General features: G+C 70.7%; 112 protein-coding genes, 1 tRNA gene and 1 pseudogene (1 of these 114 only partly in view). 57 read left to right on the top strand and 57 right to left on the bottom strand.

The annotated features are described in order from the left end of the window. On the top strand, nt 1-73 hold the final stretch of the coding sequence (locus ACWV17_RS18945) for a zinc-binding dehydrogenase (RefSeq protein WP_455360665.1). It extends 959 nt beyond the left edge of the window; 73 of the gene's 1,032 nt are visible here — the last part of the coding sequence; the start codon falls outside the window, past its left edge; the stop codon is at nt 71-73. Between the two features lie 74 nt (nt 74-147). Here ACWV17_RS18945 and ACWV17_RS18940 read toward each other — a convergent pair whose 3' ends face one another. Together ACWV17_RS18940 and ACWV17_RS18935 are read right to left on the bottom strand one after the other, a co-directional pair. After that, a complete protein-coding gene (locus tag ACWV17_RS18940; protein WP_455351035.1) occupies nt 148-618 on the bottom strand; it encodes an N-acetyltransferase family protein in 471 nt (156 codons plus the stop codon). Between the two features lie 81 nt (nt 619-699). After that, nucleotides 700-1,584, bottom strand: coding sequence for an aminoglycoside phosphotransferase family protein (locus ACWV17_RS18935; RefSeq protein WP_455360664.1), 885 nt, complete (start codon nt 1,582-1,584; stop codon nt 700-702). 72 nt (nt 1,585-1,656) lie between these two features. Here ACWV17_RS18935 and ACWV17_RS18930 point away from each other — a divergent pair, with 72 nt between their 5' ends. Next, a complete protein-coding gene (locus tag ACWV17_RS18930; protein WP_455360663.1) occupies nt 1,657-3,048 on the top strand; it encodes an NAD(P)/FAD-dependent oxidoreductase in 1,392 nt (463 codons plus the stop codon). A 97-nt stretch (nt 3,049-3,145) separates the two neighbouring features. Here ACWV17_RS18930 and ACWV17_RS18925 read toward each other — a convergent pair whose 3' ends face one another. Beyond that, nucleotides 3,146-5,287, bottom strand: coding sequence for a restriction endonuclease (locus ACWV17_RS18925; protein ID WP_455360662.1), 2,142 nt, complete (start codon nt 5,285-5,287; stop codon nt 3,146-3,148). A 338-nt stretch (nt 5,288-5,625) separates the two neighbouring features. Between ACWV17_RS18925 and ACWV17_RS18920 the strand changes: the two genes are divergently transcribed. After that, nucleotides 5,626-6,528 carry a DUF3626 domain-containing protein gene (locus ACWV17_RS18920; RefSeq protein WP_455360661.1) on the top strand — a complete coding sequence of 301 codons (903 nt, stop codon included), beginning with the start codon at nt 5,626-5,628 and terminating at the stop codon, nt 6,526-6,528. Nucleotides 6,529-6,552: 24 nt separating this feature from the next. Continuing rightward, a pseudogene (locus ACWV17_RS18915) lies at nt 6,553-6,705 on the top strand (IS5/IS1182 family transposase); the annotation flags it as partial. Between the two features lie 62 nt (nt 6,706-6,767). Here ACWV17_RS18915 and ACWV17_RS18910 read toward each other — a convergent pair. After that, nucleotides 6,768-6,841 (bottom strand) — tRNA-Thr (locus ACWV17_RS18910). Between the two features lie 182 nt (nt 6,842-7,023). Between ACWV17_RS18910 and ACWV17_RS18905 the strand changes: the two genes are divergently transcribed. The 3 genes from ACWV17_RS18905 (at nt 7,024) to ACWV17_RS18895 (ending at nt 9,694) form a co-directional block, all read left to right on the top strand. Beyond that, complete coding sequence (locus ACWV17_RS18905) at nt 7,024-8,160, top strand: ABC transporter ATP-binding protein (RefSeq protein ID WP_455360660.1); 1,137 nt, start codon at nt 7,024-7,026, stop codon at nt 8,158-8,160. A 268-nt stretch (nt 8,161-8,428) separates the two neighbouring features. Further along, nucleotides 8,429-8,839 (top strand): hypothetical protein, encoded by a 411-nt coding sequence (locus tag ACWV17_RS18900; protein ID WP_455351030.1) that lies wholly within the window; start codon nt 8,429-8,431, stop codon nt 8,837-8,839. A gap of 102 nt (nt 8,840-8,941) precedes the next feature. Beyond that, complete coding sequence (locus ACWV17_RS18895; protein WP_455360659.1) at nt 8,942-9,694, top strand: nucleotidyltransferase family protein; 753 nt, start codon at nt 8,942-8,944, stop codon at nt 9,692-9,694. Between the two features lie 148 nt (nt 9,695-9,842). Here ACWV17_RS18895 and ACWV17_RS18890 read toward each other — a convergent pair whose 3' ends face one another. From ACWV17_RS18890 to ACWV17_RS18860, 7 genes are all read right to left on the bottom strand, one after another. After that, the gene (locus tag ACWV17_RS18890) at nt 9,843-11,528 is read right to left on the bottom strand and encodes a DoxX family membrane protein (protein WP_455360658.1); all 1,686 of its coding nucleotides are present in this window, start codon (nt 11,526-11,528) and stop codon (nt 9,843-9,845) included. Between the two features lie 147 nt (nt 11,529-11,675). Beyond that, nucleotides 11,676-12,632 (bottom strand): 23S rRNA (guanosine(2251)-2'-O)-methyltransferase RlmB, encoded by a 957-nt coding sequence (gene rlmB, locus ACWV17_RS18885; protein WP_455351027.1) that lies wholly within the window; start codon nt 12,630-12,632, stop codon nt 11,676-11,678. A gap of 84 nt (nt 12,633-12,716) precedes the next feature. Continuing rightward, the gene (cysS, locus tag ACWV17_RS18880; protein ID WP_455351026.1) at nt 12,717-14,120 is read right to left on the bottom strand and encodes a cysteine--tRNA ligase; all 1,404 of its coding nucleotides are present in this window, start codon (nt 14,118-14,120) and stop codon (nt 12,717-12,719) included. A 253-nt stretch (nt 14,121-14,373) separates the two neighbouring features. Further along, the gene (locus ACWV17_RS18875) at nt 14,374-14,778 is read right to left on the bottom strand and encodes a PPOX class F420-dependent oxidoreductase (RefSeq protein WP_455351025.1); all 405 of its coding nucleotides are present in this window, start codon (nt 14,776-14,778) and stop codon (nt 14,374-14,376) included. 145 nt (nt 14,779-14,923) lie between these two features. Continuing rightward, a complete protein-coding gene (ispF, locus tag ACWV17_RS18870) occupies nt 14,924-15,424 on the bottom strand; it encodes a 2-C-methyl-D-erythritol 2,4-cyclodiphosphate synthase (protein WP_455351024.1) in 501 nt (166 codons plus the stop codon). Beyond that, complete coding sequence (ispD, locus tag ACWV17_RS18865) at nt 15,414-16,169, bottom strand: 2-C-methyl-D-erythritol 4-phosphate cytidylyltransferase (protein ID WP_455351023.1); 756 nt, start codon at nt 16,167-16,169, stop codon at nt 15,414-15,416. Before ispD ends, ispF begins: the two co-directional genes overlap by 11 nt. A gap of 343 nt (nt 16,170-16,512) precedes the next feature. Next, on the bottom strand, nt 16,513-16,995 hold the full coding sequence (locus ACWV17_RS18860; protein WP_003953493.1) for a CarD family transcriptional regulator: 483 nt from the start codon (nt 16,993-16,995) through the stop codon (nt 16,513-16,515). Between the two features lie 566 nt (nt 16,996-17,561). Here ACWV17_RS18860 and ACWV17_RS18855 point away from each other — a divergent pair. Then, a complete protein-coding gene (locus ACWV17_RS18855) occupies nt 17,562-18,263 on the top strand; it encodes a DUF461 domain-containing protein (protein ID WP_455351022.1) in 702 nt (233 codons plus the stop codon). A gap of 92 nt (nt 18,264-18,355) precedes the next feature. Here the strand turns inward: ACWV17_RS18855 and ACWV17_RS18850 are convergent, their stop codons facing one another. Both ACWV17_RS18850 and ACWV17_RS18845 read right to left on the bottom strand, forming a co-directional pair. Then, nucleotides 18,356-19,036, bottom strand: coding sequence for a response regulator transcription factor (locus ACWV17_RS18850; RefSeq protein ID WP_142217884.1), 681 nt, complete (start codon nt 19,034-19,036; stop codon nt 18,356-18,358). Next, on the bottom strand, nt 19,033-20,415 hold the full coding sequence (locus tag ACWV17_RS18845) for a sensor histidine kinase (RefSeq protein ID WP_455360657.1): 1,383 nt from the start codon (nt 20,413-20,415) through the stop codon (nt 19,033-19,035). The genes ACWV17_RS18850 and ACWV17_RS18845 overlap by 4 nt, the downstream gene beginning before the upstream one ends. Nucleotides 20,416-20,642: 227 nt before the next feature. Between ACWV17_RS18845 and phoU the strand changes: the two genes are divergently transcribed. Further along, nucleotides 20,643-21,323 carry a phosphate signaling complex protein PhoU gene (phoU, locus tag ACWV17_RS18840; RefSeq protein ID WP_455351020.1) on the top strand — a complete coding sequence of 227 codons (681 nt, stop codon included), beginning with the start codon at nt 20,643-20,645 and terminating at the stop codon, nt 21,321-21,323. Nucleotides 21,324-21,649: 326 nt separating this feature from the next. Next, a complete protein-coding gene (locus ACWV17_RS18835) occupies nt 21,650-21,799 on the top strand; it encodes a hypothetical protein (RefSeq protein ID WP_455360656.1) in 150 nt (49 codons plus the stop codon). A gap of 94 nt (nt 21,800-21,893) precedes the next feature. Here ACWV17_RS18835 and ACWV17_RS18830 read toward each other — a convergent pair whose 3' ends face one another. Next, a complete protein-coding gene (locus ACWV17_RS18830) occupies nt 21,894-22,652 on the bottom strand; it encodes a phosphoglyceromutase (RefSeq protein WP_455351018.1) in 759 nt (252 codons plus the stop codon). Nucleotides 22,653-22,804: 152 nt separating this feature from the next. Between ACWV17_RS18830 and ACWV17_RS18825 the strand changes: the two genes are divergently transcribed. Next, nucleotides 22,805-24,166, top strand: a complete 1,362-nt coding sequence (locus ACWV17_RS18825; protein ID WP_455360655.1) for an MDR family MFS transporter — start codon at nt 22,805-22,807, stop codon at nt 24,164-24,166. 52 nt (nt 24,167-24,218) lie between these two features. On the opposite strand, the gene ACWV17_RS18820 is transcribed toward ACWV17_RS18825, so the two are convergent. Both ACWV17_RS18820 and mshA read right to left on the bottom strand, forming a co-directional pair. Then, on the bottom strand, nt 24,219-24,710 hold the full coding sequence (locus tag ACWV17_RS18820; RefSeq protein WP_455360654.1) for a YbjN domain-containing protein: 492 nt from the start codon (nt 24,708-24,710) through the stop codon (nt 24,219-24,221). Next, entirely contained in the window at nt 24,703-26,046 is a 1,344-nt protein-coding gene (gene mshA, locus ACWV17_RS18815; RefSeq protein WP_455351015.1) for a D-inositol-3-phosphate glycosyltransferase, read from the bottom strand. The genes ACWV17_RS18820 and mshA overlap by 8 nt, the downstream gene beginning before the upstream one ends. 209 nt (nt 26,047-26,255) lie before the next feature. On the opposite strand from mshA, the gene ACWV17_RS18810 reads away from it, so the two are divergent. From ACWV17_RS18810 to ACWV17_RS18800, 3 genes are all read left to right on the top strand, one after another. Beyond that, entirely contained in the window at nt 26,256-27,107 is an 852-nt protein-coding gene (locus tag ACWV17_RS18810; protein WP_455360653.1) for a class I SAM-dependent methyltransferase, read from the top strand. Nucleotides 27,108-27,269: 162 nt separating this feature from the next. Beyond that, on the top strand, nt 27,270-28,304 hold the full coding sequence (locus ACWV17_RS18805) for an NlpC/P60 family protein (protein WP_455351013.1): 1,035 nt from the start codon (nt 27,270-27,272) through the stop codon (nt 28,302-28,304). 815 nt (nt 28,305-29,119) lie between these two features. After that, entirely contained in the window at nt 29,120-30,472 is a 1,353-nt protein-coding gene (locus ACWV17_RS18800; protein ID WP_455360652.1) for a PP2C family protein-serine/threonine phosphatase, read from the top strand. Nucleotides 30,473-30,559: 87 nt separating this feature from the next. Here the strand turns inward: ACWV17_RS18800 and ACWV17_RS18795 are convergent, their stop codons facing one another. The 7 genes from ACWV17_RS18795 to ACWV17_RS18765 all read right to left on the bottom strand — a co-directional run bounded on the left by ACWV17_RS18795 (nt 30,560) and on the right by ACWV17_RS18765 (nt 35,524). Continuing rightward, on the bottom strand, nt 30,560-30,895 hold the full coding sequence (locus tag ACWV17_RS18795) for a DUF2516 family protein (protein ID WP_455351469.1): 336 nt from the start codon (nt 30,893-30,895) through the stop codon (nt 30,560-30,562). Between the two features lie 105 nt (nt 30,896-31,000). Further along, nucleotides 31,001-31,606 (bottom strand): hypothetical protein, encoded by a 606-nt coding sequence (locus tag ACWV17_RS18790; protein ID WP_455360651.1) that lies wholly within the window; start codon nt 31,604-31,606, stop codon nt 31,001-31,003. 32 nt (nt 31,607-31,638) lie between these two features. After that, entirely contained in the window at nt 31,639-32,115 is a 477-nt protein-coding gene (locus ACWV17_RS18785; protein WP_455360650.1) for a helix-turn-helix domain-containing protein, read from the bottom strand. A 117-nt stretch (nt 32,116-32,232) separates the two neighbouring features. After that, nucleotides 32,233-32,901 carry a class I SAM-dependent methyltransferase gene (locus tag ACWV17_RS18780; RefSeq protein ID WP_455360649.1) on the bottom strand — a complete coding sequence of 223 codons (669 nt, stop codon included), beginning with the start codon at nt 32,899-32,901 and terminating at the stop codon, nt 32,233-32,235. Between the two features lie 145 nt (nt 32,902-33,046). Then, nucleotides 33,047-33,832, bottom strand: a complete 786-nt coding sequence (locus ACWV17_RS18775; RefSeq protein ID WP_455360648.1) for an ABC transporter permease — start codon at nt 33,830-33,832, stop codon at nt 33,047-33,049. Beyond that, the gene (locus ACWV17_RS18770; protein ID WP_455360647.1) at nt 33,829-34,824 is read right to left on the bottom strand and encodes an ATP-binding cassette domain-containing protein; all 996 of its coding nucleotides are present in this window, start codon (nt 34,822-34,824) and stop codon (nt 33,829-33,831) included. The genes ACWV17_RS18775 and ACWV17_RS18770 overlap by 4 nt, the downstream gene beginning before the upstream one ends. A gap of 28 nt (nt 34,825-34,852) precedes the next feature. Beyond that, a complete protein-coding gene (locus ACWV17_RS18765) occupies nt 34,853-35,524 on the bottom strand; it encodes a DUF4097 family beta strand repeat-containing protein (RefSeq protein ID WP_455360646.1) in 672 nt (223 codons plus the stop codon). A gap of 222 nt (nt 35,525-35,746) precedes the next feature. Between ACWV17_RS18765 and ACWV17_RS18760 the strand changes: the two genes are divergently transcribed. The 3 genes from ACWV17_RS18760 (at nt 35,747) to ACWV17_RS18750 (ending at nt 39,875) form a co-directional block, all read left to right on the top strand. Beyond that, entirely contained in the window at nt 35,747-36,499 is a 753-nt protein-coding gene (locus ACWV17_RS18760; protein WP_455360645.1) for a helix-turn-helix domain-containing protein, read from the top strand. Between the two features lie 206 nt (nt 36,500-36,705). Continuing rightward, complete coding sequence (locus ACWV17_RS18755; protein ID WP_455360644.1) at nt 36,706-39,102, top strand: ATP-binding cassette domain-containing protein; 2,397 nt, start codon at nt 36,706-36,708, stop codon at nt 39,100-39,102. A gap of 176 nt (nt 39,103-39,278) precedes the next feature. Continuing rightward, on the top strand, nt 39,279-39,875 hold the full coding sequence (locus ACWV17_RS18750) for a dihydrofolate reductase family protein (RefSeq protein ID WP_455360643.1): 597 nt from the start codon (nt 39,279-39,281) through the stop codon (nt 39,873-39,875). A gap of 239 nt (nt 39,876-40,114) precedes the next feature. Here ACWV17_RS18750 and ACWV17_RS18745 read toward each other — a convergent pair whose 3' ends face one another. After that, the gene (locus ACWV17_RS18745; protein ID WP_455360642.1) at nt 40,115-40,582 is read right to left on the bottom strand and encodes an Lrp/AsnC family transcriptional regulator; all 468 of its coding nucleotides are present in this window, start codon (nt 40,580-40,582) and stop codon (nt 40,115-40,117) included. Nucleotides 40,583-40,830: 248 nt separating this feature from the next. On the opposite strand from ACWV17_RS18745, the gene ACWV17_RS18740 reads away from it, so the two are divergent. From ACWV17_RS18740 to ACWV17_RS18710, 7 genes are all read left to right on the top strand, one after another. Next, nucleotides 40,831-41,667, top strand: coding sequence for a polysaccharide deacetylase family protein (locus ACWV17_RS18740; protein ID WP_455360641.1), 837 nt, complete (start codon nt 40,831-40,833; stop codon nt 41,665-41,667). After that, the gene (locus tag ACWV17_RS18735; RefSeq protein ID WP_455360640.1) at nt 41,664-42,791 is read left to right on the top strand and encodes a C45 family autoproteolytic acyltransferase/hydolase; all 1,128 of its coding nucleotides are present in this window, start codon (nt 41,664-41,666) and stop codon (nt 42,789-42,791) included. The genes ACWV17_RS18740 and ACWV17_RS18735 overlap by 4 nt, the downstream gene beginning before the upstream one ends. A 5-nt stretch (nt 42,792-42,796) precedes the next feature. Continuing rightward, complete coding sequence (locus ACWV17_RS18730; protein ID WP_455360639.1) at nt 42,797-43,234, top strand: VOC family protein; 438 nt, start codon at nt 42,797-42,799, stop codon at nt 43,232-43,234. Then, on the top strand, nt 43,231-44,013 hold the full coding sequence (locus ACWV17_RS18725; RefSeq protein ID WP_455360638.1) for an SDR family NAD(P)-dependent oxidoreductase: 783 nt from the start codon (nt 43,231-43,233) through the stop codon (nt 44,011-44,013). The genes ACWV17_RS18730 and ACWV17_RS18725 overlap by 4 nt, the downstream gene beginning before the upstream one ends. A 59-nt stretch (nt 44,014-44,072) precedes the next feature. Next, nucleotides 44,073-45,104 (top strand): Rieske 2Fe-2S domain-containing protein, encoded by a 1,032-nt coding sequence (locus ACWV17_RS18720; RefSeq protein WP_455360637.1) that lies wholly within the window; start codon nt 44,073-44,075, stop codon nt 45,102-45,104. Next, nucleotides 45,101-46,057 (top strand): PDR/VanB family oxidoreductase, encoded by a 957-nt coding sequence (locus ACWV17_RS18715; RefSeq protein WP_455360636.1) that lies wholly within the window; start codon nt 45,101-45,103, stop codon nt 46,055-46,057. Before ACWV17_RS18720 ends, ACWV17_RS18715 begins: the two co-directional genes overlap by 4 nt. 99 nt (nt 46,058-46,156) lie before the next feature. Further along, nucleotides 46,157-47,638 (top strand): APC family permease, encoded by a 1,482-nt coding sequence (locus ACWV17_RS18710; RefSeq protein WP_455360635.1) that lies wholly within the window; start codon nt 46,157-46,159, stop codon nt 47,636-47,638. On the opposite strand, the gene ACWV17_RS18705 is transcribed toward ACWV17_RS18710, so the two are convergent. From ACWV17_RS18705 to ACWV17_RS18695, 3 genes are all read right to left on the bottom strand, one after another. Further along, nucleotides 47,616-48,734 (bottom strand): phosphotransferase, encoded by a 1,119-nt coding sequence (locus ACWV17_RS18705; RefSeq protein WP_455360634.1) that lies wholly within the window; start codon nt 48,732-48,734, stop codon nt 47,616-47,618. The genes ACWV17_RS18710 and ACWV17_RS18705 overlap by 23 nt on opposite strands. Nucleotides 48,735-48,890: 156 nt before the next feature. Then, nucleotides 48,891-49,637, bottom strand: coding sequence for an HAD family hydrolase (locus ACWV17_RS18700; RefSeq protein WP_455360633.1), 747 nt, complete (start codon nt 49,635-49,637; stop codon nt 48,891-48,893). Further along, the gene (locus ACWV17_RS18695; protein WP_455360632.1) at nt 49,637-50,548 is read right to left on the bottom strand and encodes a GntR family transcriptional regulator; all 912 of its coding nucleotides are present in this window, start codon (nt 50,546-50,548) and stop codon (nt 49,637-49,639) included. Before ACWV17_RS18695 ends, ACWV17_RS18700 begins: the two co-directional genes overlap by 1 nt. Nucleotides 50,549-50,727: 179 nt before the next feature. Here ACWV17_RS18695 and ACWV17_RS18690 point away from each other — a divergent pair, with 179 nt between their 5' ends. Together ACWV17_RS18690 and ACWV17_RS18685 are read left to right on the top strand one after the other, a co-directional pair. Next, the gene (locus tag ACWV17_RS18690) at nt 50,728-50,916 is read left to right on the top strand and encodes a hypothetical protein (protein WP_455350999.1); all 189 of its coding nucleotides are present in this window, start codon (nt 50,728-50,730) and stop codon (nt 50,914-50,916) included. A 20-nt stretch (nt 50,917-50,936) separates the two neighbouring features. Then, nucleotides 50,937-51,113, top strand: a complete 177-nt coding sequence (locus ACWV17_RS18685; RefSeq protein WP_455360631.1) for a hypothetical protein — start codon at nt 50,937-50,939, stop codon at nt 51,111-51,113. 53 nt (nt 51,114-51,166) lie between these two features. On the opposite strand, the gene ACWV17_RS18680 is transcribed toward ACWV17_RS18685, so the two are convergent. Genes ACWV17_RS18680 through ACWV17_RS18670 form a run of 3 tightly spaced genes read right to left on the bottom strand, consistent with a single transcriptional unit; the run spans nt 51,167 to nt 54,037 of the window. Further along, entirely contained in the window at nt 51,167-52,411 is a 1,245-nt protein-coding gene (locus tag ACWV17_RS18680) for a GNAT family N-acetyltransferase (RefSeq protein ID WP_455360630.1), read from the bottom strand. 24 nt (nt 52,412-52,435) lie between these two features. Next, entirely contained in the window at nt 52,436-53,395 is a 960-nt protein-coding gene (locus ACWV17_RS18675; RefSeq protein ID WP_455360629.1) for an asparaginase, read from the bottom strand. Nucleotides 53,396-53,452: 57 nt separating this feature from the next. Beyond that, on the bottom strand, nt 53,453-54,037 hold the full coding sequence (locus tag ACWV17_RS18670) for an RsiG family protein (RefSeq protein ID WP_455350995.1): 585 nt from the start codon (nt 54,035-54,037) through the stop codon (nt 53,453-53,455). Between the two features lie 161 nt (nt 54,038-54,198). Between ACWV17_RS18670 and dtd the strand changes: the two genes are divergently transcribed. Further along, nucleotides 54,199-54,636, top strand: a complete 438-nt coding sequence (gene dtd / locus ACWV17_RS18665) for a D-aminoacyl-tRNA deacylase (RefSeq protein ID WP_455360628.1) — start codon at nt 54,199-54,201, stop codon at nt 54,634-54,636. 30 nt (nt 54,637-54,666) lie between these two features. Here the strand turns inward: dtd and ygfZ are convergent, their stop codons facing one another. The 6 genes from ygfZ to ACWV17_RS18635 form a co-directional block, all read right to left on the bottom strand. Continuing rightward, nucleotides 54,667-55,650, bottom strand: a complete 984-nt coding sequence (gene ygfZ / locus ACWV17_RS18660) for a CAF17-like 4Fe-4S cluster assembly/insertion protein YgfZ (protein WP_455360627.1) — start codon at nt 55,648-55,650, stop codon at nt 54,667-54,669. A gap of 41 nt (nt 55,651-55,691) precedes the next feature. Beyond that, the gene (locus ACWV17_RS18655; RefSeq protein ID WP_455350992.1) at nt 55,692-56,132 is read right to left on the bottom strand and encodes a Fur family transcriptional regulator; all 441 of its coding nucleotides are present in this window, start codon (nt 56,130-56,132) and stop codon (nt 55,692-55,694) included. 75 nt (nt 56,133-56,207) lie between these two features. Beyond that, entirely contained in the window at nt 56,208-56,780 is a 573-nt protein-coding gene (locus ACWV17_RS18650; protein ID WP_455360626.1) for an FABP family protein, read from the bottom strand. A gap of 250 nt (nt 56,781-57,030) precedes the next feature. Continuing rightward, the gene (locus tag ACWV17_RS18645) at nt 57,031-57,882 is read right to left on the bottom strand and encodes a hypothetical protein (protein ID WP_455360625.1); all 852 of its coding nucleotides are present in this window, start codon (nt 57,880-57,882) and stop codon (nt 57,031-57,033) included. Next, nucleotides 57,879-58,703 carry a hypothetical protein gene (locus ACWV17_RS18640; protein ID WP_455360624.1) on the bottom strand — a complete coding sequence of 275 codons (825 nt, stop codon included), beginning with the start codon at nt 58,701-58,703 and terminating at the stop codon, nt 57,879-57,881. The genes ACWV17_RS18645 and ACWV17_RS18640 overlap by 4 nt, the downstream gene beginning before the upstream one ends. Further along, a complete protein-coding gene (locus ACWV17_RS18635; protein ID WP_455360623.1) occupies nt 58,700-59,494 on the bottom strand; it encodes a hypothetical protein in 795 nt (264 codons plus the stop codon). The genes ACWV17_RS18640 and ACWV17_RS18635 overlap by 4 nt, the downstream gene beginning before the upstream one ends. Before the next feature lie 103 nt (nt 59,495-59,597). On the opposite strand from ACWV17_RS18635, the gene ACWV17_RS18630 reads away from it, so the two are divergent. The 3 genes from ACWV17_RS18630 to ACWV17_RS18620 all read left to right on the top strand — a co-directional run bounded on the left by ACWV17_RS18630 (nt 59,598) and on the right by ACWV17_RS18620 (nt 61,059). Continuing rightward, complete coding sequence (locus tag ACWV17_RS18630; protein ID WP_455350987.1) at nt 59,598-59,960, top strand: DsrE family protein; 363 nt, start codon at nt 59,598-59,600, stop codon at nt 59,958-59,960. Nucleotides 59,961-60,064: 104 nt separating this feature from the next. After that, nucleotides 60,065-60,649, top strand: a complete 585-nt coding sequence (locus tag ACWV17_RS18625; RefSeq protein WP_455360622.1) for a dihydrofolate reductase family protein — start codon at nt 60,065-60,067, stop codon at nt 60,647-60,649. Next, the gene (locus tag ACWV17_RS18620) at nt 60,646-61,059 is read left to right on the top strand and encodes a VOC family protein (protein WP_455360621.1); all 414 of its coding nucleotides are present in this window, start codon (nt 60,646-60,648) and stop codon (nt 61,057-61,059) included. The genes ACWV17_RS18625 and ACWV17_RS18620 overlap by 4 nt, the downstream gene beginning before the upstream one ends. Nucleotides 61,060-61,083: 24 nt before the next feature. Here ACWV17_RS18620 and ACWV17_RS18615 read toward each other — a convergent pair whose 3' ends face one another. The 9 genes from ACWV17_RS18615 to ACWV17_RS18575 form a co-directional block, all read right to left on the bottom strand. Then, nucleotides 61,084-61,341, bottom strand: coding sequence for a DUF3099 domain-containing protein (locus ACWV17_RS18615; RefSeq protein WP_455350984.1), 258 nt, complete (start codon nt 61,339-61,341; stop codon nt 61,084-61,086). Nucleotides 61,342-61,440: 99 nt separating this feature from the next. Further along, nucleotides 61,441-63,126 carry an IS200/IS605 family accessory protein TnpB-related protein gene (locus ACWV17_RS18610; RefSeq protein WP_455360620.1) on the bottom strand — a complete coding sequence of 562 codons (1,686 nt, stop codon included), beginning with the start codon at nt 63,124-63,126 and terminating at the stop codon, nt 61,441-61,443. Nucleotides 63,127-63,298: 172 nt separating this feature from the next. Next, nucleotides 63,299-63,586 (bottom strand): DUF1416 domain-containing protein, encoded by a 288-nt coding sequence (locus ACWV17_RS18605; protein ID WP_455350983.1) that lies wholly within the window; start codon nt 63,584-63,586, stop codon nt 63,299-63,301. A gap of 49 nt (nt 63,587-63,635) precedes the next feature. Beyond that, nucleotides 63,636-64,475: a sulfurtransferase gene (locus ACWV17_RS18600; RefSeq protein ID WP_455350982.1), complete on the bottom strand. Its 840-nt coding sequence runs from the start codon at nt 64,473-64,475 to the stop codon at nt 63,636-63,638. A gap of 204 nt (nt 64,476-64,679) precedes the next feature. Next, complete coding sequence (locus ACWV17_RS18595) at nt 64,680-64,760, bottom strand: putative leader peptide (protein WP_350310325.1); 81 nt, start codon at nt 64,758-64,760, stop codon at nt 64,680-64,682. A 202-nt stretch (nt 64,761-64,962) separates the two neighbouring features. Then, a complete protein-coding gene (locus ACWV17_RS18590) occupies nt 64,963-65,712 on the bottom strand; it encodes an LmeA family phospholipid-binding protein (protein ID WP_455360619.1) in 750 nt (249 codons plus the stop codon). 98 nt (nt 65,713-65,810) lie between these two features. Beyond that, nucleotides 65,811-66,923, bottom strand: a complete 1,113-nt coding sequence (locus ACWV17_RS18585) for a hypothetical protein (protein ID WP_455360618.1) — start codon at nt 66,921-66,923, stop codon at nt 65,811-65,813. 8 nt (nt 66,924-66,931) lie between these two features. Continuing rightward, complete coding sequence (locus tag ACWV17_RS18580; RefSeq protein WP_455350979.1) at nt 66,932-67,186, bottom strand: MoaD/ThiS family protein; 255 nt, start codon at nt 67,184-67,186, stop codon at nt 66,932-66,934. A 178-nt stretch (nt 67,187-67,364) separates the two neighbouring features. Continuing rightward, nucleotides 67,365-68,411 (bottom strand): class I SAM-dependent methyltransferase, encoded by a 1,047-nt coding sequence (locus tag ACWV17_RS18575; protein WP_455360617.1) that lies wholly within the window; start codon nt 68,409-68,411, stop codon nt 67,365-67,367. Between the two features lie 161 nt (nt 68,412-68,572). On the opposite strand from ACWV17_RS18575, the gene ACWV17_RS18570 reads away from it, so the two are divergent. The 6 genes from ACWV17_RS18570 (at nt 68,573) to ACWV17_RS18545 (ending at nt 77,373) form a co-directional block, all read left to right on the top strand. Then, nucleotides 68,573-71,428, top strand: a complete 2,856-nt coding sequence (locus tag ACWV17_RS18570; RefSeq protein WP_455360616.1) for a BTAD domain-containing putative transcriptional regulator — start codon at nt 68,573-68,575, stop codon at nt 71,426-71,428. Nucleotides 71,429-71,931: 503 nt separating this feature from the next. After that, the gene (locus ACWV17_RS18565; RefSeq protein WP_455350975.1) at nt 71,932-72,669 is read left to right on the top strand and encodes a response regulator transcription factor; all 738 of its coding nucleotides are present in this window, start codon (nt 71,932-71,934) and stop codon (nt 72,667-72,669) included. A gap of 252 nt (nt 72,670-72,921) precedes the next feature. Continuing rightward, a complete protein-coding gene (locus ACWV17_RS18560; RefSeq protein ID WP_455350974.1) occupies nt 72,922-73,944 on the top strand; it encodes a LacI family DNA-binding transcriptional regulator in 1,023 nt (340 codons plus the stop codon). A gap of 119 nt (nt 73,945-74,063) precedes the next feature. After that, nucleotides 74,064-75,029, top strand: coding sequence for a S1C family serine protease (locus ACWV17_RS18555; RefSeq protein WP_455360615.1), 966 nt, complete (start codon nt 74,064-74,066; stop codon nt 75,027-75,029). Nucleotides 75,030-75,130: 101 nt separating this feature from the next. Next, on the top strand, nt 75,131-75,844 hold the full coding sequence (locus ACWV17_RS18550; protein ID WP_455360614.1) for a response regulator transcription factor: 714 nt from the start codon (nt 75,131-75,133) through the stop codon (nt 75,842-75,844). After that, entirely contained in the window at nt 75,841-77,373 is a 1,533-nt protein-coding gene (locus ACWV17_RS18545; RefSeq protein ID WP_455360613.1) for a sensor histidine kinase, read from the top strand. The genes ACWV17_RS18550 and ACWV17_RS18545 overlap by 4 nt, the downstream gene beginning before the upstream one ends. Here ACWV17_RS18545 and ACWV17_RS18540 read toward each other — a convergent pair. Next, complete coding sequence (locus tag ACWV17_RS18540) at nt 77,335-78,210, bottom strand: phosphatidylinositol-specific phospholipase C (protein ID WP_455350970.1); 876 nt, start codon at nt 78,208-78,210, stop codon at nt 77,335-77,337. The two genes, ACWV17_RS18545 and ACWV17_RS18540, sit on opposite strands and share 39 nt — an antisense overlap. A 152-nt stretch (nt 78,211-78,362) precedes the next feature. Continuing rightward, on the bottom strand, nt 78,363-80,198 hold the full coding sequence (locus tag ACWV17_RS18535; protein WP_455360612.1) for a bifunctional metallophosphatase/5'-nucleotidase: 1,836 nt from the start codon (nt 80,196-80,198) through the stop codon (nt 78,363-78,365). 153 nt (nt 80,199-80,351) lie between these two features. Between ACWV17_RS18535 and mshD the strand changes: the two genes are divergently transcribed. The 4 genes from mshD (at nt 80,352) to ACWV17_RS18515 (ending at nt 85,178) form a co-directional block, all read left to right on the top strand. Next, nucleotides 80,352-81,278: a mycothiol synthase gene (gene mshD, locus ACWV17_RS18530; protein WP_455360611.1), complete on the top strand. Its 927-nt coding sequence runs from the start codon at nt 80,352-80,354 to the stop codon at nt 81,276-81,278. Between the two features lie 207 nt (nt 81,279-81,485). Then, nucleotides 81,486-83,720 (top strand): RNA degradosome polyphosphate kinase, encoded by a 2,235-nt coding sequence (locus ACWV17_RS18525; protein ID WP_455357384.1) that lies wholly within the window; start codon nt 81,486-81,488, stop codon nt 83,718-83,720. After that, the gene (locus ACWV17_RS18520) at nt 83,701-84,762 is read left to right on the top strand and encodes a CHAD domain-containing protein (RefSeq protein WP_455360610.1); all 1,062 of its coding nucleotides are present in this window, start codon (nt 83,701-83,703) and stop codon (nt 84,760-84,762) included. Before ACWV17_RS18525 ends, ACWV17_RS18520 begins: the two co-directional genes overlap by 20 nt. Continuing rightward, nucleotides 84,759-85,178 carry an NUDIX hydrolase gene (locus ACWV17_RS18515; RefSeq protein ID WP_455360609.1) on the top strand — a complete coding sequence of 140 codons (420 nt, stop codon included), beginning with the start codon at nt 84,759-84,761 and terminating at the stop codon, nt 85,176-85,178. Before ACWV17_RS18520 ends, ACWV17_RS18515 begins: the two co-directional genes overlap by 4 nt. Here the strand turns inward: ACWV17_RS18515 and ACWV17_RS18510 are convergent. Beyond that, nucleotides 85,149-86,846, bottom strand: coding sequence for a recombinase family protein (locus ACWV17_RS18510; protein ID WP_455360608.1), 1,698 nt, complete (start codon nt 86,844-86,846; stop codon nt 85,149-85,151). The two genes, ACWV17_RS18515 and ACWV17_RS18510, sit on opposite strands and share 30 nt — an antisense overlap. 284 nt (nt 86,847-87,130) lie before the next feature. Here ACWV17_RS18510 and pstS point away from each other — a divergent pair, with 284 nt between their 5' ends. From pstS to pstB, 4 genes are all read left to right on the top strand, one after another. Then, complete coding sequence (gene pstS, locus ACWV17_RS18505) at nt 87,131-88,267, top strand: phosphate ABC transporter substrate-binding protein PstS (protein ID WP_455357387.1); 1,137 nt, start codon at nt 87,131-87,133, stop codon at nt 88,265-88,267. 96 nt (nt 88,268-88,363) lie between these two features. After that, nucleotides 88,364-89,362 carry a phosphate ABC transporter permease subunit PstC gene (gene pstC / locus ACWV17_RS18500; RefSeq protein ID WP_455357388.1) on the top strand — a complete coding sequence of 333 codons (999 nt, stop codon included), beginning with the start codon at nt 88,364-88,366 and terminating at the stop codon, nt 89,360-89,362. Then, a complete protein-coding gene (gene pstA, locus ACWV17_RS18495) occupies nt 89,359-90,432 on the top strand; it encodes a phosphate ABC transporter permease PstA (RefSeq protein ID WP_455357389.1) in 1,074 nt (357 codons plus the stop codon). The genes pstC and pstA overlap by 4 nt, the downstream gene beginning before the upstream one ends. A 32-nt stretch (nt 90,433-90,464) precedes the next feature. Further along, nucleotides 90,465-91,241 (top strand): phosphate ABC transporter ATP-binding protein PstB, encoded by a 777-nt coding sequence (gene pstB / locus ACWV17_RS18490; protein WP_455357390.1) that lies wholly within the window; start codon nt 90,465-90,467, stop codon nt 91,239-91,241. A 123-nt stretch (nt 91,242-91,364) separates the two neighbouring features. On the opposite strand, the gene ACWV17_RS18485 is transcribed toward pstB, so the two are convergent. Together ACWV17_RS18485 and ACWV17_RS18480 are read right to left on the bottom strand one after the other, a co-directional pair. After that, the gene (locus tag ACWV17_RS18485; protein WP_455357391.1) at nt 91,365-92,363 is read right to left on the bottom strand and encodes an anion permease; all 999 of its coding nucleotides are present in this window, start codon (nt 92,361-92,363) and stop codon (nt 91,365-91,367) included. Between the two features lie 5 nt (nt 92,364-92,368). Continuing rightward, nucleotides 92,369-92,989 (bottom strand): DUF47 domain-containing protein, encoded by a 621-nt coding sequence (locus ACWV17_RS18480; RefSeq protein WP_455357392.1) that lies wholly within the window; start codon nt 92,987-92,989, stop codon nt 92,369-92,371. Nucleotides 92,990-93,183: 194 nt separating this feature from the next. On the opposite strand from ACWV17_RS18480, the gene ACWV17_RS18475 reads away from it, so the two are divergent. Next, a complete protein-coding gene (locus ACWV17_RS18475; RefSeq protein WP_455357393.1) occupies nt 93,184-93,528 on the top strand; it encodes a metal-sensitive transcriptional regulator in 345 nt (114 codons plus the stop codon). A gap of 129 nt (nt 93,529-93,657) precedes the next feature. Here ACWV17_RS18475 and ACWV17_RS18470 read toward each other — a convergent pair whose 3' ends face one another. Beyond that, on the bottom strand, nt 93,658-93,852 hold the full coding sequence (locus tag ACWV17_RS18470; RefSeq protein WP_455360607.1) for a hypothetical protein: 195 nt from the start codon (nt 93,850-93,852) through the stop codon (nt 93,658-93,660). Nucleotides 93,853-93,994: 142 nt separating this feature from the next. After that, nucleotides 93,995-94,840, bottom strand: coding sequence for a hypothetical protein (locus ACWV17_RS18465; protein WP_455360606.1), 846 nt, complete (start codon nt 94,838-94,840; stop codon nt 93,995-93,997). Nucleotides 94,841-94,963: 123 nt separating this feature from the next. Here ACWV17_RS18465 and ACWV17_RS18460 point away from each other — a divergent pair, with 123 nt between their 5' ends. The 3 genes from ACWV17_RS18460 to ACWV17_RS18450 all read left to right on the top strand — a co-directional run bounded on the left by ACWV17_RS18460 (nt 94,964) and on the right by ACWV17_RS18450 (nt 97,142). Beyond that, the gene (locus tag ACWV17_RS18460) at nt 94,964-95,125 is read left to right on the top strand and encodes a hypothetical protein (protein ID WP_455360605.1); all 162 of its coding nucleotides are present in this window, start codon (nt 94,964-94,966) and stop codon (nt 95,123-95,125) included. 452 nt (nt 95,126-95,577) lie between these two features. After that, nucleotides 95,578-96,405, top strand: a complete 828-nt coding sequence (locus ACWV17_RS18455) for a hypothetical protein (protein WP_455360604.1) — start codon at nt 95,578-95,580, stop codon at nt 96,403-96,405. Nucleotides 96,406-96,497: 92 nt separating this feature from the next. Continuing rightward, complete coding sequence (locus ACWV17_RS18450) at nt 96,498-97,142, top strand: class F sortase (protein WP_455360603.1); 645 nt, start codon at nt 96,498-96,500, stop codon at nt 97,140-97,142. 58 nt (nt 97,143-97,200) lie between these two features. Here the strand turns inward: ACWV17_RS18450 and ACWV17_RS18445 are convergent, their stop codons facing one another. The 4 genes from ACWV17_RS18445 to ACWV17_RS18430 all read right to left on the bottom strand — a co-directional run bounded on the left by ACWV17_RS18445 (nt 97,201) and on the right by ACWV17_RS18430 (nt 100,433). Continuing rightward, entirely contained in the window at nt 97,201-97,926 is a 726-nt protein-coding gene (locus tag ACWV17_RS18445) for a phosphatase PAP2 family protein (RefSeq protein ID WP_455360602.1), read from the bottom strand. A 254-nt stretch (nt 97,927-98,180) separates the two neighbouring features. Then, complete coding sequence (locus tag ACWV17_RS18440) at nt 98,181-99,176, bottom strand: C40 family peptidase (protein WP_455357400.1); 996 nt, start codon at nt 99,174-99,176, stop codon at nt 98,181-98,183. A 121-nt stretch (nt 99,177-99,297) separates the two neighbouring features. Beyond that, the gene (locus tag ACWV17_RS18435) at nt 99,298-99,867 is read right to left on the bottom strand and encodes a Uma2 family endonuclease (RefSeq protein ID WP_455360601.1); all 570 of its coding nucleotides are present in this window, start codon (nt 99,865-99,867) and stop codon (nt 99,298-99,300) included. 131 nt (nt 99,868-99,998) lie between these two features. Further along, a complete protein-coding gene (locus tag ACWV17_RS18430; RefSeq protein ID WP_455360600.1) occupies nt 99,999-100,433 on the bottom strand; it encodes an ATP-binding protein in 435 nt (144 codons plus the stop codon). A 202-nt stretch (nt 100,434-100,635) separates the two neighbouring features. On the opposite strand from ACWV17_RS18430, the gene ACWV17_RS18425 reads away from it, so the two are divergent. The 9 genes from ACWV17_RS18425 (at nt 100,636) to ACWV17_RS18385 (ending at nt 110,333) form a co-directional block, all read left to right on the top strand. Further along, nucleotides 100,636-101,487 carry a helix-turn-helix domain-containing protein gene (locus tag ACWV17_RS18425; RefSeq protein WP_455360599.1) on the top strand — a complete coding sequence of 284 codons (852 nt, stop codon included), beginning with the start codon at nt 100,636-100,638 and terminating at the stop codon, nt 101,485-101,487. Nucleotides 101,488-101,496: 9 nt separating this feature from the next. Beyond that, nucleotides 101,497-101,679, top strand: coding sequence for a DUF397 domain-containing protein (locus ACWV17_RS18420; protein ID WP_455360598.1), 183 nt, complete (start codon nt 101,497-101,499; stop codon nt 101,677-101,679). Further along, complete coding sequence (locus ACWV17_RS18415) at nt 101,672-101,911, top strand: DUF397 domain-containing protein (protein WP_455357404.1); 240 nt, start codon at nt 101,672-101,674, stop codon at nt 101,909-101,911. Before ACWV17_RS18420 ends, ACWV17_RS18415 begins: the two co-directional genes overlap by 8 nt. Before the next feature lie 1,115 nt (nt 101,912-103,026). After that, nucleotides 103,027-103,335 (top strand): hypothetical protein, encoded by a 309-nt coding sequence (locus ACWV17_RS18410; protein WP_455357508.1) that lies wholly within the window; start codon nt 103,027-103,029, stop codon nt 103,333-103,335. Between the two features lie 190 nt (nt 103,336-103,525). Next, the gene (locus tag ACWV17_RS18405; protein WP_455360597.1) at nt 103,526-104,371 is read left to right on the top strand and encodes a hypothetical protein; all 846 of its coding nucleotides are present in this window, start codon (nt 103,526-103,528) and stop codon (nt 104,369-104,371) included. Further along, entirely contained in the window at nt 104,361-105,710 is a 1,350-nt protein-coding gene (locus ACWV17_RS18400) for a hypothetical protein (protein WP_455360596.1), read from the top strand. The genes ACWV17_RS18405 and ACWV17_RS18400 overlap by 11 nt, the downstream gene beginning before the upstream one ends. Continuing rightward, on the top strand, nt 105,707-107,257 hold the full coding sequence (locus ACWV17_RS18395; protein WP_455360595.1) for an SCO6880 family protein: 1,551 nt from the start codon (nt 105,707-105,709) through the stop codon (nt 107,255-107,257). Before ACWV17_RS18400 ends, ACWV17_RS18395 begins: the two co-directional genes overlap by 4 nt. Before the next feature lie 36 nt (nt 107,258-107,293). After that, nucleotides 107,294-108,733, top strand: a complete 1,440-nt coding sequence (locus ACWV17_RS18390; RefSeq protein WP_455360594.1) for an ATP-binding protein — start codon at nt 107,294-107,296, stop codon at nt 108,731-108,733. A 1-nt stretch (nt 108,734) separates the two neighbouring features. After that, nucleotides 108,735-110,333, top strand: coding sequence for a type IV secretory system conjugative DNA transfer family protein (locus tag ACWV17_RS18385; protein WP_455360593.1), 1,599 nt, complete (start codon nt 108,735-108,737; stop codon nt 110,331-110,333). 21 nt (nt 110,334-110,354) lie between these two features. Here the strand turns inward: ACWV17_RS18385 and ACWV17_RS18380 are convergent, their stop codons facing one another. Then, entirely contained in the window at nt 110,355-110,906 is a 552-nt protein-coding gene (locus ACWV17_RS18380; RefSeq protein WP_455360592.1) for a GNAT family N-acetyltransferase, read from the bottom strand. Nucleotides 110,907-111,063 lie beyond the last annotated feature (157 nt).

Here is a 111,063-nt window from a genome sequence, read left to right as displayed (position 1 = left end):
GGCGGAGGCGGCAGCGGCCCACCGCGCCCTGGAGACGCGGGGCACGATCGGCAAGGTCGTCCTGGTCCCCTGAGCCGACCGGCATCGGGCGGGGCGGTCGGCAGGGGGGCGGTCGGCGCGGCGGGGCGGTCGGCAGGGCGAGGCGCGTCAGGAGCCCAGCTTCGCCAGCGCCTCGTCCGTCAGCCGGTACACCGTCCACTCGTCCTGCGGTGCGGCACCCAGCGAGCGGTAGAAGTTGATCGACGGCTCGTTCCAGTCCAGGACCGACCACTCGAGGCGTTCGTACCCCCGCTCCACGCAGATCCGCGCCAGCTCCGTCAGCAGCGCCTTGCCGTGGCCGCCGCCGCGCTTCTCCGGGCGTACGTACAGGTCCTCCAGGTAGATGCCGTGCACCCCGCGCCAGGTCGAGAAATTCAGGAACCACAGCGCGAAGCCGGCCGTCTCGCCCTCGTCCGTCTCGGCGATGTGCGCGAAGGCGGCCGGGCGCTCGCCAAAGAGCGCTTCGTGCAGCTGGGCCTCGGTCGCCCTGGCCTCGTGCAGGGCCTTCTCGTAGTCGGCGAGCTCGCGGACCATGCGGTGGATGGCGGGGACGTCTTCGGGCGTGGCGGTACGAATCATGGGGGCAGGGTAGGCGGCCGTACCGTCCCGTGGCCAAAGCATTCCGGTGGGCGAGCAAACCGCCCCGCGGCCGTGCCTCCGTCACCGCCCGAGCAGCACCCGCGCCACCTCGGCCTGCTCCTCCGGCAGCTCCTCCTCGCCGTCCTCCAGGTCCCACAGGCTGTCCTGCAGCACCCGGCCGAGCGTCCAGGCCCGCGCCCGCTCCCGGTCCAGGCCCAGCACCTCCGTCATCAGGTCAAACCGCCACCGCACCGCCGACACGTCGAAGCGGTTCCACAGCGCGGGCATCAGATCGAACCCCGGATCACCGGCGAGCGGCTTGGGATCGATGGCCAGCCAGGGCTCGCGCGCGCCGGCCAGGACGTTGTCGAAGTGCAGGTCCCAGTGGAGCAGCCGGTCGCCCGGCTCGCCCGCCACCTCCCGTACCGCGGCCGCGCAGTCCGCGAGCAGCCGCCGCTCCTCCGCGTCCGCGAGGGCGGCCAGCGCCTGCGGTACGTCGTCGAGCATGGCCGCGGCGATGTCGCCGAGCCGGCGCAGGCCCGGCGGCGCCGGTACGGCCGTCAGCCGGGCCAGCAGCTCCGCGAGGATCCGCACCGCCTCCCGGTCGTCGTCGACCGACGACAGATGCCGCGTCTCGTCCAACCTCTCCAGGAGCAGGGTGCCGGTGTCCGCGTCGTGCTCCAGCAGCTGTACGACGCCGTCGCCGTCCCAGACGCGCAGCGCGACCGGCTCGCCCTCGCTCTCCTCGTCCAGCAGCTGCATCTTGAGTGCCGCGGCCGTGCCGTCCGCCCGCTCGACGGGAAGGACGAGCGAGGCGGCACCGTACATCGAGGGGCCGGTGCGGCGCAGCGACCACCGCTCCAGGAACTCCGCCGCGCGGCCCGGCAGCGCGGCGATGAAGGCGCGGCCCGCCTCGCCGTTGTACCTGACCTGACCCGTCGCCAACTCCTCCGGAATGTCGATCACATACCGATCCTAGGCCCTGCCCCTCGGCACCCACCTGGACAGAGGCATCGCCACAGGTGTACCAACACCCCCATGAGCACGATCAACGGCGGCATCTCCTTCTGGTACGCGCAGGACGGCATCCCCGCCCCCCGCGAGCCCCTGCCCGGCGACGCCACCGCGGACGTCTGCATCGTCGGCGGCGGCTACACCGGCCTGTGGACCGCGTACTACCTGAAGAAGGCCGTTCCGTTCCTGCGGATCACCGTCCTGGAGCAGAAGTTCTGCGGCTACGGCGCCTCCGGCCGCAACGGCGGCTGGCTCTACAACGGCATCGCGGGCCGCGACCGGTACGCCAAGCTGCACGGCCACGAGGCCGCCGTACGCCTCCAGCGCGCCATGAACGACACCGTCACCGAGGTCGTGACCGTGGCCGGCGAGGAGAACATCGAGGCGGACATCCATCAGGGCGGTGTACTCGAAGTCGCCTACACACCCGCCCAGTTGACCCGGCTGAAGGCCTTCCACTCGGTGGAGATCGCCTTCGGCGAGAAGGAACGCGTCCTGATGGGCGCCCGCGAGACGGCCGAGCGCGTCCGGGTCACCGGAGCCGTCGGCTCCTCCTGGACCCCGCACGGCGCCCGGCTGCACCCGGTCAAGCTCGTCAAGGGCCTGGCCGACGCCGTCGAGGCCCTCGGCGTGACCATCCACGAGTCGACGCCGGTCACCGAGATCAAGCCCAAGCACGCCGTCACCCCGTACGGCACGGTCCGCGCCCCCTACATCCTGCGCTGCACCGAGGGCTTCACGGCGAACCTCAAGGGCCAGCACCGCACCTGGCTCCCGATGAACTCCTCCATGATCGCGACAGAGCCGCTCCCGCAGCACATCTGGGACACCATCGGCTGGGACGGTCGCGAGACCCTCGGCGACATGGCCCACGCGTACATGTACGCCCAGCGCACCGCCGACGACCGCATCGCCCTGGGGGGCCGGGGCATCCCGTACCGCTTCGGTTCCCGGACCGACAACGACGGCCGCACCCAGGCGGCCACCGTCGAGGCGCTCCGCGAGATCCTGGTCCGCTTCTTCCCCACCACCGCGGGGGCCCGCATCGACCACGCCTGGTCCGGCGTCCTCGGCGTCCCGCGCGACTGGTGCGCGACCGTCACCCTGGACCGGTCCACCGGCCTGGGCTGGGCGGGCGGTTACGTGGGCAGCGGTGTCGCCACCGCCAACCTCGCCGCCCGCACCCTGCGGGACCTGGTCCAGCAGGACTCGGGCCAGGCCGGCCCCACGGACCTCACCGCCCTGCCGTGGGTGAACCACAAGGTCCGCCGCTGGGAACCGGAACCGCTGCGCTGGATCGGCGTCCACGGCATGTACGCGGCCTACCGCGCCGCGGACCGCCGCGAGGCGGCCGCCCGCAGCACCGCCACGGATCCGATCGCCCGCACGGCGGACCGCCTCTCCGGCCGCCACTGACCGGCCCGGCCCGCCCGGCGGGTGGGCGGCGCCCGGCGCGTGGGCGACGCCCGGCGGGTGGGCGACGCCCTGTCCCGCGCGGACACCCACCGCCGCGCTACGCGACCTCGATCCCATGCTCCTGCACGAGCGCCTCCAGGCCCCCCGGGTAGCCCTTGCCGCCGATGACGAACTCCCAGTCGCCGTTCGCCCGACGCCGGAACGACCCAAGGACCAGAGCCGTTTCGCCGGCCCGGCCGTCGGAGACGTCCAGCCGGTCCAGCTCGTTCCCGACCGCGTCACGCAGCCGGATCCCCGCCTCGGTGAACCCGGCCAGGTCGGCGTCCGGATTGACCTCGGGATCGACCGCCGCGACGAGGACGAGGCGATCGGCCCGTGCCGGCAGGTTGTCGAACGAGACGCGGATCGCCGCCTTGTCCCCGGCTCCGCCGTGCACCGCGCGCACCGACCCGTCCGGGGTGCGCGGATTGTTGAAGAAGACGAAGTGCTCGTCGCTCAGCACCCGGCTCCCCCGGCAGACCAGGGCGCACACATCCAGCGCCACCCCGCCGGACCACGACATGCCGAGCACGTTGTAGTCGTCGTCGACCGCATCGGGCACCCCGTCGCCGGCGACAGCCGCACCGGCCGCACCAGCCCCACCCGCGGCCGTACCCCGCTGCGCGGGCAACGGGCCCGCACCTCCGCCCGCACCGAGCCGTCCGCGCAGCCCGTACCGGCTCAGCAGATCGACCAGCTCACCACCGGACACCAGCGTCAGCGGCTTGCCGTTGGCGAACGTGTAGGAGCCGGGGCCGAAACCCGAAGTGGTCACCAGAACGCCCTTGTTGGCCCCCGCGCCCTGGACCGTGCCGTACAGGTCGCGGACCGCGCTCGGCGGAACCGTGTTCCGGTAGCGCTTGACCTGCACAATGATCTTCCCGCCGCTGATGGGGTCCGGATCGAGTGCCTCCACATCCACCCCGCCGTCGTTGGAACGCTGCGTCGTCACCGCCTGCATGCCCCGCGCCCGGAACAACTCGGCGACGAGCCCCTCGAAGTCCACCGGGTCCATCTCCAGCAGATCCGGCTCCGCGCCGCCGCCGTGCGAGACCACCCCTGCTCCGACCTCCTCCGGCACCCGGCCGGGCCGCACCGCGACCCGCTGGTCCGGCCGCCCGGACAACTGCCCGCGCACCCCCTCGACCAGGCAGTCCACCGCGCTGACCTGTGCCAGGTTCAGGGCGCCGAAGTCGACCCGGGTAACCATCACCGTGCTCAGCACGATCTGCGCCCGGCGCCCGGTGGCCGGATCGACGTCGTCGACGAACCCGTTCAGGGCGACCGAGTCCAGCGTCCCGAACTCGTCCGCGGCGAAGAGGTCCCGCAGCGCGAGCAGCACACACTGCGCGAGTACGTCCCGGTACAGCGCCCTGCGCTGCGCCGCCGGCCGGGCCACCTCCTTGTGCTGGTCGGTGCCGACCATGTACTTCACCGCCTTCGACTCGGGCACCACGTCGTAGGCGGGCAACTCCCAGTTCAGCACCAGTTGCCGGGCCGCCGGGTCGAAAGCCGCGGTCACCTGCCGCGGCAGCCCCTCCGGCCAGGCGGTGGACGCGTACAGCGCTGCCGAGAAGTACTCCACCACCGTCTCCGGCTCCCCGTTGCGCAGCGCGGTGACCATCCCCGCGATGCCGGCGTTGTGCCGCCGGATCTCCGCGCGCTGCGCGCCCGCCCATTCGTCGTACTGCCGCCGGTACGCCTCGAGCTGCTGCACGCGGCGGGCCTCCGCCGCCTGCGCGGCCTGCCAGTCCTGCTGGTACCGCGCCTGCGCCTCCTGCTGCGCCTGCGCCCGCCGGCTCGCGGTCCAGCCGCCCTGAGCCTGGTACCGGTTCGCGTCCGGCATCGGTACCGGGTGAGCGAGCTGCCCGGGGGCGAAGGGTTCTATCTGCTCCGCCCGCGTCAGCGCGGCCGTCCGGAACGCCGGCGCCCCGCAGCCCGCGGCCAGCAGCCCCGTCAGCACGGCGACCCTGGCGTCGAGCTCCTCCGTGCGCTGTCGCGCGTCCGCCTCCCGCCGCTGCCGGTAGGCGGCCTGCTGCTCCCGGTGCATGCGCGCCATGTCCCGCTCGTACGCGCGCTGCTGCCGCTCCTGCTCCCGCTGCCCCTGGACCCAGGCCCGGTGCTGCGCTTCCTGCTGCCGCTGCTGCTGGCGCTGCGCCTCCGCCCAGGCTCCGATCAGTCCGCTCGAGCGACGATTCATCCGACGGCCTCCCCAACCCCCGGGGCCGCTGACCCCGCGCCTCTTCACATGCCCCACACATGCGGAAAGGCAAGTGTCCCGGATCGGAGTGACCCGGGACGCATGTTTCGGGGGGACCGCCGGCGCAGGTTTACGCACTCCAGGTCGGCCCACCACCACCCAGGAGTGCCGGAGAACCCCTCTGCACTGCGCGAGCCCGCAGCACTACGACGACCGCGCGGGCCTGGCAGCGGGCAAGACGACAGGCTTGGAGATCGTCTTGATTGGCGATCAGTGGCGCGAGCCGCCGCGACGGAATCCATGCGCGCCGGTTGATCGGCTTGGTGGACACTGCGCGGATGAGCTCCGAAGCCTCCCAGGCACCGCAGGAACGGGCCCTTCGTCATGTCGCAGCACTGGCGTCGGGCCCTCCGGTGGACCCGCCGCTGCGGGTGACCCTCAACTTCCACCCCGACCGTTTGCTACACGGCAAGCCGATCCTGGACGCTCTGGCTGAGGACGGCGTCTACCGCTCACAGTTCGTCACGGGGACCAGCAACGGTGGACTGACCGCGCATCCCGGCGGAGACCGGTGGCGCTGGGAAAGCCGGATCTTCAACGGAGCGTACGACGAAGCGCCTGCTCATGAGCGGCCCGTCTACGGGGCGTTGAACTTCCGCCGTAAGCCGGTCGGCGGGGCGCCGCGGTTCGGCTCCGCTCACTTCCGGCTGACTGCCCAGACGGTGGCGCGGACCACGTTCTGCTACCCGGACAGCTTCCTTGAACCCTCGGATTTCGGTGTCGCCGCCCGCATGGGGCTGATCGAGCTTGCCCTGGCCGACAGCCAAGACGACCTTGACGACTACATCGAGGCCCAGGTGCATGGACCGGTCCGACTGAACCGCCATGTGGAGGCCCTGGTCTTGGACCCGTGCTACCAAGGCACAGCTGTCGAGGCCGCGGCACTGCGTCTTGGCTGCCCCGTGGAGTGGCATCCGGGTTTCCGTCTCGGGGTCGAGGAACTCCGCCTTCACCCCGACTACCGCGGTCAGGAGTACGTGGACTTGGGCACGCAGATCGCCGTCGGCGGCGTACTCGATCCTCGCAGCGTCGGAGATGCGGCACGTGACAGCCGCTATGCCCCCCAGGCGGTCAAGAAGGTATGGCACTACCTGGCGCGTTTCGGGGCGCCTGGGAAAGCCGCTGACGAATCGGTGAGCCCGGCACGGGTGGAGGGGGCCGTACTCGATGGCCTACGTTGAGCGGCTGGTCCCGGAGCGGCACGGCTGGGACGCCACCGCTGGACGGTTGAGCGAACGGTAGCGAGGCTGGCCGGCTGCCGCAGGCTACATCGCCGCTACGAACGCAAGGCCGAGCACCTCCTGGCATTCGTCGGCATCAGCGCCACCCTCATCTGCTACCGGAGATCGACCAACTGAGACGATCGCCCCAGGGCAAGAGAAAAGCCAGGTCAGACGGGGTCTGACCTGGCCTCTTCCCGAGCCCCCTGTCGGATTCGAACCGACGACCTACGCATTACAAGTGCGTTGCTCTGGCCAGCTGAGCTAAGGAGGCAGCCCGAGAAGTGTACCCAGCCCTCGGGCCGGACGGTTCTGGAATATGCCCGGCTTCCGGCTGCTGACAGATCGGGCGCGGCGGGGTACGGTCACTCGGAGTTCACCCAGGTGGACTAGACCCCATTCCTTCCTTTACTCGGATCGTCCGGCACGTTCCTGCCGGTGAAGGGACACATCACCATGGCCACTGTCTCGTTCGACAAGGCGACCCGGATCTACCCGGGTGGCGACAAGCCCGCCGTCGACCAGCTCGAGCTCGATGTCGCGGACGGCGAGTTCCTCGTACTCGTCGGCCCCTCCGGCTGCGGCAAGTCCACCTCCCTGCGCATGCTCGCGGGCCTCGAGGACGTCAACGGCGGATCCATCCGGATCGGTGACCGCGACGTCACCCACCTGCCGCCCAAGGACCGGGACATCGCCATGGTGTTCCAGAACTACGCGCTCTACCCGCACATGACCGTCGCCGACAACATGGGCTTCGCGCTCAAGATCGCCGGCGTCAACAAGGCCGAGATCCGGCAGAAGGTCGAGGACGCGGCGAAGATCCTCGACCTCACCGAGTACCTGGGCCGCAAGCCCAAGGCGCTCTCCGGCGGTCAGCGCCAGCGCGTGGCGATGGGCCGCGCGATCGTACGTGAACCGCAGGTGTTCCTCATGGACGAGCCGCTGTCGAACCTCGACGCCAAGCTCCGCGTCTCGACCCGTACGCAGATCGCCTCGCTGCAGCGCCGCCTCGGCATCACCACGGTGTACGTCACCCACGACCAGGTCGAGGCCATGACCATGGGCGACCGCGTGGCCGTGCTCAAGGACGGGCTGCTCCAGCAGGTCGACTCGCCGCGCAACATGTACGACCGCCCGGCGAACCTCTTCGTGGCCGGCTTCATCGGCTCCCCGGCCATGAACCTGGTCGAGGTCCCGATCACCGACGGCGGCGTGAAGTTCGGCAACAGCGTGGTCCCGGTCAACCGTGAGGCACTGGCCGCCGCGGCCGACAAGGGTGACCGCACGGTGACGGTGGGTGTCCGGCCCGAGCACTTCGAGGTGGTGGAGCTGAACGGCGGCGCCGCGCAGTCGCTCTCCAAGAGCACCGAGGACGCCCCGGCCGGCCTGGCCGTGACCGTGAACGTCGTCGAGGAGCTCGGCGCCGACGGTTACGTCTACGGCACCGCCGAGGTCGGCGGTGAGCAGCAGGACCTCGTGGTCCGGGTCAACGGCCGCCAGGTGCCTGAGAAGGGCGCCGTGCTGCACGTCGTCCCGCGGCCGGGCGAGACCCACGTCTTCTCCACCTCCACCGGCGAGCGCCTCAGCGACTGACGCCGCGGCATCGTCGCGGCTCCGGCCCGGCCGGCGCGCGCATCTTGCCTACGTGGCCCCGTACTTCCGCCTCCCGCGGCGGTGCGGGGCCACGGCCCTCCGCCCGCACCCGCCGCCGCACTGTCGCCGCACTGTCGACAAATACCCCGGCATACCGGCCATTTCGAACTCCGTGCGTCAACACGCGATTCGAAAAGCCGCGTCGAACCATCCCCCGACCGAGTGACTAAATGTCGCCAAATCATCACCGACCGCTACGCTCGCCTGCGTGACCCACACAGCCCGCCGTATCGGCCGAACTCTCGCCCTGGTCCTGCCCGTCGTCCTGGTCCTCTCCGGGACGCTCGCGGTCACCATGGTCCCCTGGGCGGACAACTCCCAGTCGCGGATTCTCACCGCATCCGCCGAGACCGTCTCCGTACGCGCCAAGTCCCGCGCTCCGCAGGACGTGCTGCGCGACCAGCTGATCACCGAGCTCCAGGCGAAGGATCCCGGAATCGCTCTGACGCATCTCCAGCTGGAGGTCGACCGCCGGCCGTCGCTCGCCAAGCACTGCATGTCGATCGCCCGCGCGCTCGGCCGTGCCGCCGTCAGCCACTACGGTCCCGCCCGCGCCCAGTCCTTCTCCCGCCCCGTCTGCGACACCTCCTTCGCGTCGGGCGTCGCCCACGCCGGCTGACAGCCCTCTGGACCGACGCCCGCGCCGGCCGTCGCCCTGCGGGCCACGCACCGCGTCCCCGCCGCTTACCTGTCCGTCATGCGCGCCGCATAGGCTGCGCGCATGACGGCAGACTCATCCCCGGGCGCGCCCCTGACCGCAGCAGCGCCCACCCAGGCCGTGGTCCTGGCCGGTGGCCAGGGCTCGCGCCTGCGCCCGTACACCGACGACCGGCCGAAGCCGATGGTCGAGATCCCCGGGACCGGGGTGCCGATCATCGGCCATCAGCTTGCCTGGCTGGCGTCCGAGGGTGTGACGGACGCCGTGGTCTCCTGCGGCCATCTCGCCGAAGTCCTCCAGGACTGGCTGGAGGAGACCGAGCTGCCGCTCCGCGTCACCACGGTGGTCGAGAAGGAGCCGCTGGGCCGCGGCGGCGGCCTCAAGTACGCCGCCGCGCATCTCCCGCACCCCGACCGCCCCTGGTACGCCACCAACGGCGACATCTGGACGCGCTTCTCGCTCCGCGAGATGGCCGCCTTCCACCAGGAGCGCGCCGCCGTCGCCACGCTCGCGCTGGCGCGCCCGCGGATCCCGTGGGGCGCGGTGGAGACCAACGAGTTCGGCCATGTGCTGGACTTCATCGAGTCGCCCCCCTCGCCGTATCTGATCAACGCGGGCGTGTACGTCTTCTCCCCCGAGTTCACCTCGCTGCTGCCCGACCGCGGCGACCACGAGCGCACCACGTTCCCGCACCTGGCGCGCGAGCGCCGGCTGGCGGGTTTCCCGCTGCCGCAGGGCGCGTACTGGCGGGCCATCGACACGGCGAAGGACCTGACGGAGGCGGCGAAGGAGCTGGCACTGCACACGCGTTCCTGAGCGTGAGCGGCCGTACGTACCTCAGCGGTCCCGTACGCATGGCACCACGCCCGTCCACGACGTCGAACGGCCCGGCGCGCATTCCTCGCGCCGGGCCGTTCGACGGTGCGTCGTAGCGGTCGTACGGGTCAGGGGTCGTACGGGTCAGTCAGCCGAGCAGGCCGCCGACCAGACGGCCGGGCTCCTCGCCCGATCCGCCGCCGGAGCCACCGTTCCCGCCGCCGGAGCCACCGTTGCCACCGCCGCCGTTCCCGCCACCGCCGCCGCCGTTGGTGCCGCCGCCCGAGGACGACGGGCCGGACGAGCCGGCCGGGGGCTGCTGCTGCTCGGGGGCCGACTCGCGGGGCTCCTCCCGGCCGGTTCCCTGGGTCTCGGTGGGCTGCTGTTCCGCGCCCGCGCTGCCGGTCTCCCGGACTTCCTCCGGCGTCGGCCGGTCGGCCGTCGGGCCGGCCGAGCGCTCCGCCGACGGCGAGGCGGACTTGCGGGGCTCCTTCGAAGAGCGGTCCTTGTCCTTGGACTTCTGCGGCAGCGGGGAACCCGGCAGGTGGTTGCTCGGCGCGTCGCCGGGACCGGGCACGGTGACCACGGTCGCCGAGCGCACTGCCCCGCCCAGTACGGAACCGACGAGCAGCGTCAGCCCGACGACGAACGCCGCCATGACCGCACCGCGGCGCAGCACCCGGCGCCGCAGTTCCCACAGCTCGGCCCGCGGACCGAGCCGGCGCCATGCCTCGCTCGCGAGCCGTCCGTCGACCGAGTAGACGGGCGCGCCCGCGATGATCAGCGGGCTCCAGGCGGCCAGGTAGATGATGTCGGGCGCGTCGTACGCCGGGACGGTCTTCCACGTCACCGTCATCAGCAGCGCGGCCGAGAGCACCGCCCCGAAGCAGGCCGCGAACCGCTGCCAGAGACCGAGCACGGTCAGCACGCCGACCACGACCTGGAGGAACGCGACCGTCAGACCCGCGCCGACGGGGTGGGACAGGGCGAAGTCGCGCAGCGGCTCCGCGAGCGCCCAAGGGTGCAGCGACTGGAGCCACTTGACCATGGAGCCGCGTTCGCCGCCGTCGAAGTAGACGGGGTCGCACAGCTTGCCCATGCCGGCGTAGATCGAGATGAAGCCGAGGAAGACGCGCAGCGGGAGCAGCACGACGCCGAGGTTCATCCGCCGGCCGGGGTAGTACGCGTGCCGGACCGGGTCGGCGCCCTGCCGGCGGACGCCGCTCTCGTACGTACCGCCGCCGTGTGCATCGACGTCGTAGGCGCCGGCGTCGTACACACCGGTCTCGTACGCGCCTGCGTCGTACGGGCCGGTCTGGTACCCACCGGTCTCATACGCGCCGGTCTCGTACGGGCCCAACTCGCCGCCCGGGTACGGAGCTTCGTCGTACCCGCCGCCGCCCGCGGGCACCCGGGGCAGCAGCCGCGTCCCCGAGTCGTGACTGCGCGGCCCGACGACCGTCGGCGTCGGGCGGGTGTCCTCGTCGAGTTCGATCCGCGGGAGGACCTGGGTGGCGCCGCCGTCGAAGCCGCCCCGGCCGGCGTCCCGTACCGCTTGCAGCAGCCCGGTCGCCCCCGGGTCGCCCGGGGCGGACTTGCCGCTCCACACGACGGGCGCCCGGCGCCGCGCCGCGGCGCCGGTCATGGCGGGGACCCTGGACGTGTCGGCCCCGGCCGCCGCGACCCGCGGCGCGAGGCGCGGGTTCGGGCCGGTGGCGAGCTGCACGCGGAAGCTGGCGTGGTTGACGATGACCTGTGCGGGATCGCACGGCACCTTGACCATGCTCAGCGCGGGCTGGTCGTCGAACCGGGGTGTTCTGGTGTCCACACTCATCTAACCGAGTGACGGGTGTTTAGGACACTGCTTGACGACGAGATCTGTCCGAGACCCGACAAACCGGGCCACCATGGCCCCGCCCGGGCCCGGGCGGAGACGTCAGCCGCGCAGACGCCAGCCGCGGGTTCGTCAGCCGCGCAGACGTCAGCCGCGTCGGCGCGACGCCTCGTAGAGGACCACACCCGCCGCCACGCCCGCGTTCAGGGACTCCGCCCCGCCCGGCATCGGGATCCGCACCAGGAAGTCGCAGGTCTCCCCGACCAGGCGCGACAGACCCTTGCCCTCGCTGCCGACGACGATCACGACCGGCCCGCCGAGCTCCGCCAGGTCACCGACCTCGTGCTCGCCGTCCGCGGAGAGGCCGACCACCGTGATGCCGGCCTTCTGGTAGCCCTCCAGGGCCCGCGTGAGGTTCGTCGCCCGCGCCACCGGCGTACGCGCCGCCGTGCCCGCGGACGTCTTCCACGCGCCCGCCGTCATGCCGGCCGCACGGCGCTCGGGCACGACGACCCCGTGCCCGCCGAACGCGGAGACGGAGCGGACGACCGCACCCAGGTTGCGCGGGTCGGTGACCCCGTCGAGGGCGACGATCAGCGGGTCCTCGCCGTCGTCGAAGGCACCGGCGGCCAGGTCCTCGGGGTGCGCGTACTCGTACGGCGGGACCTGGAGCACCAGCCCCTGGTGGTTCAGCCCGTTCGTCATCCGGTCGAGCTCGGGCCGCGGCGCCTCCATCAGGTTGATGTTGCCGCGTGCCGTCGCGAGTGCGAGCGCCTCGCGCACCCGCTCGTCGTTGTCGATGAACTGCTGGACGTAGAGCGTCGTCGCCGGCACACCGTCGCGCAGCGCCTCGAAGACGGGGTTGCGGCCGACGACCATCTCGGACGTGCCCTTGGCGCCACCGCGCCGCGGCGCGGGACGGCGGGCGGCGGCCTGCTTGGCCTTGGCGTTGGCGACGCGGTTCTTGACGTGCCCCTTGCGGGCGGAGGCGGGCGGGGTCGGGCCCTTGCCTTCGAGGGCACGACGCCGGTTACCGCCGCTGCCGACCTGCATGCCCTTCTTGTTGGACGTGCGGCGGTTCCTGCGCTGGCTGTTCCCGGCCATGACCTACCTGTTTCGTTGCTTCAGAAGTACGTACGTATTACGAGTGTGCCGCCCGGAGGCCCGAGCGGCACAATCCAGCGGCCCTCAGCGGGGCCCGAGCGTCCAGCGCGGCCCGGTCGGGCTGTCCTCGATGACCAGCCCCGACTGCTGCAGCTGGTCGCGGATCGCGTCCGCCGTGCCCCAGTCCTTGCGGTCCCGCGCGGCCTGCCGCTGGTCGAGCACCAGCCGTACGAGCGAGTCGACGACGCCGTGGAGGTCCGCGCCGCGGTCGGACGGGCCGCCCGACCAGTGGTCGTCGAGCGGGTCCAGACCGAGGACCGCGAGCATGGCACGTACCTCGGCCAGCCGGGCGACGGCCGCCTCCTTGTCGTCGGCGGCGAGCGCGGAGTTGCCCTGGCGCACGGTGGTGTGGACGATCGCGAGCGCCTGCGGCACGCCCAGGTCGTCGTCCATCGCGTCGGCGAACGCCGGCGGGACCTCGGGCGCGGGGTCGACCACGCCCCCGGCCTTCTCGACGACGCGCTGGATGAAGCCCTCGATGCGGGCGAAGGCGGACTCGGCCTCGCGCAGGGCTTCTTCGCTGTACTCGATGGTGGAGCGGTAGTGCGGAGTACCGAGGTAGTAGCGCAGGACGATGGGCCGCCAGTTCTTGATCATCTCGGCGACGAGCACCGAGTTGCCGAGCGACTTGCTCATCTTCTCGCCGCTCATGGTGACCCAGTGGTTGTGCACCCAGTACGCGGCGAAGGCGTCGCCAAAGGCCTTGGCCTGGGCGATCTCGTTCTCGTGGTGCGGGAAGATCAGGTCGATCCCGCCGCCGTGGATGTCGAAGGCCTCACCGAGGTACTTGTGGGCCATGGCCGAGCATTCCAGGTGCCAGCCGGGCCGGCCGCGGCCCCACGGGGTCTCCCAGCTCGGCTCGCCGGGCTTGGCGGCCTTCCACATGGCGAAGTCGCGGGGGTCGCGCTTGCCGGTCTCGCCCTCGCCGGACGGCTGGCGCAGATCGTCCAGGTCCTGGTTGGAGAGTTCGAGGTAGCCGGGGAAGGACCGCACGTCGAAGTAGACGTTGCCGTCGGCCTCGTAGGCGTGGCCGCGCTCGATGAGGCCGCGCATCATCTCGACCATCTCGGTGATGTGGCCGGTGGCGCGCGGTTCGTAGGTGGGCGGGAGGCAGCCGAGGGCGTCGTAACCGGAGTTGAAGGCGCGCTCGTTCTCGTACCCGATGGACCACCAGGGGCGGTCCTGGTCGGCCGACTTGGTGATGATCTTGTCGTCGATGTCCGTCACGTTGCGGACGAACGTCACGTCGTAGCCGCGGTACTCGAACCAGCGGCGCATGATGTCGAAGTTGAGCCCCGACCGGATGTGCCCGATGTGCGGTGCGGCCTGCACGGTCGCGCCACAGAGGTAGATCGAGACGCAGCCCGGCGTGAGCGGGGTGAAGTCACGGATCTGCCGGGCGCTGGTGTCGTACAGGCGAATGGTCACGGCAACAAGGGTAGTGGGCCCACGGCAGTGCCCCGGGACCCTTTCGGGCCGCGGGGCGACTTTGTTGCCGAAGCGGTGCGCGGCGTGTGCGAGGTCCTGTCCGGGCGATCAGGCTGGATCAGCGAGCGGCGTCTGGTGCGTGCAGCTGCAAGGCGGCCGGGTTCGCCCATAGCGGAGCTATGGGCGAATTCGACCAACGCGGCAGATGTGCGTGCCAGGCGACGGGAGCCCAGCATGGTCGCCCGGACAGGGCCTACAGGGAGCCGACGATCTTGCGGGGGGTGACCCGGACGACCACGCGCGGGTCGTCGTCCTTGGACGCGGGGTTGAAGTCGGCGTAGTGCTTGCCCGTGTACTTGAGCGAGAGCTCGTCGATCAGCTCCTGGCCGCCCTCGGTGGTGAGGGTGGCGGTGCCCCGGATCTCGGCGTACGTGTACGGGGAGTCGGACGGCTGCACCACCACGGTCACCCGCGGGTCCCTGCGCAGGTTCTTCTCCTTGCGGCGCCCGACCGTCGTCGAGATCAGGACGTCGTCGCCGTCACGCTTCGCCCAGACGGGCGACACCTGCGGGCTGCCGTCCGGCTGGATGGTGGCGATCTGGACGAAGACGGGGGTGTCGAGGACCTGCTGGAGCTGTTCGGAGAGTGCGGCTGCCATGGGGGGCCTTCCACTGGACGCGAATGGTTGACGGCTGTACGAGTACCCGATGGTGCCGGAACCGCGGCGGTGTGCCGGGCATTCACTCGCGGCCCGCGCGTCAGCGTGCCTCAGGGTACCGGGCATGCGTGCGCGGCACGGCGCGTCAGCCGGTCCGTACCACCAGCGCCGTCGCGATGGCGGCCAGTCCTTCGCCGCGCCCAGTGAAGCCGAGGCCGTCGCTGGTGGCGGCGGAGACGGCGACCGGGGCGCCGACCGCCTCGGAGAGGACCTTCTGCGCCTCCTCGCGGCGCTTGCCGATCTTGGGCCGGAGGCCGACCACCTGGACGGCCACATTGCCGATCGTGAAGCCGGCGTCCCGGACGATACGGGCGGCCTCGGTCAGCAGCGTGAGACCCGACGCGCCGGACCACTGCGGGCGCCCGGTGCCGAAGTGCGCGCCGAGGTCTCCGAGCCCGGCCGCGGAGAACAGCGCGTTGCACGCCGCGTGGGCGACGACATCGGCGTCGGAGTGGCCCGCGAGGCCCGGACCCTCGCCCTCCCAGAGCAGGCCCGCGCACCACAGCTCACGGCCCTCCTCGAAGGCGTGGATGTCCGTGCCGATCCCGACTTGCGGGAGGAGCGGCATGGCGGGATCAGAAGCCATCGTTGGCCCTCCTGCGTGCGAGTACGGCCTCGGCGAGGACGAGGTCCAGCGGCCGGGTCACCTTGAAGGCCTCCTCGTGGCCCTGGACGATCACCACGGGGACGCCGAGCCGCTCGACCATGCCCGCGTCGTCGGTGGCGCCCTCGCCGTCCACCGCGATCGCCTCATGGGCGCGTACCAGCGTGTCCCGGTCGAAGCCCTGCGGCGTCTGTACGGCGCGGAGCCTGGCCCGCTCGGGGGTGGCGACGACCGGTTCGGGGTCGCCGCCCGGCCTGGGCTCGACCTCCTTGACGGTGTCGGCGAGCGGCAGCGCGGGCACGACGGCCGGCGCGCCGTCGCGTACCGCCTCGATCACCGCGTCGACGGTGTCGACGGGGACGAGCGGGCGGGCCGCGTCGTGCACCAGCACGGTGGTGATGTCCTCCGGCAGCGCTTCGAGGCCGAGCCGCACCGACTGCTGGCGGGTCTCGCCGCCGGGCACGACCAGGAAGTCGGTGCGGTCGGGCAGGGCGTGGTCGTCGAGCAGGTTCTTGACCTCGCCGGCGCCGTCCGGCGGGGCGACCACGACGACCAGGGAGACGGCCCGGGAGTTGGCCATCGCCCGTACGGCGTGGATCAGCATGGGCGTACCGCTCAGCGCGCGCAGCGCTTTGGGGGCGCCCGGGCCGAGCCGTACACCGCGGCCCGCGGCGGGGATCACCGCGGCGGTGCGGGACGGGCGGGCAGGGCTCGATTCGTCAGACATCCGTAGCTCCGGGAGTCCGGGGTCCGGCCCCGGAATTGGCGCGGCCAGGTTTGTGCAGGCGGCCGACGTGGGTATGGCCTCAGCGAGCCGGGGGCGACGCCTTGACCGACCCCTTCCGTGACGACTGGTCAGGTCGGCGCCCGGGCCCGGCACACCGACAGGGGCGTGGGAGTTTCAGTATGTGCGGCCGTACAGAACGCGGCCGCACAGTCGCGCAGGGGACAGCTAGCGGGGCAGATAGCAGGTCGGGCAATGGGGCCAGACATGCCGCAGCGCCCGGCGACAGCAGATGTGTCATCGGGCACCGCGGCACAACAGTGCTCAGCGCGCCAGGATCAGCGCGTCAGGACGCGAGAACCTCGTCGAGCAGCGCCTCGGCCTTGTCCTCATTGGTGTTCTCAGCGAGCGCCAGCTCACTCACCAGGATCTGCCGCGCCTTGGCGAGCATGCGCTTCTCGCCGGCGGACAGACCGCGCTCACGCTCACGACGCCACAGGTCACGGACGACTTCCGCGACCTTGATGACATCGCCGGAGGCGAGCTTCTCGAGATTTGCCTTGTAGCGACGGGACCAGTTCGTCGGCTCTTCGGCGTACGGTGCCCGCAGCACCTCGAAGACCCGGTCCAGCCCGTCCTGACCAACCACGTCGCGAACGCCGACGAACTCCGCATTGTCCGCCGGTACCCGAACCGTCAGGTCGCCCTGGGCGACCTTGAGCACCAAGTAGGTCTTGTCCACGCCTTTGATCTGGCGAGTTTCGATGGCCTCGATCAGCGCGGCCCCGTGATGGGGATAGACCACGGTGTCGCCAACCTTGAACGTCATGTGACAGGTACCCCTTCCGTGGCTATCCAGAGTAACACGAGAACGGACTGTTCTGAATGGCGTTTCCGCAGGTCAGGGCATATCTCGGGGCTTGACAACAGCAACACGAACGTGCTGCGGAGACCTCCCGGAAGCGGGTATTCGCAGGTCGGAGCGGCTCTGCGGACGGCCCGAAACGCCCTCGTCACACGCTGCATGCCACCCGCACGAAGGGTCTAACATCCCGATTTGCCGGGTTCCGAGTGGTGAACTTTCCCTACTCCGTTCGGCTGCCGATGACCCGTACGGAATTGATCGGGGCGCGCCGAAGCGGGTTTTGTGACACGGAATGCGTTCTCGCCCGGAACCGGTTCATGGACCGGTCGATGAACCGGTCCGGGAAATTGATCACCGGGCTTATGTGAACGGCGTACGAAATCCCCGGACCGGCCACCGCCGCGCGCAGCCCCCGCTTCCCCGCTCAGGGTGCGGAGGGTCGGGTGCAGGACGGGGTCGGCGGCTCGGTAACCTAAGCGCGCTGACACACCCTGCCCGTTCCGACGTACGTCCAAGGAGTTGCCGCCGCCGTGAGCCGCAGCCTTCGACGCGGCGCTCTCGCCGCTACCGCCCTCGCGTTCTCGATCGCCTCGCTCTCCGCGTGCGGTGCGGGCAACGACGCTCAGTCGCTTCAGGTCAAGCCGGACAACGCCGCGGTCTCCGTCGGCAACATCGAGATCCAGAACGCGCTGGTCATCACGCAGGCAAAGGCCAAGGCCAAGGGCCCGGCCGTGGTCTCCGCGACGCTCTTCAACAACGGCACGAAGCCCGAGACGCTCGAGTCGGTCAAGCTGCCCGGCGCCGGCGCCGAGGTGAAGCTGACGTCGGCCAAGGGCTCCGGCCCGGTCACCGTGCCGGCCGGCGGCTCCGTCGTCCTCGGCGGCGAGGGCAACGCGTCCGCGGTCATCGCGAAGGGTCGCGAGGCGGCGAAGGACGGGGACGCGCAGAAGGTCGTCTTCGAGTTCAGCGAAACCGGCGATGTGCAGCTGAGGGCGTTCGTCGTCCCGGCGGCCGGTTACTACGCGGCGTACGGCCCGTCGGCGGCAGCCGCGGAGCCCACCGCGAAGCCGTCGCCCCCGGCATCGCCGACGGCGCCGGCGACCACGACGGACCGGCCGGGACGGCCCGGCGGCGAGGCGTCCGGCGAGCCGGCCGACGACGGCGAGGAGCCGGGCGAGGGCGAGGGCACCCCGTCGGACGAGTCGTCCGCGTCGCACGGCACCGATCACTGACCGTCTGTATCCGCACAAACGAGGTACACGCAGGAAGGCGCCCCCGCCGGGAGAACCCGCGGGTGCGCCTTCCTGCATAAACGGGGAGCGGCTTACGGCTCGAACTTGTACCCCAGGCCGCGGACCGTCACCAGGTACCTCGGGGCTCCCGGGTCCGGCTCGATCTTGGCCCGCAGGCGCTTGACGTGGACGTCCAGGGTCTTGGTGTCGCCGACGTAGTCCGCGCCCCACACCCGGTCGATCAGCTGCATCCGGGTCAGTACCCGGCCCGCGTTGCGCAGCAGCATCTCCAGCAGGTCGAACTCCTTCAGCGGGAGGTCGACCTTGCCGCCGGAGACCGTGACGACATGGCGGTCCACGTCCATCCGGACCGGACCGGCCTCCAGGGCCGCCGGCGTGACCTCCTCCGGCTCACCCCGGCGGCGCAGGACCGCGCGGATGCGGGCGACCAGCTCCCGCGAGGAGAAGGGCTTGGTCACGTAGTCGTCGGCTCCTATCTCCAGGCCGACGACCTTGTCGATCTCGCTGTCCTTGGCGGTCACCATGATGACCGGGACGTTCGACCGGCCGCGCAGCTGCCGGCACACCTCGGTGCCGGGGAGTCCGGGCAGCATCAGGTCGAGCAGGACGAGGTCGGCGCCATTGCGCTCGAACTCGTCGAGCCCCTCGGGCCCGGTGGTCGCGATGGCGACCTCGAAGCCCTCTTTGCGGAGCATGTAGGACAGGGCGTCGCTGAAGGATTCCTCATCCTCGACGACGAGCACTCGGGTCACGGAAGGACCTCCGGGGCAGGAATGGCTGCTGTTGAGTCAAACGCGGAGCGGGTGGCATGGGTGGTGGTGCTGCGGGTCGTGTCGTAGTCGTACGGGTCGTCGCCGGCGCCGGCGGCCTCCATACCGGCGGTCTCGATGCCGGCGTCCTCGCTGTCCGCGTCCTCGTCGACATCGCCCGGGACCAGCAGTCCGCCGCCGGGCCGGCCCTCCGTCGTGGCCTGGTCGCGTACGGCGCCGGCCTCCGGGAGCCGCAGCGTGAACGTGGAGCCCTGACCTTCCGAGCTCCACACCGTGACCTCCCCGCCGTGCGAGGCGGCCACGTGCTTGACGATGGCGAGGCCCAGGCCGGTGCCGCCGGTGGCCCGGGAGCGGGCCGGGTCGACCCGGTAGAAGCGCTCGAATATGCGCTCGCGGTCCTTCTCGGGGATGCCGATGCCCTGGTCGGTCACGGCGATCTCGATCAGATCCCCGCCGGGCGCGGTGACCCGGCGCCCGGCGATGCCGACGCGGGTGCGGGCCGGACTGTAGTTGACGGCGTTCTCCACGAGGTTGCCCAGGGCCGCGGCCAGCTGGCCGCGATTGCCCCAGACATACAGGTCGGCGGTGCCGCCCGTGGCCATGGTGATCTGTTTGGACGACGCCGTGTGGCGGCAGCGGTCGATCGCCTCGGCGACCAGGGTGTCGACGCGGACCGGCTCGGCGTCCTCCAGCGGGTCGTCGTTCTGCACCCGGGAGAGGTCGATGAGCTCCTGGACCAGATTGGTCAGGCGGGTCGCCTCGATCTGCATCCGGCCGGCGAACCGGGTCACCGCCTCGGGGTCGTCCGACGCGTCCATGACTGCCTCGGAGAGCAGCGAGAGCGCGCCCGTCGGGGTCTTGAGCTCGTGGCTGACGTTCGCGACGAAGTCGCGCCGTACCGCTTCGATACGGCGGGCCTCGGTGAGGTCCTCCACCAGCAGCAGGACGAGGCGGGAGCCGAGCGGGGCGACCCGCGCGGAGACCGCCAGGGCTTCGCCGCGGCCGGTGCCGCGCCGGGGCAGGTCGAGCTCTACCTGCCGTATCTCACCGTCACGGCGGGTGTCGCGCGCCATGTGCAGCATGGGTTCGACGGCCAGTTTGCCGCCGCGGACCAGGCCCAGCGCGTACGCTGCGGAGCTGGCCTTCACCACGCTGTCCCCCTCGTCGAGGACGACGGCGGACGAGCGCAGCACGGAGAGCACGGTGTCCACGCCGGGCGGCAGTACGGGGTCCGTGTGCAGAGAGGTCCTGGTGGGGCGGGCCTGGTCGCGCTCGCTCCAGCGGAACGCCAGCATGGCGATCACGCCGGTGCACACCCCGGCGATCGCTGCCAATGCGGCGACCGCCGCGTTCACGTCCATGCATCCAGGTTAAGCAGGCCCGATGACAGTTCCACAGCCGTTCGGGTGGCACCTCGAACAGTCGTCGCCCAGAGTTCACCGTGGGGACGGGACCGGTTCACTTGCGGTGCCGGAGCCGGACGCGTACGGGACAGAACGTGGGAGCGTGGGGGTCCGGAAGAGCCCCCGTCGGGACCGAGCGGGACAAGACCGAGCCGGTCGAGAGCGGGACAAGAGAGGGACAGCCAATGCGGGACGCGTACCACGAGGAACTGGACTCGATCGGCGAGGGCCTGGTCGAGATGGCCCGGCTCGTCGGGTCGGCGATCGGGCGGGCCACCACGTCCATGCTGGACGCCGATCTGAAGCTCGCCGAAAGCGTGATCGCCGCGGACCAGAAGGTGGACGATCTCCAGCACGACCTGGAGGCCAGGGCCATCGCCCTGCTGGCGCGCCAGCAGCCGGTCGCGACGGACCTGCGGATCGTGGTCACGTCGCTGCGGATGAGCGCCGACCTGGAGCGCTCCGGCGACCTGGCGCAGCACGTCGCCAAGCTCGCCCGGCTCCGCTTCCCGAACTCGGCGGTTCCGGACGACCTGCACGCCACCATCCTGGAGATGGGGCAGCTCGCGCAGCGCCTGATGGCCAAGGCGGCCGAGGTCATCATCACCAAGGACGTCGACCTCGCGCTCCAGCTGGAGCAGGACGACGACGAGATGGACCTGCTGCACCGCACGCTGTTCCAGCACCTGATGGACGACCGCTGGAAGCACGGCATCGAGACGGCGGTCGACGTGACGCTGCTGGGCCGGTACTACGAGCGGTTCGCGGACCACGCGGTGTCCGTCGCCAAGCGCGTGGTGTACCTGGTGACGGGCGAGCACGCGGACGAACTGCAATCCGCCCCGGCGCAGGTCGAGGGCCCGTAGGGGGTGTCGTCAAAGTCCCGCCTGACCCGCGGCGTCTGGCACGGCACCTCGCTGCGTTGTCGGAGTCATCCAAGTACGTCCAGTACGAGGATGATCTCCCCCAGCCTGGCGGCTGGGAGGTGCCCCCACCGCCTTGCGATGCACCGCACCAGACGCCGCGGGTCCCGCCCTTCGGGCGGACGGCGCTACTTCGACGACACCCCCTAGCCCGGTTTCCCGCAACGGTCCGCGCGGTCCTGCGCGTGTGCGCCGTTGATGCGCCCTTGGGAGTGGGCATGCAATGGGCAGCAGGCAGTACGCGTCGTACGCCTTCGAGGAGGATCCCCATGGCCGATTCCCCCACGCCCAACTCCCAGCAGGAACAGCCGGCCGAACCGGTCCGTCTGCCGCTCCTCGGCACCTGCGGCTGCGGCTCGGGCTGCGGCTGCGGCTGCCAGTCGGGCGGGCCGTGCCAGTGCGGTGGCTGCTGCGGCTAGCAACGCGAACGGAAGGGCCCCGTCCAGCCGGACGGGGCCCTTCGCCGAGCCTGCTTGGCCGCAGTGGCCTGATCGCTCCTGATCGGGCGGGAGGTTACTTCTTGCCCTGGTTCTTGACGGCCTCGATCGCCGCCGCGGCCGCCTCCGGGTCGAGGTACGTGCCGCCCTGGACCAGCGGGTTGAAGTCGGCGTCCAGCTCGTAGTAGAGCGGGATGCCGGTGGGGATGTTCAGGCCCGTGATGTCGTCGTCGGAGATACCGTCGAGGTGCTTGACCAGGCCGCGCAGCGAGTTGCCGTGCGCGGCGACCAGGACGGTGCGGCCGGCCAGCAGGTCGGGGACGATGCCGTCGTACCAGTACGGCAGCATGCGCTCGACGACGTCCTTCAGGCACTCCGTGCGCGGACGCAGCTCGCTCGGGATCGTCGCGTAGCGCGGGTCGTCGCTCTGCGAGAACTCGGCGCCGTCCTCCAGGACCGGCGGCGGGGTGTCGTACGAGCGGCGCCACAGCATGAACTGCTCCTCGCCGAATTCGGCGAGCGTCTGCGCCTTGTCCTTGCCCTGGAGCGCGCCGTAGTGGCGCTCGTTCAGGCGCCAGGAGCGGTGCACCGGGATCCAGTGGCGGTCCGCGGCCTCGAGGGCGAGCTGCGCGGTGCGGATGGCGCGCTTCTGGAGGGAGGTGTGCAGTACGTCGGGCAGCAGGCCGGCGTCCTTCAGCAGCTCACCGCCGCGGACCGCCTCCTTCTCGCCCTTCTCGGTGAGGTTGACGTCCACCCAGCCGGTGAACAGGTTCTTCGCGTTCCAGTCGCTCTCGCCGTGGCGGAGGAGGATCAGCTTGTACGGTGCGTCGGCCATGCGTACGAGCCTAATAGACGCGGACGCGGCCTCGCGCGCATGGGGACGGCGGTCTCGACTGACGGACGGCGTCAATTCGGTGGCGCCCGGGAGCGCGGCGACTGTAACTTGCGGAGGTTGCTTGCGCCTCTTACATCCCTGGGGGGATCCCGATGTCCGTTGCCAGTCTCAGGCGGGCCGCGCGCGAGAGTGTCGCGGGACTGCCCCGGGCGTTCTGGTGGTTGTGGGCCAGCACGCTGGTCAACCGGCTCGGGGCCTTCGTCGCCACCTTCATGGCCCTGTACCTGACGCTGGAGCGGGGCTACTCGGCCTCCTTCGCGGGACTGGTCGCCGCGCTCCACGGCCTCGGCGGTGTCGCCTCCTCACTCGGTGCCGGGGTGATGACCGACCGGCTGGGGCGCCGGCCCACGCTGCTCATCGCCCAGAGTTCGACGGCCGCCTCGGTAGCGCTGCTCGGCTTTATGCAGCACCCGGCCGCCATCGCGGCCGTCGCCTTCCTGGTCGGTATGACGAGCAACGCCTCGCGCCCGGCGGTGCAGGCGATGATGGCCGACATCGTCCGGCCCGAGGACCGGGTGCGCGCCTTCGCGCTCAACTACTGGGCCATCAACCTGGGGTTCGCGATCTCCTCGGCCGCCGCGGGCCTCATCGCCGAGTACAGCTATCTGGCGGGCTTCCTCGGCGAGGCCGCGCTGACGCTGCTCTGCGCGGTGCTGGTGTTCGTCAAGCTGCCGGAGTCCAGGCCGGAACGCGGGGCGGCGGGGGCGAAGGACGGGGCGGAGATCGGACTCGGGACGGTCCTGCGCGACGGGCGCTTCATGGGCGTCGTCGGACTGTCCTTCCTGATCTCGATGATCTTCATGCAGGGCTCGGTCGGCCTGCCGGTGGCGATGGGTGCGGAGGGCTTCTCCCCGTCCGACTACGGGCTCGTGATCGCGGTCAACGGGGTGCTGATCGTCGCCCTCCAGATCCCCGTGACCCGCTTCATCGAACACCGCGACCCGCAACGACTGCTGGTCCTCTCCGGCCTGCTGGCGGGATACGGCTTCGGGCTGACCGCGTTCGCCGGGTCGATCGGGGTGTACGCGCTGACGGTGTGCGTCTGGACGCTGGCCGAGATCGTCAACTCACCCACGCAGATGGGCCTCGTGGTCCGGCTGTCCCCCGCGCACGGGCGCGGCCGCTACCAGGGCGTGTACACGATGTCCTGGTCGGTCGCGGCGCTGCTCGCGCCCCTGATGGCGGGTTATGTCATCGACCGCTTCGGCGCGCGGTGGCTGTGGGCCTCGTGCGCGGCGCTCGGCACGCTGGCGGGGCTGGGGTACTGGCTGCTGATGCGGCGGCTGCCGGCGGAGGCCGGGGCGTTCCCGGACGACGGGACGGCCGGCTCCGACGCCGTCGCCGCTGACGTCATGGCCGCCGACGTCGCTCCGGAGGCGGTGGTTCCGACGGCCATGGCACCTACGGCTGTGGTGCCCACGGGTGACGTTCAGGGCCGGCGGCCGGCCGACTGACCGGCGGCGGCCGGATCCTGAGGCCGCCGCCGGTCCCGACGCGGCCGGTCCGTCAGGTGGTGGGGCGCTGGGTCAGGTGCGTGAACGCGTCCAGGTTGCGCGTCGATTCACCCCGTGCCACGCGCCACTCGTACTCCCGGCGGATCGCGCTCGCGAAGCCGAGTTCGAGGAGGGTGTTGAAGCTGCCGTCCGCCGCCTCCAGCACCGTGCCGAGCAGCCGGTCCAGCTCCTCCGGCGTCACCACCGCGAGCGGCAGCTTGCCGGCCAGGTAGATGTCGCCGAGCCGGTCGATCGCGTAACTCAGCCCGTACAGGCGGAGGTTGCGCTCCAGCAGCCAGCGGTGCACGGCGGCGTCGTTCTCGTCGGGGTGCCGGATCACGAACGCGTTGACCGACAGCGAGTGCTTGCCGACGATCAGCGAGCAGGTCGTGGAGAGCTTGCGCGTGCCGGGGAGTTTGACGACGTACTGCCCCGGTTCCGGGCTCTCCCAGTCCAGTTCGGCGTCCGTCAGTGTCTGCTCGATGACCTTCAGCACGTCAGCCATGGTGCGAGCGTACGCGACGGCGGTGATCGTGCATCGCCGCGGTGTACACGTCCGCCGTGGCCGACGCGGCGGTGTCCCAGCCGAAGGAGCGGGCATGCCGGGCCGCCGCGCCGCCCATCCGCGCGGAGAGGCCGGGATCGTCGACGAAGCGCCGCAGGGCGCGGGCGTAGTCGGCGGGGTCGTGGCCGGGGATGAGCAGGCCGCTGACGCCGTCGCGTACGGCCACGGGCAGACCGCCGACCGCCGCGGCCAGCACCGGCGTACCGGCCGCCTGCGCCTCTATGGCGACCAGGCCGAAGGATTCGCTGTACGAGGGCATGACCAGGACGGACGCCGCGCGGAACCAGTCGGCGAGCTGGTCCTGCCCGACCGGCGGGTGGAAGCGGACGAGGTCGGCGATGCCGAGGCGGGCGGCCAGCTTCTGCAGGCCCTCGGGCTTGGCCAGGCCGCTGCCGCTGGGACCGCCGACGACGGGGACGACCAGTCGCGTACGGAGGGACGGGTCCTGCCCCACCAGCGCGGCGGTCGCGCGGAGCAGGATGTCCGGGGCCTTCAGGGGCTGGATACGGCCGGCGAAGAGCGGAATCAGGGCGTCCTGCGGCAGGCCCAGGCGGTCCCGGGCGGCGGCGCGGCCGGCGGCGGGCCGGAAGCGGTCCAGGTTGACCCCGGGGTGGACGACGGCGACCTTGCCGGGCTCGGCCTCGTAGTGGCGTACGAGCTCGTCCGCCTCCTCCGCGGTGTTGGCGATGAGCCGGTCCGCGGCGCGCACGATCTGGGTCTCGCCGATGACGCGGGCGGCCGGCTCCGGGGTGTCGCCCTCGGCGAGCGCGGCGTTCTTGACCTTGGCCATGGTGTGCATGGCGTGGACGAGGGGGACGCCCCAGCGTTCTGCGGCGAGCCAGCCCACGTGCCCGGAGAGCCAGTAATGGGAGTGAACGAGGTCGTAGTAGCCCGGGCGGTGGCCGGCCCACGCCTGCATCACGCCGTGCGTGAAGGCGCACAGCTGGGCCGGCAGGTCCTCCTTGGCCAGGCCCTCGTACGGTCCGGCGTCGACGTGCCGGACCAGCACCCCGGGGGCCAGCTCGACCAGGGGCGGCAGGCCGCCGGTGGTGGCCCGGGTGAAGATCTCGACCTCGATGTTGATCGCCGCGAGACGCTTGGCGAGCTCGACGATGTAGACGTTCATGCCGCCGGCGTCGCCCGTGCCGGGCTGGTGCAGCGGGGAGGTGTGCACGCTCAGCATCGCGATACGGCGCGGCTTGCGGTGCCCGCCGGGCAGGCGCAGCCGGGGCGGGGCGGCGAGCCGCCCGCCGAGCCTGGACACGTACTGGCTCACGTGACGGGTCCTCTCGCTGGGGGCGGGCATGGCGGCGGGGCCCACGGGAGCCCTCCAAGAGCAGCAACCACCGGAACCCGCCCTCGCATTTCCGCTTTACCAAACCATTACCGGCCAGGACTCAACCATTGACGCAGGCGAGGGCGGCCGGCGGGGGTGGTGGACCTGGGCGGTCGGGGATGCGGAGGAGAGCGCCTACCCTCTATGCCATGGTCGGCCGCACCCCTCCCCCGCCCCCGGCCCGCCGTGGGCCTCCGGTGGGCACGGTGACGCGCGGGACCACCAACCCCAACCGGCTGCGCCGCATGGACCGCTGGATAGCGGCCACGCACGGCGCGGCGCTGCGCCGCTGCGCCGACCCGGTGGCCGTGGATCTCGGGTACGGAGCCGCCCCCTGGACGGCCGTGGAGCTGCTGACGCGGCTGCGGACCGCGGCGCCCGCGGCCCGCGTGGTGGGCATCGAGATCGACCCCGCCCGGGTCGCGGCCGCGAAGCCGTACGAACGCGAGGGCCTGGCCTTCCGGCACGGCGGCTTCGAGGTCCCGCTCGACGGCCACGGCCACCGCACTCCGGGCGGGCACCACGGCCCCGCGCTGATCCGGGCGGCGAACGTCCTGCGGCAGTACGACGAGGCCGAGGTCGCCGCGGTGTGGGAACGGCTGAGCGCGCGACTGGCGCCGGGCGGGCTGCTGGTGGAAGGCACGTGCGACGAGATCGGGCGCAGGCACGTGTGGGTCGCGCTCGGGCCGGAGGGACCGCGCACGGTGACGTTCGCGACCCGGCTCGGTTCCCTGGAGCGGCCCTCCGACCTGGCGGAGCGCCTCCCGAAGGCGCTGATCCACCGCAACGTGCCCGGCGAGCCGGTCCACGCGTTCCTGCGCGACTTCGACCGCGCGTGGGCGGCCGCGGCGCCCTACGCGTCGTTCGGCGCCCGCCAGCGCTGGATCCGCTGCGCCCGCGACCTGTCGGCGGACTGGCCGCTGACGGACGGGCCGGGACGGTGGCGCCAAGGAGAGATCACAGTCCGCTGGGCGGCCCTCCGACCGACCGCGCGGGCGTAACGGCAAAACCGACGGGAACGCCTGACAGCCACCAGCCGTTTCACGATCACGCGGGGAGGGCTGTCGGTTTCTGCCGAGTCGTGGCACCATCCCGGAGTCCGTGCAAAGTTACTGACGGTTAATCACATTCGGCTGCCGACCCACGTGTCCAGAGGGGGACTTGTGAACCGACGCCGCGGCGCCACCGCACTCACTCTTGTCTGCGCGCTGTCACTGCTGGCCGCCCCCGGCCTGGCGCATGCCGCGCCAAAGCCCAAGGCGCCCAAGTCCCTTGAAGAGGTACGCAAGGAGATAGACAGCCTCTATCACAAGGCGGCAGCCGCCACCGACGCGTACAACGCCGCAGAGGAACAGGCCGAGAAGCAGTCGGCCCAGATCGTCGCACTGGCGAAGGCGATCGTCGCGGGGCAGAGCAAGATCGAGAGGCTGAAGGGCTGGGCCGGCGCCGCCGCCCGCGCGCAGTACCGCACCGGCGGCCTGCCGCCGGAGGCCCAACTGGCACTGAGTGACGACCCGCAGCAGTTCCTGGAGGGGGCCGGCCGGCTCCGCCAGGGCGAGAAGGCGACGAAGGACCTGCTGTCCGAACTCGCGCGCACGCAGGCCGACTTGCAGACGTACACCGCGAAGGCGGGCGACCACTGGCAGTCCCTCGAAGCCAACCGGGTGAAGAAGGAAGCGGCCAAGAAGCAGATCACCCGGCAGATCGCCGAGGCCAAAGCGCTGGAGTCCACGCTGGAGGCGGAGGAGCGGGCGCGGCTGCTCCAGCTGGAGCGCGACGCGCAGTTCAAGGCGCAGACGGCCTGGCTGGACTCCGGAGTCCTGAAGGAGATCAACGGCAAGGCCAGCGAGCAGGGCAGAACGGCTGTGCGGTTCGCGACGGCGCAGATCGGCAAGCCGTACGAGTGGGGGGCGGAGGGCCCGTCGACGTACGACTGCTCGGGCCTGACCTCGCAGGCGTGGGCCGCGGCGGGGCGGGGCATCCCGCGCACCTCGCAGGAGCAGCTGCGGCTGCTGCCGAGGGTGGAGCTGAAGGACATGCGGCCGGGCGACCTGATCATCTACAACAAGGACGCCAGCCATGTCGGGATGTACATAGGCGACGGAGCCATCGTCCACGCCCCCCGCCCCGGCCGGAACATCACCATCGCAGGCGCGGGCTCCATGCCGATCCTGGCGGTGGTCCGCCCAGACGCGTAGGCGGCCGGGGGCCGCCGGGAGGGCGGACGAGGCCGGGGCCGGAGCGGACCACGGCCCGGGCCGGGCGGCCGACGGAAGGCGACCCACCCAACGGGCGCCCGCACGAGCCGCCACCCACCGGCCTGCGGCCGCTGAGCCGAGGGAGCGCCCATCCCGGGCCAACTGCGCCCAAACCACCACCCGACGGCCGGTGAGCCGGGGCCGGGCCCCCGCGAGAACATGGCGCCCTGCCCACCGGCCTGCGGCCGCTTGGCCGGGGCCGCGCCCATCCCGAGGCGTCCGCCCACCACCCGGCGGCCGCTGAGCCGGGGCCGGGCCCGCCCCGGGGAGACCGCGCCCCGCAACCACCCACCGGCCTGCGGCCGGGGGCGGACCCGCAAGCGGGGCACCAGCAGCCCCGGGGCCCCGCCCCGGGGGCCGCCCCCCACTCATCAGTCAGCGGTGGAGGGACGGGAGTCCAGGGTGGGCGCAGCCCATCGCGCAGCGACGCGACCGCAGGGAGCGCCCTTGACACCCGGCCCGCAACCGCCATCATCACCAACCGGGCGGCCCCCCACCCGAACGAACTCGCCCCCGGGTCATCCAGCCGTGCCCTCCACGCAGCAGGACCATCCGCCCACGGCGCATTGATCTTCGCTTTCGCGTGATGTTCGTCATTCCCCCACACGCCCTTTCCCGGCGGATGCGGCATATGACAGGGGCGGATCTTCGTTCGCCATTCCGCATCGGCGTCCGCTAACGCTATGGTCCCGGTCTGGCGGGACGTAGATCTGCGCTCCGCCGCACCCTCGGGGGGAGGGAAGGAAACCGAGACGATGCCCGTACCCGTACCGCGGCAGAGGGACATCCCGGCCGCGGAGAGCGGTCAGGCCGGCCTGCTGCAGCAGCAGGCCAGAAGTACCAGTGACCCCGGCCTCACACTGCTGGTGATAGAGGACGACCCCGCCGGCACCTTCACCGTCCCGGACATGCTCGACGCCTCGGGCAAGCGGATCCGTATCCGTACCGCCCGGAATCTGACCGAGGCCGAGCGGCTGCTCACCGACGACGTCCACTGCATCCTGCTCGACCTCGACCTCGCCCTCCCGACCAGGGCGACCGCGGCCATCGCAGGCACAGGCACAGGCGGAGGCACAGGCACCGGCGGAGGCACCGGCACAGGCGCCGGCGCAGCCACCGCCACAGCCACCCACAACGACCAGCTCGACACGCTCCGGCACGTCCTGCGCCTCGCGCCCCGCCACGCCGTCCTCGCGCTCGCCGGCCAGGCCGACGCCGAGCGCGCCGCCGAGGCGGTCCGCGTCGGCGCGCAGGACTACCTCTTCCGCGACGAGCTCGACGGCCGGCTGCTCAGCCGCGCCATCCGGTTCGCGGTGGAGCGCAAACGCGCCGACACCGCCCAGTACAAGCTCGCCGAGTCCCGGCTGCGCGCCCAGGAGAACGCCCGCCTGGAGCGCGGCCTGCTCCCCACCCCGCTGCTGCACGGCTCCGACCTGCGCTTCGCCGCCCGCTACCGGCCAGGCCGCAGCAGGGCCCTGCTCGGTGGCGACTTCTACGACACCGTCCGTACGCCGGACGGCACCGTCCACGCGATGATCGGCGACGTCTGCGGCCACGGCCCGGACGAAGCCGCTCTCGGCGTCGAACTCCGCATCGCCTGGCGCGCGTTGACGCTCGCGGGGCTGTGCGGCGACGAGCTGCTCTCCACGCTGCAGCAGGTCCTCGAACACGAGCGGGACAACGAAGAGATCTTCGCGACCCTCTGCACGGTGGACATCGCCCCCGACGGCCGGCGGGCCGGGCTCTGCCTGGCCGGCCACCCCGCCCCGCTGATATCCCGCCCCGGACGACCCGCGCAGCTCCTCCCGTACGACAACAGCGGCCCCGCCCTGGGCCTGCTGCCGCGCGCCCGCTGGCCGCGCCGCCAGGTCGAGCTGGGCGGTTCCTGGAGCCTGATGATGTACACCGACGGCCTGATCGAGGGACGCATCGGATCGGGCACCCAGCGTCTGGGCCAGGACGGCATGGTCGACATGATCAACCGTCAGCTCGCGCAGGGCCTCGACGGTGAGGAACTGCTGGAGGCGGCCGTGGCGCAGGTGCGCGAGCTGAACGGCGGCGAGCTCACGGACGACGTGGCCGTACTGCTGCTGGACCGCGGACGCTGACGTAGGAACGCTCCCGGCGCGGATCGGCCGGGCGGGCGCGGATCAGCCGGGCACAAATCAGCCGGGCACGCATCAGCCGGGGCTGGCCTACCGCCCGCCGTTGTACGGCCCGTACGGCCCGTCGCTACTGCTGCCGCCCCGCCGGCCACTGCCACCCGACACCTGCTTGAGCGCGGGCCGCACGTCCACCATGAAAACGATGGTGGCGATCAGGCCGGCGATCTGCAGGAACAGCATCGGCACGAACAGGTTCACCACCACGGTGATGCCGAGGAGGATCAGCCAGAACGGCTTGGTCTGCTTGCCGGCGGCGCGGTACGCGTCCTCGCGAGCCGTCACGGCGAAGAACAGCGCCACCACAGCCAGGACAAGCATGGCGAGAAAGAGCAGCTGGGTGAAAAGGCCGAATCCCGAGAGCAACATGCCGTGCACCACCTAGTCAGTCAATGAAGCGCCTCGCGGCCAACGTACCCGCACAACGAACCGGGCACCCCCTGGGTGCCCGGTCCACTTACATCCCGCTGTCGCCTACTTCTCGGCCGGCGGGGTGGTCTTCTTGGCCGCGACCGGCTTGCGCGGGGCGGCGGTCTTCTTCGTGGAGGCGGCCTTGGACTCCTGCGCGGGGACCTCGGTCTTCACCTCGGCCTTCTCCTCGGCCTTCGGCTCCGGCTTCGGCTCCGCGTTCGGCTCGACCGCCACGGCGATCTCGGCGATCTCCTCGGCGGCCTCGCCGCGCCACGCGCGCACGGTCTGCTCGCCGTGCTCGGCGACCTTCTCGTACGCCTCGCGCGCCTTGACCGCGTACTCCGCGGCCACGCCCACGCTGCGCAGCGCCAGGTCCTGAGCGGACTCGCCCAGCTTCTTCAGGTCGGTGTCGATCGTGCCGAACACCTCGTTGACCTTCGCCGTGACGGTGGCCTGCGCCTCCTTGGCCTGCGCGGTCACCTTCTCCTGGACGGCCTTGGGGTCGGTGTTGCGCACAGCCTCGATACGGCCGGGCGCCTCGGCCTGGATCTTCTCGATCAGCGCCGGAACCTTCTTGGCCTGCTGCACGGCGAGGTCGGCGGTGCCGGCGGCGAAGTAGAGGGGGGTCGGGTCGGTGAGGGTCTTACGCAGGTCATCGGTGATGGCCATGACTGTGGTCCTCCCGGATCGCAGTTCGAAGTTCAGTTTGAGGGTGGTGCGGCATCACTGGGGCCGGCCGTGCGGGGGCCGTCAGCGGCGGTGTCGTATCCGGCGTCCTGGTCCGCGTCGAGCCCGTCCACGCCGAGCCCGTCCACGCCGAGCCCGTCCCCGTCGAGCCCGTTCTCCTTGCGGAAGGACGCATAGATCTGGAGCAGCACCTGCTTCTGCCGCTCGTTGATCGTGGGGTCGGCGAGTATGACGGCGCGCGTCTCGACCTCGTCCCGGTCCCGCTCGTCGAGAATCCCGGCCTGCACGTACAGCGTCTCGGCGGAGATCCGCAGCGCCTTGGCGAGCTGCTGCAGGATGTCCGCGCTCGGCTTGCGCAGGCCGCGCTCGATCTGGCTGAGATACGGATTGGACACCCCGGCGGCTTCGGCAAGCTGCCGCAACGAGAGCTGGGCGGAACGCCGCTGCTCGCGCAGATACTCACCGAGATTGCCGACGTTGAGTGATGCCATGCTGCGATGGTGCAACACTAGCGCTAACTTTTGCAAGCACATGCTTGCAAAAGTGCGCCACTTCACGCATTCGCCTTGCCCGGTACGGGACCCTGTGCCGCTTCCGACGCCTGATTCTCAGCCGGGTTGCTTGGCCATGACGACCAGACCCGGCCCGCTTTGCTCATCTGCAGGGAGCCGAAGTTCGGCGACCGGGCGCAGTCCAGCCTGCTCGATCAGGTCCACGAGTTGTTCCGGCCGCCATTTGTGTGTCGTCCAACGAACGGGTACACCTCCGTAGGCCTCGGTGCGCACCGCGTCTTCGTCGCCGACGTGTGTTGCGGTGATGAAGTGTCCGCCTGGCTTCAGGGCGCGCGCGAACAGGGCGAGAACCTGGGGAAGGACGTCACGGGGGAGGTTGAACAGTGACCACCACCCGAGCACGCCGCCAAGGGACGCTTCACCAAGGTCGAGGTCGGTGGCAGAGGCGACGCTGAAGCGGCATTGCGGATGAAGACGGCGCGCGTTCTCGATCATGCGAGGGGAGAGATCGACCCCGGACACGTCGAGTCCGCGTTCGGCAAGGTAGGCGGTCACCGTTCCGGGTCCGCAGCCGACGTCGAGGACAGGCCCAAGCTCGCTCACGGTGTCAGCGAAGGCGTCGATTGATGCCTTGAGCCATGGATGGCTACGGATGTCGCCGAATCCCGTCGTCACCACCATGTGGGCGTAGTTGTCGGCCACGCGGTCATAGGACTCACGGACCACGTCGAGATCGGCTGGCCGGTCAATATGGTGGGCGCGCATCAGCCAACGATAGTGCGCGACGGACAACGGGGACTGGGGAGCGCCGGCCTGTACGCGAACGGGGCGGCGTACTCCGACGTGGTGTCGGTGTACGCCGCCCTGGCGTGGAGCGGGTTGCGGGAGGTGGCCCGCGTGGTCATGGCGGTTACTTCGGGTCGCGGTTGAACTGCGCCTTCGACCAGCGGTAGCCGAGGACGGTGAGGCCGAGGCACCACGCGATGGTGATCCACCCGTTGTTGCCGATCTCGGTCCCGAGGAGGAGTCCGCGCAGGGTCTCGATGGCCGGGGTGAACGGCTGGTACTCGGCGACCGGCTGGAACCAGCCGGGCATGGAGCTCAGCGGGACGAAGGCGCTGGAGATCAGCGGCAGCAGAATCAGCGGCATGGCGTTGTTGCTGGCGGCCTCGGCGTTGGGGCTGCCCATGCCCATGCCGACCGCGATCCAGGTGAATGCCACGGCGACCAGTGCGAGCAGTCCGAATGCGGCGAGCCATTCCAGGACGGTGGCGTCGGTGGAGCGGAAGCCGATGGCCGCGGCGACGGCGCCGACGAGGACCACGCTGATGATCGCCTGCATCACGCTGCCGGCGACGTGCCCGAAGAGCACCGAGCCGCGGTGGATGGCCATGGTGCGGAAGCGGGCGATGATGCCCTCGGTCATGTCGTTGGAGACGGAGACCGCGGTGCCGACCACAGTGCTGCCGATGGTCATCATCAGGATGCCGGGGACGATGTAGGCGATGTAGTCGGCGCGGTTCCCGCCGCCGATGCCGGCGCTCATGGTGTCGCCGAAGATGTAGACGAACAGCAGCAGGAGCATGATCGGGGTGAGCAGCAGGTTCAGGGTGAGGGACGGGTAGCGCCGGGCGTGCAGGAGGTTGCGGCGCAGCATGGTGGACGAGTCGCGGACGGCGAGGGTGAGGGAGCTCATCGGGCGTTCTCCTTGGGCTGGTTGGGGATGCAGGCGCCGCCGGTGAGGGCGAAGAAGACGTCGTCGAGGTCGGGGGTGTGCACGGTCAGCTCGTCCGCCTCGATGCCGGCCGCGTCCAGCCAGTCGAGGATGGAGCGCAGTTCGCGTTGGCTGCCGTCGCTGGGGATCTGCAGCGACAGTGCCTCGTCGTTGGGGGCACCCCCTGCTCGAGCGGAGCCGAGAACTTGGGGGACGGTGACCTCGCGCAGTGCGGAGGCGGCCGACTGGTAGGCGGCCGGGTCGGCGAAGCGCAGGCGGACGTGTCCGCCGGGGACCAGCCGCTTGAGTTCCCGGGCGGTGCCCTCGGCGGCGATCTTCCCGTCGTTCAGGACGGCGATGCTGTCGGCGAGTTCGTCGGCCTCCTCCAGGTACTGGGTGGTGAGGAAGACGGTGACGCCGCCGGTGACGAGTTCGCGGATGATCTGCCACATGTTGTGACGCGAGCGCGGGTCGAGGCCGGTGGTGGGTTCGTCGAGGAAGATGATCCGCGGGTCGCCGACCAGGGTCATCGCGATGTCCAGGCGGCGTTTCATGCCGCCGGAGTAGGTGGAGGCGGGCTTCTTCGCGGCCTCGACCAGGTCGAACCGCTCCAGCAGTTCGGCGGCGACCCGCCGCCCCTCCCGTTTGGACAGGTGGTGCAAGTCCGCCATCAGGAGCATGTTCTCCTCACCGGTGATCAGCCCGTCGACCGCGGAGAACTGCCCGGTGACACCGATCGCGGCACGCAGGGCGTGTGGGTCGGTGGCGAGGTCGTGGCCGCCGACGCGGATCTCACCGGCGTCGGCGGTGATGAGGGTGGAGAGGATCTTGACGGCGGTGGTCTTGCCGGCGCCGTTCGGGCCGAGCAGGGAGAAGATCGTTCCTTCGGGGACGGTCAGGTCGATGCCGTCGAGGACGGTCTTGTCGCCGTAGGACTTGCGCAGCCCGTTCGCGGCGATGGCCACATCAGTCATGAGGGGGACTCCTTCTGCCGGCTGCGGATTACAGGCTGCGGGCGGTGATGTCGCCGTAGGCGGTGGTCGCGTGGATGTTCAGACCGGCGGCGGCGCCGTCGGTGTTCTTGAGCGCGTTGTTGACCCGGCCGTATCCGGTGCCGGCGTCCAGGGAGGCGGAGACTCCGCGGGCGGCCCCGACCGAGATCTCGCCGTGCTCGGTGCGCAGTACGACCGCGCCGCGCACGGCCTCGGTGACGTGGATGTCGCCCTTCTGGGTGCTGATCTCGGCAGCATCGGTCAGGCGGCCGACCGTGATGTCGCCGGCGCTGAGGGTGAGGCGGGCGCTCGCGGCCTCGTCGAGCTTCACCGTGCCCTGCGCGCCCTCGAAGGCCACGTCTCCGAGCCGCCCGACGCCCCGGAACTCGGCACGGGCTGCCTTCGCCTCGATGCGGGAGCCGGCGGGCAGCTGGACGGTCACCTCGATGGATCCGGAAGGACCGAGGATCCGGTTCTTCGCCGCCGGTACCTCGATCCGCAGCACGCCGTCGCTGTAGGCGACTTCGGTCTGCTCGGCCGTCTTCACGTCGCGGCCCTTCGAGGCGTCCTCGGGCAGGACCTCGACCGTGGTGTCGGCCCGGTCGGCGGCGATGAACCGGATGCGTCCCGCGGGGATGTCCAGGACGGCTGAGACTGCGGCGGGGGTGTCGAACTTCTGCATCGTGCTCTCCTTCGGCCCGTTGTTTCTGATGATGGAAAAGCTACGTTGCATTCACTGATCTGGCAACACGTTCGTTGCGCGCGATTGCCATCACTGCAGGTAAAACGAGAGAATTCATTGCAATGGCCTGAGACCTAACGCAACAACCCTCCCCGCATTCATTGCAATGAATTGACGATGAACGCTATGGTGGGGGCACCAAGGAGCACGAAGGAGACCGTGATGCCGGGAGGCAGGCTCACTCAGCAGGAACGTCAGCAGATCGCACTGGGGCTGGCCGACGGCCTCGCCTACGCGGAGATCGCCAGACGTCTCGATCGTCCGACATCGACGATCACGCGCGAGGTGATGCGCAACGGCGGCCCCACCGCCTACCGCGCCGACCTCGCCCACCGCGCCACCGAACGCCGCGCCCACCGGCGCCGGCAGACCGCACCCCGGGGGCCCGAGTCGCCCCCGCAGGCACATGGACGCGACGCCGAAGCCGTGCGCGAGTACGAGGAGGTGTTCACCACCGCCCTCATGGGATCGGGCCTGCCCAAGATGATGTCCCGGGTGCTGACCTGCCTCTTCACTACCGACGCCGGCAGCCTCACCGCGTCCGAACTCGTCCAGCGCCTCCAGGTCAGCCCGGCGTCCGTCTCCAAAGCGATCTCGTACCTCGAGAGCCAGGACCTCGTGCGCCGGGAACGCGACGAACGCCGCCGCGAGCGCTACGTCGTCGACAACGACGTCTGGTTCCAGTCGATGATGGCCAGCGCCCGGTCCACCGCCCAGCTCGTCGAGACAGCACGGCAGGGCGTCGGCATCCTCGGCCCCGACACCCCGGCCGCCGACCGCCTCGAGAACATCGCCCGCTTCCTCGACTTCGTCAGCGAGGCCATCACCCGCGCCGCGGAGCAGGCCCGCGACGTCCTCCACACGCAACCCGAAACGGCCTCGAACGGCGCTGCCGCGCCGAGTTCGGACGGCTGAAGGACGACCGGTGGACATCCGGCGGATCCCCCCGCGCCGCACGACGCCTCGGCGGGCGCGCCGCGTGACCAGCGCCCAAAGGGTCCACGGGCCTATGCGAAAAGCTGACCAGACGTACCGCTGAAGCTGGTTAGATCGAGCCAGGCGACGCCGACGGAAACCGCGAAGGCGGCCCCGCCCGACAGAGCCCGACAGAGGGAGACACGATGAGCATGGCCACGAGGACGGACACGCAGTCGCCTGCGCTGCACGCTGCGGACAGCCACGATCTGATCCGCGTGCACGGCGCGCGCGTGAACAACCTCAAGGACGTCAGCATCGAGCTCCCGAAGCGCCGGCTGACGGTGTTCACCGGCGTCTCCGGCTCGGGCAAGAGCTCCCTGGTGTTCGCCACGATCGCCGCGGAGTCACAGCGGATGATCAATGAGACCTACAGCACCTTCGTGCAGGGGTTCATGCCGACGCTCGCGCGGCCCGAGGTCGACGTACTCGACGGGCTGACGACGGCGATCATCGTCGACCAGCAGCGGATGGGTGCCGACCCCCGCTCCACGGTCGGCACCGCCACCGACGCCAACGCGATGCTGCGCATCCTCTTCAGCCGGCTCGGGAAGCCGCACATCGGCCCGCCCAGCGCGTACTCCTTCAACACCGCCTCGGTCCGGGCGAGCGGTGGGTTCACGGTCGACCGCGGTGCAGCCAAGACCAAGACGGAGAAGGTGACCTTCAACCGCACCGGCGGCATGTGCACGCGCTGCGAAGGCCGGGGCACGGTCTCCGACATCGACCTCACCCAGCTCTACGACGACTCCAAGTCGATCGCCGAGGGCGCGTTCACCATCCCCGGCTGGAAGTCGGACAACGTGTGGACCGTGGGGATCTACGCCGAGTCAGGCTTCCTCGACCCGAACAAGCCGATCGCCAAGTTCACCAAGAAGGAGATGCAGGACTTCCTCTACCGCGAGCCGACCAAGGTCAAGGTCAACGGGGTCAACCTCACCTACGAGGGGCTGATCCCCAAGATCCAGAAGTCGTTCCTGTCCAAGGACAAGGAGGCGATGCAGCCGCACATCCGTGCGTTCGTGGAGCGGGCGGTCACCTTCACCACGTGCCCTGAGTGCGGCGGCACCCGGCTCAGCGAGGGGGCACGGTCGTCCAAGATCAAGCAGATCAGCATCGCCGACGCGTGCGCAATGGAGATCCGCGACCTGGCCGAATGGGTCCGCGGCCTCAAGGAGCCGTCGGTGGCGCCGTTGCTCACCGCGCTGCAGCAGACCCTCGACTCGTTCGTGGAGATCGGCCTCGGCTACCTCTCGCTCGACCGGCCGGCGGGCACGCTGTCGGGCGGCGAGGCGCAGCGCGTCAAGATGATCCGCCACCTCGGTTCCTCGCTCACCGACGTCACCTACGTCTTCGACGAGCCCACCATCGGCCTGCACCCCCATGACATCCAGCGGATGAACGACCTGCTCCTTCGACTGCGGGACAAGGGCAACACGGTGCTGGTCGTCGAGCACAAGCCCGAGGCCATCGCGATCGCCGACCACGTCGTCGACCTCGGCCCCGGCGCGGGTACGGCGGGCGGCACCGTCTGCTTCGAGGGCACCATCGAGGGGCTGCGCGCCAGCGACACCATCACCGGCCGCCACCTCGACGACCGGGCCGCACTCAAGGACACGGTGCGCAAGCCCACCGGCACGCTGGAGATCCGCGGCGCCACGCGCAACAACCTCCAAGGCGTCGACGTCGACATCCCGCTCGGGGTGCTGTGCGTCGTCACCGGCGTCGCCGGCTCCGGCAAGAGCTCACTGATCCACGGCTCCGTCCCCGGCTCCGCGGGCGTGGTGTCGGTCGACCAGGCACCAATCAAGGGCTCGCGACGGAGCAACCCGGCGACGTACACCGGACTGCTCGACCCGATCCGCAAGGCGTTCGCGAAGGCCAACGGCGTGAAGCCGGCGCTGTTCAGCGCCAACTCCGAAGGCGCCTGCCCCACCTGCAATGGCGCCGGCGTCATCTACACCGACCTGGCGATGATGGCCGGCGTCGAAACCACCTGCGAGGACTGCGAGGGGAAGCGCTTCCAGGCATCGGTCCTCGAGTACACCCTCGGCGGCCGCGACATCAGCGAGGTGCTCGCAATGTCGGTGACCGAGGCCGAGGAGTTCTTCGGCGCCGGCGAGGCGCGCACGCCGGCCGCGCACCGCATCCTCGACCGGCTCGCCGACGTCGGGCTCGGCTACCTCAGCCTCGGCCAGCCGCTCACCACGCTGTCCGGCGGCGAGCGGCAGCGGCTCAAGCTGGCCACCCACATGGCCGAGAAGGGCGGCGTCTACGTCCTCGACGAGCCGACGACCGGTCTCCACCTCGCCGACGTCGAGCAGCTGCTCGGCCTGCTCGACCGGCTCGTCGACTCCGGCAAGTCGGTCATCGTCATCGAGCACCACCAGGCGGTCATGGCACACGCCGACTGGATCGTCGACCTCGGCCCCGGCGCCGGCCACGACGGCGGCCGGATCGTCTTCGAGGGCACCCCCGCCGACCTCGTCGCCGCCCGTCCCACCCTCACCGGCGAGCACCTCGCGGCCTACGTCGGCGCCTGACCGCGAGTTCGGCGGCCGGTGCTTCACCCACGTGCGTGGGTGAAGCTCTCGGACTCCCTGCATCTCCCCGCATCAGCGAAACCCGCACAGCGGGATGGCGTGAGCGCGATGATTTCGGGGCGGCGCGGCAGTCTCTATTGCCGTACACCCGGAGTTGAGAATGAGGAGCGAGTCCCATGCGCATCGTGATCAGTGAGTTCATCAGCCTGGACGGCGTCGTGCAGGCGCCGGGCGGACCCGGCGAGGACACCGACGGTGGCTTTGCCCACGGCGGCTGGACGCATCCGTTCTTCGACCCGGAGGTGGTGGGCGGCGCCTTCGACGACGCGATGAGCAAGGCCGAGGCGCTGCTGTTCGGCCGCCGTACGTGGGGGACGATGGCCGCGGCGTGGCCCGAGCGGGCCGGCGACCCGTTCGCCGACCGGCTGAACGCCATCCGGAAGTACGTCGTGTCCAGCACGCTGGGCGACGACGAGCTGACGTGGGACAACACCAGTCGCATCCCCGGCGACGAGGCCGTCGCCCGCATCCGGGAGCTGCACAAGACCGACGGCGGCGACCTGTTGGTCATGGGGAGCCCCACGCTCGTGCGCACCCTCCTGAGCGAGGGCCTGGTCGACGAGCTCCGGCTCATGATCATGCCGGTGCTCCTCGGCGGCGGTAAGTCGATCTTCCCCGACGACGGTGCGCTGCGCACGCTCGAGCTGGTCTCCACGGTCATCAGCGGCACGGGCGTGCACGTGTGCACCTACCGGCCGGTCATCGAGCAGTAGGTCGCGGCGGGGCGCCGGGACTCCCTTGCGGCAGGGTCACTCCCGGTGCCCTTGCAGACACAGGACCCAGTCCGCTTACAGTCCTCGGTCGTGACCGAATCGACGCCGAGCTGCTGGGCAGGGCCGGGCTCACCGTCGACGCCCGGCTGATCCGCGAGCCCGACGAGAGCGAGAGACCCCGGCAAGGACAGCAGGCCTTCTTCCTGGCCCACAGACCCAAGTAGCTCCTGCTCCTGCTGCTACTGCGCCGGCGGTCGGGTGGGATGCCCGTCGAACCAGAGTTTGTGGACCGCTATTTCGAGGGTGGACTCGGTGTCCAGGACGCCTTCCAAGGGGCGGACCCGCCGTTGCAGGAACTCCCACAGTTCGGTGTCGTCGGCGACCAGGACCTGGGCGAAGACATCCGCCCGGCCCAGCATCGTGGAGACGTAGCTGACCTCCGCGTACGAACAGAGCGCGGCAACGACCGCGTCGTGGTGCTCGGGGGCGACCCGCAGGAACAGCAGGGCCAGCCGGCCGTGGCGGAACCGGCCGGGGTCCGCGAAGGCGGCGATCTTGAGGATGCCCGCCTCCTCCAGGCGCCGGAAGCGGCTGCGCACCGTGCCTTCGGAGACGTTCAGTGAGCGGCCGATCTCACGGAATGCCCGGCGCCCGTCCTGTTCCAGCTCGGCGATGATCGCGCGGTCCAGGTCATCCAGTTCGGTCATGCCCCCGATCCTAGAGGGATCCCGGGCGCAAGACCCGATGTGGATCATGCATTGCGCAGCAGTCCACCCGCAGGCGCCCTGATTGCGCACCCAGACCCGCTCACGTCTCCGCATCGCGCAGTCGCAAACTATTGAACTTGCGCATCGCGCAGCGTACGGTTCCGTTCATAACGCAATGCGCGCCCACGCCGGCCCATAGATCCGCATTGCAGAGCGTGAGACCTTCCTGGATGCGCAAGGAGACAGTGATGCCGACGCCCGAGCCACCCCACTTCGCCTGGCCCCACGGGGCCGAAGCAGCTGTGTCCTTCACCTTCGATGTCGACGCGGAGGCCGGCTGGCTCGGCGAGGGTGAGTCCTACGCCAGCCGGCTGACCACCCTGTCGGAGGGCCGGTACGGCGTGGTCCGGGGCATGCCCCGCATCCTGCGCCTGCTCTCCGAGCACGGCATACGCGGCACGTTCTTCGTGCCCGGTCACACCGCCGAGCTGTATCCCGGCACCATCCAGGACATTCTGGAAGCAGGCCACGAGGTGGGACACCACGGCCATATGCATCTGCGCAGCGACAAGGCCACCCCGGCCGAGCAGCGCGCGGAGATCGAGCAGGGGCTGGCCGCACTGGCCGGGGCGGGGGCGCCGACACCGGTCGGATACCGCTCCGCCTCCTGGGAGTTGACCCCCGAGACGTTCGACCTGCTGATCGAGCACGGGTTCGACTACGACTCCTCCTGCATGGGGGACGACCGGCCGTACTACGAGGTCCACGACGGCAGCACGCTGCTCGAACTGCCGGTCCACTGGTCGCTCGACGACTGGCCCCGGTACGGCTGGAACATCGACACCGGAGGCAACACCGCCCCGCCCGGGGAGCTCTACACCTCCTGGCTGGCCGAGTACACGGTCGCCAGGGCCGAACGGCGGCACGTCGTCTACACGATGCACCCCGAAGTCATCGGCCGTCCGCAGCGGTTCGTCGAGCTGGTGCGACTGATCGAGGAGATCAGTCGTGTCGGCGGTAGCTGGCAGGCTCCGCTCGCCGACGTCGCCGCGCACGTCCGGCCGCTGCTCTCCGCGCCGCGATGAGCGCCCGGCACACGCGGTTCGTCTCCACCGCGGTCACTCCGCGGGAGCGCGGACGGGAGTTCGGCGAAACCTGGCGTTCGCAAGTGGCCGGGACGGTGGACGCGTACCGCGTCCTCTTCACCCGGTCCGGAGTCAGCGGCCTGGACGGGCCGGGCGCTGCGGCGCTCGCGGCGGCCGAGGAGTGGGCGCCGGACCTGGCAGCGGAGATCAGGGGGATCGCCGAGGGCGCTGCCCTGCCGGTGACCGCTGTCGCGGCCATCAACGCCAGGACGGAAATCCTGGCTGGCCGCGCCGTCCGCCCGCCCGCTTCCGTCCCCGGCCCGGGGTCGGGGTCGGGGTCGGCCTCGGTACGGGCCCCCGCCCCTGGTGAGTGCACCACGCTCGTGGCACTGCGCGGTCCGGGCGAGGAGCCGCTGGCCGTACAGAACTGGGACTGGTACGCCGGGCTCGCGGACAACTGGCTCGAGTGGGAGATCCCGCACGCCTCCGGGCGGCGCACGGTCACCCTCACCGAGTACGGAATCGTCGGCAAGATCGGCATCAACGACCGGGGCGTCGGCGCGCTGTTCAACATCCTGCACCACCGGCACGACGGCGGAGCGATCGGTGTGCCGGTCCATGTGGTGGCGCGGCGGCTGCTGGACGAGGCCGGCTCGGTGACCGACGCGCTCAGAATCCTCGGGTCCGCGCGCGTGTCGGCGTCCACCACCATCACCGCGGTCGGGGGGCTGCGGGCCGGAAAGACGGCGATCGCCACCGAGCTGTGGCCCGGCGGCCCCGGGCACGTACTGCCCGACCCCGACGGACTGCTGCTGCACACCAACCACTTCCTGACGCAGCCGGGCGCTCCGGGCGACACCGAACCCGTGACCGCCCCGGACACGCTCGTCCGTTACGAGGTGCTACGGCGCCGACTCACCGGGCGCGGCCCCGACCTGACCGAGGCCGAGGCACGGGAGGCCCTGAGCGACCACACCGGTCCTGTCTGCGTGCACGCCGCCTCCGGCCGGCCGGACGAGTTCCAGACGCTGGCCACCGCCCAACTCGACTTCACCACCTGCGGACTGCGCATCAGCGCCGGCCCGCCCTGCGAAGCAACTCCCTCCCGAGCGACAAAGGAGTGATCCACGTGATCCGGCTCAAGCGCATCGACAACATGGACATCCTCACCCACGACGTACAGCGGCTCGTGGACTTCTACCACCACACCCTCGGACTCCCGTTCCAGCTGCCGTACCAGCCGGACGAGGAGTGGGCAGCCGTCGACCTCGGCAACCTCACCCTCTACATCTTCAAGTCCGAGGCCGGTACGCACGCACCGCGCCGCACCGAGGTCAATGCCGAGAACGCGCCGGGGCTCGACTCGTTCGCCTTCGAGGTCGACAACCTGGACGACGCCTTCGCCGCCCTGGACGGCCGGGTCGAGTGGGTGACGGCGAACGAGATCGTCTGGAAGCACCCGTCCGGCACCTGGTACCGCTACCGGCCGTTCTACGACCCGGACGGCAACATGCTGTACGTCACCGAGCCGCACAAGACCACAGCGGCCACGGCGGGTGCGGCATGAGCGCCCCCGGCCCCACCCGCGCGTCCGCCGGCCCGCGCGACCTGACCGGGCGCCGGGCGCTGATCACCGGCGCGAGCCGCGGCATGGGACGGGCGCACGCCCTGGCTCTGGCGGTCCGAGGCGCGTCGGTCGCGCTGGCCGACCTGGACGAGGCGGAACTCTCCAGGACCGCCGCCGAGATCACCGCCGCGGGCGGCACCACGGTGCCGTTCACCGCGGACATCACCGTACGGGCCCAGGCCGAGCAACTGGTCGGTGCCGCGGCCTCCGCGCTCGGCGGGCTCGACATCCTCGTACACAACGCTGGGCTGATGTTCTCCATGACCGGACTCGCCGACACCGACGACGAGGACTTCGACCGGCTGCTGGCGGTCAACGTCCGGGCTCCGCTCTATCTGACCCGGGCCGCCCTGCCGGAACTGCGCCGCAGCTCCGCCGCCCGCGTCATCTTCATCTCCTCCCAGTGGGGCCAGGTGCCCGACGGCCACAGCTACGGCTACATGGTCTCCAAGGCAGCCCAGCTGGGCCTGATGAAAACGCTGGCCAAGGAGTTCGCCGGCGAGCGGATCATGGTCAACGCGGTCGCGCCCGGCGCCGTGGCCACCCGCATGGTGCCGCGGGAGAACTACGCGGACGAAGTCGCCGCCGTGCCGATCGGCCGGCTGGCCGACCCCTCGGAGATCGCCGAAGTGGTGGCGTTCCTCGCCGCCGACACCGGCGGATTCATCACCGGCCAGACCATCCCCGTCAACGGCGGCGCCCTCCTCGTCGGCATCTGAGCCGCCGCCCCGACCTCCCGCCCCAAGAACCCGGCTCAACCCCCGAAAGGACCACGCTCATGTCCTCTCAGCTCACCAAACGCGACCAGGCCGAACGAGCCATGCGGCACTCCTGGTTCCCCGTGGCGCGCTCCACCGACCTCGGCACGCCGCAGCCGGCCGTACTGCTCGGCGAGCAGCTCGTCGCGTTCCGGGACGCCGACGGCACCGCCCGGGTCACCGCCCGTCGCTGCCCGCACCGGGGCGCGGACCTGTCCCTCGGTGAGGTGCACGACCGCTCCATCGGCTGCCCGTACCACGGCTGGCGGTTCGACGGGGCCGACGGCCACTGCACCCGCGTGCCGTCCCTCGCCGACCAGAGCCGTATCCCACCGAAGGCGGCCGTCCGCGCCTACCCCGCCGTCGAGCGCTTCGGGCATGTGTGGACGGTGCTGGAGGAGCCCGTCACCGAGCTGTACGACCCCGAGGGGTGGCGCGGCCGTGACCTGGTCTGGCTGGCCGCCGACCCGCTCGACTCGTCGACCGGGGTGGCGGTCGCGATCGAGAACTTCCGCGACGTGGCGCACTTCCCGTTCGTGCACAAGGTGTCGATGGGCCCCACCCCCGAGGTCGTCGAACCCCTGGAGGTTCGCCGCGACGGCCTGGACGTCCACATGCACCGCACGCTGGACGCGAGTTCCGGCGACTGGGCCGCCCAGGGCGACTGTCTGATGGCGTACCAGTGCACCGCACCCGGCTTCGCCAGCATCAGTTACCACTACGAGCGCGCGGGCCTGCGCGTGGTGGCCGGCTTCCCGTCCCCCGTCTCGTACGAACAGGTCAAGATCTTCTGGGGCGTGGCCAACGAGCGGGACTTCCGCGGCGACTCGCTGGAGGAGTGCCTGCGGGTCGAGGAGATGGTGTACCTGGAGGATCTGCCGATCGTGGAAGGCCTCCAGCCCCGCGAAGTCCCGTGGGACGGCGAGTTCCCCGAATACTCCGCCCCGGCCGATCTGTTCACGCTCAACTACCGGCGCGCGTTCGGCGAGCTGATGCGACGCACCGAACTCCTGCTGACCCGTGAAGCCGTTCCCGCCCAGGGGCAGCCATGACGAACCGGAACGACGCACCTCCCGTCCTGCGCGTCGCGCGTACGGAACTCGTCGCCGACGGCGTGCTGGCCCTGACCCTCGTCGATCCGGGCGGCGCACCGCTGCCGTCCTGGACCCCGGGGGCCCATGTCGACCTGCACCTCGCTCCCGGCCTGATCCGCCCGTACTCGCTGTGCTCCGATCCGGGCGACCCGACCCACTACCGCGTCGCCGTCCTGCGCGTCCCCGGCGGCCGGGGCGGCTCGGTCCACACCCACGACCGGGTACGTACGGGCGACACCCTCCCGGTCTCGGTGCCGCGCAACCACTTCGAACTGGTCGATGCCGAGCGGTACTTGCTTGTCGCCGGCGGCATCGGCATCACCCCGCTGCTGCCGATGGCACACCGGCTGACCGCGCTGGGGAAGCCCTGGCGGATGCTGTACGGCGGCCGCTCCCGCACCACCATGGCCTTCCTGGACGAACTTCCGCCGGCCCGGGTCACCGTGGCTCCCCAGGACGAGACCGGACTGCCCGACCTCGCCGGCTTCCTCTCCCCCTGGCCCGACGCCACGGTCTACGCCTGCGGCCCGGACGGCCTGCTCACCGCCGTCCGCGAGCTGCACCCCGGCCCGGTGCACACCGAACGCTTCACCCCGCCGGTCCCGTCGAACCCGCAGGACCCGTCGGGCGGTACCTCGCGGGGGCAGAGCTTCACGGTGCGGCTGTCCCGCTCCGGCCTGACCCTCACGGTGCCCGCGGACCGGAGCGTTCTGGAGGTCGTCCGCGAGGCGGGAGTCAGCGCGGACTCCTCCTGCGAGATGGGCATCTGCGGCAGCTGCGAGACCAAGGTCCTCGAAGGCGTCCCCGATCACCGGGACGACCTCCTCACCCCGGAGGAGAAGACCGGCGGCTGCACCATGATGATCTGCGTCTCCCGCTGCCTCGGGGACCGCCTCGTCCTCGATCTGTGACGACGCAAGGCCCTCTCGCACCCCAGCCCCACATGTCGCCGTCCCGGCACGCCGTACGTCCACCGTCCACGTACCCGCGCTCCCCCGAAGGGGCCACACATGTCATCCCAGCAAGTCGTCCAGCCGGATCAGCCCGGCCGGCCCGGCGGGCCCGATCAGTCAGCCACACCCCACGCCTCGTCCCCCGTCATGGCCAAGAAGATGCGCTGGTACGACGGCTTCGCCATGTCGCTGACCATGCCGGCCGCCCTCGTCGCCTCCCTCGGCGGATCGATCGGCGGCCTGGGCGCCTGGGGCGCCGTCGCGCTGTGGGCCGTGTCCATGGTGCTGGCCACCGCCGCCAACTGGATCTACACCGAACTGGCCGCGATGTTCCCCGACTCCTCCGGCGGAATAGCGCACTACGCGACCGAGGGCTGGAAGCAGCGGGCCCCCGTCGTCGGGCCGCTCGCCAGCATGGGCTACTGGTTCCCCTGGACCACGTCCCTCGCGGTGTACGCGGGCATCGTCGGCTCACTCGTACAGGCCCAGTGGTTCCCCGGCCAGAACTGGAGCGTGCGGCTCGGCCCCGCCGAACTCAGCTTTCCCCTCGCGGTCGGCCTCGTGGTGATCCTGCTGCTGTTCGCCGCCGCGATGACCGGCCTGCACGCCGCGATGTGGGTCGTCTACCTCACCGGCGGCATGCTGCTCGTCCCGCTGGCCGTCTTCATCGCCGGCCCATTCCTCAGCGGCGACTGGAACGTGGCCAACCTGCACTGGAACCTGCACGGCGCCGCCGGACTGCGTGAGGCGCTGGTCTGGCTCTACATCCTGGCCTGGACCTCGCTCGGGGTGGAGGTCTGCGCGACGTTCGCCCCCGAGTACAAGGACACCGTCAAGGACACCTCGCGGGCCCTGCGCGCGGGCGTGCTGTTCTCCCTCGGCGTGTTCGTCCTGATGCCGCTGGCACTGGCCGGATACGTGGGCGAGCAGAAGATCGCCGACGACCCGACGACCTTCTACGTACAGGCCTTCCAGAGCCTGATCGGCGGCGGCGCGGACCTGATGATCGTGTTCCTGATCGGGTCCTTGCTGCTCATCATGATCACGGGCCTGGCGGACGGATCCCGCGTGCTCTACACCATGGGCGTCGAGGGCACGACCGTCCGGCAGGCCGGCGTACTCAACCGACGCGGCGTCCCCGCCAGGGCACTGGTCGTGGCACTGGTGATCAACGTCCTCGTCCTGACCGTACTCAAGACGCCTCTGGCCATCATCGTGACCGGCAACCTGGGCTACATCCTGACCCACGCCCTCGCGCTCTCCGCCTTCGCGCTGCTGCGCCGGGACCGCCCCGGCGCCGTACGCCCCATCCGCCTGCCGGGCTTCTTCGTCCCGCTGGCCTGGCTACTGGCCGCGGTCCTGGTCGTGATCCTGGTGGTCGGCGCGACCGGCTTCTCCATCAGCGGCTACGGCGGCTACAAGGAACTGGCCGTCGCCCTGACGGTCCTCACGACCGGCGTGCTGCTGTGGCTCTACCGGACCAAGGTGCAGGACCGGATCACCACGGACGACCGGATCACGAGGGAGGACCGCTCGTGAACACCGTCCGTCGGTCCCGCCGGTCCCGCCGCCAGGCGAGGAGAGCCGCTTCCACCCGCCATACGGACGGCACGGCCGCCATCTCCAGCGGTGCCTTGGCCCTCGCCAGGACCCTGTGCAGCCTCCGCGCCGTGTCGAACGCCCGCTCCGGCTCGCGCTCCGGCTCCGCGCTCAGGGTGAGGGCGGATCTGATGACATCCGTGTAGACCGACTGGACCGACTTGAAGTCGAGCAGCCGGGGGAGATCCTCCTCCCAGCCCCGCGAGCTGCCGCTCCGGACCGCTTCGACCGCATCCCGCCAACGCCGGGAAACCTCGGCCGCCTGGGCGGCGGGATAGCGCATCAGATAGAGGTGGGTGGCGAGGTCGTACAGCGGGTCGCCGAACATGGCCAGTTCCCAGTCGATGGTCCACAGCTGGTCACGCTCGTCGATGACGAAGTTCTCCCGGTGCAGGTCACCATGCAGCAGGCAGAAGGGCCGGGGGCTCAGGCCCGCCACCCGTCTCCGTAGCCGTTCCAGGCCGTCGGACGGAACACCGAGCGCGTGGAACAGGGCACCGTAGTCACCGAGGTGCGCACGGTAGACGCGCTCTTCCGTGAAGTGGATCAGCCGCTCCAGGAACCCGGCAGTGTCCCCGTTGTCGGGCCGGTCCTCTTTCGCGCAGCTCCGGGCGATGGGCAGCATGTCGGGCTGGATGGCCGTCAGTTCGCTGACCAGAGCAAGGAGTTGTTCGACGTACCGAAGGGGAATCGCTTCACCCGACGTGAAGTAGTAGCCGAGCGTGCGGCCCTCGATGAATCGCTGCAGTCCGAAGTCGTCGACGTCGATGATGTCCGGAATGCGCGTGACGTGGCCCGCGAGGGCCCGGATCAGCGCGTCCTCCGAGTCGAAGCATCGCCGGTCGAACCACAGCAGACCCTTCCTCGGTTCCCGGCACTTCCAGCGAACCTGCCTGCCCCCGATACCACTGTCCGAAGGCAGCGGGAACACATAGGTCTCGTGGTGGTAGCCCTTGAGCGGCCCCTCGAGCGCGGGCTCGTTCCGGCTCAGCAGGGCAGCGCGCCGCCGAGTCGGGGATGCCGGTTCGGCTGTCACGTCCCGATCTCTCGCCTGGGTTGGTGCCGATGATGCAGAGGGGGCACGGTACTCCTTCCGCCGAGCCGGGTACCCCCGTTGGCACGCAGGTGGCCGTGGGTGTCGCCCGCACGGGCGTAAGCACGCGCGCGTGTACGGCAGCAGGTACGACAGCGCTCACCCCACACGGCCGCCGCTCCGCACCAGGTCCAGGATCGGCAGCAGCGAGTCCACCACGACCTCCGCGCCCGCGTCGTACAGCCTCTTCGCCCGCTCGTCGTCCCGGGCGTAGCCGAGGAACGGCACGCCCGCGCCGTGCGCCGCGTGCAGGTCCGACGGGGTGTCACCGATCATCAGGGACCTGGCCGGCTGGGCCCCCAACGAGGTCAGGGCGCGGTTGAGGCAGTCCGGGTCCGGCTTGAGCAGGTCCAGCCGGGCGCTGCGGCCGTGGATGTGCGTGCCGAAACAGTCGCGCAGGCCCCGGCCGGTGAGGTAACGGTCCACCACCCGCGGGGAGTTGTTCGTCGCGATGGCCAGCCCCGCGCCGGTGGCCAGCCAGGTGCGTATCAGCGGGTCGGCGTGCGGGGTGGGCCAGGCGGTGGCCGTGGCGTGCAGCTCCTCGCCGGTGAGCATCTCCTCCAGCGCCTCCACCAGGTCGCTGCCCGGATGGATGCGGTCGACGGCCCGCAGTACGGCGTGCGGGTCTCCGGACAGCCGGTCCTCATCGGTCAGCAGGACATGCCGGCCACGTTCCTCCAGCCAGGCCACCAGCCGCTCGGCGACCTCGTCCGCCAGATGGCCGGCGAAGAGACGGCAAATGGGCCCGTCGAAGTCGAAGAGGACGTGCTCGGCTCCCGCGACCAGCCTCCTGAGCGCCTCGGTCACGGGCACCGCCTGTTCGGTTCGCGTCGTATCAGAAGTCACTAAGAGAGTGTCAGGTCCGACGCGATCGTGTTCCAGAGGGCGTCGAACCACTTCTGCGACTCCTCCACGAACGCGTGGTCCTGCGCGCCCGCCCGCCGCTCGAAGGAGAAGAGCAGCGACTGGGTGCCGAGCGCGTCGTACAGCTCCACCGGCTCGTCGCCGATCTCCTCCTCCCTGCGGGTGACCCGGTAGTACGCGAAGAGCGCCTCCGAGCCGTTCAGGAGGTACAGCTTCACCGGCGGGGTGAAGGGCAGCGCCTTGAAGGACACCGTGACGTCGATGCCGTGGGTGCCGCGCAGCGCGAGCAGGTTGTGCCGCAGCACCTGCCCCTGGGAGTTGCGCTGGAGCAGCCATCGTTCGTGCACCGCGTGGTCGTGGGCCGCGTTGTCGTCGGCGGAGCCGCCCGCCGGACCGGCGACGGCGGCCGGGAACGCCAGGTCGATGTCGCGGCTCGGCAGCAGGACACGGACGTGGACGCGGTCCGGCCTGATCCGGCCCGCGTGGATCAGGCGCAGCGGTTCACCGAGCGCCAGCATCAGGGATTCCGCCGTCAGGCTGATGACGTCGATCCGGACGTCGGGCACCGCGAAGGCGGTCGCTATGCGCGGCGCCAGAGCGACCATGGTCGGCTGGGGCTCTTCTCCGGCGTGCACCACGTGGCCGGCGGCGCGGTCCGCGATACGGGCCGGGGCGCCGCGCGCTACATCGGTAAGCAGGCCGGCGTCCTGGAGGATCCGCAGGGCCTGACGGATGGTGCCGCGCTCGACGTGGAACTCGTCGGCCAACTCGGCCTGGGTGGGCATCCGGTCGCCGGCCCTCAGTTCACCTGCGTCGATGCGGGCACGAAGGGCGTTCGCCACGTCCTGGGACGAGCGCTTCCTGCCGTTCAGTGCCGGGCTTTCCTGGGTCACCAGGAAACCGTACAACTCGTCGCCATTCAACGGGAGTTGTCTGCGAGTTGTTTATGGATCGCAACCAAATGGGGACAACTTCAGTAGTTGGTTGCCAACTCTCCGACCTGGCAGCAGAGTCGCCCGTCCGCCGATGTACGGGCATCACCCGCGCCTCCACTCCAGAGGGAGGGACCACCATGCCCGCCGTCGCACTTCTCGCCACCATCCTCGTCATCGGATTCGAGCAGCTCGTCGAATGGCGGTACGGAACCATCGGGATCATCGGCCTGTTTCTGCTGGCAGTCGGCATCAAGGCCAAGAACCCCACCTGCGCCGGCATCGGCGCCGCCGTGCTCGCCGTCCAAGTCGCCGGGCCATCCGTCTAGGACCTCAGGGAGGGACCGCAATGCCGCTCATCGCTCTCCTCCTCGCCGGCCTCGCCATCGCCCTCGAAGAAGCCGTCCAGTGGAAGTTCGGCGCCATGGGCCTGGTCGCCCTCGCCCTGCTCACCGTCGGCATCAAGGCGAGGAACACGGCCTGCCTCGGCATCGGGGCCGTCGTACTGGTCCTGCTCCTCCGCTGACCGTCCCACGAAGCCGGCCGGTCCGAAACCGGCCGGTCCCGAAGCCGACCGGTCTAGAAGATGTCCGGGCACCAAGGGCGCCGCGGCGTACGGAACAGCGCATCCGCCAGCGCCGCCGCGCCCTTCGACTCCTCCGCGACCCGGCCCAGCGCCGCGAGCCGCACCGCCGATTCGTCCCCGAGGTACAGCGCCCCCAGTTCCCCCACTCCCAGGGTGAGGTCCGCCGACTGCGTCGTCGGTGCGCAGCTCGCCCCCTCCGGCGAGGCGTCCAGCCGGAAGCGGCCGCCCGCGAGCCCGGCCGGGTCCCCGACCTCCAGCACGAGGGTGCCGGGTACGGGGTACGTACGGGCCTCCAGCGCCCGTACGACATCCAGCAGCCGCACCCAGAGCAGGTCCGCGTGCGTCACCACGCGGGCCGCGCGCGGATCCGGCAGCAGCAGCGGAAGCAGATCGTCCGGAGCGCGGTATCCGGAGCGGACCTTGACGATCCAGTCGACCGAGCACAGGAAGTGCCACAGGGCACGCTCGGCGGCCGGCGTCACCGCGATCAGGTCGAGCACGGTGGCCGTGTTCTGCGGGATCTTGTTGTCGCCCCAGGTGTCGTCGCTCCTGTACGCGACCAGCCCCTCCACCTCGCCGCCTGCCGAGCGGTACACCGCGTAGAACGGCTCGGTCCACGGCTTGCTGGGCGGCCTGTCGAGTCCGGTGCTCTGATTCCAGTCGTGCTCGTCACGGCTGACCACGCCGTGCCGGAACGCCCGCAGTCGCCCGTGGAGCCCGGGCCCGGTCTTCCGTACTTCCGCACCATCGACGAGGTCGATCCGGCCGCCGTCGCCGGGACCTGCCCAGCGCGGGTTGAGCCCCGCTCGCGGGACGTCGACCTCCCACTCGGTGGTCCAGGTGGCCGGACCGTACCCGTACCGCCCGTAGATCGGGTACTCGGCGGCGATCAGCGTCGACACGACGTCCCCGCGCTCCTTCGCCGCCGCCAGGTCCGCGGCCATCATCCGGCTGAGCAGCCCGCGGCGGCGGTGCGTGGCCGAGACCGTCACATTGGAGACCGCGCTCGCCGGCAGCGCGGCGCCGCCGACGGCCGTGAGCTCCTGGGCGAACGACCGGAAGGTGGCGACACAGCGGCCCGCCTCGAACGCCCCCTGCACCCGGGAGAGATCGGCGCGCGCCCGGCGCGCCTCGGCCTCCTCGTCCGTGACCCCCGGCGGCCGGAGGAACCCGGTGTTCAAGGCGCGTATCCAGTCGGGGAATTCGGACTCGGCGACGGTACGGACGTCCAGGCTCATACCGCCACGCTAAACGAGGCGCCCTCAGAAGGTCGCGCGGATTTCGCCGACCCTGGCGCCCCCGCCCAGCAGCGGTGCCTCGGCGATCCGTGCCACCACCGGGGCGTCGACGCCCAGCAGCGTCAGGGCCCGCCCCAGCACCGGGCCGAGCACGCGCGCCGAGCCGTCGTCGACTTTGAAGGCCAGCGCCCGGCCGTCCGGCAGGGCCACCGCCTGGACCGCCTCGGCGCCCATCTTGGACAGGGCCCCCGGCACCTCCCGCATCAGCCAGGTGTCGGCCCTGCGGGTGCCCGCCACGTACTCGGGGTGCGCGCGCATCGCGTCGGCCACCCGGCGCTCGGGCGCCGCCGGGTCCGCGAGCACGAAGTGCCGGAAGGCGCGGGCCAGCCCGGTCAGGCTGATCGCCATCAGCGGGGCGCCGCAGCCGTCCGTACCGACCGCCGCGACCCGCTCGCCGGACGCCGACTCCACCCCGTCGTGCACCAGCCGCTGCAACGGGTGGCCGGGGTCCAGGTAGGAGTCGAGCGGCCAGCCGTTCAGCACGCAGGCGGCCAGCATCGCGGCGTGCTTGCCGGAGCAGTTCATCGTGACGCGGTCGCGGACCCCGCCCGCCGCCAGATACGTCTCCGACTCGGCCGGATCAAGCGGCAGGTCCGCCGGGTTCCGCAGGTCCGTGCCGGACAGGCCGTGCTCGGCGAGCATTTTCTGTACGAGATCGAGGTGGAAGCCCTCCCCCGAGTGGCTCGCGGCGGCCAGCGCCAGCCGCTCACCACTGAGGTCGAGTCCGGCCCGCAGCACCGCGGCCGCCTGGATCGGCTTGTTGCTGGAGCGCGGGAAGAGCGGCCGGCTCACGTCGCCGAGCGCCAGCTCGACGCGCCCGTCGGCGGACAGCAGCACCAGTGAGCCCCGGTGGTGGCCCTCCACGAAGCCGGAACGTACGACCTCGGCGAGGACCGGGGGTATCGCGGAGTCGGTGCTGGTCATCGTCGGCCTTTCGGGTTCCGGGGCTGTGCGACCGCCCCCTGCCCGTTCGGCCGGGCGTCACGCGAGCAGGTCGTCCACTTGTGCTTCGCCTTCACGGTACCTGCGGGTGATCTCGGCACTGCAATCGTCCGCCGTGCGCTGGAGCAGCTGGCGGCGCCGGGAGACCTGCTGCTCGTACCGGACGAGGCGCCCCATCGCGTCGTGCAGCTCCCCGTCCGTACGGGCGCCGAGGTCCGACAGCTCGACATCGGCCAGCATCTCGGCGGCCAGCAGCCGGTACTCCTCGCTGTGCGGGGTGCCGAGCGTCACGTGCCGGGCCGAGGTCCGGTGGCTCGACGGCGCGTCGGCGAGGATCTCCGAGAGCCGGTCGACCACCGGCACCTCCTGGCCGGTACGGCGGGCCAGCTCGGCCCGCAGGATGTCGATACGGCCCTGGAGCAGCCGGCGGACATAGCTGAGGTCCGCCTCGTGCTGCGTCGACTCGCGGCGCAGCGCGCGCAGTTCGGGCAGCCGCAGAAGGGCGAGGTCGTGCCGCGGCGGCTCGGGAAGAGTGCCGCCGGCCCGCTGCGCGGGTGGTCGTGCCGCGGTCGTACGGGCCATCGGTACGGGACCGGGGGGCTGCCCGGTGCCAGATGTACTCATGCGCGTCTTCCGTCCCCTCGACCGGTGCATGGGTTTTCCCGGGGCCCGGACGAGGGCCGAGGGGAAGCACCGCCTGCATGCATCGTGCCACTGTCCGTGGCGCCGACGCAGGCGCACTGCCCCCCAACGGCCCCGGATGGCCGCACGGCATGATGGGCCACATGCGAGCAGTGGTTCAGCGGGTGGACGGCGCGAGCGTCGTCGTGGCGGGGGAGCCCGCCCCGGAAGTGGTCGGCGAGATCGTCGGCGAAGGACTGTGTGTGCTGGTCGGCGTGACCCACGGCGACACGGCGGAGAAGGCGGCGCAGCTCGCCCGCAAGCTGTGGTCGCTGCGCATCCTGGAGGGCGAGAAGTCCTGCTCCGACGTGAATGCGCCCTTGCTGGTGATTTCGCAGTTCACTCTCTACGGGGACGCCCGCAAGGGCCGCCGCCCCACCTGGAACGCGGCCGCCCCCGGTGAGGTGGCGGAGCCCCTGGTCGACGAGGTGGTCGCGCAGCTGCGGGCGCTGGGCGCGGAGGTGGCGACGGGCCGGTTCGCGGCGGACATGCGCGTCTCGCTCACGAACCACGGCCCGTTCACGGTCCTGATCGAAGTCTGAGGATCCTGATCGAGGTCTGAGAACAGGCCGTCAGGGCTCGACGACGACCTCCTGGGCCGCCGCCGTGGTGTCCGCGATCAGCTCCGCGTCCACCGGCACATTGCGCTTGACCAGGGCCAGCGCGATCGGGCCCAGCTCGTGGTGGCGCGCCGACGTGGTGATGAACCCCAGCTGACGCCCCTCGGGACCGTCCGCGGCGAGCCGGATCGGCGTGCCGTGACCCGGCAGGTGCACCTCACTTCCGTCCAGGTGCAGGAAGACCAGCCGGCGCGGCGGCTTCCCCAGGTTGTGGACGCGCGCGACCGTCTCCTGGCCCCGGTAGCAGCCCTTCTGCAGATGGACGGCGGTACCGATCCAGCCCAGCTCGTGCGGGATCGTACGGTGGTCGGTCTCCAGACCCAGCCGGGGCCGGTGCGCCTCGATGCGCAGCGCCTCGTACGCCAGAATCCCGATCGCCGGCCCCGCAGGGCCGGCCGCGAAGGCCTCCAGCTCCGCACGCGGCAGGAACAGGTCCCGGCCGTGGGCGGTCTCCCGTACGACGGTGCCGTCCGGGATCGGGGCGATCGAGCCGGCGGGCAGGTGGACCACCGCGAAGTCCTCGGTCCGGTCGGCCACCTCGACGCGGTAGAAGAACTTCATCGACTCCAGGTACGCGATCAGCGCCTCCTGGGTACCCGGCTCGACGTGCGTCCAGACCGTCGTACCGTCGTCCACGAGATAGAGCGCGTGCTCGATGTGCCCGTGCGCGGAGAGGATCAACGCCTCGGTGGCCTGCCCCGCGGGCAGCTCGCTCACATGCTGGGTGAGCAGCAGATGCAGCCAGCTCAGCCGGTCGTCGCCGGTGACCGCGACGACACCGCGGTGCGAGAGGTCGACGAAGCCGCTGCCGTCGGCGAGGGCGCGCTGCTCCCGGAACAGATCGCCGTAGTGCGCGGCGACACCCTCGTCACGCCCCTCGGCGGGAACGGCGCCGGGCAGGGACAGCAAGGGGCTCCGCGTTGAATATCGCTGCATACGCGTAAGCGTACGACCGTCCTCCGACCGGTACGACCGTCCTACGACCGGCCGGCCGCCGCCGCCTTCGCGAGGCAGTCGCGGCAGCGCCCGAAGATCGCGAAGTGCTTCATGTCCGTGTCGAAGCCGAAGGTGTCGCGCAGCTGCGCGGTGAAACCGGCGGCGACGTCGATATCCGCCTCGATGACGTTCGTACAGTCGCGGCAGACCAGGTGGATGTGATGGTGCCGGTCCGCGAGGTGGTACGTCGGGGCGCCGTGGCCCAGGTGGGCGTGGGAGACCAGCCCCAGCTCCTCCAGCAGCTCCAGGGTCCGGTAGACGGTGGAGATGTTCACGCCCGAGGCGGTCTTGCGCACCTCCCCGAGGATGTCGTCGGGGGTCGCGTGCTCCAGGGTGTCGACGGCTTCGAGGACAAGCTGCCGCTGCGGAGTCAGCCGGTAACCGCGCTGCCGCAGATCGCTCTTCCAGTCGGTACTCACCACATGCCCAGTGTAGGCAGGCGTGAGGGGGATCACGGGGCCTCCCGTGATCCCCCTTGTGCGAACGCGCTGACCGGCTTACCGGAAGAAGGCGATCCCGTCGTCCGGCAGGTCACCGAGGTCCTTCGCCCACGAGGCGACCTCTTCAGGGCTGACGACCTTCTTCAGGTGCGCCGACATGTACGGGCGCAGCTCGACCTCGGGGGTGGCCTTCTCGCCGACCCACATCAGGTCGCTCTTCACATAGCCGTAGAGCCGCTTGCCACCGGTGTACGGGCCGGAGGCCGCGGTCCGGGCGACCGCGTCCGTGGCCAGGTCGATCTGCGGCTTCTGGTTCGCCAGCTCGCCGTACCAGACCTCGACGATGCCCTGGTCGCGGACCATGACGACCTCGACCTTGCGCTCCTTGTCGATGCGCCAGTAGCCGGACTCCGACTCCAGCGGCTTGACCTTCTTGCCCTCGGCGTCGAGCACCCACGTGTGTGAGACGTACTCCAGGAAGTCCCGGCCGTCGTGGCTGAAGATGACCTCCTGGCCGAAGTTGCACTTCTCCGCCCCGGGGAAGTCGGAGACGCCCGCGCCCTCCCAGGTGCCGAGGAGGAAGGCGAGGGGGACCAGGTCCGGGTGAAGGTCGGACGGAATCTCGATCATGGGAGCTCAGGCGATCTCTAGAGGGGGATGGTCAGCGCTGACCCTGGTACAGCTTCTTCACGGCCAGGACGGTGAAGGCGAGGGTGCCGATGCAGACCAGAACCAGCAGGGAAGTGAAGAATGCCTCAAGCACGGGGTGCTCCTCGGACGATGTGTAGGGCGGCGGTACGGAACCGGGCCCCAGCTTAGTCGCCCGGGGCCCGGTGCTCTTTGTGAGGTCAGCCCCACGCGGCCGTGAGGTGTGCGGCAGTCAGCCGAGGAGCTGGTTCTGCAGGACGACCGTCTGGTGGAAGGGGACGGCGTTGGCTTTGCCCTTGTTCGAGTGGACGATCAAGGCAAGCGTGTCCCCGGCGGTGATGTACGCGTGCCGCACGTGCAGCGGTCCCAGCGGCGCAGCCTCGTCGTACACGTCGTTCACCGTCGACGGGGCCCCGGCCTGGGAATCCCACTCGCTGTCCAGCGGAGCGGAGTCCTCCACGCCCAGCACGGGCAGATACGCCTCCGCCCCACCGCCGAGTTCGTTGTAGAACGTTGCGACGTGGGCCACGGAGTGGAACCGGAGCAGGTAGATCCGACTGGCGGTGCCGTCCGGCATCGTCCAGCCCCGCGCCACGACATGACGCAGACCGCCGTCCACGAGGTCCTGCTTCATGTCCTCCCGCTCCTCCTCGGGATACGCCGCGAGGAAACGGTCGACCGGAACCCGGCTGCCCTTGCCCTGCAGGGCCTTGTCCGGCTTGGCACCCTGCGGAGCCGGAAGCAGCAGCTGCCCCAGGTCGGCGTAGTGGATCTCGCCCGCGTTGTCCTCAGCGAACGGCAGCTTCGCACCGGCCGGCAGCGCGGGCTTCGTCAGCTTCGGGTACACCCAGCGGCCGTCGTCCCTCGTACCGAGGCCCGGCACATCGGTGCGATCCTGCGCGGCGATGCCGTACGCGACACCACTGCCCAGCGCCCCGAAGACGAGCACGGCCGCCGTCCAGCGCAGCGCGGCACGCAGCCTGCGGTGGTCCGGCCCGGGCGGCGCGGGCTCCGCGCCCGGCGGCGCCACGAACGGGCTCTCCTCGGGGACCGGGAGCACGGGAGTAGTGGTCTGGTCGGTCACACGAGCTCCCCGGGAGAGTCCAGATGGTCGAGCTGCTGCTTGAGCAGGTCCGCAGCCTCCTTGGTGTCGAACGGCTTGACGCCGTACGCGTAGAAGCTGATCAGCGCATCGCCCTGGGCAGCGCTGCAGAACATGGCGTCGGTCTTCGACTCCGAGTCCTTGGGCAACAGGAAACACTTGGCGCCCGCATGGCCCTTGATCTTGGGACCCTTGCGGAATACGCCGAGGAAGTCGGCGAACTTCTTCACGAAGTCGGCCCGCTCCCGGGCCCCCTTCCCGTTCATCTGCGCGATCTGGGTCTCGACCACCATGTCGCTGGTCGTGGACTGGTAGCTGCGCATCGCCAGCCCTCGCACGCGCAGCTTGTCCACCGCCTTGTGGTGCTTCCGACGCTGGGCCGACGGCAGACCGCGTGAGCCCTCCTTCAACACGGCGACGGCCTGCCTTGCGGTCAGAACGCTGTCGTTGCCGTACTGGCCCAGGTCGGGACCCAGTTCGTAACCCACGGGCACCGGCAGCAGCATGGCCGCGACGCCCGTGGGCGGTACGGGCTTGTCGTCGACCGCGTCGCCCTCAGCGTCGACCGCCGGATCCCCCCATACGACGGTGGGAGCGGTGCGGTCGGCGTCACCCAGGCGGTCGAGGCCCCAGAAGCCGCCGCCTGCGACGACGGCGAGGCATATAAGGGTGGAGATGCCCACGACCACTCCACGACGGGCCCACCACGCTCGCTCGGGGGGTCCGGCGGCCGGGGAAACGGCGTCCGCGTTGTCCGGGAGGGGGCTCGGCACGGGCCCCGGGACGGGCTGCTGGTCGGTCACAGGCGCTCCAACTGCCGCTTGGCGAGGGCCATCACGGCCTTCTCGGAGACGGGACGGACGTTGTTCGCGTACCAGATCTCCACGACCACATCGCCGCGCTGCGCGGTGACCTGCGCCTCGTACACAGGCTCGTACCCGGCCTCACGGTGCGGCTCGCCGTAGATGTAGACCCGCCCGTTGCCGCTCCCCGGGATCGGCTTGCCGGCGTTGTCGGCGTGCTTCTCCTTGAACCCCTGCTGCCCCTCGGCGTAGCGGAGGGCGTTGAGCGAGGAGGTCTCATTGAACTGGACCAGGTTGACGGTGACGAACACCTCGCCGCCCTCTTCCCAGGACGTTCTGGCGATCCTTCGGATACCCAGCCCCGTCAGGTAGCCGAAGGCCTCATCCGGCTCCTCGAAGTGACCGACGTACGTGGAGAAGCTGAGCCAGCCGTCCTTGCCGGAATCGTCGTCCTGTTTCGTTGCGCCCTTCGGCGGCTTGACCAGCAATCTACGCAGATCCCCGTCCGTCGGGACGTGGCGGTTCGCATTCACCGAACGCGCGGTGGTGTTCCTGTCCGCCGGCACCACCTTCGACGCGCGCAGCTCCGGCTGCGACAACGGCGGGAGCGGGGTCGGGTCGCGGTCGTACTGGATCGCGTAGCCGGTGACCGTGCCGGCGAGCACGCCGAGTACCGCCGCGCCGGCGACGATCGCCGCGGTACGGCCGCGTCTGCGTGGTTTCGGCGGTTCGGGAAGTTCTGGCTGATCTTGCCGTTCCTGCTGTTCAGGAACGGTTTCCGCTGTTTCCAAGGGGTCCCCCCACAGACCTGACCGGCAGGTTTCGTCACCTGCGCACACAGCAGACCCACGGCCGGGGGACGGGGTTGTACGGCGGACCATTACAGTTCGGGACATGGCGAAGAAGCTCGTGATCAAGGTGACCGCAGGGGCCGACGCCCCCGAGCGCTGCTCGCAGGCCTTCACCGTGGCGGCGGTGGCCGTCGCCAGCGGCGTGGAGGTGTCGCTGTGGCTCACCGGAGAGTCGTCGTGGTTCGCCCTGCCGGGACGCGCCGCGGAGTTCGAACTGCCGCACGCCGCCCCGCTGCCCGACCTGATCGACTCGCTGCTGGCGGGCGGCCGGATCACCCTGTGCACGCAGTGCGCGGCGCGGCGCGAGATCACCGAGAAGGACGTGATCGAGGGCGTACGGATCGCGGGCGCGCAGGTCTTCGTCAGCGAGATCATGCCGGACGGCGTCCAGGCCCTCGTGTACTGAGACGTGATCCGCGTTCGTCAGGCCGATGAGTTTGCCGGTTGCCTGAAGTCTTCCCCTGTGACATTCCCGCCTCTGCGGGGGATCAGGAAGAGAGGGAGGCCAGGATGAACAATCCGATTCGGCTGTACATGTCGATGTCGCTCGACGGCTACATCACCGGCCCGGACGATCGGCCGGGCCAGGAGCTCGGACGCGACGGTGGACGTCTTTTCAACTGGCTCGACGACCGGGAATCCGACAGCCCGAGCGGACAGGTTTATCGCGAGGCGTTGGCGACCGGCGCGGTGATCTCCGGCCGTCGGACGTTCGAACTTGCCGGGCGCTGGCAGGGCGACCACCACGACGGCGTGCCGATCTTCGTCCTCACCCACCACGCGGATGACGGGGACGTGCCACCCGGCCACGCGCGGTTCGTCACCGACGTCGAGGACTGCGCCCGTCAGGCTCGCGCGGCCGCCGGGGACCGTGCGGTCATGGTCCACGGGGCGGGCGCGGCCCAAGCGCTCCTCCGAGCCGGGCAAATGGACGAGATGGAGATCCACCTGGTTCCGGTCCTCCTCGGGGACGGCCGACGGCTGTTCGACCACCTCGGTGGTGATCACATCGAACTCGACCTCGTCCGACGGCTCGAGGACCGAGACGTCACGCATCTCCGATACCGGGTACGTCGTCCCGAGGAGACCGCATGAAGACGCTCTTCGTCGGCTACCGCGTCACCGACCTGGACCGGTCGCTCGCCTTCTACACCGCCTTGGGTTACGCCGAGCTGGGCAGGGTCGACGGCGGCGACGGGAGTCGCCTCGTGATCCTTAAGTTCCCCGGCGAACCGGCGGCCTCGCTCGAACTGGTCCACCGTCCCGGCGCCGGACGCGTCGACGTGGGTAGCGGTTTCGACCACCTCGCGATCCAGGTGGACACGCTGGCCGCCACCCTGGAGCGGCTGACCGACGCCGGCCTGGAGCCGGGACCTGTCCAGCACCCGGGCGGCCCTCGCGGCCCGAAGACGTCGTGGCTCACTGACCCGGATGGCTACCGGATCGAGTTGGTGGAGTGGCCGCCCGGACACCCCGACGGCATCACCGCGGCAGATTTCTCCTGAGGCGGTCAAGGTAGTGAACGTGCCTCAGTAGCGCTTCTTGCCGTCGAGTTCGTCCCACCACTCGTCGGACTTCGGATCCCCGGACGGGTCGTCCCACCACCGGTCGTCGGGGCCCCGCCGGTTGGCGACCATTGCCGCGACCGGCGGGATCAGCATGGCGACGAAGCACATGCCGACGGCGACCGGGACGGACCACAGCCGCACCACGGCCCAGGCGGAGACGAAGAGGACGAGGCATCCGCCCATCATCAGGAAGTAGCCGCGCCGGCGTCGCGCGTACATACCTCAAGCGTAGGCCCGCATGCCCGCAACGGCACGAAGGACCGCACCCCGCTGGCGTCCAACCGTTCCTCAAGCGCTGAACGTGAGCGAAACCTGTACTCAGGTCCGCACACCAGCGGCCTGCCCCGAACGGTCCTGGGCAAGCTGGGCCGTAGCCGGAGGCCGTCGGCGAGGTGCATCACGGGCACCTTCCTCGGGCCGAGCAACGGTCCTGATTGCGCGGCCAGGGCCGGACTGGGTGGGAAACACGAGAGGGCGATGGTCTTCCGTACCGGCCCCACCGCGCACCCTGGCACGAGGTCGGGCGGCTTCCGTCCGCTGGCGGGATACGGTCTTCTCTGCCCTGCGCCGCGCGCCCAGCCCCTGGCCACGCCTCCCGATCACGACGGCCGAAGCCTCATGCCGGGACGTCTTGTACATCTTGGTATCCATGCTCCGGCGCCAGTGCTCGGCGCCCCAACGGCTCGTGTAAGCAGGATCCACCACGATCACCGCCAGACCCGCACGGTGAGCCATCGCCGACAGCCGCGCCATGAACTTCGCCGTCGGCATCCCCGCCACCGTCGCCCGGAACCGCTTACCGCTGCGCCCGTTCCAGCCGCACTGCTCACGGCCGGTGGCAAAACCGAGGTCCTCGATGACCAGCGCGGTCGCCCCACGTTCCCGGGCGACCCGGATGAGAGTGCTGCAGGCATGCCGGACCTGCGCGTCTCTGTGTGTGGTGCTACCGGTGTAGTCCACGGCAACCCGGTCAGGGCGGCCGACCGGGTTGCCGTGGACATCGAGCCGCCAAGCGGCCAGATGGTCCACGTTGTGATCGATGCCGACCACCCCGCCGGCCAGCGCAGCCGCCATCAGCTGATCGTCGCCCATACCCTGGGGCAACTCAGGGACCGCCGGAGTGAAAGACGCCGTCAGGTAACAGCGTCCTCCCTCAAAGCGGATCGCATAGGCGACAGCACGACTGGCAACCACCTGAGCCCGCCACTCGGCATCACGGTGCGCAAACAAGCCGCGGGCGTCGAGCCGGTAACGGCCGAACCTGTCGCAGTGGGCCCGATGACGGGCAGCCAACTCCGCGGGCAACTTGATCAGGACGGTGCCATCCACCTGGACGCGGATGGTCTCGTTGCCGAACGGCTTGCCCGACTCGCCATCCGCCTCGATCCTCGTCCGCGCCTGCCACCAGCGCTCCTGCCAGGCTTCCACCGGCAGGTCGGCCTCGGTGAGGTGCAGCCGCGTGCGCAGCAGGTCCCTACCGCCGCGCACCACATGGACGCGACCAGCCTCCCGGTCGGCCGCCACCCGTGCGGCGGTCGCGAGCAGGCACTGGCGGCGCTGCTGCTTCGCCGCCCGCACCCGCGGGGTGGGATAACCCTCGACGCGGGTCCGCACATCGCACGCGCCGACCGGCACGGCCAAGCGCGCTCCGATACGGGCGATCGCCGCCTGAAGGGTCTCAAGATGGACCCCTTGGGCCCGACGGGCCAGTTCCCACTGTTCGTTCGAGCCCCGCGTGATCGTTCCCGCCCAGCGCGACGAGGTCAGCGCCGTCAGCTCTCGCTTGCGTCGCGCGAAGTCCTCGCTGCTGTGCTGAGTGCCGAGCGCCACCCGCTCAGTCAGGTCCCGTCCGGCCAGTTCGGACAGGAACGCGCCCAGCTCGCGCAGGATCAGTTCATCGCGCTCCGACAGCCGGAGCCGGGTCTTGAGGGCCAGCGCTCCTGAGGAAGCGACAATGCGAGACGGAGCAAGGACGCGTAATCCCGACGCCGAGCGCTCCGCCATGGCGCCCCCTCCAACCGTCGAGTCGTTCAGTCGTCGAACAACTCAACGAACCGCCGGACAGAAGGTCACCCATCCGGCCGAAAAACGGAGGCCAACGGCACGAAGGACCGCACCCCGCTGGCGTCCAACCCATGGGGTGCGGCCCTTCGGCCGGTCTGTCGTGCCTTCGCCGTCAGACGGCGATGGCGACCTCCGCCAGTCCGCCCGGCTGGGCGACGACCGTACGGTCCGCCGTCGCGCCCGGCACCAGCGCGCGCACCGTCCAGGTGCCCTCGGCCGCGTAGAAGCGGAACTGTCCGGTCGCCGAGGTCGGGACCTCGGCCGTGAACTCGCCGGTGCTGTCCAGGAGGCGGACGTAACCGGTGACGGGCACGCCGTCCTTGGTCACCGAGCCCTGGATGGTGGTCTCACCGGGCTTGATCGTCGAAGCGTCGGGGCCGCCGGCCTGTGCTCCACACATATGTCTTCTGTCCTTCGGGTCGGGAGGTTCCGGGAGGGGGCCGGAGGGTTTACTTGTTGGCGCCGAGCTCGATCGGCACGCCGACGAGGGAGCCGTACTCGGTCCACGAGCCGTCGTAGTTCTTGACGTTCTGCTGGCCGAGCAGCTCGTGCAGCACGAACCAGGTGAGCGCGGAGCGCTCGCCGATCCGGCAGTACGCGATGGTGTCCTTCGACAGGTCGACCTGCTCCTCCTCGTAGAGGGCCTTGAGCTCGTCGTCCGACTTGAAGGTGCCGTCGTCGTTGGCGTTCTTCGACCACGGGATGTTGCGGGCGGTCGGGATGTGGCCCGGACGCTGCGACTGCTCCTGCGGGAGGTGCGCCGGGGCGAGCAGCTTGCCGCTGAACTCGTCGGGCGAACGTACGTCGACCAGGTTCAGGCTGCCGATCGCGGCGACCGCGTCGTCACGGAAGGCGCGGATGGAGGTGTCCTGGGCCTTGGCCTTGTACGTGGTGGTGGCGCGCTCGGGCACGGCGTCGACCAGGTCGCGGGAGTCGAGCTCCCACTTCTTGCGGCCGCCGTCGAGGAGCTTGACGTTCTCGTGGCCGTAGAGCTTGAAGTACCAGTACGCGTAGGACGCGAACCAGTTGTTGTTGCCGCCGTAGAGGACGACGAGATCGTCGTTGGCGATGCCCTTCGCCGAGAGGAGCTTCTCGAAGCCCTCCTGGTCGACGAAGTCGCGGCGGACCGGGTCCTGGAGGTCCTGCTTCCAGTCGATGCGGACCGCGTTGCGGATGTGGTTCTTCTCGTAGGCCGAGGTGTCCTCGTCGACCTCGACGATGACCACCTTGGGGTCGTCGATGTGGGCCTCGACCCAGTCGGCGTCTACCAGGACGTCGCTGCGGCTCATGTTGTCTCTCCTCCGGGGCAGTGTGCGGCGGGGCTGTGCGCGGTGCTGATGCGGGTGCTGATGCTGGTGCTGCGGTGCGTGGACTGCGCGGTTACGGGTGCGCGGTCGCGGTCTCCGGTGGCGGCGGAGGCGCGGCGGGGCAGGTGCGGTCACGCGGGTGCGGCCGTCGAACGGCCTGCGGGGATACGGGAGTCGACGTCCCGCTCAGAAGGTGCGACAGAGCATGGCGGCGACGCGGCACAGGTCTACTGCCCGCCGCTTCGTGAGGTCCGCCTGTCGCTTCATGCGTCCGATCGTAGGGACGTCCTGGCGGACATGTCACCGGCGTGTCGCATGTTGAGACGAGATCGTCCGGGATTTGGAACGCGAGGGGAAAAGGAAGGCCGCCGGGACGGCCGTGGAGCGGCTGTCCCGGCGGCCGTGTCCGCATTCCTTCTGCGGAGCGGACGTCACCGTCTCACCATCCGGCCACCCGGCCGGAGCGGGGTCACCCGGTCAGCGAGACGCCCGTGCCCGTCCCGGAGAACCGGAGGCCGTCCGCGGAGGTGGTGACCTTGTTGAGCGCGATGGTCGAGGGCAGTCCGTCGATCTTGAGGTCGTAGTCGACGACCTCCCGCACCCTGTCCTCCAGGCCGGGCAGCGGCAGCGCCGGAAGCGAGTCCGCGCGCAGCCGGACGGTGTCGCCGCCCTCGATGGAGACCTTGCTGTACGTGGTGAAGACGCGGCCCTCCAGCATGCCCTCGAACGCGCCGGGAACGTCGATGCCCGCGCCTTCGAGCATGTCGCCCAGCGGACCGGAAACCTTGACCTCGCCCTGGCCGGCCCGCTCGGGTCCGGCGTAGCTCACGGTCGCGCCCTTCGGCGCCGACTTCGTCAGATCGGCGTACGAGATGCGCGCCGAGCCGGTGGCCCGCTCCGCGGTCGCGGACGAGAAGCTGCTGTCGATGCGTACGTCCCGCAGCTCGGCCCGGACCTCGGTCACCTGGACCGAGTGGCCGTCCGCGCTGGCGGTGATGCCGTCGAGGCTGATGTCGACCTCGTCCAGCGAGGAGCCGAGCACCTGGGTCAGGAACGGGAAGCCCTTGATGGAGACCTGGGGCTGGGCGCTGAGCCCCTGGCTGGACCGGATCTTGCCGGCCGCCTCGTCCTCCGCGTACTTGACCGCGAAGCGGTCGGCGGCGACGAATATCCCGCCGAGCACCACAGCCAGGATCAGCAGTATTCGCAGTGCGCGCATTGCTCTCGTTCCCCCACGTTCTCGGCTCGGGCCCCCAGGGCCTGTCCGGCGGATCCCGGCTCCGGCCCTTGTGACCGCGAGCCTAACCCGCCGGTGCCTCAGGCGACGGCCCGGCCGATCAAGTAGACGGCCGGGGCCGCCGCGGCCAGGGGCAGCGCCACGCCGGCGGTCATGTGGACGAAGCGGGACGGGTAGTCGTACGCGGCCACGCGCAGCCCGACGAGCGCGCACACACCGGCCGCGAGCCCCAGCAGCGCGCCTGCGGCGCCCATGCCGGTGAGGCTGCCGGTCACGATGCCGGAGCCGGCCGCGGCGAGCAGCGCGACGACGACGGAGGCGGCGGCGGGCAGCGGCAGGGCGCGGGCGAGGACGGCGACGGCGACAGCGGCGGCGCCGACGGTCACCGCGTCGGGTTCGGCCGCCAGATGGCCGGCCGCGACCACGGCGAGGGCGGCCGAGGTGACGGTGGCCGTCAGGCCGTACATCCGCTCGTCCGCGGAGGCCCGGTTGCGCAGCTGGAGTACGAGCGTGAGCAGCACCCACACGCCGAGCGTCCCGATGATCGCGGCGGGCGCGTGCTCCCTGGAGACGGCGAGCAGGGCGATGTCCGCGGTGACACCGCCGGCGAAGGCGAGCGCGATGCCCTGCCGGGCGGGCCACATGCCGTTGAGCCGGAACCACCCGGCGGCGGTGACGGCCTGCAGCAGCACCAGCGGCACGAGCAGGGCGTACGAGCCGGCCGCGGCGGCGCCGGCGAGCAGCAGTCCGAGCACGGCGGTCAGCCCGGCCGACTGCATCCCCGGGTCGATGATCGGCGAGCGGCCCTCGGCGCGGGCCCGCTGGGCGTCGGTGACGCGGGCGTTGCCCCCGGTGGTGGGAGGCGTGTACGCGGGGCCGGCGGCGGGCTCCGGCGCGAAGGGCCCGGGCGCCGGCTGGTGCTGCTGGTGCTGCTGGTACGTCTCGTACTGCTGGTACGCCACCGGGGCCGGGGCCTCCGGCGGCAGCGGGTGGGAGCCCTGGGGCGGCAGATAGGTGACGTGGGGCTGGTACTGGGTGTCCCAGGTGTCGCCCTGCCACGTCTGGGTGGAGTACGGATCCGGCTGGTCCGGGCCGCCGCCCTGCTGCGCGTACGGCTCGTAGGCGTCGTACGACCCGTACTGCTGATGCTGCTGGTTCTGGTGCTGGCTGGGGTGCTGCTGCTCGTTGCTCATGCTCGCGGTCATCCTCCTGCGAACGGCGGGAGCACCTCGACCGTGCCGCCCTCGGCCAGCCGTACCGTCTCATGGCTCCGCGTCCCCACGGGATGGCCGTCGACGATGTACGAGCACCGCAGCAGTACCCGCGTCAGTTCCGCGGGATGCCGCTCGCGCGCCGCGTCGAGCGCCTCCGCGAGCGTCTGCGCGGAGTACGGCTCCTCGTGGGTCCCGGCGGCGGCCTTGGCCGCGGCCCAGTAGCGGATGGTTCCCGCTGCCATGGACTCGTTCCTTTCGTCGGCGGGTGTGCCGACGTCCATGATGGGCCACGCGAGGAACTACTCAAGGACCAGCCAGGACGAGCACTTCGCGGTCGCCGACGGTGGAGCATCGCCCCGAGCAGGGCGGGACCGGCCGGAAAGCGGTCGTGGGGCAGCCACGACCGCTTCCCACCGTCTCTTATGGCCGGATCTCGTACACCAGGTTGAACGGAGTCTGCGCGGCGCGACGGAACCGGGTGAAGCCGGCGTCGGCGATCACTTGGCGGACCGCGGCCTCGCCGGCCTGCGCGCCCAGGGCGTAGCCGCCCGGCTGGGACAGACCGCTGGGCACGCAGAGGAACGTGGAGGCGCTGTAGTACAGCCGGCCGACCGGGTTGAAGTTCTCCTCGACCTTGTCGGAGGCGAACGGCTCCACCAGCAGCCAGGTGCCGTCCTCGGCCAGCGCTTCTCGCACCCGCTGGGCGGCGCCCAGCGGGTCACCCATGTCGTGCAGGCAGTCGAACATCATCACCAGGTCGTAGTTCGTGCCGGTGAAGGTCTGCGCCGTCGCCACTTCGAAGCTGACTCGGTCGGTGACCTCGGCCTCGGCGGCCTTCTTGCGCGCCAGTTCGATCGACTCGGTGTGGTAGTCCGAGCCGACGACGGTGGTGCGCGGGTACGCCTCGGCGAGGAGCAGCGACGAGGAGCCGAGACCGCAGCCGAGGTCGGCCACCCGGGCCCCCGCGGTCAGCTTCGTGTCGACCCCGTCCAGTGCCGGGATCCAGCTCGGGATCAGCTCGGCCACGTAGCCGGGCCGGTAGAACGCGTCACACCCGACGAAGACGTCCTCGTCGTGCTCGTGCCAGCCGACACCCTCACCGGTGCGGAACGCCTTGGTGATCTGCGGTTCGGCGCGCAGATACCCCAGCACAATGAGGAACGCCGCCGGCACGTTGGGGCCGTTGGGGTCGGCCAGGCAGAACGCCTGCTCCTCGGTCAGCGAGAACTCACCGGTCGCCGGGTCGTAACTCACATACCCGCCCGCGGCCTGGCCGCGCAGCCACTCAGTCAGGTAGCGCGGGTGGCACCCGGTGCGCTCGGCGAACTGCTCGGGCGTCGCCGGGCCCTGCGCAAGCGCGCGGTAGAGGCCGAGCCGGTGGCCGATCACCACCGAGCCGGCGGCACCGGCAGCGCCCAGGTCCGCCACGAACCGCCCGAGGAACTCCGTCACCTTGTTGTGGTCCATCTCTGGTCTCCTTCCTGCTCGACCGGCTCGTGCCGGTCACAGCAGCAACGATTGGCGCGCGGCCTGTCACGGCCCTCGCACGGGCTACCGTCGTGCTAACAGGCTGAGTTTGTCCTCGTCGCAGATCATGGTCACAGGACACGCCGGCCACGAGGAGTGCCATGGCAGTCGGGCCTCGGCCGCCGTCGGTCCGGGTGGAGGTGCTCGGGCCGCTGCGGCTCCTTGTCGACGGCGCCCCTGTGGACGTACCCGGTCCCAAGCGGCGTGCGGTGCTCGCGCTGCTCGCGTTCGCCGAGGGCCGGATCGTGACGGTTGACCGCCTCGTGGACGCGCTGTGGCCGTCGGAGGTGCCGGAATCGGGGCGTCAAGCCCTGCAGAACCATGTGTCCCGGCTGCGTGGACACCTCGGCGCGGCGGCGGCCCGGCTCGAGACGCGGCATGACGGTTATCGGCTTGCACTCAGCCGCGACGAACTGGATGTGGCACAGGCGCGTGCGTTGCTCGCCACGGCGCGTACGACGGCCCAGCGGGACCCGGCCGCCACGTTCTCGCCGATGAAGGAGGCGCACGAGCTGTGGCGAGGGCCGGTTCTCGCCGACCTCACCGACATCGTACCGATCGCCACCGCGGTCGAGGAGTACGCGCAGCTGCGTCAGGAGGTGACCGACGCACTGATCGCCGGCGCCCTCGCCGCAGGACAAGCTGACGGGATCCTCGGCCTCGCCGCCGTATCAGCGGCCGAGGACCCACTGCGGGAGCCCGCCGTGCTCCTGCACATGCGGGCGCTGGCGGGGGCCGGGCAGGCGCCGGAGGCACTGCGCATCGGACGGGATTTCCGGCGCCGGCTGATTGACGAGACCGGCCTCGATCCCTCACCTGCGCTGGACGAGCTCGAGCGCGAGATCATCGGCGGCGCCGGTTCGTGGGCCGGCCCGCCCGAGGTGCGCGCCCGGCCGGCCACCCGCCTGATCGGCCGCGAGCCACAGGTCGCGGCCCTGCACAGGCTGCTGGCGGAAGAGCGGCTGGTCACGCTCGTCGGGCCCGGCGGCGTCGGCAAGACCCGCGTCGCCCTGGAGGTCGCACAACAGAGCGGCACAGCGACCGTGCTGCTGCTCGCACCGCTTACCGAACCCGCCGCCATCCCGCACGCGCTGGCGACTGCCCTGAACCTGAAGGTCGACCAGGGCGACGTGCTCTCCGCCTGCGTCGCCCTGCTGGGCGACGCACCCGGCCTACTGGTCATCGACAACTGCGAGCACCTGCTTGACGGTGTCCGGGACACGGTGGACATGGTCCTCTCCTCATGTCCCGGAATCTCCTTGCTGGCCACCAGCCGCGAACCTCTCGGCCTGGCAGCGGAACATGTCTCACGGCTGGCGCCGCTGACGCTGCCCCGCCCCGGTCAGGATCCCACGCAGGTTCCGTCGGCGGCGCTCTTCCTGGACCGGGCCCGCCGGGTCCGCCCCGGTCCACCGCCGACGCCGGCGGAGCTGCGCATGGTCGCCGACATCGTGCACCGGCTCGACGGGATGCCGCTGGCCATCGAACTCGCCGCGGGCCGGCTGTCCACGTTCTCCCTCGCCGATCTGCGTGGCCGCCTCGACCGCTCGCTCGACCTGCTCGGCGGTGGCGGCCCCACCGCGGATTTCCGGCACCGTACGCTGCACGCCACCATCGAGTGGTCGTACCAGCTCCTCACGGAGGACGAACGGCGACTGTTCCGGCATCTGTCGGTATTCGCCGACGGCGTCGACCTCGACACCGCCGAGCAGATCGCCGCCGGCCTGGGCCTGGAGAGTGATCCCGGCAGCGCTCTGGCCCGCCTCGTCGACGCCTCCATGATCGACGCCTCCTTCGAGGGGGCCACCCGCTACCGCATGCTGGAGACGCTGCGGGCGTTCGGGCTGGACCGGCTGGCGGCGGCCGGCGAGGACAATGCCGCGGCCGAGCGCCTGCTGCGATGGGCCGCCGAACTGACCGCCTGGATCGGCGAAACCATGACCACCGAGCGGGAGCCCGAGGCCGACGCCGTCCTGCGCCGCGAGCTGCCGAACCTGCGGGCCGCGTGGCGGCTGGCCCGCAGCCGGGGATCCCTGGACAACGCGGCAGCGATGGTCATCGCGCTGTACGACGCGGTTGCCTACCGCGACCTCGTCGAGATCCGGGACTGGGCGATGGAACTGGCCGACGACCAGGCGCTCCCCACCCACCCCCGTGCGGCTGCCGTGCTCGGCACCGCGGCGGAAGCCGCCTACCACCGCGGCGACTACCGCAAGGCCGACCGCCTCGCCCGCGCCGGGCTGGAGAAGGCGACCGACAGCGCCGGGTCATGGCACTGCCTGATGGTGCTCTCGGTGGCCGACCTGGCTCGCGGCGCCTACGGCGACGTGGTCCAGCACGCCCTCGCCGGAGCCGCTCTCACCGGCCCGCACCGGGAGTGCCTCGGGATCGCCGCCCTCGCGACGGCCTACGCGGGCGATCCGGACGGGGCGCGGACACTGAACGACCGGGGGCTGGCCGGCGCGGTGACGCCCAGCATGCTCTCCTGGGGCGCGTACGTCGCCGGGGAGATCGAGAGCCTTGCGGGTCACAGCGAGTCGGCCGAGCGGCACTACCTCCGTGCCATCGACCTGGCCCGGACCTCCGGCGCGACCTTTCTCGTCGGCGTCGCGACCGTTGGGCTCCAAGCGGTGCGCGCGTCCGCGGACCGTGTCCACGAGGCGCTCGGCGGCTACCGCGACGTCATCGAGTACTTCGCCCGCAACGGCAACTGGACCCACCTGTGGACCACTCTCCGCAACCTCGCCGAGCTGCTGCGCCGGCTCGGCGACGACGAACCGGCGGCGCTGATCGACGCCGCGGCAGACCTGGCTCCCGACGCGCCCGCCGTGGACGGCTCCCGCTCCGCCGAAGCCTCCGCGCACACCGTGACCGCTCCCTCGGCCCAGGTCCCCAGCCGGGTCGCCGTGCTCGATGCGGCCCGCCGGGCGATCGAGCGGAACCTCACTCGATCGTGACGGCCGCTGCGGGCGGCTCGACGAACGACTCGTCGCCCACCCATGCCGTGAAGCAGTCGACGCCCATGCCGGCGATGAGCTCGCCCGTCTGGGTCTCCTGCGCCGCCAGGGCACACCGCCTCGCAGCGCACTACCGCGGCGCTGTCATGCGCCGGTGAGGGGTGTGTGCGCCTACGCCCGGGGACGGCCATCGGTAAGGAACCTCGCGCGTCGTACGCCTGGAGCAGCTGCCGGGAGTGATCGAGCCGACAGGTGATCCGGGCAAGTGCCCCTCCGCCGCGGAACCGATGTGGGCTATTCTGCTGGGCAGAGGATCCGGGCAATGTTGCCCCTGGGTCCTTTTGTGCTTTCAGTACGTTGAAGAGAGCACGAACAGTTGCGGGCCCCAGGGCGCGGGGGCCGCACACGTACGAAGCAGTGCCGCAAACGTCCTCGCAGGGAGGAATCGACGTTATGGGCGAGCGAACCGTGCACGACCGGACTGACCGGGCAGGTGGCCGTCGATGAGCTCTCTGCTGCTCCTGACCAATGCCCTCCAGCCGTCGACGGAGGTACTCCCCGCTCTCGGCCTGCTCCTGCACAACGTGCGCGTGGCACCCGCCGAGGGGCCGGCTCTCGTCGACACCCCCGGTGCCGACGTCATCCTGATCGACGGCCGCCGCGACCTGCCGCAGGTCCGGTCGCTGTGCCAGCTCCTGCGGTCCACCGGACCCGGCTGCCCGCTGATCCTCGTCGTCACGGAGGGCGGCCTCGCAGCCGTCACCGCCGACTGGGGCATCGACGACGTCCTGCTCGACACCGCCGGGCCGGCCGAGGTCGAGGCGCGGCTGCGGCTGGCGATGGGCCGCCAGCAGATCACCTCGGACGACTCTCCGATGGAGATCCGCAACGGCGACCTGTCGGTGGACGAGGCGACGTACAGCGCGAAGCTCAAGGGCCGGGTCCTGGACCTGACCTTCAAGGAGTTCGAGCTGCTCAAGTACCTCGCGCAGCACCCGGGCCGGGTCTTCACCCGGGCCCAGCTGCTCCAGGAGGTCTGGGGGTACGACTACTTCGGCGGTACGCGGACGGTAGACGTCCACGTCCGGCGGCTGCGCGCGAAGCTCGGCCCCGAGCACGAGTCGCTGATCGGAACCGTGCGTAACGTCGGCTACCGCTTCGTTGCCCCGGAGAAGGTCGAACGTGCGGCCGAGGAGGCCCGTACGAAGGCCGCATCCGCCGCTCCGGCCACGGCCGGCTAGGGCCTGTCGTTTGGATCAGGCCGGATCAGGGAGCGGGGTCTGGTGCCGTGCACCGCAAGGCGGAGGAAGGAGCCATGGCGGAGCCCTGGCGACTGACGACAACGCAGCGGGGTGCGGTGCCAGACCCCGCGAGCCCGGCAAGATCCAAACGACAGGCCCTGAGCCCGTCCCCCGGATGGCGGGCGCGGTCGGCGGGTCCGAAGTGCAGTACGCCCTGCCCAGGGGACGGTCACCCCGCGTAGACTGCCGCGCGTGGCCAAGGTGACGCGGGATGACGTAGCACGACTGGCGGGGACTTCCACCGCGGTCGTCAGTTACGTCATCAACAACGGACCCAGGCCGGTTGCCCCGGCCACGCGCGAGCGTGTCCTCGCCGCGATCAAGGACCTGGGCTACCGGCCCGACCGGGTCGCCCAGGCCATGGCCTCACGGCGCACGGACCTGATAGGCATGATCGTTCCGGATGCGCGGCAGCCCTTCTTCGCGGAGATGGCGCACGCGGTCGAACAGGCCGCCGCCGAGCGCGGCAAGATGGTGCTGGTCGGCAACTCCGACTACCGGGACGATCGCGAGGTGCACTACCTGCGCGCCTTCCTCGGCATGCGGGTTTCCGGCCTGATCCTCGTCAGCCAGGGGCCGAGCGAGCGCGCCGCCGCGGAGATCGAGGCGTGGGACGCCCGGGTGGTCCTGCTGCACGAGCGGCCCGAGGCGATCGACGACGTCGCGGTCGTCACCGACGACATCGGCGGCGCGCAGCTCGCCACCCGCCATCTCCTGGAGCACGGCCACCCGTACGTCGCCTGCCTCGGCGGCGTCGAGTCGACCCCGGTGGTCGGCGACCCGGTGGCCGACCACGTCGAAGGCTGGCGGCGTGCGATGCGTGAATCCGGGCGGCCCACCGAGGGCCGTCTTTTCAAGGCCCCGTACAACCGCTACGACGCCTATCAGGTCGCGCTCGGCATCCTGGCCGGCCCCGACCGGCCGCCGGCCATCTTCTGCGCCACGGACGACCAGGCGATCGGCGTGCTGCGGGCGGCGCGCGAGCTGCGCATCGACGTACCGGGCGAGCTGGCGGTGGCGGGCTTCGACGACGTGAAGGAGGCGGCGCTCACCGATCCGCCGCTGACGACGATCGCGTCGGACCGGCCGGCGATGGCGCGGGCGGCGATCGACCTGGTGCTGGACGACGGCCTGCGGGTGGTCGGCTCGCGCCGGGAGCGGCTGAAGCTGTTCCCGTCGGCGCTGGTGGTCCGGCGCTCCTGCGGCTGCGCGTAACGCCGACGCCGTCGGCGGGCTTGTGCCGTCGGCGGGTTTATATCGGGCATACACGGTTCTGTCGGGCTTCTCAGCGCGCGCTCAGGAAGCTCTCATGAAGCGCCGCGACAGTCTTGTACATGACCGAAAGCGAGTATCCCCAGCCGCAGCCCTCCTACCCGCCGCCTCCCGGGTACGCCCCGGCGTACGCCCCGGAGCGGCCCGGCCGGCGGCGCGCCAAGCGGCCCGTCGGACTGCTGGCGGCGGTCGCGATCGCCGCGGCGGCCGTCGGCGGCGGTACGGCCGCCGCCGTACAGGAGCTGACCGGCCCGCAGGGCGCCGGCGGCACCGGGGTCAGCGGGACGAACGTGGCGCAGAGCAGCAAGGGCACGGTCGCCGGGGTCGCGCAGGCCGTCGGCCCGAGCATCGTCGAGATCAGGGCGGACTCCGGCTCGGGGCAGTCCACCGGCTCGGGCGTGATCATCACGAGCGACGGCGAGATCATCACGAACAACCACGTGATCGCCGGGGCGTCCTCGGTCAAGGTGCGGCTCAGCGACGGCACGACGTACGACGCCGAGGTCGTCGGCACCGACCCCGGCAAGGACCTGGCCCTGATCAAGCTGGCCGGCGCGAAGGATCTGAAGGCGGCCGCCCTCGGCGACTCGGAGCAGGTGAAGGTCGGTGACCAGGTGGTCGCGATCGGCTCGCCCGAGGGCCTGACCGGCACCGTCACCAGCGGCATCGTCTCCGCCCTGGACCGCGACGTGACCGTGGCCAAGGAGCAGAACCCGGACCAGCGGCAGCGGCAGCCGGACGGCGGCTGGCCGTTCGAGTTCGGCGGCCAGGAGTTCAACGGCGACACCGGGTCCTCCAAGACCACGTACCAGGCCATCCAGACGGACGCCTCGCTCAACCCCGGCAACTCCGGCGGCGCGCTGATCAACATGAACGGCGAGGTCATCGGCATCAACTCGGCGATGTACTCGCCGAGTGCGGCCGGCGGCTCGTCCGCGGGCAGCGTCGGCCTCGGCTTCGCGATCCCGGTGAACACGGTCAAGGCCGACCTGGACGCCCTGCGCGGTGGCGGCGGAGCGAACACCTAGGCACCCGGGGACACCCAGGCACACCCAGGCACACCTGGGGCGTACCGCCCCCTGCGTGCGAGGCTGAGAGGACCGACCGTACCGACCCCCGAGGAAGCCCCATGAGCTCCGCCGAGCGCATCCTGATCGTCGACGACGAGCCCGCCGTACGGGAGGCCCTGCAGCGCAGCCTCGCCTTCGAGGGGTACGGGACCGAGGTCGCCGTCGACGGTCTGGACGCGCTGGACAAGGCGGCAGCGCACGAGCCGGACCTGATCGTCCTGGACATCCAGATGCCCCGGATGGACGGCCTGACCGCGGCCCGCCGACTGCGCGCCGCCGGATCCACCACGCCGGTACTGATGCTCACCGCGCGCGACACGGTCGGCGACCGGGTCAGCGGACTGGACGCGGGCGCCGACGACTACCTGGTGAAGCCGTTCGAGCTGGACGAGCTGTTCGCCCGGATCCGCGCCCTGCTGCGGCGCAGCTCGTACTCGGCGTCGCTCGCCGGCCGGCCGGCGGCCGAGGTACTGACCTTCGCCGACCTGCGGATGGACCTGGCGACCCGCGAGGTCACCCGGGGCGAGCGGCCGGTGGAGCTGACCCGCACCGAGTTCACGCTGCTGGAGATGTTCCTGGCGCATCCGCGTCAGGTGCTCACGCGGGAACAGATCCTGAAGGCGGTGTGGGGCTTCGACTTCGAGCCGAGCTCCAACTCACTGGACGTGTACGTGATGTATCTGCGCCGCAAGACGGAGGCGGGCGGCGAGCCGCGCCTGGTGCACACGGTGCGGGGCGTCGGGTACGCCCTGCGGGCGGGCGGCGGCGAGTGAGAAGCACCCTGAGCCCGCTGAGCCGCCTCAGCCCCCTCCGCCGCTTCCGCGCCCTGCCGATCCGCTCCCGGCTGGCCCTGCTGGTCGCGGCGGCGGTGGCCGTCGCCGTCGCCGCGGTGGCCACGGCGTGCTGGTTCATGGTGCGCGCCCAGCTGCGCGACCAGCTCGACGCGAGCCTGCGTTCGACCAACGCGGCGCAGCAGGCGTCGCGGGCGCTGAGCGGCTTCGGCTGTCTGAGCAGCCCGCCGCCGCAGGGGCGGCCGTTCATCAACAACCTGAGCGCCACCGTGCAGATCGTGCTCCAGGACGGCGACCACTGCTGGGTGGACGGCGCGGAGACGCTTCCGGTGACGAGCGCCGACATCGCGGTGGCGAAGGGGCTCCGGGATGCCGTGCTGCACGACGTCACCACCGCCGACGGCACCGAGATGCGCGTCTACACCCAGCCCGCGACGGCGGCCGGGAACGAGCCGGTGGCCATCTCGGTCGCCCGGCCGCTGGCCGACGTCAACGACCCGCTGAACACCCTCGCCCTGGTGCTCCTGGTCCTCGCCGGTATCGGCGTCGTCGGGGCCGGCGCCGCCGGGCTGTGGGTCGCCCGGGCCGGGCTCCGGCCCGTCGACGAGCTGACCGGGGCCGTCGAGCACGTGGCCCGGACGGAGGATCTCACCGTCCGGATTCCCGTCGAGGGCGAGGACGAGATCGCCCGGCTCTCCCGGTCCTTCAACTCCATGACCGCCGCCCTCGCCTCCTCCCGCGACCGCCAGGCCCAGCTGATCGCCGACGCCGGGCACGAGCTGCGGACCCCGCTGACGTCGCTGCGTACGAACATCGAGCTGCTCGCGCGCAGCGAGCAGACGGGCCGGGCCATCCCGCCCGAGGACCGCCGCGCGCTGCTGGCGTCCGTCAAGGCGCAGATGACCGAGCTGGCCGCGCTGATCGGCGATCTCCAGGAACTGGCCCGGCCGGACGCCGCCGGCCCCGGCCCCCTCCAGGTCGTCGCGCTGCACGACATCGCGCGGGCCGCACTGGAGCGCGCCCGGCTGCGCGGGCCGGAGCTGACGGTCACGGCGGACCTGCGGCCCTGGTACGTACGGGGCGAGCCGGCCGCGCTCGAACGCGCCGTCGTCAACGTCCTCGACAACGCGGTGAAGTTCAGCCCGCCCGGCGGCACGGTCGAGGTCGCCCTGCACCGCGGTGAGCTGTCGGTACGCGACCACGGCCCCGGCATCCCGGCCGAGGAGCTGCCGCACGTCTTCGAGCGGTTCTGGCGCTCGCAGTCCGCCCGCGCCCTGCCCGGCTCGGGCCTCGGCCTGTCCATCGTGGCCCGTACGGTCCAGCAGGCGGGCGGCTCCGTCGCGCTGCGCCCGGCGGAGGGCGGCGGCACGCGGGCGGTGCTCACGCTCCCGGGGGCGCCGACACCGCCGCCGGCGCCACCGCCGACACCATCTCCGGCGCCACCATCCGCGGCGGAGCCCGGCCCTCAGCCGTCAGCCGTTGTGCCGGATGAGGGATTCCACAAGCCCTGAACGGGTGTTGGGGAAGTCCATCGGGACGATGCCCAGGCCCTTCCAGCCGGCGGCCGTGCCGTCGAGGAAGCTGTGCACCCTGGGGTTCAGGCGGTCGGAGTTCCAGCGGGGCGGCAGCAGCGCGGACGTGCTGACGTAGTTGAGGAACAGCTTGCCGGGCTGCTGCACGGCCTTGCGGAAGTGCGCCTCGATCTTGGGGTACTTGGCGCCGGGCTCGGCCATGTAGTCGTCCTGGATGTCGAACAGGCCGCCGTCGCCGTACCGCAGTCCGGGCAGTCCGCCGTTGTCGCCGAGCAGGACGACCTTGCCGCGGGCCTGGCCCAGCGTCGGCAGACCGGCGTCGATCCGGAACAGCGGGCGCCAGCCCTTGCCGTCCAGGTAGAGGTCGAAGACGCGCCGGAACTCGGCGTCGGACGCCTCCGAGTACTCCTGCTTGACGCGCATCAGGACCGTCTCGGAGGGACGCGCGGCCAGGAAGTCCCGGCAGGCGCCCAGGACATCGCCGAACATCAGGTTCTGGTAGTACGCGCCGTGGTGGATGGCGAACGAGTCGCCGGTGACCCGGCACCGGACGTCCAGGAAGCGGATGCCTCTGTTCAGCTGGTCGGCGACGGAGATGTTCTGGCACGCGACCCAGGGCCCGCCCACGCGCGCGCCCGAGTCGTGGGTGCCGGGGATGGTCAGCCGCTGGACGGGAGTGGCGTCGCCGAGGCCGGCCATCCAGTCCTGTACGGAAAGGGTGCGCGGCGGGGCCGCGACGGCACTCCGTACGCCGAGCAGGGCGGTAGCGGACAGCGCGGCCGCTCCCGTGAGAAATCTCCGCCGGTCCACGCTCATGTACCCGTCCCCTCGTAGGCCGTCGGGATCGTCGGTGGTCGGCCGCCCGATCGGCCCCCGGATTATGACGTGTACAGGTCATAACTGGAAGGGGTGTGACACACATGGGGGCGGCGGGCATCATGCCCGCCGCCCCGCTGCCGTGCCTGCTGTTACTTGACGACCGTGATCCGGTCCGCGGCCGGCGGCGCGAGGGGCGCCGACGCCGTCGAGTGGGCCGCCAGGTAGGCGTTGAAGAGATCCAGGTCGGACGCGCCGACCAGCTTGTTCCTGTGCTCCTTCAGGACGGGGAAGCCGTCACCGCCGCCCGCGAGGAACTCGTTCATCGCGACGCGGTAGGTCTTCGCCGGGTCGATCGCCGCCCCGTTCAGCTTCACCGAGTCCACCACGATCCGGGCCGCGCCCGTCTTGGTGAGGTCCAGCGTGTACGTGAAGCCCTCCGACACCTGGAGGATCTTCGGCGACGCCTCGTTCGGGCCGCTGACCTGCTGCTGCAGCGCCGTGATCAGCTGAGCACCGGTCAGGTCCACCACGTTCATCATGTTGGTGAACGGCTGCACGGTGAACGCCTCGCCGTACGTCACCACCCCGTCGCCCTCAGCGCCGCTCGCCTTGTACACGAGGTCCGAGCGGATACCGCCCGGGTTCATCAGCGCGAGCTGCGCCCCGCCCTTGTCGGCCGGCGCCAGGCCCTCCAGCTGCGCGTCCGCGATCAGGTCGCCCAGCGGCTTCTCCGGAGCCGTCGAGCCGCGTCCGTTGATGTCGGCGGAGATGAAGCCCTGCGGCCGGTTGGCGATCGGCGCGGCCAGCTTGTTCCAGCGCTCGATGAGCGAGGTCATGTCGGCGGCCTTGGCCTGGTCACGGGTGACGACGTGGTTCGCCGCCCGAGGAGAAGAATGCAGCACCGACGTACGCACGATGTCCTTGGTGCGGCGGTCGTACGTCAGCGTGGTGTCCGTGTAGAGCTTGCCGAACGCCGACGCCGACGTGACCATGCGCGGCTTGCCGGAGGGGTCCGGGATCGTGCACACGTACGCCTGGTGGGTGTGGCCGGTGACCAGCGCGTCCACCTTCGGCGTGATGCCCTTGGCGATGGCCGCGATCGGGCCGGAGATGCCGTCGCCCGGCCCCGGCGAGTCGCAGTCGTAGTTGTACGCCGTCGACGCGGGCGAGCCGCCCTCGTGGATCAGCGCGACGATGGACTTGACGCCCATCCGGTCGAGCTTCCTGGCGTACTTGTTGATGGTCTCGACCTCGTCGTGGAACTTCAGGCCCTTGACACCGTTGGCCGTGACGATGTCCGGAGTGCCCTCGAGCGTCACTCCGATGAAGCCGATCCTGACGCCGTTCTTCTTCCAGACGGTGTACGGCTCAAGGACCGGCCGGCCGGTCTTCTCCTTCGTCACGTTCGCGGCGAGGTAGGGGAAATCGGCCCCCTTGAACTCCTTGCCCTCCTCGTAGCAGCCCTCGACCGGGTGACAGCCGCCGTTCTGCAGCCGGGCCAGCTCGACCGCGCCCTCGTCGAACTCGTGGTTGCCCACGGCCGATACGTCCAGCTTCAGCTTGTTGAGCGCCTCGATGGTCGGCTCGTCGTGGAAGAGCCCAGACAGCAGCGGGCTCGCGCCGACCATGTCGCCGCCCGCCGCGGTGACGGAGTACGGGTGGCCCTCGCGCGCCTTGCGCAGCGAGGTGGCCAGGTACTCGACGCCACCGGCCGGTATCACCTTGGTCGTACCGTCGGCCTGCTTCTCGGTGACCGTGCCGGCCGAGCCGGCCGGCGGCTCCAGGTTGCCGTGCAGGTCGTTGAACGACAGCAGCTGCACATCGACGGTCCGCGACGGCTTGTGGTGGTAGCCCTCGCGGCGGTCACCGCTGTCGGCCCCCGCCGGCAGAGCGGCGGCGGCCAGTGCGCCGGCCGTGGCCGCGACCGCCACGGCGCCCACGGTCAACCGGCGGACTCTGCCGCGCCGTTGTGGTGTCGCTGACATCAGTTCCCCTTTGCGGACAGCGAGACATCGCTCTGTTGAATTGCGTGCGCAGCCTACGGTCAACGCGCGTAGCGCGACAGGGGTCGCGGGTTACGACCAGGTTGCGGGACGGGTGCGCGGGCACCGGCCGTCCGGCGCCGTAGGCTCGTACTCATGACTGACGCAGCAGCAGCTCTGGAGCCCGGCCGGCAGATCCAGACCCTCGACGAGCTCACCGCCGAACAGGCACAGGCGGTCCTGGACCTGCTGTCCGAGGCCGCGCACAGCGACGGCATGCAGGCGGTCTCCGAGCAGGGCAGGCTCCAGCTCCGCGGCGGCAGGCGGGAAGGCGTACGGCACTTCCTGCTCACGGAGGCCGGCCTGCTCGCCGGGTACGCGCAACTGGAGGACACCGACCCGGTCGAGGCCCCGGCCGCCGAGCTGGTCGTCCACCCCTCCTTCCGCGGCCGCGGCCACGGCCGGGCACTCGGCGCCGCGCTGCTCGCCGCGTCCGGCAAGCGGCTGCGGGTCTGGGCGCACGGCGGCAAGTCGGCCGCCCGGCACCTCTCCCAGGTCCTCGGCCTCACCCTGTTCCGCGAACTGCGCCAGTTGCGGCGCCCGTTGAACGACGGCGGGCCGATCGCCGAGCCGGTGCTGCCGGCCGGCGTCACCGTCCGTACCTTCGTGCCGGGCGAGGACGACGCGGCCTGGCTCGCCGTGAACGCCGCCGCCTTCGCGCACCACCCCGAGCAGGGCTCGCTCACCCAGCGTGACCTCGACGACCGCAAGGCGGAGCCCTGGTTCGACCCGGAGGGCTTCTTCCTGGCCGAGCGCGGGGGCGAGATCGTCGGCTTCCACTGGACGAAGGTCCATGCCACGGAGAAGCTCGGCGAGGTGTACGTCCTCGGCGTCCGCCCTGGCGAGCAGGGCAGCGGCCTCGGCAAGGCCCTCACCTCGGTCGGCCTGCGCCATCTCGCGGCGCAGGGCCTGCCGACCGCGATGCTGTACGTCGACGCGGACAACCCGGCGGCCCTGAGGGTGTACGAGCGCCTCGGCTTCACCACCCACGAGACGGACCTGATGTACCGCACCGAATCCTGACCGGCCCGCGCGGAAACGGGCCGGGGAGAGGGGCCGGGGAGACGGGGCAACGCTTCCTGCATGTCATGTCGCCGTTACCGGCCATTCAGACACGCTTGCGAACCTCGGTGGATGCAGCCCGCTGTCACCCCACCCAACGGGAGCTTTCACCTCACCCCGGCCGCTTCCGACGCGCCTGTACGCCCGCGCGCGCGGAACAATGGACATATGAGCCAGCAGCCCAGCGCCGAGGTCCCGATCCAGCACGCCCAGCCGTCCGTCGGCTCCATAGCCGCGCACCGCCCGCACACGGTCGCGGCGGTCGTGTCCGACCTGGAGCCCGACCTCGATGCCGACCTGGACGGGTACGAGGAAGCCGACAACGAGGGCGCGGAACTCCCCCAGGGCCGGTTCCTGGACCGGGAGCGCAGCTGGCTGGCGTTCAACGAGCGGGTGCTCGAACTCGCCGAGGACCCCGCGACCCCCCTCCTCGAACGAGCGAACTTCCTGGCGATCTTCGCCAGCAACCTGGACGAGTTCTTCATGGTCCGGGTGGCCGGCCTCAAGCGCCGTATCGCCACCGGGGTCGCCACCCGCTCCGCGTCCGGCCTCCAGCCCCGCGAGGTACTGGACCTGATCTGGACCCGGTCCCGCGAGCTCATGGCCCGGCACGCCGCCTGCTACCAGCAGGACATCGCCCCGGCGCTGGCCGAGGAGGGCGTACACCTCATCCGCTGGCCCGACCTGACCGAGAAGGAGCAGGCGCGCCTCTTCACGCTCTTCCGCCAGCAGATCTTCCCCGTCCTCACCCCGCTGGCCGTCGACCCCGCGCACCCCTTCCCGTACATCTCGGGCCTCTCGCTGAACCTGGCCGTGGTGGTACGGAACCCGGTCAGCGGCCACCGCCACTTCGCCCGGGTCAAGGTGCCGCCGCTGCTGTCCCGCTTCCTGGAGGCCTCGCCGCAGCGGTACGTGCCGCTGGAGGACGTCATCGCGGCCCACCTGGAGGAGCTCTTCCCCGGCATGGAGGTCCTGGCGACCCACATGTTCCGGGTCACGCGCAACGAGGACCTGGAGGTCGAGGAGGACGACGCCGAGAACCTGCTCCAGGCCCTGGAGAAGGAACTCATGCGGCGCCGCTTCGGCCCGCCGGTCCGCCTGGAGGTCGAGGAGTCCATCGACCCGGGCGTCCTGGACCTCCTTGTCCAGGAGCTGAAGGTCTCCGCCGCCGAGGTCTACCCGCTGCCCGGCCCGCTGGACCTGACCGGCCTCTTCGGCATCTCCTCGCTGGACCGGCCGGAACTGAAGTACCCGAAGTTCATCGCCGGCACCCACCGGGACCTCGCGGAGGTGGAGTCCGCGTCCGCGCCGGACATCTTCGCGGCCCTCCGCGAGCGGGACGTCCTGCTCCACCACCCGTACGACTCGTTCTCGACCTCCGTCCAGGCCTTCCTGGAGCAGGCCGCGAGCGACCCGGACGTCCTCGCCATCAAGCAGACGCTGTACCGGACCTCGGGCGACTCCCCCATCGTGGACGCCCTGATAGACGCCGCCGAGTCGGGCAAGCAGGTCCTCGTACTCGTCGAGATCAAAGCCCGCTTCGACGAGCAGGCCAACATCAAGTGGGCGCGCAAGCTGGAGGAGTCCGGCTGCCACGTCGTGTACGGGCTGGTCGGCCTCAAGACGCACTGCAAGCTGTCCCTGGTGGTCCGCCAGGAGGGCGACACCCTGCGCCGCTACTCGCACGTCGGCACCGGCAACTACCACCCCAAGACGGCCCGGCTGTACGAGGACCTCGGCCTGCTCACCGCCGACCCGCAGGTCGGCGCCGACCTCTCCGACCTCTTCAACCGGCTCTCCGGCTACTCGCGCCGTGAGACCTACCGGCGCCTGCTGGTCGCCCCGAAGTCCCTCCGGGACGGCCTGATCGCACGGATCAACAAGGAGGCCCAGCACCACCGCTCGGGCCGCGCCGCGTATGTCCGGATCAAGGTCAACTCGATGGTCGACGAGGCCGTCATCGACGCGCTCTACCGCGCCGCGCAGGCCGGCGTCCCGGTGGACATCTGGGTCCGCGGCATCTGCGCGGTGCGCCCCGGCGTGACCGGACTCTCGGAGAACATCCAGGTCCGCTCGGTCCTCGGCCGCTTCCTGGAACACTCCCGGGTCTTCGCCTTCGGCAACGGCGGCGAGCCCGAAGTCTGGTTCGGCAGCGCCGACATGATGCACCGCAACCTCGACCGCCGGATCGAGGCACTGGTCCGGGTCACCGACCCGGCCCACCGCGCGGCACTCGACCGGATGCTGGAAACCGGCATGTCCGACTCCACGGCGTCCTGGCACCTCGGCCCGGACGGCAACTGGACCCGGCACGGCACGGACGCGGACGGTCAGCCGCTGCGGCACGTACAGGAGATGCTCATTGACGCCCGGAGGCGCCGGCGTGGCTCAGCAACACCATGACTCCACCGCAGGTGACGCACTTACCGAGTACCTGCAGAGCCAGGCCACGGAGTTCCTCCGCAGCCTGCGCCTGCACGGCGAGAGCGGGGTGGACGCGGCGGAGGCCGCGGAAGCGGCCCTCGCGCTGCGCCGCGCCGCCCGCCGGATCAGCGCCACGCTGCACACGTTCCGGCCGCTGACCGACCAGGCGTGGGCGGACGGCCTCCGTACGGAACTGGCCTGGCTCTCCGGCACCCTGGCGCTGGAACACGCCTACGCCTCCCGGCTGGACCGGCTCCTGGAAGCCCTCCACCGCCTGGCGGGCGCCCCCCACCTCCCCCCGGCCCGCACGGCGGACCCGGAAGCCGGCGGCCCGGGCGTGCTCACCGGGACCGCCACGGCCGCCCCGCGAGCGAAGCGGCCGCCACACGAGCAGTCCGGCGGGGGGAAACCGGCCGCACTCGCCGTCGGGGCCGCCCGCGCCGGCGCGCTGCTGGAGCGGCAGCTCACCCTCGCCCGGACCCGCGCGCACTCGGCGGCCCTGCAGGCGCTGGGCTCGTCCCGGTTCCACGCCGTCGCCGACGCCGTCGCCGTACTGGCCTCGGAGGTGCCCGTCGCCCCGGCCGAGGCCGAGGACCTGCCCCCGCTGGCCGCACGGGTCGAGGCCCGCCTCTCGGAGGCAGTAGCCGTACTGCCGCTGGGCCGCGCCGGGCACCCGTACAACGCCGAGGCCCTCGTCCATGGCCTCGCCTCCACCCCGGGAAGCGAGCAGCAGGACGCCCCCTGGCACCAGGTCCGCCTGCTGCTCCGGCTGCACCGGTACGCGCAGGAGGTACTGGGCGCCGACGCCGCCCGGCTGGCCGGCGCGAGCGAGGCACTCGACCGGCACCGGGACGCGGCCGAGGCCGCTGCCGCCTCCGCGGCGGCGGCCCGTACCCCGCGCATCGCCCCGGCCACGGCGTACGCGCTGGGCGTGCTCCACGCGGACCAGCGGCACGAGGTGGAGGCGGCCAGGTTCGCCTTCCAGCACCTCTGGCACCGAAGCATGGCGGCGGCGACATGAACGAAGACTCAGTGGTTCTGGCGGCGGGGTGCGTTCTGTGGCGACGCTCCCCCACTGGCTACGGAATCGAACTCGCCCTGGTCCACCGACCGAAGTGGGCGGATTGGTCCCATCCGAAAGGCAAGCTGAAGCGCGACGAGGACGCTCGGCACGGGGCCCTGCGCGAGGTGCTGGAGGAAACCGGCATGACGTGCGATTTGGGGACGGAGCTGCCTACTGTTCGGTACGTAGTCGAGGGGCGCCCCAAAGAAGTCCGCTACTGGGCTGCCGAAGCCACCGGTGGCGAGTTCGCACCGAACAGAGAGGTCGACCAGTTGCTGTGGCTGGCTCCCGCTGCGGCGCGTAGTCGCCTGACGCAGAACAGGGACAGGGAACTGGTCACAGCTCTACTCGACACCCTTCACCTGACGCCCTGAGCCTGGCTTTGGGTCCTGGCCTGTCACCTCAAGCCACGAGACCCTGAGCAAGGCGGGGTCGAACGGGGCTTTGTCGCTGACGCCTGCCGGGATGGGCAGGACGACGACGGAGGTGATGACCTGCCCGATCACCTCGCGTTTCTCCGGCAGCTCCATCTGATCCCACTGCGCTCGGCTCCACCCCCTGAGCAGGTTCTTCTTGGCCTCGGCCCTCAGGTGGTCCTTCTCCTCCTGCTCCAGCGTCCTGATGTTCCGGTTCAGACGCATGATCAGGTCGTGGACGTCGCTCCATTCGGCCTCACCCGACGCAACAGAGTCACTGATGGCCTTTCGCTGCTTGCGAAGGCCCGCGAGCTTGCCCTTGCCTCGCCAGGGAATCGTCTTGGCCTCCGTGCCGGAGAAGTGTTCATCCAGGTAGGCCAGCAGAAGGCCTTCAAGGTACTCGTCCACGGGTGCGACCCTGCGGCCGATGCCCTTGCAATTGGCATCCCCACACCGGTAGTAGTCGCCGTACTTGGCGTTCTTTCCAGTCGCCTTGTTGCCGGTGAGCTTCGAGCCGCAGACTTCTTCAAAGTCGTTGAGACGTCCACAGCGCAGGTATCCGGAGAACTTGTATGTCCGAGTCCGGATCTGCTCTTCGGGCCGCTCCGCCTTGCCCTGCCTCATGCCCCTGTGCAGACGATTCGCCTGGACGCCGGTCATGATGCTCTTCCACATCTCGTAGGTGCACTCGTCGGCGTCGTCGGCGTGTTCCCAGTCCCCGATTGTGGGCTCACCGGTATTGGAGTCCGCCACAATCTCCCCGTTGAGGACCCTGCCGCCCCACCACGCCGGGTTGGTGATGAGGGCCTTGACTCCCTGCTCCGACCAGGCTCCGCCGCGGGCGGTCCTGACCTTCCTCTTGTTCATCTCAGCCGTGATGCCCCGCCACGACTTCCCCGCATGCCGCATCTTGATCATGTCGATCAGGTGCGGCCATTCTTCTGCGTTCCGGTGCTTGTTGCCGACCCTGTACGGGTCCTTGGACGCCCCGAGCCAGCCGAAGCGGCGCGGCGCGCCGTAGGTCTTCCCCTCTTCCGCTCGGTCCGCAGCATTCCGCACAGTGCGCTTGCGTAACCTTTTCACCTCGGTCTCGCCTATGCCCGTGGTGCCGAGGCCCGCGATGATTGCCTCCTCGTCGTTGACGAGGTCCAGAAAGGTCGTGTCGTCGATGAAAACGCCGCCACCGACCATCACCAGTGCGTCCTGGAACGCGATGAAGTCGCGGGGGAGGCGATACACCCGCTCCTTCTCGACTGCGATGCAGCCGCGAAGGGGGATCTCTGTCTCCTCTTCCCGCCCGTGAGTGATGTCTCTGCACATCTGCCGGAACGCCGGACGTATCACCTCGCGGTTGGCGGCCGTGAGGTTGTTGTCCTCGTAGTGCAGAACGACGGCGGCGCCGTGCAACCCTGCGTTCCTGGTGTTTCTCTTGTGCTGACGTCCGACGCCAATTGCGTCGCCGTCGAGCCGGTCGGCAGAGATGCGGGCGTAGGAGATCAACGGCGTGCGTCCGTTGATCCAGTCCTCGATCGTGCCGCCCCCGTCAAGCCACGCCTGGAGAGGCGGGGCGATGTAGGAGCGGGAGAACGTCTTGGATGGCCGTGCAGGGTTGCGTGAATCGATCACACGTCGACGTTACATACACCGGACTAGCCATGACACCGAATCCGTGACATCCCAAGGGAAAGACACCGGCCCCATCTGGATCCCGCCCGGCAGACACCCCGGGCTGTCCGCCACGGTTCACCCGCCGTTCACTCACCCCCGTCGGCCGCTTCACCTGTTCTGCCTAGTTTCGGCAGTGCACGACGCAGGTGCGTCGTGCCGCACGGACACAAAGACGCATAGACACAGACTCTTCGCACGCCGCCCCGACAGAGACCGGCGGCTCCTGGAAGGAACACCCGAAAGTGAAGCTTCAGCGCAAGAACCGGCTTCGCGCCACCGCGCTCGGCGCCCTCGCCGTCTCCGGCGCCCTGGTCCTCACGGCGTGCGGCTCTGACGACAACAGCGGCACCGGCGGCACCGGCGGCGGCAACACCAAGGCCGCCAGCAACATCAAGTGCGACGACGCCAAGGGCCAGCTGCTCGCGGCCGGCTCGTCCGCGCAGAAGAACGCCATGGACCTGTGGGTCAAGAACTTCCAGGCCGCCTGCGCGGGCGTGGAGATCAACTACCAGCCCATCGGCTCCGGTGGCGGTATCACCAAGTTCAACCAGGGCCAGGTCGGCTTCGCCGGTTCCGACTCTGCGCTGAAGGACACCGAGGTCGCCGACTCCAAGAAGGTCTGCAAGGGCGGCCAGGGCATCAACCTCCCGATGGTCGGCGGCCCGGTCGCTATCGGTTACAACCTGAGCGGCGTGGACAACCTCGTCCTGGACGCCCCGACCCTCGCCAAGATCTTCGACTCGAAGATCACCAAGTGGAACGACCCGGCGATCGCCAAGCTCAACCCGGGCGTCAAGCTCCCGAGCACCGGCATCCAGGCCTTCCACCGCTCCGACGAGTCGGGCACCACCCAGAACCTGGGCAAGTACCTCAGCAAGGCCGCCCCGGCCGACTGGAAGCACGACCCGAAGTCGAAGTCGTGGCTGGCCAAGGGTGGCCAGGCCGCCAGCGGTTCCTCCGGTGTCGCCGCCGGCGTCAAGGGCACCGACGGAGCCATCGGCTACTTCGAGCTGTCCTACGCGACCGCCAGCAAGATGAACACGGTGAAGATCGACACCGGCGCCTCCGCCCCGGTCGAGGCCACCTCGGAGAACGCCTCCAAGGCGATCGCCGCCGCCAAGGTCAAGGGCACGGGCAACGACCTCGCCCTGGAGCTCGACTACGCCACCAAGGCCGAGGGTGCCTACCCGCTCGTCCTGGTGACGTACGAGATCGTCTGCGACAAGGGCAACAAGGCCGAGACGCTTCCCGCGGTCAAGGCCTTCCTGAACTACGCCATCAGCGACGAGGGCCAGAAGGTCCTCGCGGACGCCGGCTACGCGCCGATCCCGGCCGAGATCGCCGCCAAGGTCCGCGAGATCGTTCCCACCCTGTCCTGACCCCGGCCGCGGCCGGCCTCGTAACCCGAGGCCGGCCGCGCCTTCCGGTGCACCGCCGCCAGGAGCCTCCCAGGCTCCGCAGACCGGAGAAACCTGATGGATATAGCAACCCAAACGACTTCAGTCCCGCCGCCCGCGGGACCGCGCGGCAAGCGCGCGAGCCGGGGCACGAACCGCCCCGGCGACCGGATCTTCCTGGGCCTGTCCCGGGGCTCCGGCATCACCCTTCTGGTGATCATGGCCGCCATCGCGGTCTTCCTCACCTACCGGGCCGCCCTCGCCATCTCGAAGGACGAAGGCAACTTCCTCACCACGTCCGAGTGGAACCCGGCCGGCAACCCGCCGGTCTTCGGTATCGCCGTCCTCGTGTACGGCACCGTCGTCAGCTCGGTCATCGCCATGGCGATCGCTGTGCCGGTCGCGATCGGCATCGCGCTCTTCATCTCGCACTACGCGCCGCGCAAGCTCGCCGGCCCGCTCGCGTACCTCGTCGACCTGCTGGCCGCGGTACCGAGCATCATCTACGGCCTCTGGGGCGCCGTCTTCCTGGTGCCGTACCTGGACGGCCTGAACAAGTGGCTGGGCGAGTACCTCGGCTGGACGTACATCTTCGAGCGGACCAGCGAAGGCGTGGCCCGCAACCTGTTCACCGTCGGCATCCTGCTGGCGATCATGATTCTGCCGATCATCACGAACGTCACCCGTGAGGTCTTCCTCCAGTCGCCGAAGGCGCACGAAGAGGCCGCCCTGGCCCTCGGTGCCACCCGCTGGGAAGTCATCCGGATGTCGGTCCTGCCGTTCGGCCGCTCGGGCATCATCAGCGCCTCGATGCTGGGCCTGGGCCGTGCGCTCGGCGAGACGATGGCCGTCGCCGTCGTGCTCTCCCCCAGCTTCGTCATCTCCGGCCACCTGCTCGACCCGGGCGGCGGCACCTTCGCGCAGAACATCGCCGCGAAGTTCAACGAAGCCGACGAGTTCGGCCGCGACGCCCTGATCGCGTCCGGCCTCGTGCTCTTCGGCATCACTCTGCTGGTCAACGGCGCTGCGCGGATGATCATCGCCCGCCGCAAGGAGTACTCGGGGGCCAACGCATGAGCCAGACCCTTCAGGACAAGCGCCCCGTCGCCCCCGTGCCCACGACGCCCCTCTCCCACGCCCGCCTCCCGCGCTGGGCCCCGGCCGCGATCGCCGTCGGGTCCGTCGCCGCGGGCTGCGGCCTCGGCCTGGTGGCCGGCTGGCACAGCCGCATCCAGTGGGGCCTGCTGTCCGCCCTGATCTTCGTGCTCGCCACCTACGCGATCACCACCAAGATCGAGGGCAGCCGCCAGGGCAAGGACCGGGTCGCCACCAGCCTCGTCTGGGTCTGCTTCATCCTCGCCGTCATCCCGCTGCTCTCGCTGGCCTGGGTGACGATCAGCAAGGGCATGAAGGTCCTCGACCCGTACTTCCTGACGCACTCCATGAGCGGTCTGCTCGACACGGACCCGGGCGGCGGCGTCTACCACGCGCTGCTCGGCACCCTGGAGCAGGTCGGCATCGCGACCCTGATCGCCGCGCCGATCGGTCTGCTGACCGCGGTGTACCTGGTCGAGTACGGGCGCGGAAAGCTGGCGCAGGCCGTCACCTTCTTCGTCGACGTCATGACGGGCATCCCGTCGATCGTCGCGGGTCTGTTCATCCTCGCCACCTGGAATCTGATGCTGGGCTTCGGGCCCTCCGGATTCGCCGGCGCGATGGCCCTCGCGATCCTGATGATGCCGGTGGTCGTCCGCTCCACCGAGGAAATGCTCAAGCTCGTCCCGAACGAGCTGCGCGAGGCCTCCCTCGCCCTGGGCGTGCCCAAGTGGCGCACGATCCTCAAGGTGGTCCTGCCGACCGCGATCGGCGGCATCACCACCGGTGTGATGCTGGCGGTGGCGCGTATCACCGGTGAGACCGCGCCGGTCCTGCTGCTCGTCTTCGGTACGAAGCTGATCAACCCGAACCCCTTCGAAGGCGCGCAGTCGTCGCTCCCGCTGTACGTGTACGAGCAGTACTCGGTGGGCACCGACGCCTCCGTCGACCGGGCCTGGGCCGCAGCGCTCGTCCTGATCGCCTTCGTCATGATCCTGAACCTGGTGGCCCGCGGCATAGCCCGCTGGAAGGCCCCGCAGACCGGTCGCTGACCCCGCGGCTACAAGAAAGTGATGTGAACCTCATGGCCAAGCGAATCGACGTCAGCGGCCTCTCCGCCTACTACGGCAACCACCTCGCCATCGACGACATCTCCATGACCGTCGAGCCCCGCTCCGTGACCGCCTTCATCGGCCCGTCCGGCTGCGGCAAGTCCACGTTCCTGCGCACCCTCAACCGGATGCACGAGGTCACCCCGGGCGGCCGCGTCGAGGGCAAGGTCATGCTGGACGACGAGAACCTCTACGGTTCGGGCGTCGACCCGGTCGCCGTGCGCCGTACGGTCGGCATGGTCTTCCAGCGCCCGAACCCGTTCCCCACCATGTCGATCTTCGACAACGTGGCGGCCGGGCTGCGCCTGAACGGCTCGTACAGGAAGAACCAGCTCGCGGAGATCGTCGAGAAGTCCCTCAAGGGCGCCAACCTCTGGAACGAGGTCAAGGACCGCCTCAACAAGCCGGGCTCCGGTCTGTCCGGCGGTCAGCAGCAGCGCCTGTGCATCGCCCGCGCGATCGCGGTCGAGCCGCAGGTCCTGCTGATGGACGAGCCCTGCTCCGCGCTGGACCCGATCTCCACCCTCGCCATCGAGGACCTGATCGGTGAGCTGAAGGAGCGCTTCACGATCGTCATCGTGACGCACAACATGCAGCAGGCGGCGCGCGTCTCGGACCGTACGGCGTTCTTCAACCTCGCGGCCGTCGGCCAGCCCGGCAAGCTCATCGAGATCGACGACACCGAGCGGATCTTCTCCAACCCCTCGGTCCAGGCGACCGAGGACTACATCTCCGGCCGCTTCGGATAAGCAGCCGGCGTCCAGACGTCCTGCGGTGCTGCATGGCGGTGCCACCGCAAGGCGAAGGGCCCGCCCCCCTCTCCCAGGGGGGCGGGCCCACTTTCGCTTTCCGGGGCCGGGGCGCGGGGGCGCCTAGCCGAACGCCAGGTTCACGATCCAGAAGCTGAGCGCCGCGACCAGCGCGGCGGCCGGCATCGTGATGAACCAGCCCATCACGATGTTCTTCGCCACACCCCACCGCACCGCGCGCGACCCCTTGGTCGAGCCCACGCCCATGATCGCCGAGGTGATGACGTGCGTCGTCGAGATCGGCGCGTGGAACATGAAGGACGCCGTGTACATCACCGACGCCGCCGTGGTCTCCGCCGCGAACCCCTGCGGCGGGTCCAGCTCGATGATCCGCCGGCCCAGGGTCCGCATGATGCGCCAGCCACCCGCGTACGTACCGAGCGACAGCATCACCGCGCACGCGATCTTGACCCAGATCGGGATCGCGTCGCCCTGGTCCTCGACATCCGCGATGACCAGCGCCATCACCACGATGCCCATCGTCTTCTGGGCGTCCTGGAGGCCGTGGCCGAGCGCCATGCCCGCCGCCGAGACGGTCTGGGCTATCCGGAAGCCGCGCTTGGCCCTGCTCGGGTTCGACCTGCGGAACATCCACAGGATCGCGACCATCACCAGATAGCCCAGGATCAGCCCGACGAAGGGCGAGATGAACATCGGGATGACGACCTTCTCCAGCACCCCGGTCCAGATCACCTCCGTCCCGCCGGCGATCGCCGCGCCCACCATGCCGCCGAAGAGCGCATGGCTGGAGGACGAGGGCAACCCGAAGTACCAGGTCACCAGGTTCCACACGATCGCGCCGATCAGCGCGGCGAAGAGGATGCCCATCCCCTTCGAGCCCTCGGGGGTCGCGATCAAACCCTCGCTGACCGTCTTGGCCACCCCGCTGCCCATGAAGGCACCGGCGAGGTTCATCACCGCTGCCATCGCCAGCGCCGCACGCGGGGTCAGTGCCCGGGTGGAGACCGAGGTCGCGATGGCGTTCGCCGAGTCGTGGAAGCCGTTGGTGTACGTGAAGCCGAGCGCGACGCCGATGGTCACGATCAGCGCAAAGGTGTCCACGAGGTTCAGGACTCCTTGACCGCGATGGTCTCCACCGTGTTCGCGACGTGCTCGAACGCGTCCGCGGCCTCCTCGAGCACATCGACGATCTGCTTGAGCTTCAGGACCTCGATGGCGTCGTACTTGCCGTTGAAGAGCGTCGCGAGGAGCTTGCGGTGGATCTGGTCGGCCTGGTTCTCGAGCCGGTTGACCTCGATCCAGTACTCAGTGAGGCTGTCCATGGTCCGCAGATGCGGCATCGCCTCGGCGGTCAGCTCCGCCGCCCGCGCCAGGACCTCGATCTGCTGCTCGACACCCTTCGGCAGCTCCTCGACCTGGTACAGCACGACCAGGTCGACGGCCTCCTCCATGAAGTCCATGATGTCGTCGAGCGAAGATGCGAGTTTGTAGATGTCTTCACGGTCGAACGGCGTGATGAACGAGGAGTTCAGCTGGTGGAAGATCGCATGCGTGGCGTCGTCCCCCGCGTGCTCCGCTGCCCGCATCCGCTCCGCGATCTCGGCCCGCGCGGAGGTGTCCGCCCCGAGCAGTTCCATCAGGAGCTTGGAGCCCGTGACGATGTTGTCCGCGGATGCGGCGAACATGTCGTAGAAGCTCGTCTCCCTGGGGGTCAGACGAAATCGCACGTGGGGTCCTCGGGGTGCATTGGATTCGGTCAGGGTGATGCTAGGCGCATCATCCGGCCACGGCTAACCGGCAAGACTTCAGTGTCGCCGATGAGGCACTGCGAAGAGTACGGGGCCCCGGCCCGATCCGTACCATTCGGTACCATATACCCATGAGGGGTATGCAAACCCTTGAAGGACAACGGGAGGACGCGATGACGACCACCGAAGCGGCCGGCGCGGCGACCACCGAGGCGCCCTCCGGACACGAGGCGGGAGTGCACGGCTACCACAAGCAGAAGGACGAGCACCTCAAGCGGCTGCGCAGGATCGAGGGTCAGATCCGCGGGCTGCAGCGGCTCGTCGACGAGGACGTGTACTGCATCGACATACTCACCCAGGTATCGGCATCCACGAAGGCCCTGCAGTCCTTCGCCCTCCAGCTCCTGGAGGAACACCTGCGCCACTGCGTCGCCGACGCTGCCGTCAAGGGCGGCGGGGAGATCGACGCGAAGGTCGAGGAGGCCACGAAGGCCATCGCCCGCCTGCTGCGGACCTGATCACGGGACGCGGACGGTGCCGCGGGCCGGGATCGATGAGGTCCGGGGCCCGGGTTCCGGGGTGCCGGGGGCAGCGAGCGCGGTGGTACGTGGTCCGCGCTCGCCCGCCACGCCCCGACCGGCCGCGGACTACCGCCGGCAGTCGGCCGGCCGGCCGCGCCCGGACTGCTCCGCGGCGACTTTCAGTACCTCGTCGATACGGTCCGCGCTGAGCCGCTCCTCGTCCGCGGCGGATGCCGCGATGATCAACTCACCACACAGCTCGATCTCGGCGAGGGCCACGTAATCCTGAACTGCCGCACCGCGTGCCGGAGTCACGTGCATCACCTCTTTCTGCCGTCGTCGACTTCCTAGCGTAGGGAGCGGGGCACGCACCGCGCATGGCACGGACGGACCATTTAAGGGGACCTTCCGTGCGGTTTACGGCCCGTACCAACCGGCGATCTTCACTGACCGGCGATCTGCACTAACCGGCGATCTTCCCGGCGAAGATGTCCCGCGCCGGCGGCAGCTGCACCTTCACCGGCGACCCGAACGCGTACAGCAGCGTCGTCGACGCGACCGCCACGGCCTGGGCGTCCTTCGCGTTCCCGTTCACGAAGCTGAACTGGTGCCGCACCTTGCGCAGCCGTCCCTGCTCGTCGAGATACGCGTCGAACGGCACGGCGTGCTTGCTGAACCCTTTCGCCGCCGCGGCCAGCGCGCCCCGCGCCTCCGGCGACGCCGCCCGCGCGGCCCGCGCGATGTCGGTGACCCCGCGGTAGTGCCGTACCTTCGCCCCGGCGAGATCGGTCTCCCCGACGAATGTGACGTCGCGCGCGCCCCGGAGCAGTTCGGCCGCGGCGAGCGGATCGGTCGCCCCACCCGTCACCAGGTTTCCGTCCGACAGGGTCGTGGTGTCCACCCGGACCCACTTGTCGGCGGGCACGCCCGCTCCCCGGTTCTTCATGTACAGCGCACCGGGAGCCAGCAGTTCCGTGATCGGCCGATGCTCTTCCTTGCCGCTGGGGTCCGTCGGCAGCATCACCGCGAGCTGCCCGATCCGCTGCCGGAAGTCGAAGCCGCCCTCGCCCCGGATGGTGACCAGTGTCCCGCCGGTCGCCATCTCCATGGACGTACGGGCCTTGGCGCTGCCCGTCCCCCTGAGCACATCGGCGGCCCGGCGCACCGCGTCCACGTCGTCCGCGCCACCGCGGTCCTCGGCCGAGGCGTCCTCACCGGCCGAGCATCCGGCGGTCGCCACCGCCCCCGCCAGGGTCAGGGCGACGACCGCAAGAGCCCCGCCTCTGCGCCTGTGCTGCTGCACCACCATCGCCTGCCAACCCCCAACTCCGAACCGCTGCCTGCCCGAGTCCCCACCCGTTCCGCATAACGACGGCTGCGTGCGGCCGTCACGCCCGCTCCGGAGAACCGCCCGTCCAGGTACCGTGAACACGTGCTTCCCGAAGCCCCACCGAACGCCCCGCACCACCGCACCGGCACCAGCGAGCGGGGCTCGTTCTGCATCGCCCACTGCACCTGCGGCTGGAAGGGCCCGGCGCGCCGCTCCCGGGAGCGGGCCCGCCAGGACGCGACGGTCCACACCACGGAGAGCTGATCCCGCGGCGGCCGGCGGAAGTGGCCGAAAAACGCCCCACCGCGAGGCCGCGCTCCGCTCCGCCCCCGGCTAGGGCCTGTCCGGCGGATCAGGGCCGGATAGGACGCGGCGTCTGGTGCACTGCGCTTCGCTCCGTCTCCGCTCTTTTCCAGGCCCTTGGATGCGGAGCTGCATCGCAAGGCGCCGGAGTGCCCTAATAGCGGAGCTATTCGGGCATTTCGGCAACGCGGCGAGGTGCCGTGCCTGGGGGCACCTCCCTGGGGGCACCCCCGGACGGAGTCTGGGGGAGGTAGCTGGGGGAGCGTCGTGGCCCCGGCCAAGATCCGCCGGACAGGCCCTACACCGGAACCGCCCGGGTGTAACCCGTACGGACCACCCCGACTGGCCCACCGCCCCCGGTACCGATGCCCTGTTAGGGAGACGGACGACCCGAACCTGCGAGGGCGGAGCCGATGCGAGGACCCCGAACAGCCGTGCTCACCGCGGCCACCATGCTCGTACTCGCGCTGGGCGGCGGTCCGGCGGCGGCGGTGGACAAGCCGACCGAGCCGGGTGAGCTGACGCTGATCAGCACCCCGGACGGCATGGCGCTGGCCGACCGGGACGGCAATCCCCTCTATCTGCGGGCGGCGGACCGGCCGGACGTGTCCGGCTGTACGGGCGCCTGCGCGACGGCCTGGCCGGCGGCGATCGGCCGTCCGACCAAGGCGGCCGGCGTCGCCGGACAGACCGCGCAGACCCGCACCGACGCGGCCGGCGCGGACAAGCCGCAGGTCATCTACAACACCCACCCGCTGTACTACCACCGGGGCGACCGGCCGGGGCGGCCCGGCGGCCAGGACGTGCCGGGCTGGAGCCTGGTCGCCGCCGACGGCAGCGCGCTGCGGCCGGCCGCGGCCGCCCCGCCGGCGGTGGACGCCCCCGGCGGGGCCACCACCCAACTGCCCACGATCTCCTCGACCGCGGCCAGGGGGTCCACCACCGCTCCGCCGACCGCGCCGCCGACCGCCCCGACGGGCCGGCCCACCCCTGGCTCCGGGCAGACCTCAGAGCCCGCGGCCCCACCGAGCGAGTCCGCCCCCGTCGGCGCGCTCCGGGCGACCCCCACCGGCGCGACGCGCGGCGGAGCCGATCACGGGGCGGCCGCCCGTACCGGCCCCAGCAACGCCGACCTCGCGCTGGCGCTCGGCGCGGCCGCGGCCGCCGCGGCCGGCGCCGGGCTGTGGCTGCGTGTGCGCCACGGCACGCACCACCGCCGAAGCCGGGGCGAGCCCCGCTGAGCCGCGATCGCCGGGGGCCGGGAGGCCGGCCGGGCCGCCGGGCGCGCGGCAGGCCGGGCGCGGTCTCCAGCCGTGGCTCCAGCAGTACGGCGGTGAAGGCGGCCTTCACCGCGTCCGCCCTGTGCGCACTGGCGGCTCTCCTGCTGACCTTCGACCCGGTGCACCGGCTCGCGGAACGCTCCGCCGTCCCGCCGCCGGGCCCGACCGCCCCGGTGCGGCTGCGGATCCCGGCCCTCGGTCTCGACGCGCCGGTCCTGGCGCTCGCGCTGGACGACCGGGGGAGGCTGGAGGTGCCGGAGTTCGAGGACGCGATGAAGGTCGGCTGGTACCGGCTGGGCCCCCGCCCCGGCCAGCCGGGTCCGGCGGTCCTGGTGGGCCACCGGGACGCCCCGGCGGAGGAGGGCACCGGCGACCGGGACGGCTTCCGTAACGCCGTCTTCGCGCGGCTGGGCCGGGTGGGAGTGGGCGATCTGATCGAGGCGGAACGGGCGGACGGGCAGCGGCTGCACTTCACGGTCACCGGCGTGGAGACCTACCGCACGGACCGGTTCCCGACGGACCGCGTCTACGGTCCCGTCCCCGGCCCGGAGCTACGGCTGATCACCTGCGGCGGCGCGATCGGCAAGAACGGCCACTGGGACTCGAACATCGTCGTCAGCGCGAGCCTGTCTGCTCCGTCGACGCCGGCGTCCGCGGAGGTGTCCCCGCCACCCGCTGGCTCACGCCCGCCGCGGTGACATCGTCGGCGTACCGGCTACCCGGCGTCCCCGGCATCCACCGCGCGCCCGGACCCGCTCAGGCGGCCAGGTCGTTGTCCTGAGACCGCGACTCCGGGATGTCCAGCGGCGTGGCCCGCCCGGCCTCGTCCTCGTCTTCCGTCTCCGACCGGTCCGCGCGCTTCGACCGGACCAGCCGCCCCACCCGGGGCGACCGCGCGACCGCCGACACGACCGGCGTGAGCAGGGCCAGCGCGAGCGGCGCGAGCAGCAGCGCGACGGCCGTGCCGAGCGCGAAGCCGCCGATGACGTCCGTCGGGTAGTGCACGCCCATGTAGACGCGGCAGAAGCCCTCCAGCACCGCGAGCGCGATGCCGGCCAGGCCGAACTTCCGGTGGGCGACGAAGAGGCCGACGCCCATCGCCATGGCGAGCGTCGCGTGGTCGCTGACGAACGAGAAGTCCGTCTTGCCGGACGCCAGGACCTCCAGCCCCCGGTGCGAGACGAACGGCCGGGGCCGTTCGACGAATCCGCGGATCGGAATGTTGACGAGGACGGCGAGACCCGCCGCGAGCGGGGCCCAGATGAGCCCGGCGACCGAGGCCACCGCCTGCGTCTCGCCCTCCCGCCGGCGCACGCTCCACCAGCACCAGATCACCAGCAGGACCAGGGCGAGCAGGATGCCGTACTCACCGGTGAACGCCATCATGCGGTCGAACCAGCGGGGTGCGTCCGCTGTCAGTCCGTTGATGTCGTAGAGCAGGCTGACGTCGGGGTTCGACCCATCTCTCGCGAGTCCAGCCATGCTGCGGCCCCTTGCCTCGTCAGCTGCGGGCACACCCCGGCGTGCGCCCTTCCATCAACCCCCGTGGTTGTCCTGGTCACCGCATGCACGCCATGCACGTCCGTTGCTGCTGTCCCAGTACCAGGGAACGCCCTGACTCCTGGTTACGTTCCACTCTCCACCGAATGATCACTCAGACGTTATCGAAGAGAGACGCATCGCCGCAGCTCAGGACCACCACTTTACGCAGAGTTCAAGCCATGTCACCCGGCTTGTCACGCTTTCGGGAAGCTCTTCGGGAGCGCCTTCGCGCCGTCCGCGGTGACCCGCGTCGCGCCGAAGTAGTCCGGTGTATCGATCTTGTCGAAGCGGATCACGGCCCCGGTGAAGGGAGCGTTGATCATGTAGCCGCCGCCGACGTAGAGCCCGACGTGCCGGATCGCCCGCGAGTTGTTCAGGTCGTCCGAGAAGAAGACGAGGTCGCCCGGCAGCAGCTCGTCCCGCGAGGGGTGCGGCCCGGCGTTGTACTGGTCGTTCGCGACGCGCGGCAGCTCGATCCCGACCGTCCGGTAGGCGGCCTGCGTCAGCCCGGAGCAGTCGAACCGCCCCTTCTGCTCCGGAGTCCCGTTCCCGCCCCACAGATACGGCGTGCCGAGCTTCTTCTGCGCGAAGTAGATGGCCCCGGCGGCCTGCCGCGAAGGCTCGACCCGCCCGACGGGCCGCGCGAAGCTCTGCTCCAGGGTCGTGATGACCTTCACGTAGTTCTGCGTCTCGCGATAGGGCGGCACGCCCTTGTACTTGATGACGGCGTACGCCCCCGCGTTGTAGGCGGCCAGCATGTTCTTGGTCTGATCGCCCGGCACATCCTTGACGTATCCGGCCAGTTTGCAGTCGTACGACGCGGCTGACGGAATCGCGTCGGCCGGATCCCACACATCCCGGTCGCCGTCCTTGTCCCCGTCGAGCCCGTGCACGGCCCAGGTCCCGGGGATGAACTGCGCGATCCCCTGCGCCTTGGCGGGGCTCTTGGCCTTCGGGTTCCAGCCGCTCTCCTGGTACAGCTGGGCGGCGAGCAGTGCGGGGTTGATGGCGGGGCACAGGTTGCCCCACTTCTGTACGAGCGGCTGGTACAGCGCGGGCACGGCCCCCTTGGCCAGCCCCACAGCCCGCCCGCCGCCCCCGGCGGCCAGGCTCGCGGCGGCGGAGTACGTACCGATCACGAGCAGCCCGAGGAAGCTCAGGGCCAGCCCGATCCCGATCCCACTCGCCACCCAGAATTTCCGCACCCCCCAACCCTCCCCCATCGGCGCGGGATTCACTGCCGATTTCCAGCCGCTCGTGTCGGCGCCCCGTCCACGAAGCTGCCTGACGGCTCGTCAGCCTGTCGGCACGTCACCCGTACAGCGGGAAGCGCCCGGTCTCCACGTCGAGCGACAGCGGCGCGGGCAGCGGCACGGTCTCGCCGTACTTGCCGCGCAGGGTGTCCGCGTAGCTGCCGCGCTCGGGCCGGGTGTGCAGGGCCCAGATGCCATGCCGGGGGTCGATGACGAGGAGGGTCTTGACCCCGGCAGTGGCATACCAGTCCTGCTTGCTGGTGATCTCTCTGACCTTCTCGGACTTGGAGATCACCTCGACAGCGAGCTCGACATCACGCGGGTCGATCAGCCAGTCGTCCGACTCAAGGAAATCCGCCGGGCAGATGGTGAGGTCCGGGGTCACGTAGTCGTCAGGGTCGTCGGGCATCTCGACGGACGCCACTTCTACCGCCACGAGCTCCGCAGGCAGCGCCGGCCTGATCGACTGTTCGAGCCGGTGGATCACACCCGCGTGCTTTCCACGCGGAGTCGGAGACATCACGAGGCTTCCCCCCAGGACCTGAACCCGCAGGCCGGTCGACTCTTCGATCTTCTCGGCGACCTCGCGCAGATTGCCGGGACGCGGGCGCAGGACGGGCACATGCATGGTGTCTGGCCTCCGTCTCTGCGACCTCTGCGGCGTCGGCGCTGCGCGGGCGGGTCCAGGTGGAGGTCCCGCATCCCGCGCGGGGGTGACTCCACCGTACTGGGCCGCGCATGCGTGCGTACGGCTGCCGGTCACGCGCGCGGTTCGCATTCGACCCAGAGCAGCTTTCCGGCCCGGCCGGACGCCGGGTCGCCGAGGCGGTACGCGCCCCAGTTGTCCGCGCACTGCCGTACGAGGTGGAGCCCGCGCCCACGCTCGGCGAGGCCGGCCGGGGGACCGGCCGGAATCCCGTCGCCGAAGGGCGCGGGAATGTGCGGATTGGTGTCCCACACGCTCACCCGCAGCCGGCGGCGCTCCATGGCCCGGAGCCGCAGCATGTACGGGCCGTCGGAGTACCGGTGGGCGTTGGTGACCAGTTCACTGGCCAGCAGTTCGGCGGTGTCGGTCAGCTCGGCCATGCCGTGCGTACGCAGGACCGCCCGGAGGGTGCTGCGCGCGATGCCGGGCGCGCGGGGATCGTGCGGGAGTTGGAGGGTGTACGCCCAGGGCGGGGATACGGTGGCCATCGAAGTCTCCGATCGCGGAGGGAAGTTGGCTGTAGTGCGCTGCGCTGCGCTGCCCGGTGACCAAGTCGCTCCGTCGAGCGGGGTGCTTCCGGGTGGGTGGCCTGGGTCATAAGCTAGCGTCCCCGCCTAAGTTATTTAGCCGTCTCCGCTGAATAGCTAGGCGAACCATCCGTGTGGGTGACAACTCGTCGAGGAGAATCGGATGCCAGTGAGGAGCAGTCCCAGCGCGCGGCAGCTGCGGTTCGGTGCCGAACTCCGTAAGTTGCGCGAGCGGGCAGGGCTCACGTCAACCGAGGCCGGACAGCTCCTCGGCATCAAACAAGCCCAGGTCAGCAACATGGAAGCGGCCAGGTTCGGCGTCAGTCCAGAGCGGCTGCGCGCCATGGCACGCCATTACTCCTGCACCGACGAACCGCTCATCGAAGCCCTCATCGGCATGACCGGAGAGCGCAAGCACGGATGGTGGGAGGAGTACCGGGACATCCTCCCGGCCTCCCTGCTCGACCTCTGCGAACTGGAGCACACCGGCCATGAGTTGCGCACGGCACACACGTCCCACATTCCCGGCCTGCTACAGATCGCCGATCACGCACGCGAGATCTTTCGTCAGGTGCTCCCGGCCTACACGCCGCCCGAGATCGAGCACCGGGTCTCGCACCGGATCAAACGTCAGGTCGTGCTGTTCCAGGACAGCCCTCACCCGTACAAGGCGATCATCCACGAGGCTGCGCTGCGCATGCAGTTCGGCGGGCCCGCGGTGGCGAGGCGGCAGCTGCTGCACCTTCTCGACATGGGCGAGCGGGAGCACATCACCCTCCACGTCATCCCGTTCGCGGCGGGCGCGTACCCGGGTGCCGGCCAGTCGATCTACTACGTACACGGATCGGTCCCCCAGCTCGACACCGTCCAGCTAGATCAGGCACACGGTCCCAAGCTCGTGGACGCCGAAGCCGAACTGCAGGTGTACCGGCTCGTCCTCGAACGCATGGAGGCGCTCGCCCTCAAGCCGGACGAGTCGTACAGGTTCATCCACACCATCGTCGAGAGCCTCTGAAGGAAGCAGATGACCCCGCACACATGGCAGAAGTCCTCGTACTGCGGCACGGGCGAGTCCTGCGTACACGTCGCCTCGATCAACGGGACGGTCAGACTGACCGAGAGCAGCGACCCCCGCGGGTCCATACTCCGGACCGGCCCCGCCACCTGGTCCGCCCTGCTGCGCGCCATCAAGGAGAACCGTGTCTGAGATCCCCGCAGACCTCACATGGACCAGGGCCGCGCCGGACGACGCAGAGGGTCCCGGGCCGTGGATCGAGGTCGCCGCCGGGCCGGACGACCTGATCTACATCCGGGAGACCAGCGACCCGCAGAACGTCGTCACCACGACCCAGCGCAAGTGGGACGCCTTCGTGAAGGGGGTCATGGCAGGCGAGTTCGACCACTTCGCAGAGCTCGACGGCCAGGGCCCGGTCACGTAGAGGCCGAATACGTCACCCGGATGGCAGTGACCTAGCCGGGGGCGAGGAGTGAGGCGAAACCCGGGGCCGCCCGGTTTGTGAGTATGGCGGGCCGGGTCGGACCGTCAAGGGCGCTCCCTTCGGTCGCGTCGCTGCGCGATGGCCTTCGGCCACCCGTGACTGTCCGCCCCGTCCCGCTGGTGCAGGTGAGTGTCGGGCGGCCCCGGGGAGCGGGGCCCCACCAAAGCCCCGGGAGTGGCCCAGCTCTCGTCGGTGACCTCAGCCCGGTGGCTGGGACAAGACACGCACCGGGTTCAGGGGCGGCTGGCCTCGGCATAGCGGCCGACGGCCGCCTGTTGCACCGGGACAACGCCCAATCCGAGGTGAGACGACACCAAGCGGCCGAGGGGGCCCGCAGGCGGGCCATAAAACCCGGCAAATCGGACAGGATTGAGGCCCTGCGGACCTCACATACGGACTGACGTCAACGCACCTCGGCTCCACCGGCCTGCGGCCGCTAAGCCGGGGCCGGGCCCATCCCGGACCGACCGCGCACCACCCACCACCCGGTGGCCGCTAAGCCGGGGCCGGGCCCATCCCGGGCATGCCGCGCATCTTGTCGCCACCCACCGGCCTGCGGCCGGGGGCCGACCGGGACCAGCAGCCGGTGGATCCCCGGGGCCCCGCTCCGGGGGCCGCCCCCTCAACAAGCAGTAGCGGTGGAGGGACGGGAGTCCAGGGTGGCCGAAGGCCATCGCGCAGCGACGCGACGAAGGAGCGCCCTTGACGCCCGGCCCGGAGCCGCCATCATGACAACCGGGCGGCCCCCTCCCCGAACGAACTCGCCCCCGGCCAGCCCCGCTCGTAGACCCGAACCACCCACCCCCGGGACACGCCGCTACCCGAACGGCTCCCCCGCGCGGGCCACACCGTTCGCTCGCCCGCCAATCATTGCCCGGCGTCACTGCGCGTGATACACAGAGTGACGATATGCCCTTGCGATCGGCGACACGTGAGGGATCGGGTAAAGAGAGCCGCCAAGTCGACATACGCGCGCGGTTCATCAGCGAAGATAGTGCGTGGCCCCTGCCGTCCGGCGCGGGTCACGGAACTACCCAACAGGGGCGGTGAGTTACATGATCCTGGCAGCCGAGAAGGGCGACATCACCACCATCATCGGCGGAATCGCCCCCAACTGGGGGCCGTTCGGGAGCCTGGGCGCAGAGGCGAAGGTAATGATCGAGGTCGTCATGGCCATCGCGATCCTCCTCTGCCTCGGCATCGCGATCTGGGGCGCCGCCAAGCAGCGCATTGGCGCGACGGCCCTGCGGGACACCTTCAGTGCGGAGCAGGGCAAGGGACTGATCGTCGCCGGTCTGACCGGCGTCTTCATCATCGGATCCCTCGGCACGCTCTTCACCATCGTGTACGGGATGGCCGTCTAGCCCCGGCGAGTCCCCGCAAGTCCTCACCGGGCCCGCCCGGACCACCCCGACACCATCCGTCCGTCGTGCCCACCGGCAGAGGTTGCGTCTCCCTGATGTCGAGTCACCACTCCGCGCCCGCGCGGAAACCAGCCCGGCTACCGTCGTACTACGACGCGGAACTGCACACGGCTGAGGGGGCCCACGCGGTATGAGTCACGACGACCAGCACGGCTACGGCGACCGCGGCGACCGTGTGGGCGGCGCCGGCCAGACCCGCACGCGCCTCCCCGAGGCGCCGGGCGCCGACGTCTACGGCGGCGCCAGACGCCCCGTACGCAGCTCGCGGAGCCTGGCGGCGGTGGTGGGCGTGGTGGCACTGCTGATCGCGGCTATCGCGTTCGCGAACCGCGGCGGTGGCGACGACGCCGGGGCGGCGGCAGGCGCGGGCACGAAGCGAGCGGAGGCGGGCCCGACGGCGGCGACGGGCGTGAAGCCGGTGGAGGGCAAGAACGGCGGCATCGCATCGGGCTTCGCGAAGACTGCGCAGGGGGCGCAGTCCGCGGCGGCGAATTACGCGGTGGCGCTGGGTTCTGACGGCATGTTCAACACGACCCGTCGCCACCAGATCGTGCAGTCGATCTCCGATCCCGGTGCGCTGAGCAAGCTCCGGGCCGGCTTCGACGCCGACTACTCGCCTTCGTTTCTCGCACAGATCGGCCTGACAGCCGACGGCCGTGCGCCTGCCGGTTCGACGTTCGTCAGCCGGACGATCGCTGCCGGTACGAAGGTGCAGAGCTTCAGCGCCACAGCCGCGAAGGTGGACGTCTGGTGTGTGGGCCTCTTCGGGCTGACGGGGGACAAGTCGACCAAGCCTGTGACCAGCGGCTGGTTCACAGTGACGGTGCAGCTCAAGTGGGCCGGCTCGGACTGGAAGGTACTGGACACCAGCCAGAAGCAAGGACCCACGCCGGTCACTGGTGACAACCCCGTGTCCGGGTCCGATGAGATCAGCGGCGCAGTCAATGGATTCGGAGGGTTCACGTATGCCCGGTAACCCTCGGCACCGGACCTCCAAGGTCGCCGCTGCCCTGGCGGCTCTCCAGACCGCGGCCCTCGTCTTCGCTGCCCGAGCTGCTGCCGCTCCGTCCCCGACGCCAACACCGACGCCCAGCAACAGCAGCGACCCCTGCGAACTCATTGCGGGCCCCGCGCGCGAGTACTGCGACAGCAGCGAACCCGGATCCGGGCCCACCCGGCGCGCGCCCGGCGATCCCATGGAGCAGCTCGATCCGCTCTCCTCCCTCGCAAGGGGCTGCGCCGACGCCGCCGCCTGGATCGTCACCAAGCTGTCCGACGCCGTGAAGAACACCGCCACCGTGGACTTCACCAACGCCGCGTTCCTGCGCCAGTACGCCGTCGTCTTCGCCGCGTCCACCGTGCTCACGCTCGTCCTCTGGCTGCTCGCCGTAACCAAGCGCGCCATCCGCGGCGTGCCGCTGGCCACCGCGCTGTCCGAGGCGATCGGGTTCCTCTGGCTGACCGTCCTCGCGTCCGCCTTCACCCCGCTGATCCTCTACACCATCGTCTCGGCCACCGACGGCGTCACCGAGGTCATCTCCTCCGGCACCGGCGGGCAGACCGACGTCTTCTTCGGCTCCTTCGCCGAGGCGCTCAAGAAGGGGGAGGACATCGGCGGCGGGCCGATCATGCTGATCGTCGTCTCGCTGGTGACCGTCCTCGCCGCCGGCGTGCTCTGGCTGGAGCTGGTGATCCGGGCCGCCCTCCTGTACGTCGGCGCCCTCCTCGGCACCGCCGTCTACGCCGGCCTCGTCGACAAGAACATGTGGGGCCACGTCCGCCGCTGGGCCGGGATCATGATCGCGGTGATCCTCGTCAAGCCCGTCATCGTCATCGTCCTCGGGCTCGCCGGGGCGCTCTCCGCCGACGACGGACCCAACGCCTTCTCCGCCGTCGTCTCCGGGCTCGCGATCATCCTGCTCGCCATCTTCGCCTCCGCGATGATCTACCGCTTCGTGCCCGGCTTCGGCGACGAGATCTCCTCCGCCCGCTCCAACCGCAAGCAGGCCACCGACGGCTCCAAGGCCGCCGCCGTCATCAGCTCCCCCGCCGCCCTCGTCTCGCAGGGCATCAAGACCCACAGCAGCCGCGGCGGCGGCCAGGGCGGGGGCAACAGCGGCGAGGCCGCCCAGTCCCGGCCGGCCAACCCGCTCTCGGGCGGCGTGGCGGCGCACAGTTCCCGCGGTTCCGGCAGCGGATACGGGAGCGGAAGCGGGGTCGGCGGCGGAACTGTCCCCTCCGCCGCACCCCCGCCCCGTACATCCGGCACAGGTACCAGCACCAGCACCAGCAGCACGGGAGGTGAAGGGCGTTGACGACCCAGTCCCATCCGGTCGCGCCCCGCCGTACGTATCTGATCGGCCGCGCCCGGCCGAACGCGATCGTCGGAAAGAACCGCGAGACCGGCGAGATCGCGCTGATCATCGGCGGCGCGTTCCTCGGCATGATGAGCGGGCTGATCGTCCCCGTCCTGTCACTGCGCATCGCGCTGCTGATGGGCTTCCCCATGCTCGCGCTGGCCGTGGTGTACCTGCCGTACAAGCACCGCACCTTCTACAAGTGGTTCGAGATCAACCGCAGCTACAAGCGCGCCCTGCGCCGCGGCACCGCCTACCGCTCCGGCGCCATGGAGGCCGGGGTACGGGCCGACGGCAAGGAGATCGAGGTCGGGCCGCCCCCCGGCATCGGGCGGATCAACTGGCTCGCGGCGCCCTTCGGCCCCGACGAGATCGCCGTACTGCTGCACGCGGACCGCCGCACCGTGACCGCCGCCATCGAGATCGAGGGCCCGGGCGTCGGGCTGCGCGACAGCGAGGACCAGGAAGCCCTGGTGGACCGTTTCGGCACGCTCCTCAAGCACGTCGCCAACGGAGACGGCTTCGTGACGCGCATTCAGATGCTCGCGCGCACCCTCCCCGCCGACCCCGACGCGCACGCGAAGGACGTGGGGCAGCGCGGCGACCACAACGCCCCCGGCTGGCTCCGCGACTCGTACGACCAGCTGCAGTCGATGGTGTCCACCTCCAGCGAGCAGCACCGCGCGTACCTCGTCGCCTGTATGCACTACACCCGCGAACTGGCCGCCGAGGCCAACGCCATGGCGCGCGCCGTCAGCCCCCGTACGGGCCGCAGGCTCGACAGGGACGCCGGCCTCGCCGTCGTCATGGCCCGCGAGCTGACCGACATCTGCGCGCGCCTCGCCGAGGCCGACATCCGGGTACGGCAGCCGCTCGGCCAGGGCCGGCTGGCCTCCCTCGTGCACTCGATGTACGACCCGGACCACCCCATCGACCACATCCAGGCGATGACCAAGCGCAACGCGTGGCCCGCCGAACTCGACGCGGTGGAGCCCACCTACCTCCAGGCCAAGACGCGCGAGTCGTCGACCCGCGCGCCCTGGTGCCACGCCACGGCCTGGGTGAAGGAGTGGCCGATGACCCCGGTCGGGGTCAACTTTCTCGCGCCGCTGCTCGTCCACACACCGGACGTCATCCGCACGGTCGCCGTCTGCATGGACCTCGAACCCACCGAGGTCGCCATCGAGCGGATGCTGACCGAGAAGACGAACGACGAGGCGGAGGCGAGCCGCGCCGCCAAGATGAACCGGACCGTCGACCCGCGCGACATCGCGGCCCACGGGCGACTCGACCAGAGGGGTGAAGATCTGGCCAGTGGTGCGGCGGGAGTGAACCTCGTCGGGTACATCACGGTGTCTTCGCGATCGCCGGAGGCGCTGGCCCGCGACAAGCGGACGATCAGAGCATCGGCCGGCAAGTCGTACCTGAAGCTGGAGTGGTGCGACCGCGAACACCACCGTGCCTTCGTGAACACCCTGCCGTTCGCCACCGGCATCCGCCGCTGACCCGAGCGCCAACCGGAGAGATTGGGGCAGAGCCGCATGCGAGATCCGCTGTCCGCACTGACGGACGCCTTCACCAGCTTCGTGTTCGGGAAGGTGGAGACGACGCGGCTGCCCGTACGTACGTCGACCGGACAGGCGCAGGCCGTCTACCTGCCCACCGCGGCGCCCGGCCTCGGCGACTCGGGCGTGATCATCGGGCGCGAGGTCTACAGCGGCAAGGGCTACATCTACGACCCCTTCCAGCTGTACGGGCAACAGCTGCCGGCCCCGCACTGGCTGGTCCTCGGCGAGTCCGGCAACGGCAAGTCGGCGCTGGAGAAGACGTACGTCCTGCGTCAGCTCCGCTTCCGCGACCGGCAGGTCGTCGTCCTCGACGCGCAGGGCGAGGACGGCGTCGGCGAATGGAACCTCATCGCGCAGCAGCTGGGGATAACTCCCATCCGGCTCGACCCGATGGCCGCGCTCGACGGCGGCATCCGGCTCAACCCGCTCGACCCGGCGATCACCACGACGGGCCAGCTGGCCCTGCTCCGTACGATCATCGAGGTCGCGATGGGGCACGGCCTCGACGAGCGGTCCGGCTTCGCGCTGAAGGTCGCGCACGCCTACGTCAACGAGACGATCCTGGAGCGGCAGCCCGTACTGACCGACATCGTCGAGCAACTGCGCCACCCGGAGCTGGAGTCGGCCGAGGCGATGAACGTCGACATAGACGATGTACGGGCGTGGGGCCTGGACGTGGCGCTGGTGCTGGACCGGCTGGTCGACGGTGACCTGCGGGGCATGTTCGACGGGCCGACGACCGTCGGCATCGACCTGGACGCGCCGCTGATCGTCTTCGACCTGTCCCACATCGACCGGAACTCGATCGCGATGCCGATCCTGATGGCGATCGTGGGCGTCTGGCTGGAGCACACCTGGATCCGCCCCGACCGGAAGAAGCGCATCTTCCTGGTCGAGGAGGCCTGGCACATCATCAACTCGCCCTTCGTCGCCCAGCTCTTCCAGCGGCTGCTGAAGTTCGGCCGGCGGCTGGGGCTGTCGTTCGTCGCCGTGGTCCACCACCTGTCGGACGTGGTGGACGGCGCGGCGGCGCGGGAGGCGGCGGCGATCCTCAAGATGGCCTCCACGCGGACGATCTACGCCCAGAAGGCGGACGAGGCGCGGGCGACGGGACGGGTACTCGGCCTGCCGCGCTGGGCGGTCGAGATCATCCCGACGCTCACACCCGGCATCGCGGTGTGGGACGTCAACGGAAACGTGCAGGTCGTCAAGCACCTGATCACGGAGGCAGAACGGCCCCTGGTCTACACGGACCGCGCGATGACGGAGAACTCGGTGCCGGACGCGTCGCAGGACCCGTCGGACGTTTCGGATGTTCCGGAGGACGTGCGCGCCGCGGAACTGGAGGCGGAGCGGCGCGCCGCGCTGATCGAGCAGCAGATGAACGAGTCCTCGGAATCCACGGTGGCCTGACATGCCGTACGGTGACCGCTCCCGCCGCGAGGAGCGCGGCGTTCCGGACTCGCTGCTGGTCGGACTGCTGGCGTTCCTGCTCGGACTGACCGTGCTGGTCTGGACGGCCACGGGGCTGGCGGCCCAGTTCGCGCGCGGCACCTGGCCGTCGACGGTCACATTCGCCCGTACGCCGGCGGCGATGCGTGCGCTGGTCTCGGAGCCGCATGACATAGCGGGGGCGTGGCCGGACACGGCGGCGGAACAGCTTTCGGGGTACGGGCTGTTCTGGGGCATCTTCATCAGCGAGCTGATGGTGGTGTTCGTGCTGACGGTGTTCGTGATAGGCGTGCTGGCCCGCTGGAAGGCCGTACGGGCGAACCGCCACGCGGGTCGCGGCGGCCCTGCGACCGCCGCCGCGGACTTCGGCGCGGGATACGGCGCGGGCTTCGGCGCAGCGGGACGGGAAGCGACTGTCGGGCATGGCGTCTCGGCGCCCGTCGAGCAGGGCGTCGCGCCTGCGGGCGGGTACGACGTCCCGGTCCCGGGCGGGCATGGTGTTGCCGCGGCCGCCGGACTCGAGGCCCCGGGCGCGCCTTCGGCTCAGCCGGGCGGCACCACCGGGCCCCTCGCTTCTCCGCACAGCACTGCGGCCGGTGCGGCCGGTGCGCCGGCATCCGTACCCGCGCCCCGGGTCCCCGCCGTGCTGTACGGCCCGGCAGCCGACCGGCGGCCCAGCGCACTGCGGGCCATCGCGGACGCAGCGGGCCCCGCGCTCGTCGTCACGTCCGACCCCACCCTGTGGGCGGAGACGAAGGACGCCCGCGCCAAGCTCGGCCCGGTCCTCCTCTACGACCCCTCACACCTGTGCGACACGCCGGCCCGCATGCACTGGTCGCCCAGCGCCGGCTGCGAGGCCCGCGACATCGCCGCCGCCCGCGCGGCCGCGCTCCTCGCGCCCGTACGCCCGACGGCCCGGCTCGACACCGCCGTGGCCGACACGGCGGAAACGCTCCTGCGGTGCTGGCTGCACGCCGCGGCGATCGACAACCGGCCGTTCAAGCAGGTACACCGGTGGGCCCAGGGCAACAGCGCCCACGAGCCCGTACGCATCCTGCGGACGCATCCCAAGGCCGCGTCCGGCGCGGCGGGCGAGCTCGAGTCGGCACTCACCGCCCACACGGAACGCCGCGAGATCGCACAGGAGTTGACCGCACGGACACTCTCCGCACTCTCCTCGATCCATATCCGCGACGCTTGCACTCCGAACCGAACGGATTCGCTCACCTTGGAATCATTCGTGGACGAGGGGGGAACTCTTTACTTGGTGGGTGAAGCAATCGAGGATCCCCGCTCGCGCCCCGGCGCGATGCCGTTGCTCACCGCACTTGCATCAAGCGTGGTCGAGCACGGCCGCCGCATGGCCGCACGGTCATCCGACGGTCGGCTCGACCCACCACTCACGCTCGTTCTGGACGACGTCGCGGCCGTCGCTCCGCTTCCCCAGCTTCCGGGGCTGCTGACGACCGGGCCGGGCCAGGGCCTGCCGGCCCTGGCGCTGCTCCGCTCGCAGGAACAGGGCCGCGCCCGCTGGCCGAACGACGCGCTGCCGGTGTCGTAGTTGGTACCCGGCCAACCAGGCTCAGGGGCGCGCGAGTGCCAACTCGACCTCCAGGGCGAACGGATCGCCCGCGAGCGGGACGGTCTCGCCGGTCAGTGCGAAGCCGAACTTCCGGTAGAACGCCTGGGCGCGCGCGTTCGCGTCATGGACGTACAACCGCACCCGCTCCATCCGCGGCTCGTCCAAGGACCAGGCCCACTGCACAGCGGCCTCGAAGAGCGCCTGGGTCAGCCCGCTGCCCCGGTGCTCGGGACGCACGAAGACACCGACCAGGTGCGCCTGGGCCATCGGGATCGCCTCGCCGAAGAAACCGGTGCTGCCCGCTTCCTCGACGAGCACGACAACCATGCCGTCCCACGCACCGTCAGGTCCCTCGGCGATGAACTGCCGGCTCTGTCTGCCGTGCGCCGCGCCGGCCGTGCGCTCCTGCCAGTAGGAGTCCGGTCGGGCGACAGCCTGCTCACGGGTCTCCAGAAAGGCGACGGGAGCGGCCGGATCCTCCAGCGCGGCGATCCGCAGATCCCTGACCTTGGGCCATTCCTCGGCACGTACGGCGCGAATGACGTGTTCCATGGAGAGATACAAACGCGAGGGGCCGCGGGACCGCAACCGGGTTTGCCGGTACTCCTCCGGACTGCTGCGAACTGACCCTAAACGCAGAAAAGCCCCGCACCATGACGGTGCGGGGCTTTCCCACAATGATTGTTCGGCGGCGTCCTACTCTCCCACA

It is taken from the genome of Streptomyces mabaensis, from assembly GCF_053763515.1.
The sequence above is the reverse complement of the archived record's forward strand: the minus strand, read 5'-3'. Positions and strand labels throughout refer to the sequence as shown.

Excerpts from the sequence above, each read along its gene's own strand:
- ACWV17_RS18940 (WP_455351035.1), bottom strand. The coding sequence starts at position 618 with ATGATTCGTACCGCCACGCCCGAAGACGTCCCCGCCATCCACCGCATG.
- ACWV17_RS18930 (WP_455360663.1), top strand. The coding sequence starts at position 1,657 with ATGAGCACGATCAACGGCGGCATCTCCTTCTGGTACGCGCAGGACGGC.
- ACWV17_RS18925 (WP_455360662.1), bottom strand. The coding sequence starts at position 5,287 with ATGAATCGTCGCTCGAGCGGACTGATCGGAGCCTGGGCGGAGGCGCAG.
- ACWV17_RS18920 (WP_455360661.1), top strand. The coding sequence starts at position 5,626 with ATGAGCTCCGAAGCCTCCCAGGCACCGCAGGAACGGGCCCTTCGTCAT.
- ACWV17_RS18905 (WP_455360660.1), top strand. The coding sequence starts at position 7,024 with ATGGCCACTGTCTCGTTCGACAAGGCGACCCGGATCTACCCGGGTGGC.
- ACWV17_RS18895 (WP_455360659.1), top strand. The coding sequence starts at position 8,942 with ATGACGGCAGACTCATCCCCGGGCGCGCCCCTGACCGCAGCAGCGCCC.
- ACWV17_RS18890 (WP_455360658.1), bottom strand. The coding sequence starts at position 11,528 with ATGAGTGTGGACACCAGAACACCCCGGTTCGACGACCAGCCCGCGCTG.
- rlmB (WP_455351027.1), bottom strand. The coding sequence starts at position 12,632 with ATGGCCGGGAACAGCCAGCGCAGGAACCGCCGCACGTCCAACAAGAAG.
- ACWV17_RS18875 (WP_455351025.1), bottom strand. The coding sequence starts at position 14,778 with ATGGCAGCCGCACTCTCCGAACAGCTCCAGCAGGTCCTCGACACCCCC.
- ispF (WP_455351024.1), bottom strand. The coding sequence starts at position 15,424 with ATGGCTTCTGATCCCGCCATGCCGCTCCTCCCGCAAGTCGGGATCGGC.
- ispD (WP_455351023.1), bottom strand. The coding sequence starts at position 16,169 with ATGTCTGACGAATCGAGCCCTGCCCGCCCGTCCCGCACCGCCGCGGTG.
- ACWV17_RS18860 (WP_003953493.1), bottom strand. The coding sequence starts at position 16,995 with ATGACGTTCAAGGTTGGCGACACCGTGGTCTATCCCCATCACGGGGCC.
- ACWV17_RS18845 (WP_455360657.1), bottom strand. The coding sequence starts at position 20,415 with ATGGACGTGAACGCGGCGGTCGCCGCATTGGCAGCGATCGCCGGGGTG.
- phoU (WP_455351020.1), top strand. The coding sequence starts at position 20,643 with ATGCGGGACGCGTACCACGAGGAACTGGACTCGATCGGCGAGGGCCTG.
- ACWV17_RS18835 (WP_455360656.1), top strand. The coding sequence starts at position 21,650 with ATGGCCGATTCCCCCACGCCCAACTCCCAGCAGGAACAGCCGGCCGAA.
- ACWV17_RS18830 (WP_455351018.1), bottom strand. The coding sequence starts at position 22,652 with ATGGCCGACGCACCGTACAAGCTGATCCTCCTCCGCCACGGCGAGAGC.
- ACWV17_RS18825 (WP_455360655.1), top strand. The coding sequence starts at position 22,805 with ATGTCCGTTGCCAGTCTCAGGCGGGCCGCGCGCGAGAGTGTCGCGGGA.
- ACWV17_RS18820 (WP_455360654.1), bottom strand. The coding sequence starts at position 24,710 with ATGGCTGACGTGCTGAAGGTCATCGAGCAGACACTGACGGACGCCGAA.
- ACWV17_RS18810 (WP_455360653.1), top strand. The coding sequence starts at position 26,256 with ATGGTCGGCCGCACCCCTCCCCCGCCCCCGGCCCGCCGTGGGCCTCCG.
- ACWV17_RS18800 (WP_455360652.1), top strand. The coding sequence starts at position 29,120 with ATGCCCGTACCCGTACCGCGGCAGAGGGACATCCCGGCCGCGGAGAGC.
- ACWV17_RS18795 (WP_455351469.1), bottom strand. The coding sequence starts at position 30,895 with ATGTTGCTCTCGGGATTCGGCCTTTTCACCCAGCTGCTCTTTCTCGCC.
- ACWV17_RS18790 (WP_455360651.1), bottom strand. The coding sequence starts at position 31,606 with ATGGCCATCACCGATGACCTGCGTAAGACCCTCACCGACCCGACCCCC.
- ACWV17_RS18785 (WP_455360650.1), bottom strand. The coding sequence starts at position 32,115 with ATGGCATCACTCAACGTCGGCAATCTCGGTGAGTATCTGCGCGAGCAG.
- ACWV17_RS18780 (WP_455360649.1), bottom strand. The coding sequence starts at position 32,901 with ATGCGCGCCCACCATATTGACCGGCCAGCCGATCTCGACGTGGTCCGT.
- ACWV17_RS18775 (WP_455360648.1), bottom strand. The coding sequence starts at position 33,832 with ATGAGCTCCCTCACCCTCGCCGTCCGCGACTCGTCCACCATGCTGCGC.
- ACWV17_RS18770 (WP_455360647.1), bottom strand. The coding sequence starts at position 34,824 with ATGACTGATGTGGCCATCGCCGCGAACGGGCTGCGCAAGTCCTACGGC.
- ACWV17_RS18765 (WP_455360646.1), bottom strand. The coding sequence starts at position 35,524 with ATGCAGAAGTTCGACACCCCCGCCGCAGTCTCAGCCGTCCTGGACATC.
- ACWV17_RS18760 (WP_455360645.1), top strand. The coding sequence starts at position 35,747 with ATGCCGGGAGGCAGGCTCACTCAGCAGGAACGTCAGCAGATCGCACTG.
- ACWV17_RS18755 (WP_455360644.1), top strand. The coding sequence starts at position 36,706 with ATGAGCATGGCCACGAGGACGGACACGCAGTCGCCTGCGCTGCACGCT.
- ACWV17_RS18750 (WP_455360643.1), top strand. The coding sequence starts at position 39,279 with ATGCGCATCGTGATCAGTGAGTTCATCAGCCTGGACGGCGTCGTGCAG.
- ACWV17_RS18745 (WP_455360642.1), bottom strand. The coding sequence starts at position 40,582 with ATGACCGAACTGGATGACCTGGACCGCGCGATCATCGCCGAGCTGGAA.
- ACWV17_RS18740 (WP_455360641.1), top strand. The coding sequence starts at position 40,831 with ATGCCGACGCCCGAGCCACCCCACTTCGCCTGGCCCCACGGGGCCGAA.
- ACWV17_RS18735 (WP_455360640.1), top strand. The coding sequence starts at position 41,664 with ATGAGCGCCCGGCACACGCGGTTCGTCTCCACCGCGGTCACTCCGCGG.
- ACWV17_RS18725 (WP_455360638.1), top strand. The coding sequence starts at position 43,231 with ATGAGCGCCCCCGGCCCCACCCGCGCGTCCGCCGGCCCGCGCGACCTG.
- ACWV17_RS18720 (WP_455360637.1), top strand. The coding sequence starts at position 44,073 with ATGTCCTCTCAGCTCACCAAACGCGACCAGGCCGAACGAGCCATGCGG.
- ACWV17_RS18715 (WP_455360636.1), top strand. The coding sequence starts at position 45,101 with ATGACGAACCGGAACGACGCACCTCCCGTCCTGCGCGTCGCGCGTACG.
- ACWV17_RS18710 (WP_455360635.1), top strand. The coding sequence starts at position 46,157 with ATGTCATCCCAGCAAGTCGTCCAGCCGGATCAGCCCGGCCGGCCCGGC.
- ACWV17_RS18690 (WP_455350999.1), top strand. The coding sequence starts at position 50,728 with ATGCCCGCCGTCGCACTTCTCGCCACCATCCTCGTCATCGGATTCGAG.
- ACWV17_RS18685 (WP_455360631.1), top strand. The coding sequence starts at position 50,937 with ATGCCGCTCATCGCTCTCCTCCTCGCCGGCCTCGCCATCGCCCTCGAA.
- ACWV17_RS18680 (WP_455360630.1), bottom strand. The coding sequence starts at position 52,411 with ATGAGCCTGGACGTCCGTACCGTCGCCGAGTCCGAATTCCCCGACTGG.
- ACWV17_RS18675 (WP_455360629.1), bottom strand. The coding sequence starts at position 53,395 with ATGACCAGCACCGACTCCGCGATACCCCCGGTCCTCGCCGAGGTCGTA.
- ACWV17_RS18670 (WP_455350995.1), bottom strand. The coding sequence starts at position 54,037 with ATGAGTACATCTGGCACCGGGCAGCCCCCCGGTCCCGTACCGATGGCC.
- dtd (WP_455360628.1), top strand. The coding sequence starts at position 54,199 with ATGCGAGCAGTGGTTCAGCGGGTGGACGGCGCGAGCGTCGTCGTGGCG.
- ygfZ (WP_455360627.1), bottom strand. The coding sequence starts at position 55,650 with ATGCAGCGATATTCAACGCGGAGCCCCTTGCTGTCCCTGCCCGGCGCC.
- ACWV17_RS18650 (WP_455360626.1), bottom strand. The coding sequence starts at position 56,780 with ATGATCGAGATTCCGTCCGACCTTCACCCGGACCTGGTCCCCCTCGCC.
- ACWV17_RS18630 (WP_455350987.1), top strand. The coding sequence starts at position 59,598 with ATGGCGAAGAAGCTCGTGATCAAGGTGACCGCAGGGGCCGACGCCCCC.
- ACWV17_RS18625 (WP_455360622.1), top strand. The coding sequence starts at position 60,065 with ATGAACAATCCGATTCGGCTGTACATGTCGATGTCGCTCGACGGCTAC.
- ACWV17_RS18620 (WP_455360621.1), top strand. The coding sequence starts at position 60,646 with ATGAAGACGCTCTTCGTCGGCTACCGCGTCACCGACCTGGACCGGTCG.
- ACWV17_RS18615 (WP_455350984.1), bottom strand. The coding sequence starts at position 61,341 with ATGTACGCGCGACGCCGGCGCGGCTACTTCCTGATGATGGGCGGATGC.
- ACWV17_RS18610 (WP_455360620.1), bottom strand. The coding sequence starts at position 63,126 with ATGGCGGAGCGCTCGGCGTCGGGATTACGCGTCCTTGCTCCGTCTCGC.
- ACWV17_RS18605 (WP_455350983.1), bottom strand. The coding sequence starts at position 63,586 with ATGTGTGGAGCACAGGCCGGCGGCCCCGACGCTTCGACGATCAAGCCC.
- ACWV17_RS18600 (WP_455350982.1), bottom strand. The coding sequence starts at position 64,475 with ATGAGCCGCAGCGACGTCCTGGTAGACGCCGACTGGGTCGAGGCCCAC.
- ACWV17_RS18595 (WP_350310325.1), bottom strand. The coding sequence starts at position 64,760 with ATGAAGCGACAGGCGGACCTCACGAAGCGGCGGGCAGTAGACCTGTGC.
- ACWV17_RS18590 (WP_455360619.1), bottom strand. The coding sequence starts at position 65,712 with ATGCGCGCACTGCGAATACTGCTGATCCTGGCTGTGGTGCTCGGCGGG.
- ACWV17_RS18585 (WP_455360618.1), bottom strand. The coding sequence starts at position 66,923 with ATGAGCAACGAGCAGCAGCACCCCAGCCAGCACCAGAACCAGCAGCAT.
- ACWV17_RS18580 (WP_455350979.1), bottom strand. The coding sequence starts at position 67,186 with ATGGCAGCGGGAACCATCCGCTACTGGGCCGCGGCCAAGGCCGCCGCC.
- ACWV17_RS18575 (WP_455360617.1), bottom strand. The coding sequence starts at position 68,411 with ATGGACCACAACAAGGTGACGGAGTTCCTCGGGCGGTTCGTGGCGGAC.
- ACWV17_RS18570 (WP_455360616.1), top strand. The coding sequence starts at position 68,573 with ATGGCAGTCGGGCCTCGGCCGCCGTCGGTCCGGGTGGAGGTGCTCGGG.
- ACWV17_RS18565 (WP_455350975.1), top strand. The coding sequence starts at position 71,932 with ATGAGCTCTCTGCTGCTCCTGACCAATGCCCTCCAGCCGTCGACGGAG.
- ACWV17_RS18555 (WP_455360615.1), top strand. The coding sequence starts at position 74,064 with ATGACCGAAAGCGAGTATCCCCAGCCGCAGCCCTCCTACCCGCCGCCT.
- ACWV17_RS18550 (WP_455360614.1), top strand. The coding sequence starts at position 75,131 with ATGAGCTCCGCCGAGCGCATCCTGATCGTCGACGACGAGCCCGCCGTA.
- ACWV17_RS18540 (WP_455350970.1), bottom strand. The coding sequence starts at position 78,210 with ATGAGCGTGGACCGGCGGAGATTTCTCACGGGAGCGGCCGCGCTGTCC.
- ACWV17_RS18535 (WP_455360612.1), bottom strand. The coding sequence starts at position 80,198 with ATGTCAGCGACACCACAACGGCGCGGCAGAGTCCGCCGGTTGACCGTG.
- mshD (WP_455360611.1), top strand. The coding sequence starts at position 80,352 with ATGACTGACGCAGCAGCAGCTCTGGAGCCCGGCCGGCAGATCCAGACC.
- ACWV17_RS18525 (WP_455357384.1), top strand. The coding sequence starts at position 81,486 with ATGAGCCAGCAGCCCAGCGCCGAGGTCCCGATCCAGCACGCCCAGCCG.
- ACWV17_RS18515 (WP_455360609.1), top strand. The coding sequence starts at position 84,759 with ATGAACGAAGACTCAGTGGTTCTGGCGGCGGGGTGCGTTCTGTGGCGA.
- pstC (WP_455357388.1), top strand. The coding sequence starts at position 88,364 with ATGGATATAGCAACCCAAACGACTTCAGTCCCGCCGCCCGCGGGACCG.
- pstA (WP_455357389.1), top strand. The coding sequence starts at position 89,359 with ATGAGCCAGACCCTTCAGGACAAGCGCCCCGTCGCCCCCGTGCCCACG.
- pstB (WP_455357390.1), top strand. The coding sequence starts at position 90,465 with ATGGCCAAGCGAATCGACGTCAGCGGCCTCTCCGCCTACTACGGCAAC.
- ACWV17_RS18475 (WP_455357393.1), top strand. The coding sequence starts at position 93,184 with ATGACGACCACCGAAGCGGCCGGCGCGGCGACCACCGAGGCGCCCTCC.
- ACWV17_RS18470 (WP_455360607.1), bottom strand. The coding sequence starts at position 93,852 with ATGCACGTGACTCCGGCACGCGGTGCGGCAGTTCAGGATTACGTGGCC.
- ACWV17_RS18465 (WP_455360606.1), bottom strand. The coding sequence starts at position 94,840 with ATGGTGGTGCAGCAGCACAGGCGCAGAGGCGGGGCTCTTGCGGTCGTC.
- ACWV17_RS18455 (WP_455360604.1), top strand. The coding sequence starts at position 95,578 with ATGCGAGGACCCCGAACAGCCGTGCTCACCGCGGCCACCATGCTCGTA.
- ACWV17_RS18445 (WP_455360602.1), bottom strand. The coding sequence starts at position 97,926 with ATGGCTGGACTCGCGAGAGATGGGTCGAACCCCGACGTCAGCCTGCTC.
- ACWV17_RS18435 (WP_455360601.1), bottom strand. The coding sequence starts at position 99,867 with ATGCATGTGCCCGTCCTGCGCCCGCGTCCCGGCAATCTGCGCGAGGTC.
- ACWV17_RS18430 (WP_455360600.1), bottom strand. The coding sequence starts at position 100,433 with ATGGCCACCGTATCCCCGCCCTGGGCGTACACCCTCCAACTCCCGCAC.
- ACWV17_RS18425 (WP_455360599.1), top strand. The coding sequence starts at position 100,636 with ATGCCAGTGAGGAGCAGTCCCAGCGCGCGGCAGCTGCGGTTCGGTGCC.
- ACWV17_RS18420 (WP_455360598.1), top strand. The coding sequence starts at position 101,497 with ATGACCCCGCACACATGGCAGAAGTCCTCGTACTGCGGCACGGGCGAG.
- ACWV17_RS18410 (WP_455357508.1), top strand. The coding sequence starts at position 103,027 with ATGATCCTGGCAGCCGAGAAGGGCGACATCACCACCATCATCGGCGGA.
- ACWV17_RS18405 (WP_455360597.1), top strand. The coding sequence starts at position 103,526 with ATGAGTCACGACGACCAGCACGGCTACGGCGACCGCGGCGACCGTGTG.
- ACWV17_RS18400 (WP_455360596.1), top strand. The coding sequence starts at position 104,361 with ATGCCCGGTAACCCTCGGCACCGGACCTCCAAGGTCGCCGCTGCCCTG.
- ACWV17_RS18390 (WP_455360594.1), top strand. The coding sequence starts at position 107,294 with ATGCGAGATCCGCTGTCCGCACTGACGGACGCCTTCACCAGCTTCGTG.
- ACWV17_RS18385 (WP_455360593.1), top strand. The coding sequence starts at position 108,735 with ATGCCGTACGGTGACCGCTCCCGCCGCGAGGAGCGCGGCGTTCCGGAC.
- ACWV17_RS18380 (WP_455360592.1), bottom strand. The coding sequence starts at position 110,906 with ATGGAACACGTCATTCGCGCCGTACGTGCCGAGGAATGGCCCAAGGTC.